Source organism: Acidovorax sp. 107, from assembly GCF_003058055.1.
GTDB lineage: Bacteria > Pseudomonadota > Gammaproteobacteria > Burkholderiales > Burkholderiaceae_C > Acidovorax.
The window spans coordinates 895,282-1,006,900 of sequence record NZ_QBTZ01000001.1; the positions used below are offsets into that span (position 1 = coordinate 895,282).

The 111,619-nt window shown below is 64.4% G+C and carries 110 protein-coding genes, 6 tRNA genes and 2 pseudogenes (2 of these 118 running past the window's edge); 80 read left to right on the forward strand and 38 right to left on the reverse strand.

Going from position 1 to position 111,619, the window contains the following annotated elements; translation table 11 throughout:
• On the forward strand, positions 1-380 hold the 3' portion of the coding sequence (locus C8C99_RS04200; RefSeq protein WP_056640310.1) for a phosphatidylserine/phosphatidylglycerophosphate/cardiolipin synthase family protein. Its footprint begins 883 nt before the window's first position; only the last 380 of its 1,263 coding nucleotides appear in the window; its start codon lies beyond the left edge, outside the window; its stop codon occupies positions 378-380.
• 29 nt (positions 381-409) lie between these two features.
• Here the strand turns inward: C8C99_RS04200 and C8C99_RS04205 are convergent, their stop codons facing one another.
• Positions 410-658 carry a hypothetical protein gene (locus C8C99_RS04205; protein ID WP_015014994.1) on the reverse strand — a complete coding sequence of 83 codons (249 nt, stop codon included), beginning with the start codon at positions 656-658 and terminating at the stop codon, positions 410-412.
• A gap of 261 nt (positions 659-919) precedes the next feature.
• On the opposite strand from C8C99_RS04205, the gene C8C99_RS04210 reads away from it, so the two are divergent.
• Positions 920-1,705 (forward strand): transporter substrate-binding domain-containing protein, encoded by a 786-nt coding sequence (locus C8C99_RS04210; RefSeq protein WP_199226318.1) that lies wholly within the window; start codon positions 920-922, stop codon positions 1,703-1,705.
• A 42-nt stretch (positions 1,706-1,747) separates the two neighbouring features.
• On the opposite strand, the gene C8C99_RS04215 is transcribed toward C8C99_RS04210, so the two are convergent.
• The 5 genes from C8C99_RS04215 to C8C99_RS04235 form a co-directional block, all read right to left on the reverse strand.
• On the reverse strand, positions 1,748-2,203 hold the full coding sequence (locus C8C99_RS04215) for an SRPBCC family protein (RefSeq protein WP_108625045.1): 456 nt from the start codon (positions 2,201-2,203) through the stop codon (positions 1,748-1,750).
• Between the two features lie 144 nt (positions 2,204-2,347).
• Entirely contained in the window at positions 2,348-2,665 is a 318-nt protein-coding gene (locus tag C8C99_RS04220) for a DUF2322 family protein (protein WP_108625046.1), read from the reverse strand.
• A 151-nt stretch (positions 2,666-2,816) separates the two neighbouring features.
• Complete coding sequence (locus C8C99_RS04225; protein ID WP_015014990.1) at positions 2,817-3,146, reverse strand: hypothetical protein; 330 nt, start codon at positions 3,144-3,146, stop codon at positions 2,817-2,819.
• A 57-nt stretch (positions 3,147-3,203) separates the two neighbouring features.
• The gene (locus C8C99_RS04230; protein WP_108625047.1) at positions 3,204-4,205 is read right to left on the reverse strand and encodes an FHA domain-containing protein; all 1,002 of its coding nucleotides are present in this window, start codon (positions 4,203-4,205) and stop codon (positions 3,204-3,206) included.
• Positions 4,202-5,629, reverse strand: coding sequence for a serine protease (locus tag C8C99_RS04235; RefSeq protein ID WP_108625048.1), 1,428 nt, complete (start codon positions 5,627-5,629; stop codon positions 4,202-4,204). Before C8C99_RS04235 ends, C8C99_RS04230 begins: the two co-directional genes overlap by 4 nt.
• A gap of 235 nt (positions 5,630-5,864) precedes the next feature.
• Between C8C99_RS04235 and C8C99_RS04240 the strand changes: the two genes are divergently transcribed.
• Positions 5,865-6,815 carry a M14 family metallocarboxypeptidase gene (locus C8C99_RS04240; RefSeq protein ID WP_108625049.1) on the forward strand — a complete coding sequence of 317 codons (951 nt, stop codon included), beginning with the start codon at positions 5,865-5,867 and terminating at the stop codon, positions 6,813-6,815.
• 55 nt (positions 6,816-6,870) lie between these two features.
• Here C8C99_RS04240 and C8C99_RS04245 read toward each other — a convergent pair whose 3' ends face one another.
• The 5 genes from C8C99_RS04245 to C8C99_RS04265 all read right to left on the reverse strand — a co-directional run bounded on the left by C8C99_RS04245 (position 6,871) and on the right by C8C99_RS04265 (position 12,487).
• Entirely contained in the window at positions 6,871-7,170 is a 300-nt protein-coding gene (locus C8C99_RS04245) for a hypothetical protein (protein WP_108625050.1), read from the reverse strand.
• A gap of 114 nt (positions 7,171-7,284) precedes the next feature.
• Positions 7,285-7,824, reverse strand: coding sequence for a DUF924 family protein (locus C8C99_RS04250; protein ID WP_108625051.1), 540 nt, complete (start codon positions 7,822-7,824; stop codon positions 7,285-7,287).
• 84 nt (positions 7,825-7,908) lie between these two features.
• Entirely contained in the window at positions 7,909-8,784 is an 876-nt protein-coding gene (locus tag C8C99_RS04255; RefSeq protein WP_108625052.1) for a DNA adenine methylase, read from the reverse strand.
• Entirely contained in the window at positions 8,774-10,501 is a 1,728-nt protein-coding gene (locus C8C99_RS04260) for an AAA family ATPase (RefSeq protein WP_158274158.1), read from the reverse strand. Before C8C99_RS04260 ends, C8C99_RS04255 begins: the two co-directional genes overlap by 11 nt.
• Before the next feature lie 162 nt (positions 10,502-10,663).
• Positions 10,664-12,487, reverse strand: a complete 1,824-nt coding sequence (locus C8C99_RS04265; protein ID WP_108625054.1) for a glutamine--tRNA ligase/YqeY domain fusion protein — start codon at positions 12,485-12,487, stop codon at positions 10,664-10,666.
• A gap of 171 nt (positions 12,488-12,658) precedes the next feature.
• On the opposite strand from C8C99_RS04265, the gene C8C99_RS04270 reads away from it, so the two are divergent.
• From C8C99_RS04270 to C8C99_RS04295, 6 genes are all read left to right on the forward strand, one after another.
• Positions 12,659-12,997, forward strand: a complete 339-nt coding sequence (locus C8C99_RS04270; RefSeq protein ID WP_108625055.1) for a hypothetical protein — start codon at positions 12,659-12,661, stop codon at positions 12,995-12,997.
• Between the two features lie 171 nt (positions 12,998-13,168).
• Positions 13,169-13,642, forward strand: coding sequence for a type II 3-dehydroquinate dehydratase (aroQ, locus tag C8C99_RS04275; RefSeq protein WP_108625056.1), 474 nt, complete (start codon positions 13,169-13,171; stop codon positions 13,640-13,642).
• 29 nt (positions 13,643-13,671) lie between these two features.
• Entirely contained in the window at positions 13,672-14,085 is a 414-nt protein-coding gene (gene arfB, locus C8C99_RS04280; RefSeq protein ID WP_108625057.1) for an alternative ribosome rescue aminoacyl-tRNA hydrolase ArfB, read from the forward strand.
• A gap of 155 nt (positions 14,086-14,240) precedes the next feature.
• Positions 14,241-15,071: a class III extradiol ring-cleavage dioxygenase gene (locus tag C8C99_RS04285; protein ID WP_108625058.1), complete on the forward strand. Its 831-nt coding sequence runs from the start codon at positions 14,241-14,243 to the stop codon at positions 15,069-15,071.
• A 58-nt stretch (positions 15,072-15,129) separates the two neighbouring features.
• Positions 15,130-15,801, forward strand: coding sequence for an alpha/beta hydrolase (locus C8C99_RS04290; protein WP_056640272.1), 672 nt, complete (start codon positions 15,130-15,132; stop codon positions 15,799-15,801).
• Between the two features lie 160 nt (positions 15,802-15,961).
• Entirely contained in the window at positions 15,962-16,852 is an 891-nt protein-coding gene (locus C8C99_RS04295; protein ID WP_108625059.1) for a DUF3014 domain-containing protein, read from the forward strand.
• Positions 16,853-16,885: 33 nt separating this feature from the next.
• Here C8C99_RS04295 and C8C99_RS04300 read toward each other — a convergent pair whose 3' ends face one another.
• Positions 16,886-17,353: an Lrp/AsnC family transcriptional regulator gene (locus tag C8C99_RS04300; RefSeq protein WP_108625060.1), complete on the reverse strand. Its 468-nt coding sequence runs from the start codon at positions 17,351-17,353 to the stop codon at positions 16,886-16,888.
• A gap of 102 nt (positions 17,354-17,455) precedes the next feature.
• Here C8C99_RS04300 and mdeB point away from each other — a divergent pair, with 102 nt between their 5' ends.
• Positions 17,456-20,122 carry an alpha-ketoglutarate dehydrogenase gene (gene mdeB, locus C8C99_RS04305; RefSeq protein WP_108625061.1) on the forward strand — a complete coding sequence of 889 codons (2,667 nt, stop codon included), beginning with the start codon at positions 17,456-17,458 and terminating at the stop codon, positions 20,120-20,122.
• Between the two features lie 146 nt (positions 20,123-20,268).
• Positions 20,269-20,502: a hypothetical protein gene (locus tag C8C99_RS04310; protein WP_108625062.1), complete on the forward strand. Its 234-nt coding sequence runs from the start codon at positions 20,269-20,271 to the stop codon at positions 20,500-20,502.
• Between the two features lie 120 nt (positions 20,503-20,622).
• On the opposite strand, the gene C8C99_RS04315 is transcribed toward C8C99_RS04310, so the two are convergent.
• The 5 genes and pseudogenes from C8C99_RS04315 to C8C99_RS04335 all read right to left on the reverse strand — a co-directional run.
• Positions 20,623-21,447 (reverse strand): zinc-dependent peptidase, encoded by an 825-nt coding sequence (locus C8C99_RS04315; protein WP_108625063.1) that lies wholly within the window; start codon positions 21,445-21,447, stop codon positions 20,623-20,625.
• 46 nt (positions 21,448-21,493) lie between these two features.
• Positions 21,494-22,270, reverse strand: a complete 777-nt coding sequence (locus C8C99_RS04320) for a UDP-2,3-diacylglucosamine diphosphatase (protein WP_108625064.1) — start codon at positions 22,268-22,270, stop codon at positions 21,494-21,496.
• A gap of 36 nt (positions 22,271-22,306) precedes the next feature.
• Entirely contained in the window at positions 22,307-22,834 is a 528-nt protein-coding gene (locus C8C99_RS04325) for a peptidylprolyl isomerase (protein WP_056640247.1), read from the reverse strand.
• A 22-nt stretch (positions 22,835-22,856) separates the two neighbouring features.
• On the reverse strand, positions 22,857-23,441 hold the full coding sequence (locus tag C8C99_RS04330) for a peptidylprolyl isomerase (RefSeq protein ID WP_056640245.1): 585 nt from the start codon (positions 23,439-23,441) through the stop codon (positions 22,857-22,859).
• Positions 23,442-23,676: 235 nt separating this feature from the next.
• A pseudogene (locus C8C99_RS04335) lies at positions 23,677-24,148 on the reverse strand (tetratricopeptide repeat protein); the annotation flags it as partial.
• 220 nt (positions 24,149-24,368) lie between these two features.
• Here C8C99_RS04335 and cysS point away from each other — a divergent pair.
• From cysS to C8C99_RS04365, 6 genes are all read left to right on the forward strand, one after another.
• Complete coding sequence (cysS, locus tag C8C99_RS04340) at positions 24,369-25,751, forward strand: cysteine--tRNA ligase (protein ID WP_108625066.1); 1,383 nt, start codon at positions 24,369-24,371, stop codon at positions 25,749-25,751.
• A 47-nt stretch (positions 25,752-25,798) separates the two neighbouring features.
• Positions 25,799-26,470 (forward strand): DNA-3-methyladenine glycosylase, encoded by a 672-nt coding sequence (locus C8C99_RS04345; RefSeq protein ID WP_108625067.1) that lies wholly within the window; start codon positions 25,799-25,801, stop codon positions 26,468-26,470.
• Between the two features lie 78 nt (positions 26,471-26,548).
• The gene (locus tag C8C99_RS04350; protein ID WP_056640234.1) at positions 26,549-27,526 is read left to right on the forward strand and encodes an acetyl-CoA carboxylase carboxyltransferase subunit alpha; all 978 of its coding nucleotides are present in this window, start codon (positions 26,549-26,551) and stop codon (positions 27,524-27,526) included.
• Between the two features lie 193 nt (positions 27,527-27,719).
• Positions 27,720-29,570 carry a methyl-accepting chemotaxis protein gene (locus C8C99_RS04355; protein ID WP_056640231.1) on the forward strand — a complete coding sequence of 617 codons (1,851 nt, stop codon included), beginning with the start codon at positions 27,720-27,722 and terminating at the stop codon, positions 29,568-29,570.
• Positions 29,571-29,734: 164 nt separating this feature from the next.
• The gene (gene tilS, locus C8C99_RS04360; RefSeq protein ID WP_056640228.1) at positions 29,735-30,685 is read left to right on the forward strand and encodes a tRNA lysidine(34) synthetase TilS; all 951 of its coding nucleotides are present in this window, start codon (positions 29,735-29,737) and stop codon (positions 30,683-30,685) included.
• Between the two features lie 190 nt (positions 30,686-30,875).
• Positions 30,876-30,968: transfer RNA gene (locus tag C8C99_RS04365), tRNA-Ser, on the forward strand.
• On the opposite strand, the gene C8C99_RS04370 is transcribed toward C8C99_RS04365, so the two are convergent.
• On the reverse strand, positions 30,936-31,262 hold the full coding sequence (locus C8C99_RS04370; RefSeq protein ID WP_108498817.1) for a hypothetical protein: 327 nt from the start codon (positions 31,260-31,262) through the stop codon (positions 30,936-30,938). The two genes, C8C99_RS04365 and C8C99_RS04370, sit on opposite strands and share 33 nt — an antisense overlap.
• Positions 31,263-31,335: 73 nt before the next feature.
• Here C8C99_RS04370 and C8C99_RS04375 point away from each other — a divergent pair, with 73 nt between their 5' ends.
• The 9 genes from C8C99_RS04375 (at position 31,336) to C8C99_RS04410 (ending at position 36,633) form a co-directional block, all read left to right on the forward strand.
• Positions 31,336-31,686: a hypothetical protein gene (locus tag C8C99_RS04375; protein WP_146186008.1), complete on the forward strand. Its 351-nt coding sequence runs from the start codon at positions 31,336-31,338 to the stop codon at positions 31,684-31,686.
• An 8-nt stretch (positions 31,687-31,694) separates the two neighbouring features.
• Positions 31,695-32,654, forward strand: coding sequence for a replication initiation factor domain-containing protein (locus C8C99_RS04380; RefSeq protein ID WP_158274159.1), 960 nt, complete (start codon positions 31,695-31,697; stop codon positions 32,652-32,654).
• On the forward strand, positions 32,651-32,956 hold the full coding sequence (locus tag C8C99_RS04385) for a hypothetical protein (RefSeq protein ID WP_146186009.1): 306 nt from the start codon (positions 32,651-32,653) through the stop codon (positions 32,954-32,956). Before C8C99_RS04380 ends, C8C99_RS04385 begins: the two co-directional genes overlap by 4 nt.
• Positions 32,956-33,162, forward strand: coding sequence for a hypothetical protein (locus tag C8C99_RS04390; protein ID WP_108625071.1), 207 nt, complete (start codon positions 32,956-32,958; stop codon positions 33,160-33,162). Before C8C99_RS04385 ends, C8C99_RS04390 begins: the two co-directional genes overlap by 1 nt.
• Positions 33,155-33,364, forward strand: coding sequence for a hypothetical protein (locus C8C99_RS23905; RefSeq protein WP_158274160.1), 210 nt, complete (start codon positions 33,155-33,157; stop codon positions 33,362-33,364). Before C8C99_RS04390 ends, C8C99_RS23905 begins: the two co-directional genes overlap by 8 nt.
• Position 33,365: 1 nt before the next feature.
• The gene (locus tag C8C99_RS04395) at positions 33,366-33,617 is read left to right on the forward strand and encodes a major capsid protein (protein WP_108625072.1); all 252 of its coding nucleotides are present in this window, start codon (positions 33,366-33,368) and stop codon (positions 33,615-33,617) included.
• A gap of 119 nt (positions 33,618-33,736) precedes the next feature.
• A complete protein-coding gene (locus C8C99_RS04400; protein WP_146186010.1) occupies positions 33,737-35,179 on the forward strand; it encodes a virulence factor TspB C-terminal domain-related protein in 1,443 nt (480 codons plus the stop codon).
• Positions 35,180-35,479, forward strand: a complete 300-nt coding sequence (locus C8C99_RS04405; RefSeq protein WP_108625074.1) for a DUF2523 domain-containing protein — start codon at positions 35,180-35,182, stop codon at positions 35,477-35,479.
• Entirely contained in the window at positions 35,479-36,633 is a 1,155-nt protein-coding gene (locus C8C99_RS04410) for a zonular occludens toxin domain-containing protein (RefSeq protein WP_108625075.1), read from the forward strand. The genes C8C99_RS04405 and C8C99_RS04410 overlap by 1 nt, the downstream gene beginning before the upstream one ends.
• Here C8C99_RS04410 and C8C99_RS04415 read toward each other — a convergent pair.
• Positions 36,623-36,985: a hypothetical protein gene (locus C8C99_RS04415; RefSeq protein WP_108625076.1), complete on the reverse strand. Its 363-nt coding sequence runs from the start codon at positions 36,983-36,985 to the stop codon at positions 36,623-36,625. The genes C8C99_RS04410 and C8C99_RS04415 overlap by 11 nt on opposite strands.
• Positions 36,986-37,475: 490 nt before the next feature.
• On the opposite strand from C8C99_RS04415, the gene C8C99_RS04420 reads away from it, so the two are divergent.
• Positions 37,476-38,045, forward strand: a complete 570-nt coding sequence (locus C8C99_RS04420) for a recombinase family protein (RefSeq protein ID WP_108625077.1) — start codon at positions 37,476-37,478, stop codon at positions 38,043-38,045.
• A gap of 125 nt (positions 38,046-38,170) precedes the next feature.
• Here the strand turns inward: C8C99_RS04420 and C8C99_RS04425 are convergent, their stop codons facing one another.
• Genes C8C99_RS04425 through C8C99_RS04435 form a run of 3 tightly spaced genes read right to left on the reverse strand, consistent with a single transcriptional unit; the run spans position 38,171 to position 40,739 of the window.
• A complete protein-coding gene (locus tag C8C99_RS04425; RefSeq protein WP_056640225.1) occupies positions 38,171-38,602 on the reverse strand; it encodes an RNA-binding S4 domain-containing protein in 432 nt (143 codons plus the stop codon).
• On the reverse strand, positions 38,599-40,059 hold the full coding sequence (locus tag C8C99_RS04430) for a sensor histidine kinase (protein ID WP_056640222.1): 1,461 nt from the start codon (positions 40,057-40,059) through the stop codon (positions 38,599-38,601). The genes C8C99_RS04425 and C8C99_RS04430 overlap by 4 nt, the downstream gene beginning before the upstream one ends.
• The gene (locus C8C99_RS04435; RefSeq protein ID WP_056640405.1) at positions 40,056-40,739 is read right to left on the reverse strand and encodes a response regulator transcription factor; all 684 of its coding nucleotides are present in this window, start codon (positions 40,737-40,739) and stop codon (positions 40,056-40,058) included. Before C8C99_RS04435 ends, C8C99_RS04430 begins: the two co-directional genes overlap by 4 nt.
• Positions 40,740-40,867: 128 nt before the next feature.
• Here C8C99_RS04435 and C8C99_RS04440 point away from each other — a divergent pair, with 128 nt between their 5' ends.
• The 14 genes from C8C99_RS04440 (at position 40,868) to C8C99_RS04505 (ending at position 57,915) form a co-directional block, all read left to right on the forward strand.
• Entirely contained in the window at positions 40,868-41,827 is a 960-nt protein-coding gene (locus C8C99_RS04440; RefSeq protein WP_108625078.1) for a tripartite tricarboxylate transporter substrate binding protein, read from the forward strand.
• An 88-nt stretch (positions 41,828-41,915) separates the two neighbouring features.
• A complete protein-coding gene (locus tag C8C99_RS04445) occupies positions 41,916-42,434 on the forward strand; it encodes a tripartite tricarboxylate transporter TctB family protein (protein ID WP_056640216.1) in 519 nt (172 codons plus the stop codon).
• 12 nt (positions 42,435-42,446) lie between these two features.
• Positions 42,447-43,952 carry a tripartite tricarboxylate transporter permease gene (locus C8C99_RS04450; protein ID WP_056640213.1) on the forward strand — a complete coding sequence of 502 codons (1,506 nt, stop codon included), beginning with the start codon at positions 42,447-42,449 and terminating at the stop codon, positions 43,950-43,952.
• Positions 43,953-44,175: 223 nt separating this feature from the next.
• Positions 44,176-44,841 (forward strand): DUF2325 domain-containing protein, encoded by a 666-nt coding sequence (locus C8C99_RS04455; protein WP_056640211.1) that lies wholly within the window; start codon positions 44,176-44,178, stop codon positions 44,839-44,841.
• A gap of 165 nt (positions 44,842-45,006) precedes the next feature.
• Entirely contained in the window at positions 45,007-46,518 is a 1,512-nt protein-coding gene (locus tag C8C99_RS04460; RefSeq protein WP_108625079.1) for a sigma-54-dependent Fis family transcriptional regulator, read from the forward strand.
• Between the two features lie 151 nt (positions 46,519-46,669).
• Positions 46,670-47,863: a substrate-binding domain-containing protein gene (locus C8C99_RS04465; RefSeq protein ID WP_056640208.1), complete on the forward strand. Its 1,194-nt coding sequence runs from the start codon at positions 46,670-46,672 to the stop codon at positions 47,861-47,863.
• A gap of 201 nt (positions 47,864-48,064) precedes the next feature.
• The gene (locus C8C99_RS04470) at positions 48,065-49,549 is read left to right on the forward strand and encodes a PHB depolymerase family esterase (protein ID WP_108625080.1); all 1,485 of its coding nucleotides are present in this window, start codon (positions 48,065-48,067) and stop codon (positions 49,547-49,549) included.
• 82 nt (positions 49,550-49,631) lie between these two features.
• Positions 49,632-50,414: an ABC transporter ATP-binding protein gene (locus C8C99_RS04475; RefSeq protein WP_056640202.1), complete on the forward strand. Its 783-nt coding sequence runs from the start codon at positions 49,632-49,634 to the stop codon at positions 50,412-50,414.
• Positions 50,411-51,148, forward strand: coding sequence for an ABC transporter ATP-binding protein (locus tag C8C99_RS04480; protein ID WP_108625081.1), 738 nt, complete (start codon positions 50,411-50,413; stop codon positions 51,146-51,148). The genes C8C99_RS04475 and C8C99_RS04480 overlap by 4 nt, the downstream gene beginning before the upstream one ends.
• A 115-nt stretch (positions 51,149-51,263) precedes the next feature.
• Positions 51,264-52,250 carry a branched-chain amino acid ABC transporter permease gene (locus C8C99_RS04485; protein WP_056064590.1) on the forward strand — a complete coding sequence of 329 codons (987 nt, stop codon included), beginning with the start codon at positions 51,264-51,266 and terminating at the stop codon, positions 52,248-52,250.
• 16 nt (positions 52,251-52,266) lie between these two features.
• A complete protein-coding gene (locus C8C99_RS04490; protein WP_108625082.1) occupies positions 52,267-53,340 on the forward strand; it encodes a branched-chain amino acid ABC transporter permease in 1,074 nt (357 codons plus the stop codon).
• Between the two features lie 93 nt (positions 53,341-53,433).
• Positions 53,434-55,590, forward strand: a complete 2,157-nt coding sequence (locus tag C8C99_RS04495) for a D-(-)-3-hydroxybutyrate oligomer hydrolase (protein ID WP_108625083.1) — start codon at positions 53,434-53,436, stop codon at positions 55,588-55,590.
• Positions 55,591-55,715: 125 nt separating this feature from the next.
• Positions 55,716-56,864 (forward strand): ABC transporter substrate-binding protein, encoded by a 1,149-nt coding sequence (locus C8C99_RS04500; protein ID WP_108625084.1) that lies wholly within the window; start codon positions 55,716-55,718, stop codon positions 56,862-56,864.
• Between the two features lie 175 nt (positions 56,865-57,039).
• Positions 57,040-57,915, forward strand: a complete 876-nt coding sequence (locus tag C8C99_RS04505; protein ID WP_108625085.1) for an alpha/beta fold hydrolase — start codon at positions 57,040-57,042, stop codon at positions 57,913-57,915.
• A gap of 39 nt (positions 57,916-57,954) precedes the next feature.
• On the opposite strand, the gene C8C99_RS04510 is transcribed toward C8C99_RS04505, so the two are convergent.
• Positions 57,955-58,206 carry a DUF2789 family protein gene (locus tag C8C99_RS04510; RefSeq protein WP_015014942.1) on the reverse strand — a complete coding sequence of 84 codons (252 nt, stop codon included), beginning with the start codon at positions 58,204-58,206 and terminating at the stop codon, positions 57,955-57,957.
• 232 nt (positions 58,207-58,438) lie between these two features.
• Positions 58,439-58,681 carry a glutaredoxin gene (locus C8C99_RS04515; RefSeq protein WP_108625086.1) on the reverse strand — a complete coding sequence of 81 codons (243 nt, stop codon included), beginning with the start codon at positions 58,679-58,681 and terminating at the stop codon, positions 58,439-58,441.
• Between the two features lie 147 nt (positions 58,682-58,828).
• Here C8C99_RS04515 and C8C99_RS04520 point away from each other — a divergent pair, with 147 nt between their 5' ends.
• Genes C8C99_RS04520 through C8C99_RS04545 form a run of 6 tightly spaced genes read left to right on the forward strand, consistent with a single transcriptional unit; the run spans position 58,829 to position 64,203 of the window.
• Positions 58,829-59,362, forward strand: a complete 534-nt coding sequence (locus C8C99_RS04520; protein WP_233247156.1) for a lipocalin family protein — start codon at positions 58,829-58,831, stop codon at positions 59,360-59,362.
• Positions 59,359-60,384: an NAD(P)/FAD-dependent oxidoreductase gene (locus C8C99_RS04525; RefSeq protein WP_108625088.1), complete on the forward strand. Its 1,026-nt coding sequence runs from the start codon at positions 59,359-59,361 to the stop codon at positions 60,382-60,384. Before C8C99_RS04520 ends, C8C99_RS04525 begins: the two co-directional genes overlap by 4 nt.
• 15 nt (positions 60,385-60,399) lie before the next feature.
• A complete protein-coding gene (locus C8C99_RS04530; RefSeq protein ID WP_082576785.1) occupies positions 60,400-60,576 on the forward strand; it encodes a DUF2256 domain-containing protein in 177 nt (58 codons plus the stop codon).
• Positions 60,573-61,889, forward strand: coding sequence for a DASH family cryptochrome (locus C8C99_RS04535; protein WP_108625089.1), 1,317 nt, complete (start codon positions 60,573-60,575; stop codon positions 61,887-61,889). Before C8C99_RS04530 ends, C8C99_RS04535 begins: the two co-directional genes overlap by 4 nt.
• Complete coding sequence (locus C8C99_RS04540; RefSeq protein WP_108625090.1) at positions 61,886-63,436, forward strand: cryptochrome/photolyase family protein; 1,551 nt, start codon at positions 61,886-61,888, stop codon at positions 63,434-63,436. The genes C8C99_RS04535 and C8C99_RS04540 overlap by 4 nt, the downstream gene beginning before the upstream one ends.
• A gap of 53 nt (positions 63,437-63,489) precedes the next feature.
• Positions 63,490-64,203: an SDR family NAD(P)-dependent oxidoreductase gene (locus C8C99_RS04545; RefSeq protein ID WP_108625091.1), complete on the forward strand. Its 714-nt coding sequence runs from the start codon at positions 63,490-63,492 to the stop codon at positions 64,201-64,203.
• A 91-nt stretch (positions 64,204-64,294) separates the two neighbouring features.
• Here C8C99_RS04545 and C8C99_RS04550 read toward each other — a convergent pair whose 3' ends face one another.
• Positions 64,295-65,206, reverse strand: a complete 912-nt coding sequence (locus C8C99_RS04550; RefSeq protein ID WP_108627039.1) for a bifunctional GNAT family N-acetyltransferase/nucleoside diphosphate kinase regulator — start codon at positions 65,204-65,206, stop codon at positions 64,295-64,297.
• A gap of 132 nt (positions 65,207-65,338) precedes the next feature.
• A complete protein-coding gene (locus C8C99_RS04555) occupies positions 65,339-66,223 on the reverse strand; it encodes a LysR family transcriptional regulator (RefSeq protein ID WP_108625092.1) in 885 nt (294 codons plus the stop codon).
• A gap of 126 nt (positions 66,224-66,349) precedes the next feature.
• Between C8C99_RS04555 and C8C99_RS04560 the strand changes: the two genes are divergently transcribed.
• The 8 genes and pseudogenes from C8C99_RS04560 to C8C99_RS24395 all read left to right on the forward strand — a co-directional run.
• A complete protein-coding gene (locus C8C99_RS04560) occupies positions 66,350-67,048 on the forward strand; it encodes a class I SAM-dependent methyltransferase (RefSeq protein ID WP_056640156.1) in 699 nt (232 codons plus the stop codon).
• A 152-nt stretch (positions 67,049-67,200) separates the two neighbouring features.
• A complete protein-coding gene (locus tag C8C99_RS04565) occupies positions 67,201-67,773 on the forward strand; it encodes a hypothetical protein (RefSeq protein WP_108625093.1) in 573 nt (190 codons plus the stop codon).
• A gap of 14 nt (positions 67,774-67,787) precedes the next feature.
• On the forward strand, positions 67,788-68,240 hold the full coding sequence (locus C8C99_RS04570; RefSeq protein WP_233247157.1) for a hypothetical protein: 453 nt from the start codon (positions 67,788-67,790) through the stop codon (positions 68,238-68,240).
• 59 nt (positions 68,241-68,299) lie between these two features.
• Positions 68,300-69,100 carry an alpha/beta fold hydrolase gene (locus tag C8C99_RS04575; RefSeq protein WP_108625094.1) on the forward strand — a complete coding sequence of 267 codons (801 nt, stop codon included), beginning with the start codon at positions 68,300-68,302 and terminating at the stop codon, positions 69,098-69,100.
• A 71-nt stretch (positions 69,101-69,171) separates the two neighbouring features.
• The gene (locus tag C8C99_RS04580) at positions 69,172-70,059 is read left to right on the forward strand and encodes an alpha/beta fold hydrolase (RefSeq protein ID WP_108625095.1); all 888 of its coding nucleotides are present in this window, start codon (positions 69,172-69,174) and stop codon (positions 70,057-70,059) included.
• 1,078 nt (positions 70,060-71,137) lie between these two features.
• Complete coding sequence (locus tag C8C99_RS04590; protein WP_158274161.1) at positions 71,138-71,623, forward strand: metal-dependent hydrolase; 486 nt, start codon at positions 71,138-71,140, stop codon at positions 71,621-71,623.
• A gap of 123 nt (positions 71,624-71,746) precedes the next feature.
• The gene (locus C8C99_RS04595; RefSeq protein WP_108625097.1) at positions 71,747-72,163 is read left to right on the forward strand and encodes a hypothetical protein; all 417 of its coding nucleotides are present in this window, start codon (positions 71,747-71,749) and stop codon (positions 72,161-72,163) included.
• Positions 72,164-72,532: 369 nt separating this feature from the next.
• A pseudogene (locus tag C8C99_RS24395) lies at positions 72,533-72,604 on the forward strand (DUF1010 domain-containing protein); the annotation flags it as partial.
• Between the two features lie 145 nt (positions 72,605-72,749).
• On the opposite strand, the gene C8C99_RS04600 reads toward C8C99_RS24395, so the two are convergent.
• The gene (locus C8C99_RS04600) at positions 72,750-75,236 is read right to left on the reverse strand and encodes a Lon protease family protein (protein ID WP_056638112.1); all 2,487 of its coding nucleotides are present in this window, start codon (positions 75,234-75,236) and stop codon (positions 72,750-72,752) included.
• A 165-nt stretch (positions 75,237-75,401) separates the two neighbouring features.
• The gene (hemH, locus tag C8C99_RS04605; protein WP_108625098.1) at positions 75,402-76,514 is read right to left on the reverse strand and encodes a ferrochelatase; all 1,113 of its coding nucleotides are present in this window, start codon (positions 76,512-76,514) and stop codon (positions 75,402-75,404) included.
• 202 nt (positions 76,515-76,716) lie between these two features.
• Here hemH and C8C99_RS04610 point away from each other — a divergent pair, with 202 nt between their 5' ends.
• From C8C99_RS04610 to C8C99_RS04665, 12 genes are all read left to right on the forward strand, one after another.
• Positions 76,717-77,388, forward strand: coding sequence for an amino acid ABC transporter permease (locus C8C99_RS04610; RefSeq protein ID WP_015014910.1), 672 nt, complete (start codon positions 76,717-76,719; stop codon positions 77,386-77,388).
• An 11-nt stretch (positions 77,389-77,399) separates the two neighbouring features.
• Entirely contained in the window at positions 77,400-78,053 is a 654-nt protein-coding gene (locus tag C8C99_RS04615) for an amino acid ABC transporter permease (RefSeq protein ID WP_108625099.1), read from the forward strand.
• 65 nt (positions 78,054-78,118) lie between these two features.
• Positions 78,119-78,925, forward strand: a complete 807-nt coding sequence (locus C8C99_RS04620) for a transporter substrate-binding domain-containing protein (RefSeq protein WP_108625100.1) — start codon at positions 78,119-78,121, stop codon at positions 78,923-78,925.
• Positions 78,926-78,952: 27 nt separating this feature from the next.
• The gene (locus C8C99_RS04625; protein ID WP_060984970.1) at positions 78,953-79,732 is read left to right on the forward strand and encodes an amino acid ABC transporter ATP-binding protein; all 780 of its coding nucleotides are present in this window, start codon (positions 78,953-78,955) and stop codon (positions 79,730-79,732) included.
• A 61-nt stretch (positions 79,733-79,793) separates the two neighbouring features.
• Complete coding sequence (locus tag C8C99_RS04630; protein ID WP_108625101.1) at positions 79,794-80,540, forward strand: sugar phosphate isomerase/epimerase; 747 nt, start codon at positions 79,794-79,796, stop codon at positions 80,538-80,540.
• Complete coding sequence (locus tag C8C99_RS04635) at positions 80,537-81,487, forward strand: sugar kinase (protein ID WP_108625102.1); 951 nt, start codon at positions 80,537-80,539, stop codon at positions 81,485-81,487. The genes C8C99_RS04630 and C8C99_RS04635 overlap by 4 nt, the downstream gene beginning before the upstream one ends.
• Positions 81,484-82,509: a D-glycerate dehydrogenase gene (locus C8C99_RS04640; protein ID WP_233247158.1), complete on the forward strand. Its 1,026-nt coding sequence runs from the start codon at positions 81,484-81,486 to the stop codon at positions 82,507-82,509. The genes C8C99_RS04635 and C8C99_RS04640 overlap by 4 nt, the downstream gene beginning before the upstream one ends.
• The gene (locus C8C99_RS04645) at positions 82,506-83,582 is read left to right on the forward strand and encodes a LacI family DNA-binding transcriptional regulator (protein WP_108625103.1); all 1,077 of its coding nucleotides are present in this window, start codon (positions 82,506-82,508) and stop codon (positions 83,580-83,582) included. Before C8C99_RS04640 ends, C8C99_RS04645 begins: the two co-directional genes overlap by 4 nt.
• 100 nt (positions 83,583-83,682) lie before the next feature.
• Entirely contained in the window at positions 83,683-84,390 is a 708-nt protein-coding gene (locus tag C8C99_RS04650; protein ID WP_108627042.1) for an HAD family hydrolase, read from the forward strand.
• Between the two features lie 110 nt (positions 84,391-84,500).
• A complete protein-coding gene (locus tag C8C99_RS04655; protein WP_108625104.1) occupies positions 84,501-85,355 on the forward strand; it encodes a DUF2189 domain-containing protein in 855 nt (284 codons plus the stop codon).
• A complete protein-coding gene (locus C8C99_RS04660; protein WP_108625105.1) occupies positions 85,352-85,564 on the forward strand; it encodes a DUF2788 domain-containing protein in 213 nt (70 codons plus the stop codon). Before C8C99_RS04655 ends, C8C99_RS04660 begins: the two co-directional genes overlap by 4 nt.
• Before the next feature lie 304 nt (positions 85,565-85,868).
• Positions 85,869-87,143, forward strand: a complete 1,275-nt coding sequence (locus tag C8C99_RS04665) for a FimV family protein (RefSeq protein WP_146186012.1) — start codon at positions 85,869-85,871, stop codon at positions 87,141-87,143.
• A 145-nt stretch (positions 87,144-87,288) separates the two neighbouring features.
• Here the strand turns inward: C8C99_RS04665 and C8C99_RS04670 are convergent, their stop codons facing one another.
• From C8C99_RS04670 to hpnC, 10 genes are all read right to left on the reverse strand, one after another.
• A complete protein-coding gene (locus C8C99_RS04670; protein ID WP_199226320.1) occupies positions 87,289-88,338 on the reverse strand; it encodes a tripartite tricarboxylate transporter substrate-binding protein in 1,050 nt (349 codons plus the stop codon).
• Between the two features lie 35 nt (positions 88,339-88,373).
• Positions 88,374-89,762 carry a sensor histidine kinase gene (locus tag C8C99_RS04675; RefSeq protein WP_108625108.1) on the reverse strand — a complete coding sequence of 463 codons (1,389 nt, stop codon included), beginning with the start codon at positions 89,760-89,762 and terminating at the stop codon, positions 88,374-88,376.
• Between the two features lie 3 nt (positions 89,763-89,765).
• Positions 89,766-90,434, reverse strand: coding sequence for a response regulator (locus tag C8C99_RS04680; RefSeq protein ID WP_108625109.1), 669 nt, complete (start codon positions 90,432-90,434; stop codon positions 89,766-89,768).
• A 226-nt stretch (positions 90,435-90,660) separates the two neighbouring features.
• Positions 90,661-91,671 carry a tripartite tricarboxylate transporter substrate binding protein gene (locus tag C8C99_RS04685; RefSeq protein WP_108625110.1) on the reverse strand — a complete coding sequence of 337 codons (1,011 nt, stop codon included), beginning with the start codon at positions 91,669-91,671 and terminating at the stop codon, positions 90,661-90,663.
• Between the two features lie 162 nt (positions 91,672-91,833).
• Positions 91,834-93,111, reverse strand: coding sequence for a hydroxysqualene dehydroxylase HpnE (gene hpnE / locus C8C99_RS04690; RefSeq protein ID WP_233247308.1), 1,278 nt, complete (start codon positions 93,109-93,111; stop codon positions 91,834-91,836).
• Between the two features lie 51 nt (positions 93,112-93,162).
• A complete protein-coding gene (gene hpnD / locus C8C99_RS04695) occupies positions 93,163-94,002 on the reverse strand; it encodes a presqualene diphosphate synthase HpnD (RefSeq protein ID WP_056638143.1) in 840 nt (279 codons plus the stop codon).
• 123 nt (positions 94,003-94,125) lie between these two features.
• On the reverse strand, positions 94,126-95,637 hold the full coding sequence (locus C8C99_RS04700; RefSeq protein WP_108625112.1) for a TRAP transporter large permease subunit: 1,512 nt from the start codon (positions 95,635-95,637) through the stop codon (positions 94,126-94,128).
• Positions 95,638-95,647: 10 nt separating this feature from the next.
• Entirely contained in the window at positions 95,648-96,181 is a 534-nt protein-coding gene (locus C8C99_RS04705; RefSeq protein ID WP_108625113.1) for a C4-dicarboxylate ABC transporter substrate-binding protein, read from the reverse strand.
• 77 nt (positions 96,182-96,258) lie between these two features.
• Positions 96,259-97,668 (reverse strand): L-serine ammonia-lyase, encoded by a 1,410-nt coding sequence (locus tag C8C99_RS04710; protein ID WP_108625114.1) that lies wholly within the window; start codon positions 97,666-97,668, stop codon positions 96,259-96,261.
• 302 nt (positions 97,669-97,970) lie between these two features.
• On the reverse strand, positions 97,971-98,807 hold the full coding sequence (gene hpnC / locus C8C99_RS04715; protein ID WP_056638154.1) for a squalene synthase HpnC: 837 nt from the start codon (positions 98,805-98,807) through the stop codon (positions 97,971-97,973).
• Positions 98,808-99,120: 313 nt separating this feature from the next.
• On the opposite strand from hpnC, the gene C8C99_RS04720 reads away from it, so the two are divergent.
• The 13 genes from C8C99_RS04720 to C8C99_RS04780 all read left to right on the forward strand — a co-directional run.
• Positions 99,121-100,344: an efflux RND transporter periplasmic adaptor subunit gene (locus C8C99_RS04720; RefSeq protein WP_108625115.1), complete on the forward strand. Its 1,224-nt coding sequence runs from the start codon at positions 99,121-99,123 to the stop codon at positions 100,342-100,344.
• Positions 100,345-100,352: 8 nt separating this feature from the next.
• A complete protein-coding gene (locus C8C99_RS04725) occupies positions 100,353-103,535 on the forward strand; it encodes an efflux RND transporter permease subunit (protein WP_108625116.1) in 3,183 nt (1,060 codons plus the stop codon).
• Between the two features lie 90 nt (positions 103,536-103,625).
• A tRNA-Leu gene (locus tag C8C99_RS04730) sits at positions 103,626-103,712 on the forward strand.
• 75 nt (positions 103,713-103,787) lie between these two features.
• The gene (gene tig, locus C8C99_RS04735) at positions 103,788-105,101 is read left to right on the forward strand and encodes a trigger factor (RefSeq protein ID WP_056638163.1); all 1,314 of its coding nucleotides are present in this window, start codon (positions 103,788-103,790) and stop codon (positions 105,099-105,101) included.
• Positions 105,102-105,234: 133 nt separating this feature from the next.
• Positions 105,235-105,843: an ATP-dependent Clp endopeptidase proteolytic subunit ClpP gene (clpP, locus tag C8C99_RS04740; protein ID WP_015014885.1), complete on the forward strand. Its 609-nt coding sequence runs from the start codon at positions 105,235-105,237 to the stop codon at positions 105,841-105,843.
• A 102-nt stretch (positions 105,844-105,945) separates the two neighbouring features.
• The gene (gene clpX, locus C8C99_RS04745; RefSeq protein ID WP_056638166.1) at positions 105,946-107,211 is read left to right on the forward strand and encodes an ATP-dependent Clp protease ATP-binding subunit ClpX; all 1,266 of its coding nucleotides are present in this window, start codon (positions 105,946-105,948) and stop codon (positions 107,209-107,211) included.
• 126 nt (positions 107,212-107,337) lie between these two features.
• Positions 107,338-109,779 (forward strand): endopeptidase La, encoded by a 2,442-nt coding sequence (gene lon, locus C8C99_RS04750; protein WP_108625117.1) that lies wholly within the window; start codon positions 107,338-107,340, stop codon positions 109,777-109,779.
• Positions 109,780-109,866: 87 nt separating this feature from the next.
• Positions 109,867-109,942, forward strand: a tRNA-Gly gene (locus tag C8C99_RS04755).
• A gap of 59 nt (positions 109,943-110,001) precedes the next feature.
• Positions 110,002-110,075, forward strand: a tRNA-Cys gene (locus C8C99_RS04760).
• A 179-nt stretch (positions 110,076-110,254) separates the two neighbouring features.
• Positions 110,255-110,330 (forward strand) — tRNA-Gly (locus C8C99_RS04765).
• Between the two features lie 153 nt (positions 110,331-110,483).
• A tRNA-Leu gene (locus C8C99_RS04770) sits at positions 110,484-110,576 on the forward strand.
• Positions 110,577-110,589: 13 nt separating this feature from the next.
• The gene (locus tag C8C99_RS04775; RefSeq protein ID WP_108625118.1) at positions 110,590-111,222 is read left to right on the forward strand and encodes a DUF6806 family protein; all 633 of its coding nucleotides are present in this window, start codon (positions 110,590-110,592) and stop codon (positions 111,220-111,222) included.
• A 153-nt stretch (positions 111,223-111,375) separates the two neighbouring features.
• On the forward strand, positions 111,376-111,619 hold the start of the coding sequence (locus tag C8C99_RS04780; RefSeq protein WP_108625119.1) for a M48 family metallopeptidase. 281 nt of this gene lie beyond the right edge of the window; only the first 244 of its 525 coding nucleotides appear in the window; its start codon is at positions 111,376-111,378; its stop codon lies off the right edge, out of view.

The window sequence follows — 111,619 nt, forward strand, 5'->3', positions numbered from 1 at the left end:
TGCGCGTGCGCCTGGTCACCCCCGGCGAGCACACCGATACCGAAACGGTGAAGGCCGCATCCCGCGCCACCTGGGGCGAGCTGCTGCAGGCCGGGGCCGAGATTTACGAGTACGGGCCCACCATGTACCACTGCAAGGTCATGATCGTGGACCTGCTGCTGGTGTCGGTGGGCTCCACCAATTTTGACAACCGCTCGTTCCGCCTGAACGACGAGGCCAACCTGAACGTGTATGACGCCGCCTTTGCGCAGCGCCAGACGCTGGTGTTTGAAGACGACATAAAGCGGTCACGCCGCGTGACCTACGAGGCGTGGCTGGAGCGGCCGTGGAGCGAAAAGCTGCACGAAAAGATGACCGGGCTGCTGCGCTCGCAGTTGTAAGCCGACTGCAGCGCCCGGTGTTTCACGGGTCAGTGCGTCACAAACTCGTACGCCACTTCTTCGCTCTCCACCATCTCCAGCACCTCGTTGAGCTCGTCCTCGTTCTCGCTGCTGCTCCACATGTCTTCGGGGTCGTTGGCAAACAGGGGCTCGATGGCCAGGTCCAGAAATTTGTTGTCGGCCATCTGGATGACGGGCGTGCCTTCCGAGGTTTCGACCAGTTGCCAGTCGTCGGGCACGGTCATTTCGAGCTGGATGGTGACGTTGAGTTTTTTCATGGGGTTCCTTGTTGGGTAGGGGCGGTGGGTGGTTGGCGCCAGCCGTTGGCAGCGCCGTCAGGGCATGCAGGGTAACCCAGCAGGGTGGCAGTGCCTGCGCGGTGCCATCATGGGGCACGCACAGTGACACGCACATGGCACGTTGAATGCTTGGTGCTGGCGTATTCTTTGGTGGCCCCGCCGCGGCCGGTGCGTGCAGCATTGGCCGGGCGGGCTTGATTTATCCCTTCTGCATCCCTTTGCGTTCTGGAGCCCTTTCCCATGATCCCCAAGAAAACACTCGCCGTTGCTGCGGCCGCCCTGTTTGCCGCCATGTCTCTCGTCTCCCAGGCCGCGCATGCCGGCCCCCGGCTCGACAAGATCATGGAGACCAAGGTCATCCGCGTGGGCACGCCTGGCGACTACCGCCCGTTTGCCATCAAGACCGACGCGGGCTACAGCGGCCACGACATCGACGTGATTGAAACCATGGCCAAGGAGCTGGGCGTGAAGATCGAGTACGTGCAGACCTCGTGGCCCAACCTGGTGAAGGACCTGCAGGGCGACAAGTTCGACGTGGCCGTGGGGGGCATCACCCGCAACGTCAACCGCATGCGCATTTTTGACATGCTGCCCGGCTACGCGCCGTTCGGCAAAGTGGCCCTGGTGCGTGCGGCCGACAAGGCCAAGTACACCAGTGTGGACGCGATGAACCAGCCCTCCGTGCGCGTCATCAAGAACCCCGGCGGCACCAATGAGACCTATGTGCTCGCCAACCTCAAGGCCGCACAGGTCAGCACGCACGACAAGAACGCCGAGATCCCCGCGCTGATTGCCGAGGGCAAGGGCGACGTGATGATCACCGAGACGTATGAAGCCCTGCACTACGCCAAGGCCGACCCGCGCCTGGCTGCTGCGTTTGTGGACGCACCGCTCACGCCCAAGAACTACCTGGGCTTCATGCTGCCCACCGACGACGCCGACTATGTGCGCGTGATGGGCTTTGTGTGGGGCCTGGTGGACAGCCGGGGCACCATCAAGCAGGCGGCAGACAAGTGGTTGAAGTGATGGCTTTGAACTGACGTGGGCCTGGCGCAAGGGGGCAGTGCGTTACTCGCCCGGAATCTCCGGCTCCACCAGCAGCGCCAGCAGCTGCAGCGACTCCTGCCAGCCCAGGGTGCACATCTCGGTCGGGATCACCGCCGGGATGCCCGCCTGCACGATGGACACCTCGGTGCCCGTCATCACCTTTTTGAGCTGGATGGTGGTGCGCATTTCGCCCGGCAGGTTGGGGTCGTCAAACCGGTCGGTGTGCACGATGCGCTCGCCCGGCACCAGCTCCACATACTCGCCGCCAAATGCGTGCGTGCCGCCGCTGCTCAGGTTGGTGAATTGCATGCGGTAGCTGCCACCCACGCGCGCATCCAGACTCAGCACCCGGCCCGTGAAGCCATGGGGTGGCAGCCATTTGCATAGGGCGTCGGCATCCAGAAACGCGCGGTAGATGCGCTCTGCCGGTGCGCGCAGCACGCGGTGCAGGGTGACGGTGCCGGTCGTGGTGGTCATGCGGGGTCTCCTTGAAGGTGGACATCAGGGTGGATGAAAGCGTGAACCGCCGAACGATATCGCTCATTCAACGTGTTCATACCCCTACGACGAACGGGCCTGCGCGTTTTCGACAACCTGCCGCTGCCACGGCAACTTTTTGTCTCAGGCTGCGACGGTGCGCACTGCAAAGCTCTCGCTGCCCTGCGCCCAGGCCAGCAGCCGATCGATGTTGGGGTGCTTGCCCGGAAAGGCGCGCGCATCTGCCACATGCTCGGCATACCACTCCAGCCCCAGGCTGGCAGCGGCAGGCGTGATCTGCCCGCCATACAGCGCCGCCAGCGCGGCATACACCACCAGCGACCCGGTCTGGCCGGGCTTGTTCTCGATGGTGGCCAGCGTTTGGCCGTCCGCGCCCAGCAGTTGCAGGGCGGCGAGGTGGCTGGCGGAGGGGAGTTGCTTCAGGCGGTCTGCGAAGTTCATGGCAATCAAATTCAAGTGAAATGGGCCGCAAGCGCTAGAAGATCATGCGCGAGCAGCTATAAAAAAGTGAGTGGCTGATACAGCGGGGCGGAATCTTAAAGGATGCGCGTGGGGCCCTGACTTTGAACAGGCGCTACCGTTGAGCAGGCGCTCACGCCTGCCACACCCCAAATCCCGCCGAGCGCAGGTCGATGCCGATCTCGATCTCCCGGTCCACCGCCTCCTCGTAGGTCATGGGGTTGAAGCCCTCGTACAAGTCCGGCAGCAGCCGCAGGCCGTACTGCGTCACAAACCGGTTGGCCTGGATGCCCGCCTTGTGCTTGTCAAACCGCACATCCGGGTCCAGCCCCGTCATGCCCACGTACACGCAGGGCTTGCCGTCGATGTAGCCGGGGTTGCATTTGCGAAAGCGCGGCTCCAGCAGCACGTCTTTGGAGAGTTCGACCACATAGACGTGGTGGTGGGGCTTGCGGCGGCGCATGGGGGCTGGTGGGGGGCGGTGTGGGGTTGGGCTGCTTTACGCAGTCCGTCTGACGGGCTACTCGTCGTCCTCTTCCGCCAGCCCGTCGTCCCGCAGGCGCCGGTCCAGCTTGCCGCGCAGCGCGTCGGCGTCTTGCAGAAACTGGTCCACCGGCACCGCAGGGGCCACGCGCAGGGCGGGCGGGAACAGGCTGCTCATGTACAGCTCGCTGCCCAGCCGCATGCGGTTGAGCCACTGCGCACCCAACCACGACGGCACGCCCAGCAGCACCACGGCCGCCAAGGCCCAGGCCAGGCCCACGCGGCGGCGGGGCAGCACGGTGACCAGGTGGGCGTACAGCGCGCCCGCCAGCACCAGCACCATCAGCACCGGGGCAAACCGCGACAGCGACTCCAGCGAGAACGTGAACGCCGTCAGGTAGCTCAGCAACTGCACGGCGTCGGCCACCAGCACGGCGGCGCATGCGATGCGCACGTGGCGCCAGAACCGCAGCTGGCTGCCAAACAGCTTGTTGGCCACGGACCACAGACCCGCCCATGCCCCCACCACCGCCAGCGTGGTCAGCAGCAACAGGGGCAGCGACTTCAGGTATTGCGCGGCGTCGCGTGCCTCCAGCCACGACTCTCCCAGCCCGGCCAGCAGCACCAGCACCGCCAGCGCTGCCGTGGTGCCCACCGTGCGCCACGGAAACTGCGGCAGCGCCTGCTCCTCGGCAATGGGCGCATCGGCCAGGCGCAGGTTGATGTGGGTGTGGCCCAAGTCGATGGGCGTGCCATCGGGCCAGTCAAAGCGCTCGCCCTGGGCATGTTGCTTGCGCTGCAGGCGTGCGCCGTTGCGGGTCTCCAGCACCTCCACCTGCACGGTGCGGGGCTCGTCCATCGCGCGGTCAATGCGCAGATGCCGGGGCGCCACAAAGGGGTCGTCCAGCACCAGGTCGCAGTCCAGCGCGCGGCCCACGGTCACGGGCCAGCGGGTGATGGGCGCGCGCGCCAGCAGCGCGCCGTGACGGTCAAACGCCTCGATCAGCCCCAGGGTGGTGGTGGTCGGCATGGCGCTCATGGTGCTGCCTCCCAGCGAAAGGCCTTGAGGTAGTGGCTGGCCAGCTTCATGCCGTTGTCAAACGCAATGCCCTGCACATCCAGGCGGCCCAGCACGCCCTGCGTGGGCTGGTTGACCGAGGTGGCCAGCACCGTCATGTTGTACAGGCCGGTCAGCTTGCGGTAGGCCGACAGGCACACCACCGCGCGCAGCGGCACGTTGCCGGGGTCCACAAACCGCTCGGTGCACTCGGCCGCCGTCTGGTGGCGGTTGCCGCGTGTGGGCAGGCGCTCGTTGGCAAAACTTTGCGAATACATGCGGGCAAACCGGGCGGCGCCCAGAGTGGGCGCGTTGTAGGCCTCGTAAGACAGGCGCACCGCGCCGGTGCTGAAGTCGCCCGCCACCACGTCGCTGTCGGCCTGGCATTGCGTGCGCTCCAGGTTCAGGCCCGGGAAGGCCGGGTCGCGCCCCGATCCCCAGCACCGCGCTAGCGCATCGTCGGGCACGGGCAGCCGGTAGTTGCCGTGGCGCTGCTCGCGAAACGGCGCTTTCAAAAAGCGGTCCGTCAGCAGTTGCTGGTGCTCCATCAGCTGCCGCGTCATCTCGGCATGTGCGGCCTGGGTGATGGGCTGGGCGTTGGCCGCACGCTGCACCAGCGCCTGCGCAAACTCGGCCGGTATCAAGAAGCTGACCTGCTCGCCATCCAGCCGCTTGGCCACGTTGACGCCCAGCACCCGGCCCGCGTCGTCCACGGCGGGGCCGCCGCTCATGCCAGGGTTGAGTGCGCCGCCAAAAAAGATGCGCGGGTAAAAGCTGCGCTTGACCAGGCCGTTGTAGGTACCCTCGGTCACCGCAAAGCCAATGTCCAGCGGGTTGCCCAGCGAGTAAATGCGCTCGCCCTGCGCCAGTGGGTCGGTGGTGGGGCGAAAGCTCAGCACCGGCGCTGCTGCCGTGCGCCCCTTGGCGCGCAGCACGGCCAGGTCGCGCTGCACGTCAAACGCCAGCAGCTCCACCTCGCCCTCCTGCCCCTCCATCGTCACGTACACGCCCCGGTAGCGCTCGGGCTCCAGTGCCAACTGGCTGGCCACGTGAAAGTTGGTGACGATCAGCCCATCGGCCGACACAAAAAAGCCCGAGCCAATCGACGCCTGCGTGTTGGCGTTGCGCAGCAGCGTGCGGATCTGTACCAGCTTGTCGCGCGACAGCTCGTAAATGCGCCGCGCGTCGCGCGACAGCAGGGCCGCATCGGCGGCGGTGGGTGCGGCGGCTGTGGCGCCGCTCGGTGTTGGGGCTGTGCCATCCACAGCGGCACTGCCCGCCGGGCGCGTGGCCGGGGCGTTGGCAGCAGCGGGTGGGGGGGCGGGCTGTGCGTGCGCTAGCGCACACATCAGCAAAAGCAGCGACGAGGTCGCCAGCCGCAAGGGCCGAATCGAAGGGAAGGGCATCGCGGTATTCTATGAACGCCCTGCGACAAGCCTTAGAGCGGCTAACAAAACTCTTCTGGCGTCGTTGCTGTGTCTTGTCGTACTACTCGTACTGCCTGCGACACACCGCCTAGCCAGAACCGCTTCGCTGAGTTTTGTTAGCCGCTCTTATTGGCGTTGTCCGTTCCGTCGGCCCCGTTTGCCGCCGGGCCTGCCATTCACCTGCCATTCACCTGCCACTCCATCCCACGCACCCATGCAACCCACCCCCACCTATCCCATCGGCACGCCCGGCCAGCCCTGGGGCGCGGCAGAACGCGACCAGTGGCGAGCACGCCAGGTGCGCCAGCGCAGCTACGCCGACGACGTGCTCACGGCCATCGAGGCGCTGCGGGGCCGGTTGGAGGTGGAGATGTACGGCGATGTGATTTATGCCGATGCGCAGCACCCGGCAGAGCGCTTTCCCCTGCGGGCCCTGCGCAGCCCCCAGTGGCAACCCGGTCTGCCCAGCGTGCTGGTCACCGGCGGGGTGCACGGCTACGAGACCAGTGGCGTGCACGGTGCACTGCGGTTTGTGGACACGCAGGCCGAGCGTTTTGCCGGCCGTGCCAACCTGCTGGTGGTGCCCTGCGTCAGCCCCTGGGCGTACGAGCGGGTTCAGCGCTGGAACTTCGACGCCATCGACCCCAACCGCTCGTTCCGCGACGGCTCGCCCGCGCAGGAGTCCGCCGCCCTCATGCGCCTGGTGGCCCAACACCAGGCCCAATACGGCCCGGTTGCTGCCCACATCGACCTGCACGAAACCACCAACACCGACGAATCCGAATACCGCCCCGCCGTGGCCGCGCGCGACGGCAAGGTGTTCGAGCCCGGCAGCATCCCCGACGGCTTCTACCTGGTGGACGACACCGATAACCCCCAGCCCGCCTTCCAGCAAGCCATCATCGAAGCCGTCAGCCGCGTGACGCACATTGCGCCTGCGGACGACAAGAACGAAATCATCGGCACGCCCGTGGTGGCGCCGGGCGTTATCCACTACCCGATGAAGCAGTGGGGCCTGTGTGCGGGCATCAGCGGCGCGCGCTACACCACCACGACCGAGGTCTACCCCGACAGCCCCCGTGCCACGCCCGAGCATTGCATTGCGGCGCAGGTGGCGGCGGTGTGTGCGGCGGTGGAGTTTGTGTTGACCGACGCGCAGCGCTGAGGGTTGCGGCCCCGCGCGGCAAGGCTTCGTACTTTGGGTGCTCTCTTGGCGCTCGTTATGGAGCGCTTCCCAAGGCTCCCAGCAACCTGGCGCTGACCTCGGCCTCATCGAGCGTGGCGAACGCCATGTTGTGCTGTTCCGTCAGCGGCCCATGGCCCGGCTCCATGCGGCCAGCGGCGTCATAGCCCATGGCCTTGAACTTCCAGACCCCGCCGACCAGCTTGAGGGAACCCACATGCGCGCCATCGGCCGTGTGCACGGACACCACGGCGGCGTTAACGGGCACCAGCTGCAACGGGCCAGCCACCCGGCCAGGCGGCACATGGGCGAAGGTGGGGGAGAACGGAGGCGTCATGGATGGGCTTTGTTGCTGCTGGAGCTTTTTGAATGAAATGGGCCTATAGCGCTAGAAGGATATGCGCTGGCAGCTATCAATAAAGGAGCGTTCTGGGCTGAGATAGCACCCGAGTCAGAACGACGACCCCGGCTCGCTCAAAAACGCCAGTTCTTCGGCCGTGGAGGTACGGCCCAGCACCGCGTTGCGATGCGGGTAGCGCCCAAAGCGGTCAATGATGGCCTTGTGCCTGCGCTCAAAGTCCAGGTTGTTTTCCATGCCCGGCTGCGCAAACAGCTCTAGGGCTTGTTCATGAATCACGGCAGATTCGCTGTTCATGTAGGGCATGTAGGCAAACACCCGCTGCGCCGTGGGCAGGCTGCGGTCTTGCCCGCTGGCCACCAGCTCTTGCGCCAGCGCAAGAGCCAAGGCGTCTTGCGCAAAGGCGCGGGCGGTGTCGCGGTACACATTGCGCGAGAACTGGTCCAGCACCAGGATTTCTGCCAACCGGCCCTCTGGGGTGGCGCGCCAGGGGAATAGCTCACAGCGGGCTCCGGTCTCCAGCGTGGGGCCGAAGCGGGTGCGGATGGATTCGTCGAGGGCAGCGTCTTTGGTGAAGTGCTGCTGAGGGGTTAGCTCGGTGAACCAGAAGTGGAGGATTTGAGAGGACTGCATCTTGAATTCAAAAAGTAACGTTCTAAGTGCAATCGAGAGGCGAAAACTCCTTGGGGGAACATTTTTCCCCAGAAAAAATAGTTATCAGGCTATTTTCTTCGTCTGAGGGATTACGTCATCACAAACGATCAAGTGTTCACTGAAAAACATAACTTCATTGCCTACATAGCGCCGTTGGGCCGTGTAGTTGAGTCCGTATGTCTTCGTGTTCACCAGCTGGTACATAGTGCGTATTTCATCTACGTTGTCATAAGACACCACCCAATGTCGCTTGAAACCTTTAGCCTTGATAGTTTTCGCGATAGCAACGTGATCGTCGTGCTCGTAATAGTTGCGGTACAGCCCCTTGCCTTTGACGTAGTAAGGAGGATCAAGATAGATCAATGACTCTCTAGGAAGAAACTCTTTGCATCGCTTCAGAAGAGTCAATGAATCTTCGCTATACACGGTGATGTCTTTCGAACGTTTAGCGATCGCTTCAATCCTAGCGGCGATGACTTCCTTTTTGAAACGGGCGTCCAGTTTGTAGGCGCCTTCTTGTCTCTTCCCGCCAATGACGCCCGCTTTCAATATGCCAGAGCGGTTGGTTCTGTTCATAAACAAGGTGGCAAATCCCTTCTCGACCAAGCTGGCTTGGCCGTCTTCACGGAGTACAGAGCGCCACTTAAACCATTCTTCGATGGTAATAGGTGTCGATGCAAGCAGCTCAAGCAACTCCTCAGAATGCTGCGTTACAGCGACCCAAAACGCAAATACTGCGGGATCTGCGTCGTTGATGTGAATGTGACTCGCATGACCCTGAAACAAGAGGTCGAGAGCAACCCCTGCCCCGCCTGCGTAAGGTTCCAGGTAATGCCCACCCGCAACTCCATTGACCTCCATCAACTTGGCAATGAAAGGTGCAAAAGGCGCTTTACCACCAGGGTAACGAAGTGGGCTGTATAGCCTATTAGAGAACATTGGGCACCTTCTTCAGTTTGACTTCCAGTGTTGCTAGTTTGGCATCGTCCACGGCGTAGCCGTTCTTCATGACATCGAATAATGCAGCTTTGAAGCTTTCTAAGAAAGCGTTAGTTGCCTTTGGATTATTTTCTACCCAATGACGCCACGCACTGAACGGCTTAACACTCGTGGAAATCAGCAATTGGAAATCTTCAGAATTGTAAAAATTCTTGAAAATGTCCCGTTTTGTCTTGTTGCCGCTGTAAGCAGCGAGGCGCTCCTCTAGATCGACAACGTTTCCACTGATGCCCAACTCTCTAATTGCCTCGCGCCCAGCTGAATTGGTAAAGACATCACGAGAAAACTGCAAGTCGTTTTCCCAAAAAGCGTCATCAGGTGGCAGGTTGTATAGATGTTCGAAGATTAGTTGATCTGGCGGTAAATCACCCGGGAGCAATACGACAGTTTTAAACCCTTTTCCCTTTAAGAGGGACCTAGCGTCAGCATCCAAACAAACAACACTGTTTACAGAAAATTCCGGAACCTTCTTGTCAAGAAGATACACGTAATTTGGGCAGCCCATTTTGATGCCCGACATTTGATTTAGAAATTTCTTTATTGGCTGTCGGTAGATTAATGCCGAGAAGAAATCTTCGGCCTCTTTGTCCTCAAAATAGACATTGACGCTGGGTAGCGTGGCGGTCCGTCCAGCGCTGACAGTTCTCGTTTGGATGTCGGCACTGATCTTTGCCCAAGACCAGTCCTGCATGACCTGAACTGATCCATATGTATTGCTCAAATAGATTGTCTTAAATTTCTTGCTATATTCATGCTGGCTCTGCTCATATGCGTACTCAATCATTACAGGTGAGTGAGATGTCATAACAACTTGCAAATTGAGCTTCCTGCATTCACGTTCAAGAATCTTCAGCAGGTTGACTTGCGCAGTTGGAAATAGGCCAGCATCAGCTTCATCAATCAGCAGCAAACCGCCTTTGTAGTCTGCATATTCAGTTTTGAGTTTTTTAAACGACAGGAGCGCCATGATGATCTGACCCGCATTGTCTTCACCAGCGGAAACTGACTCGTGGTTGTAGTTGTCACCATGGGCCACGGCGGAATTGATTGTTCCGTGCGTGCCGGTGGCCTTGGTGGAGCTCCGGTTGAGTAATTCGTTGGTCAGAGAAATGAATTCCTGCTCATGGGCTTTTAGATAATCGAAGTCTATTGCTTTGTAGTCACGGTCTGCAATCGGATAAAGCCGCTTCAAGCTCAAGAAAATCACAGGATGTGTGAAATTTCTACTGGTGTTCCCGGTGGCGATACTATTTTTTCTGATGACCGGGCGTGGCAGTATTATTTTTGTTTCATTTTCGGTAACGCCGCGGGTCATCAATTCCAAGTTGGCTGTTGCGGCTTGGTTGGTGTACCCATCATGCATATGAATGATGGCGGACAGCGATCCCGGTATATCAAATTTCTCAGAAATTCTGATATGTTCTTTGTACTGAGACTTGAAGCCTTGACCGCTGATTTGTTTGAAATCACGAAGACTTACGCCGGTGACATAGTCTTTTTCAAAACTAAAAATTTGTGCTGCAATCCCAAGGATTGAGGACTTGGATGTTCCATTTTTTCCGCAAATAACAGTGATGTAGTTACCGAACTCAACTTCGACGTCATTTAGCGCGCGAAATTTCTCGATTGTTATTTTTTTGAGTTGTGTCCCTGCCATGTTGCCTCCCCTTAGTCTTATTGAAATTTCCATTCAATCATGCACGAAGGACGTGTTTGATTGCCTACTAAGTCCGCTTCGGGTCGAACTCCGTCAACATTCCAAATCAAAAAGGCCAGCAAACTTTTTGCTTTGCTGGCCTTTTTATTACTTCACGGGAAATCACTTCCCCCAAGAATCCTTCAACCCCACCGCCAGGTTAAACACCGGCTTCTCCGCCTTGTGGTCGATGCGATCCGCCACAAAGTACCCGTGCCGCTCAAACTGGAACTTGTCGTCCGGCTTGGCGTTGGCCAATGACGGCTCCACGATGGCCGTCACCACCTTCAGGCTGTTCGGGTTCAGGCTTTCGATGAAGTCCTTGCCGCCCGCGTCGGGGTGGGCGTCCAGGAACAGGCGGTCGTACATGCGCACTTCGGCGTTCACGCCGTCGGCCACGCCCACCCAGGTGATGGCGGCTTTGACCTTGACGCTGTCGGCGCCGGGGGTGCCGCTCTTGGTGTCGGGCACCACGGTGGCCAGCACTTCGGTAATGTTGCCGTCGGCATCCTTGGTGCAGCCGGTGCATTCGATAACGTAGCCGCCCTTCAGGCGCACCTTGTTGCCGGGGAAGAGGCGCTTGTAGCCCTTGGGGGGCACTTCTTCAAAGTCTTCGCGCTCAATCCAGACTTCCTTGCCGATGGTGAAGTGGCGCACGGGGCTTTCCACGCCTTCGGGCGGGTGGGGCAGGGCGGGCAGGCTGCAGGGCTCCAGGTGGCCGGCGCCCATCACGTCGTCCCAGTTGGTCAGCACCAGCTTGACGGGGTTGAGCACGGCCATGCCACGGTGGGCTTTCAGCTCCAGGTCTTCGCGCAGGCAGCCTTCCAGGGTGCTGTAGTCGATCCAGCTGTCGGATTTGGTAACGCCAATGCGCTCGGCAAAGGTCTGGATGGCGGCGGGGGTGTAGCCACGGCGGCGCAGGCCCACGATGGTGGGCATGCGGGGGTCGTCCCAGCCGTTGACCTTGTGGTCGTACACCAGTTGGGCGAGCTTGCGCTTGCTGGTGATGACGTAGGTGAGGTTCAGGCGCGCAAATTCGTACTGGCGGGGGGGCGGGCTAGTCAGCAGGCCGCCTTCGGTCAAGCGCTCCAGCAGCCAGTCGTAGAAGGGGCGCTGGTCTTCAAACTCCAGCGTGCACAGGCTGTGGGTGATCTGCTCCAGCGCGTCCTCGATGGGGTGCGCGTAGGTGTACATGGGGTAGATGCACCAGGTGTCGCCCGTGTTGTGGTGGGTGGCGCGGCGGATGCGGTAGATGGCCGGGTCGCGCATGTTGATGTTGGGGCTGGCCATGTCGATCTTGGCGCGCAGCACCATCGATCCGTCTTCGTGCTGGCCGTCCTTCATCTCGCGGAAGATGCGCAGGTTTTCTGCCGGGGTGCGGCTGCGGAAGGGGCTGTCCACGCCGGGCTTGCCGAAGTCGCCCCGGTTCACGCGCATTTGCTCGGCGGTTTGCTCGTCCACGTAGGCGTGGCCGGATTCGATCAGGTATTCGGCCGCGCGGTACATGAAGCCGAAGTAGTCGCTGGCCTGGTAAGGGGTGGCGTCGGGCGAGCCGTTCCAGTCAAAGCCCAGCCATTTCACGGCGTCGATGATGCTATTGACGTATTCGGTGTCTTCTTTTTCAGGATTGGTGTCGTCAAAGCGCAGGTGGCACACGCCGCCGTAGTCGCGCGCCAGGCCAAAGTTGATGCAGATGCTTTTGGCGTGGCCTACGTGCAGGTAGCCGTTGGGCTCGGGCGGGAAGCGGGTGCGGATCTTGGCGGGGTCGGGCTCGCCTTGGGATTGGTGGGCGGCGTCGCCGGGGTTGCCGGCCCAGCGGCGGGTGGCATAGGTGCCTTTTTCCAGGTCGTGCTCGATGATCTGGCGCAAAAAGTTGCTGGGCTTGACGGTTTCTGCGGCCGCAGGAGTCGCAGTGGCGGCGGTATTGGCGGGGGAGGGGGTGCTCATCCAGCCATTTTAGGCGGCGGTTTCGTGACGGTTTACGCATTAAAACCAGCGCGTGTACGTTCAGACACAACGTAAAGACGGTTTTGTGCCATCCTTTTAGGCACTTGGTGCGTTGTGTACCGGTGAGGCGTGCCCTTTTGGCGGGCCGCCCTCATTCACTAGGAGATTTCCATGACGAAAACCCGTTCTGTTTCTACTGCGGCCGCTGTGGCGGGTGTGGCGCTGGCCCTGTTGGCTGGTGCTGGCTCCGCCCAGGCCCGCGATGTCAATTGGTCCGTGGGCATTGGCGTGCCCGGCGTGGTAGTGGGGGCCAGCAATGGCTACTATGCCCCCGCCCCGGTGTACGTGGCGCCACCCCCGCCGGTGTATTACGCCCCCCCTCCACGCCCTGTGTACTACAACGCTCCCCCGGTGTACTACGCACCGCCCCCAGCGGTGGTTTATGGCGGGTACGGCTATGGCGGCTACCGCCACCACGGGCACGGCCACGGTCGCCACTGGGACCGCTGATCAGCCCTGGCGGCTGGTCTTTCACCAACCTCTTGGGCGCGAGTCGCTCATTGGCAGCGTTGCACAGGCTGCCTTTTACAGCGGTCCCTCGGGGCCGCTTTTTTCTTGGCACTTCATAATCCGGCCTTCTGGCCTGCCAGCGTGGCAGGCGTTGCCCCGGAGACCCTGTCTGTGACCGCCCAAAAAACCGTTTTTGTCCTCAATGGCCCCAATCTGAACCTGCTGGGCACCCGTGAGCCCGCCGTATATGGCGCGGCCACCCTGGCCGATGTGGAAAAGCTCTGCACTGACGCCTGCAATCGCTACGGTTTTGCGCTGCGGTTTCACCAAAGCAACCACGAAGGCGCGCTGGTGGACTGGATTCATGAGGCGGGCCGCCTGCATGCAGCGGGCGAACTGGCGGGTGTGGTCATCAACGCCGGGGCCTACACCCACACCAGCATTGCCCTGCACGACGCCATCAAGGGCACGGGCATCACCCTGATCGAGCTGCACATCAGCAACGTGCATGCACGCGAGGCCTATCGCCACCATTCGTACATGGCTGCCGCCGCCAAGGCGGTGATGTGTGGGTTTGGCGTGCTGGGCTATGGCCTGGCGATTGACGGCCTAGCGCAATTGCTGGCCCAGCAGCCTGCGGCCTGACGGCCGGGCGCGCGGGGGATTCCACTGCCATGGCCCCGCTGCCCCTGCAAATTTCTGAGGACGAGGTCGAAATCACGGCCATGCGCGCGCAGGGTGCGGGCGGGCAGAACGTCAACAAGGTATCGAGCGCAGTGCACCTGCGCTTTGACGTGGCGGCATCATCGCTGCCCGAAGATGTGAAGGAGCGCCTGCTGGCCCTGCGCGACACCCGCATCACGCAAGACGGTGTGGTGGTCATTAAGGCACAGCAATACCGCAGCCAGGAGCTGAACCGTGCCGACGCCCTGGAGCGCCTGAACGCGCTGGTCAACAGCGTGGCCGTGCCACCCCGCGTGCGCCGGGCCACCAAACCCACCTATGGGTCCCAACAGCGGCGCCTGCAAACCAAGACGCAGCGGGGCGAGACCAAGGCGCTGCGGGGTAGGGTGCGCGACGGCTCATGATGCTTTGATCCCAGGTTGTCCGGTGCTTCCCGCTGCACACCATGGGCCTGTCAATGTTTGATTGGCATCATCCGTAGAACAATCTGTCTGCGCTGCAGGACTTGGTATCACGGGCCATCAGTCCTACATTCATGGCATCCCTTGATGGAGTTGTCATGTCTGCCTCTGCCCAAGCCCCCGTTCCAGTTTCTGCTGCAATTCCCGCCCTGTTTGTGTCGCACGGTGCGCCCTTGTTTGCGTTGGACGCTGGCACCACCGGCCCGGCGCTCACGCAATGGGGCCAGAGTCTGAAGTCGCAGTACCCCGGTCTGCGGGGTGTGGTAGTCATGTCGCCGCACTGGATGGCGCGGTCGGCGCAGGTGATGACCGGGCCGCAGCCCGCTACCTGGCACGACTTTGGCGGGTTTCCCCCCGCGCTGTACCAGCTGCAATACCCCGCCCCCGGCTCGCCCGCGCTGGCGCAAGAGGTGCTGGGCCTGCTGCAGGCCGCGGGTGTGGCGGCCCAGGGTGACGCGGCCCGCCCCTTTGACCATGGCGCCTGGGTGCCGCTGATGCATTTGTTCCCGCAGGCCGACGTGCCCGTGGTGCAGGTGGCCCTGCCCGTGGGCGCTGGCCCGGCCGAGGTGTATGCGCTGGGCGCCGCCTTGCGCAGCCTGCGCAGCCAAGGCGTGCTGGTGGTGGGGTCGGGCAGCATGACGCACAACCTGGCCGAGTTTTTTGGCGGCGAGCGCGCGCCCGCGCCCTATGTGCTGGAGTTCAGCCGCTGGATCGAGGATGCTCTGGCCCGTGGCGACATGGCGGCGCTGCTCAACTACCGCAGCCAGGCACCCCATGCCCACCGCGCTCACCCCACTGAAGACCACTTTTTGCCGATCTTTTTTGCGCTGGGTGCGGCGGGCGACGACCTGCACGCAAACTACTTGAGCCGCGAGGTGATGTACAGCATGCTGTCGATGGACGCTTTCGCCCTGGAGCCAGTGCACTGACACGGAACTCCTCGCACTCCACCCGTTTTTGGCCCTAAACCGTTTGAGGTGCACATATATGCTTACCTTGCCGCTCACATTTTTGCAGCGCCCCGCTGCTGCCACCACCCCTCGCCCCTGGCTGCTGGTGCTGATGCATGGCGTGGGCAGCAACGAGCAGGACCTGTTCAGCCTGTCGCCACAGATCCCGGACCGGTTCCATGTGCTGAGCCTGCGGGCGCCGTTTCGCATGGGGCCGGGTTCGCATGCGTGGTTTGATTTTTCCATCGAGCCGAGCGGCGAGCGCTCCATCAACGAAGAGCAGGAGGCGCAAAGTCGCGCGCTGATAGCCCAGGCGGTCGAGTCCGCCGCCGAACAACTGGGCATCCCGCCCGAGCGCGTGGTGGTGGGCGGCTTCAGCCAGGGCGGCATCATGGCTCTGTCGCTGCTGCTGACCCAGCCCGCGCTGATGCATGCGGGCTTGGTGTGGCACAGCCGCCTGCTGCCCCAGGTGGTGCCGCTCACGGCGCCCGCCGATGCGCTGCGCGGCAAGCAACTATGGCTGAGCCATGGCACGCACGACAACGTGATCCCGCTGGCCAACGCCCAGGCCATCGCTCATCACATGGCACCGCTGCCGGTGACGGTGACGTACCATGAGTTCCCCAGCGCGCACGAAATTCGCCCGTCCGAGCTGGCAGCCACGGTGGCCTGGCTGGAGTCGCTGTCCACCACACCGACGGCGTTTTAAGCGGGGCACTCTCGCGGGCCGGCCCCGGCTGGGCTACAACGCGTTACTAGGGCCTGGGTGTGCGGTTGTCCAATCGTGCAGTTCCCATGTGGGACTGAGAGGGAACGCCTGACGCCATGGAGCGTCGGACAAGGGTTGTTCCTGTGTTGAAGGAGAGCCCATGCCCGATCAAGACACCGCAGAATTCCGCCCCGCGCCAGAGCGCACTTCCTCCACCCTCTGGGTCGTGCTGGCCGCGCTGGTATGCGCAGTGGCGGCTGGCGCCGCCTGGTGGTTCTGGCTGCGGCCGGTAGAGCCAGCGGCAGCGCCACCCCCGGTAGTGGTCGCCCCCGCCGCACCGGCAGCGCCCCCGCCCGTCCCCGAGGCGTCGGGGCCGCAGAACCCTGTGGATGCGCTGGCACCGCCCGACGCCGCCTTGCCCGCGCTGGCTGAGTCCGACCCCCGGGTGGCAGAGCTGTTGGCCGAGCTGCTGGGCCGTGACAAGCTGGCGATGTTTCTGCAGACCGACGGTTTTGTTCGCCGTGTGGTGGCCACCGTGGACAACCTGGGCCGCACCCACGCGCCATCGCGCATGTGGCCGGTGCAGCCCACGGCGCAACGGTTTGTGGTGGATGGCACTGGCAACGCGCCCACCGCCATCGCGGCGGCCAATGCAGCTCGCTACAGCGCCTTCTTGGCGTTTGCCGAAGCGGTACCGATGGAGCCCGCCGTGGCGCTGTACGCGCGGATGTACCCGCTGTTTCAGCAAGCGTATGAAGAGCTGGGCTACCCCCGGCGCTACTTCAATGACCGCCTGGTGGCGGTGCTGGACCAGTTGCTGCAGGTGCCCGAGCCCGCGGGCCCGCTACAGGTCAAGCTCACGCCCGTGAATACCGACGTGCCCAACCTGCGACCCTGGGTGCGCTACGAGTTTGTGGACCCCGCGCTGGAGGCGCTGCCAAGCGGTCAGAAGATCCTGCTGCGCATGGGCCCCGCCAACGAGGCGCGTGCCAAGGCGCTGATCCGCGAGCTGCGCAAGCGCGTGGCGACGAGCGGCGTGGTGCGCAAATAGTGTTCGCAGCGTTGCTTGCAGCAATGTGCATGCTCAGGCGCTGGGCAAGGGCAGGGCGGTCTTGTAGCGTACCTGCTTGAGTGCAAAGCTCGACCGGATCTTCTCCACGCCCGGAATGGGCGACAGCTGCTCCAGAATGAACCGCTCCAGCGCGCCGATGTCGGCCAGCGCCACGCGGATGAGGTAGTCGCTGTCGCCGCTCATCAGGTAGCACTCCATCACTTCGTCGTGCTCGGCAATGCGGCGTTCAAAGTCGGCCAGGGCTTCCTTGCTTTGCGTCTTGAGGCTGATGCTGATGAACACATTGAGCCCCAGCCCCAGCGCCGCCGCATTGGCCAGCGCCACATAGCGGCTGATGACGTCAGCCGCCTCCAGCGCCTTTACCCGCGCAAGGCAGGGCGAGGGCGACAGGTGCACGCGCCGCGCCAGCTCCACGTTGGACAGAGAGCCGTCGGCCTGCAGCTCGGCCAGGATGCGCAAATCGAGGGTATCCAGTTTCATATGCCGCAGTTTATGGCTTTGGCGGCATAAAGTGCCATGACGGCATGGCGTAAAAGGCAAAACGGCAACTCATTTGGAGCCAGCCTCGCTACAGTGGCTGCCATGAACGCCCTCACACCCCACGCCCTGCTGCAACAAGCCCCTGGCGCCCCGCTGGACGCCGACCCCGAAGAAACCGCCGAGTGGCGCGATGCCTTCCTGGCTCTCGTCGCCACCGAAGGCCCCGAGCGCGCGCGGCACATGCTGCAAGAGCTGGTGCGGGTGGCGCGCGCGCAGCGCATTGGCTGGCAGCCCGACCTGAACACGCCCTATGTGAACACCGTGGCGGTGCAGGACCAGCCCGTGTTCCCCGGCGACCTGGCCATCGAGGAGCGGGTGGCCTCCATCGTGCGCTGGAACGCGCTGGCCATGGTAGTGCGGGCCAACCAGGCGTATGGCGAGCTGGGCGGTCACATCGCCAGCTACGCCAGTGCGGCGGATCTGTTTGAGAGCGGCTTCAACCACTTCTTCCGCGCCCGCGAGGGGCTGGGCGAGGGGCAACACCGGGGCGATCTGGTGTTCTTTCAGCCGCACAGCGCGCCGGGTGTGTACGCGCGGGCGTTCCTCGAAGGCCGCTTGAGCGAGAAGGACCTGATGCATTACCGCCAGGAACTGACGGCCCCGGGCGCAGGCGCGCAAGGCCTGTCGAGCTACCCACACCCTTGGCTCATGCCGGATTTCTGGCAGTTTCCCACCGGGTCGATGGGCATCGGCCCCATCAGCAGCATCTACCACGCGCGGTTCATGCGCTACCTCACGCACCGCAACCTGCTCGACTGTTCCGCGCGCAAGGTGTGGGGCGTGTTTGGCGACGGCGAGATGGACGAGCCCGAGAGCATGAGCGCGCTGACCCTGGCCGCGCGAGAGGGTCTCGATAACTTGGTGTGGGTGGTCAACTGCAACCTGCAGCGCCTGGACGGCCCGGTGCGCGGCAACGGCCGCATCATCGACGAGCTGGAGCGCTTGTTTGCGGGCGCGGGCTGGAACGTAGTCAAACTGGTCTGGGGCAGCGACTGGGACGGCCTGTTCGCCCGCGACCTGACCGGCGCGCTGGTGCGCACGCTGCAAGGCACGGTGGACGGGCAAATGCAGACCTTTGCCGCCAAGGACGGGCGCTTCAACCGCGACAACTTCTTTGGCCAGAACCCGGAGCTGGCGGCCCTGGCACAGGGCATGACGGACGAGCAGATCGACCGCTTGAAGCGTGGGGGCCACGACCTGGTGAAGATCCACGCCGCGTACGCCGCCGCCGCTGCGCACAAGGGCCAGCCCACCGTGATCCTGGCCCACACCAAGAAGGGCTACGGCATGGGCACTGCCGGCCAGGGCAAGATGACCACGCACAGCCAGAAGAAGCTGGACGAGACCGACCTCATCGAATTCCGCAACCGCTTCAACCTGCCTTTGAGTGATGAGCAGGCGACGAGCCTCGCTTTCTACAAGCCTGCCGAAGACAGCGCCGAGATGCGCTACCTGCGCAGCCACCGCGATGCACTGGGCGGCTACCTGCCGCGCCGCGACACCACCTGCGACGCGCTGCCCGTGCCTGCCATCGAGAGCTACGCGCAGTTTGCGCTGCAAGCTGATGGCAAGGAAATGAGCACCACCATGGCCTTTGTGCGCATGCTGGGCTCATTGCTCAAGGACGCCACGCTGGGCCCGCGCATCGTCCCCATCGTGGCCGACGAAGCGCGCACCTTCGGCATGGCCAATCTGTTCAAACAGGTGGGCATCTACAGCAGCGTGGGCCAGCGCTACGCGCCCGAGGACATCGGCTCGGTGCTGAGCTACCGTGAGGCGCTGGACGGCCAGATTCTGGAAGAAGGCATCAGCGAGGCGGGCGCCATCGCCAGCTGGACGGCGGCCGCCACCAGCTACAGCGTGCACGGCCTGGCCATGCTGCCTTTCTACATCTACTACTCCATGTTCGGCTTCCAGCGCGTGGGCGACGCCATCTGGGCCGCTGCAGACCAGCGTGCGCGCGGCTTTTTGCTGGGCGCCACCTCGGGCCGCACCACGCTGGGCGGCGAGGGCCTGCAGCACCAGGACGGCAGCAGCCATTTGGTGGCGGCCACGATCCCCAACTGCAAGGCCTACGACCCGGCCTATGCGGGCGAGATGGCTGTCATCATCGACGCCGGCATGCGCGAGATGGTGGCCGAGCAACGCGACGTTTTCTACTACGTAACGCTGATGAACGAGAACTACGCCCAGCCCGACTTGCCTGCCGATGCGGCAGAGGGTGTGCTGCGTGGTTGCTATCTTTTTAGGAGCTACTCAGGCAATTTGCACCAGCGCGACAGCGCGATTTCGTCCAAAGCTGTAACGCTGATGGGCTCTGGTGCCATCCTGACGGAGGTGGTCAAAGCCGCCGAGCAACTCGCCAGCGAGGGTGTGGACGTGACCGTGCTCAGCGTCACCAGCTGGAGCGAGCTGGCCCGCGATGGTGTGGCCTGCGAACAGCGCTGGCTGACGGGCCATGCCCAGCCTGGTCCCGCATGGCTGACCCGGCAACTGGCCCCAACCCGTGGACCGGTGATCGCCGCCACCGACTACGTACGCGCCGTGCCCGAGACGGTGCGCGCGTTCATCCCCGAAGGCCGCAAGTACATCACCTTGGGCACCGACGGCTTTGGTCGCAGTGACACGCGGGCGGCGCTGAGGCAGTTTTTTTGGGTGGATGCTGCGAGCGTGGCCCAGGCCGCGCGGCGCGCGCTGGCTGCTGGCTGATGACGGGCCGGGCGCTGCACGAGCGCCTGTCGTCGTTTTGCCTGGCCTCCCGCTCTGTGGCCGGAGGGCTGCGGGGGTGGGGTGAACGCCATTGTCCAATCTCGCCCAGGCTTCCTACAATGGTCCAGCAACCGTGAGAGGGCGCCATGGCACATGTCATCTGGGACCATAACCCGCCGACCACCTGGATAGCCAACGTGGACGGGCAAGCACTTTGCTCCATCAAGCGCAAAGACATTGGCGGGTGGACCGCCGCCTGGACAGACGACCGCCTGTGGCCGCCGCCCGCCCATCTGCCCAAGGCCATGGCGCAGCCCACCCAGTTTTTCAGCAGTCTGGAAGAAGCCAAGCAGGCGGTGGAAAATGCTCTGGGGGCTTGAGGCGGTGCCCTGGAGCACTGCTGCAGTCTGAGTGACTGCGCTTGCGTGTACCGGCGGCGGCAAGCGCAAGGCTTCCAACCAATGTATGAGGGGCGTGGGCCCCTACGCATGCGGCCAAGCTCAGCCCGCAGGGCGCTGGAAAAATGCATCCAGCACCGGCATCAGCCCCGGAAACTCCTGGGCAAACCGTTCGCGGTTCACAAAGTACGCCTCGCAGGCCACGGCAAAGAACTCGGATGGCGAGGTGGCGCCGTACGCGTCCAGCCAGGGCCGGTCGGCGCCGAAGCGCTCGGCCATGATCACGCGTTCGCGAAACTGTTCGTAGGCGGGCTCCCACGCTGCCCACCACGCCTCGTAGGCCGCCCGGCCGGTGCGTGTGCCCATGAAGCCTGCAGGCAAGGGCGGGCAGCCGTTGGGCTGGCCATTTTTCATATCGAGCTTGTGCACAAACTCGTGCACCACCACGTTGTGGCCGCGCGCCGTGTTCTCGGTGGCGTTGCTCACATGCTGCCAGCTGAGCATGATGGGACCGCGCTCCATGGCCTCGCCCAGCAGTACCTGGGTGTGCTCGTGCACCACGCCCGCTTCGTCCATCGTCTGGCGGCGCGCCACGGCTTCGCCGGGGTGCAGCACGATGCCCACAAAATCGTCGTACCAGCCGAGCGCCTTGGCAGGGTCGCTCCAGTGCAGCAGGGGCAGGCAGGCCTGCGCGGCAATGTCGATGGCCATGGCGTCGGTCACCTCCAGACCATGGGCGCCGTGGAATTCCTTGTGGTGCAAAAAGAGGGCGCTCAGCACGCGCAGTTTGGCTTGGTCGTGCAGCGACAGCGCGGCCAGAAACGGGTAGCGCTGCACGGTCTGCAGCCACAGCGTGGCGGAGATGTCTGGCACCGGGGCCACGGTGGCGCGCACGCGGCGCCAGAGGCGGTTGAGCAAGGGGGGCATTGCGATCGGGCTGCGGGAGGTGAGCCCGCTCAGTTCATGACCGCTGTTACTTGGGGGCCAAGGACAGCCGTTCCAAGCCCGCGCTGGACAAACGCAGTGTTTCCAGACGGGGGGGCAATGCCGCAGCATCCCAGTCGCTCAGCACCACACGCTGCAGCCCTGGGGTCAGCACATGGTTGGCCGGCCGGTGGGTGTGGCCGTGGATGAGGGTGTGGGCGCCAGCGGCCTGCAGCCACGCGATGGCGGCAGGCGTGTCCACGTCGGCATACGTGGCTCCCGACTGCTTGCGTGCCTCGCTTTCTTGGCGAATGCCACGCGCCTGCACCCGGCGCGTGGCCAGGGGCAGGGCCAGAAACTGCTGCTGCCAGTCGGCGCTACGGGCCTGCAGGCGAAAGCGCTGGTAGTCCACGTCGTCCAGGCACAGCAGGTCGCCGTGGCTCAGTACATACCGGTGACCGCCAAAGTCCAGGACCGTAGGGTCTGCCAAGCCGGTGATGCCGCACGCGGCCAGGAAGGCAGTGCCCGCCAGAAAATCGCGGTTGCCGTGCATGAAATACACCGGCAGGCGCTGTGAGGCAACGCGCAGAAGTGCGCAACCCTGGGCCTCGAAGTTGCCGGGCTCGCGCATGGCATCGTCGCCCACCCACACCTCGAACAGGTCGCCCAGGATGAAGAGGGCGTCTGCCGGAGTGCTCTCCAGATACTGCTGGAATGCGGCCACGGTGGCGGGCTCGCTGGCCTGCAGGTGCAGGTCTGAAATGAAATCGACCGTGCGCCAGTGCGGTGGAGCGGCAAGCTCCTCGAACGGGGGCACGGTCGTCAACGGGGCGGCAGTCAAGGCCCGGATCAGGCGGTGGATTTACAGGGCCACGGCCTTGTCGATCACGACGGCGTCAAAAGGCACGTCGTCATGGAAGCCCTTGCGTGTGGTGCGCACGGCCTTGATGGCGTCCACCACGTCCTGGCCCTTCACGACCTTGCCGAACACGGCATAGCCCCAGCCTTGGGCAGTGGGCGAGCTGTGGTTCAGGAAGGCGTTGTCCACCGTGTTGATGAAGAACTGCGCGGTGGCGCTGTGGGGATCGCCGGTGCGCGCCATGGCCAGGGTGTACTTGTCGTTCTTCAGACCGTTCTGGGCTTCGTTCTCGATGGGGGCCTGGGTTTCCTTTTGCTTCATGTCGGCTGTCATGCCGCCGCCCTGGATCATGAAGTTCTTGATCACGCGGTGGAACACGGTGCCGTTGTAGAAGCCACTGTTCACGTAGCTCAGGAAGTTGGCCGCGGACTTGGGGGCTTTCTCGGCGTCCAGCTCGATGGTGATCACGCCTTGGGTGGCCGTTTCGGCCACGTTGATGGTCACGTGGAGTTCAACTTGTGGATTGCTCATTGCAGTGCTTTCTTCAAAAAATTCACTTCACCACGGTGGCGGAGTTGATGGTGATGGGGGTGGTGGGCACGTTCTGGTGGCCGCCCTTGTTGCCGGTGGCCACGGCTTTGATCTTGTCGACCACGGCGGTGCCTTCCACCACCTTGCCGAACACGGCATAGCCGTGGCCGTCCGGGTTGGGGGCGTTGAGCATGGCGTTGTCCTTCACGTTGATGAAGAACTGCGATGTGGCCGAGTTGGGATCGCCAGTGCGGGCCATGGCGATGGTGTAGGTATCGTTCTTGAGGCCGTTCTTGGCTTCGAGCGGAATGGGAGCCTTGGTGGGCTTTTGCTGCATGTCGGGAGTGAAGCCGCCACCCTGGATCATGAAGCCGTCGATCACGCGGTGGAAGATGGTTCCGTCGTAGTGCTTGCTGTTCACGTAGGCCAGAAAGTTCTCGACCGTCTTGGGGGCCTTGGCGGCGTCAAGCTGTACCACGATGTCACCCATCGACGTGGCCAGCTTGACCTTGGCGGTATCCTGCGCCTGGACCGGGGATGCTACCGAAAATATAGCTGCCAGGGCAATTCCGGCAAGCGCTATGGACGATTTTCTTTTGGAAATCATGCAGAACTCCTTATGTGAATAGGTGCCTCGAACCGAGGGTTTTCCGGTCCGGCGAAGGGCAAGGCAGCGCTGAAGTTACCACCGGTGCGCCAGCCCGACAGGCGGCAAGGCCGCAAGCCCCCTGGCTACGGGCGGATGTCAGGTCAGGGGCGCGAGGCTACGGGCTTGGTCGCGGCACGCGAAGCCGTGGGCTGGAACACATCGCGCAGCTTGGCCTGTTTCGATCTGACCGTGGGGTTGTTGGCCTCAAGCTGTTGGGCCTTGCCGTAGGACTCGTAGGCCAGCCGGGCGTAGATGTCGCCCATATTCTCGTGTGCAGCCGCGTAAGCGGGGTTGTTGCGCACGGCCATTTCCAGCGCGGTGCGGGCCTTGTCCAGCTGGTTCTGGTTGGCATACAGCACGGCGAGGTTGTTGTAGGGCTCGGGCAGCTCCGGGTACTCTTCGGTGAGCTTGGTGAAGGTGACGATGGCATCGGCCTGCTTGCCGGAATCTGTCTGCGCCACGCCGCGCAGGAAGCGCAGTTGCGGGTCACGCGGGTTGGTTGCCAGGCGCTCGTCGGCCTTGGTCAGTGCGTCCGCCGCCTTGCCCGCCTTGAGCAATTGGGTGATATCGGCGTAGTCGTCTGCATGGACCGCGCCCGCGCCCATCAGGGCGGTCAGTGCCAGGAGGCGCAAGAGGCGTGGGAGGGTGCGTCGGACTTGCTTCATGGGGGGTACCAGGGAGTTGGGCGGCTGCCAGCCCGGGCGGGGGCTTATACTGCGGCGGATTGTAGCTGAGGGGGTTGTCATGACGGTACGCTGTTGCCGCTGGTGATTTTGCTGGACGCCCCTTGCCGGGCCACCCCCTTCCAAGGGACTCGTTCCGCTGCTGCCGGGTGAATTTCTGTCTCTCACCCACCCCCATCAAGTCTCCCGTTACTGAAATCCCATGAGTTTGCGCATCTACAACACGCTGTCGCGTGCATTGGAGGACTTTTCCCCGCTCGAACCCGGCCACGTGCGCATGTATGTGTGCGGCATGACCATCTATGACCTGTGCCATATCGGCCACGCCCGCATGATGATGGCGTTTGACGTGGTGCAGCGCTGGCTCAAGGCCAGCGGGCTGCGTGTGACCTACGTGCGCAACATCACCGACATTGACGACAAGATCATCAAGCGCGCGCTGGAGCGGGGCATCACCATCCGCCAGCTCACCGACGAGATGATTGCGGCCATGCACCAGGACATCGGCCTGCTGGGTATCGAGCCGCCCTCGGTCGAGCCCCGCGCCACCGAATACGTGCCCCAGATGCTCTCGCTCATCGGCCAGCTCGAAGGAAAGGGCCTGGCCTATCGCGCGAGCAATGGCGATGTGAACTATTCCGTGCGCAAGTTCGACGGCTACGGCAAGCTGTCGGGCAAGTCGCTGGATGAGCTGCGTGCCGGCGAGCGCGTGGCCGTGCTGGATGGCAAGGAAGACCCGCTGGACTTTGTATTGTGGAAGTCCGCCAAGGCCGAGGAGCCGCCCGAGGCCAAGTGGGACAGCGCTTTTGGCGCTGGCCGCCCCGGCTGGCACATCGAATGCTCGGCCATGAGCTGCGCGACGCTGGGGGAGACCTTTGACATCCACGGCGGCGGCGCGGACCTGCAGTTTCCGCACCACGAAAACGAGATTGCCCAGAGCGAAGGCGCCACCGGCAAGCCGCTGGCGAAGTTCTGGGTGCACAACGGCTTCGTGCGCGTGGACAACGAAAAGATGTCCAAGAGCATGGGCAACTTTTTCACCATCCGCGATGTGCTCCAGCAGTACGACGCGGAGACCGTGCGTTTCTTTATCGTGCGCGCCCATTACCGCAGCGCGCTCAACTACAGCGATGCCCACCTGGACGACGCCCGCCAGGCTCTCAAGCGTCTGTACACCGCGCTGAGCCTGGTGACCCCAGCCGACGTGGCCTCCATCGACTGGAGCAACCCCTACGCAGCCCGCTTCAAGGCTGCCATGGATGAAGACTTTGGCACCCCCGAGGCTGTGGCTGTGCTGTTTGAATTGGCGGGCGAGGTCAACAAGACCCGGTCGGCCGGTCTGGCGGGGCTGCTCAAGGCACTGGGTGGCTGCCTGGGGCTGTTGCAGGGCAATCCCCAGGCCTTCCTGCAGGCGGGCGCTGCGGGTTTGGATGAGGCCGAGATTCAGGCCCAGATTGCCGCCCGCGCGGCTGCCAAGGCGGCCAAGAACTTTGCCGAGGCCGACCGCATCCGGCAGGCGCTGCTGGCGCAGGGCGTCGTGCTCAAGGACTCTGCCGCAGGCACGACCTGGGAAGCCGCACAGTGAGCCACGTTTTCATGCCAAATATGCCGGTAGTGCAGGTAGGGTAAGCAGTGGCAGCTTCTAAAAAGATAGCAAGCGATGCGCTGGCAAACGAGCCAGTGATCGCCACGCCCGACTACTGGGCCGAGGCTTGCAAGCACCTGATGAAGAAGGACCGGGTGATGAAGCGCCTGATCCCACAGTTTGGCGATGCCGCGCTGCAGACCAAGGGCGATCCCTTCATCACGCTGGCGCGGTCCATCGTGGGTCAGCAAGTCTCCGTGAAGGCTGCTCAGACGGTGTGGGAGCGTTTTGCAACGCTGCCCCGCAGCATGAAGCCCGCCAGTGTGCTCAAGCTCAAGATCGACGACATGCGCGCCGCCGGCCTGTCAGCCCGCAAGGTGGACTACCTGGTGGACCTGGCCATGCACTTCGAGGGCGGCAAGCTGCACGTCAAGGACTGGGCCGCCATGGATGACGAGTCCATCATTGCCGAGCTGGTCGCCATCCGCGGCATTGGCCGCTGGACGGCCGAGATGTTTTTGATCTTCTATTTGATGCGACCCAATGTTTTGCCCCTCGACGACGTGGGGTTGATCAACGGTATCAGCCAGAATTACTTCTCTGGCGACCCCGTGAGCCGCAGCGACGCCCGCGAGGTGGCCGAGGCCTGGAAGCCCTGGTGCAGCGTCGCGACTTGGTATATTTGGCGGTCTCTGGACCCCCTGCCTGTGACCTATTGACACCATTGCAGGCACGCCGGTTACATTGCGTGCCATTCGTGGCAACCCCGCCGGGTGCGATCCCCTAGGAGAAAAACGTTGGCGAAAAAGACCTTTCTGGATTTCGAGCAGCCCATTGCCGAGCTGGAGTCCAAAATTGAAGAACTGCGCTACGTGCAGACCGAAAGTGCCGTCGATATCTCGGAAGAGATCGACCAGCTGAGCAAGAAGAGCCAGCAGCTCACCAAGGACATCTACAGCGAGTTGTCGCCCTGGCAGATCACCAAGATCGCCCGCCACCCCGAGCGCCCCTACACGCTCGACTACGTGCGCGACATCTTCACCGACTTCGTCGAGCTGCACGGCGATCGCCATTACGCAGACGATTTGTCTATCGTGGGTGGCCTTGCCCGCTTCAACGGCCATGCCTGCATGGTGTTGGGCCACCAGAAAGGGCGCGACACCAAGGAGCGCGCCATGCGCAACTTTGGCATGAGCAAGCCCGAGGGCTACCGCAAGGCCCTGCGCCTGATGAAGACGGCTGAGAAGTTCAAACTGCCCGTGTTCACCTTTGTGGACACGCCCGGCGCCTACCCAGGCATTGATGCCGAGGAGCGCGGCCAGTCCGAAGCCATCGGCCGTAACATCTTCGAGATGGCGCAGCTCGAAGTGCCCATCATCACCACCATCATTGGTGAAGGCGGCTCCGGCGGCGCCCTGGCCATCAGCGTGGCCGACCAGGTCGTGATGCTTCAGTACGCCATCTATTCGGTCATCAGCCCCGAAGGGTGTGCATCCATCCTCTGGAAGACCAGCGACAAGGCGCAAGACGCCGCAGACGCGCTGGGCATCACCGCCCACCGCCTCAAGGCCCTGGGCCTGGTGGACAAGATCGTGAACGAGCCCGTGGGCGGCGGACACCGCGACCACAAGCAGATGGCCGCCTTCCTCAAGCGCGCCCTGGGCGATGCCTTCCGTCAGGTGGCAGACCTCAAGACCAAGGACCTGCTGGATCGTCGCTACGAGCGCCTGCAAAGCTACGGCCGCTTCAGCGACACCAAGGCGGACGCCCGCTGAGCGCAGGTTTTCGGCCGACCCGTGTCGGCGCCGAATGCGCCAGCCTGGTGCTCCTCTAATGGCCCTTCGGGGCCGTTGTTGTTTTTGATGCCGAATCGCAGCGGCGGCGGACAGCGCCCCCCCTGGCGTAGAGACTGCTACTGGATGTAACATGCTCGAACACCGCCTGCGCGGGCGGTTCGAGGGGTGATCCATGTCGCTTCTGAAGACGCTCAAGGGCCAGATCCTGGTGGTGTCCACCGCCTGCATGGTGGCGGCGCTGCTGGTTCTCACGCTGGTGAACTACTTCTCGGCCCGCGCGCAGGCGCGGGTGTCGCTGGCGGAGGAGGGGCAGGCAACTGCCAAGAGCCATGCAGAGGCCATCGAGGAATGGACCCGTGCGAAAGCGGGAATCATTGCCGCCTCCGTGGCAGCCTTTGACGAGCCCGAACCCGCCAAGTCTCTGGCCATGCTGCGCGACGCGGGCAAGTTCAGCACAGCGTATTTCGGGTACGCCGACAAGAAGTACGTGTTTTCAGAGGCCCGCAACCTGCCGGCCGACTATGACCCCACCGCGCGCCCCTGGTACAAACAGGCCTCGCAGGCCGCAGCCCCGGTGGTCACACCGCCCTACATTTCTGCGTCCGACCAAAAGCTGGTCGTGACGTTTGCGGCCCCGGTGGGTGCGGGCTCTGCACTCAAGGGCGTGGCTGCGGGGGATGTCTACATGGAGTCGGTGGTTGCCAATGTGGCGTCCATTCAGCCCACCCCACAGAGCTTCGCCTTTCTGGTGTCAGCCGACGGCAAGATCATTGCCCACAAGGACCAGGGGCTCACGCTCAAGCCCATCACGGAGCTTTCCAAAGACCTCTCGATCGAGCCACTGCTCGCTGTGGCCAAGGACAAGGCGCTGCTGCCGACGGACATTGCCGGGCGCACTCGCCTGCTGAGTGTGGTGCCGATTGCGGGCACCTCCTGGATGCTGGTGGTAGCTCTGGACGAAAGCGAGGCCATGGCACCCATTCGCTCGATGCTGGCCACATCGCTGGTGTCCAGCGTGCTGGTGCTGATCGTGGCGGCGGGGTTGCTGGGTGTGGTGCTCACCCGGCGTTTGCGTCAGCTCACGCTGGTGCGCGATGCCATGCATGAGATCGGCGCGGGCGATGGCGACCTGTCGCGCCGTATCGATGCGCATGGCGAGGACGAGCTCGCGCAGATCGCGGGCAGTTTCAACAGTTTTGCGGGCAAGCTCTCGGGCGTGCTCGCGCAGATCCGGGACGCCAGCAGCTCGGTGCGCGTGGCCGCCGAAGAGATTGCCACTGGCAACCATGACCTGAGCGGCCGCACCGAGCTCACGGCGTCCAGCCTGCAAGAGACCTCGGCCTCCATGCAGCAACTCACTGAAACCGTGCGGCACAACGCAGACTCTGCGCGCCAGGCCAACCAGCTCGTGGCCCAGGCTTCCAACGTGGCGCAGCATGGCGGACAAGTGGTGGGCAATGTGGTGACCACCATGGACCATATCAACGCGGCTTCGCGCAAGATCAACGACATCATCGGTGTCATCGACGGCATTGCCTTCCAGACCAACATCCTCGCGCTGAACGCCGCAGTGGAAGCGGCGCGGGCGGGCGAGCAAGGCCGGGGCTTTGCGGTGGTGGCGGGCGAGGTGCGCAGCTTGGCTCAGCGCAGCGCCGAGGCGGCGCGCGAGATCAAGACCTTGATCAACACCTCGGTGGAGCAGGTGGAAAACGGCTCGCGTCTGGTGCATGACGCGGGCACCACCATGACCGATATTGTCACTTCTGTTCAGCGCGTGACCGACATCATGGCCGAGATCACGGCGTCCACCAACGAGCAGAGCACCAGCATCAACGAGGTGGGGCAAGCCGTGGCCCACCTCGACCAGATGACCCAGCAGAATGCGGCGCTGGTGGAGGAGAGTGCTGCCGCCGCGCAGAGCCTCAAGGACCAGTCGGTGCGGCTGTCGGAGGTGGTGGGCACCTTCCGCCTGTCCACCGACTCCACCCAGGCTGCGCCACGGCTGTCCCCGCCGGGCGGCTGAGCGGTTGGTCGGCTGGGGGCTCAAGGCATCCCAGGGTTGGAGACTCTGGCGCCGTGATAATCGGCGCCCATGTGCCGTCGTATCCTCTTTGTGCTTTTCGCCCTTCAGATGATGCTTGGAGCGCTTACGACTGGGCGGTATTGCGAGCCTGAAGGGCAGATGCCATGACCCAATCGATGGACGCGGCTTTGCAGGCCTTTGCGCCCGCGCTACCCATGGCGGTGGCGTTGAGCGGGGGCGCGGACTCGACCGCACTGCTGCTGGGCTGCGCGCGTCGCTGGCCCGGGCAGGTGCTGGCCATCCATGTACACCACGGGCTCCAGAAGGCTGCCGACGGTTTCGAGCAGCATTGCGTGGCCTTGTGCGACCAGCTGGGTGTGTCTCTGCGTGTGCAGCGACTGGACGCGCGCCCCGCGCCCGGCCAGAGCCCCGAAGATGCCGCCCGCCAAGCCAGATACCAGGCATTGACGGCAGTAGCGCTGGAGAATCATGCAGTGGGTGCTATTCAATCCATAGCAATTGCGCAGCACGCCGACGACCAGGCCGAAACCCTGTTGCTCGCTTTGTCGCGCGGCTCAGGCGTGGCGGGGCTGGCCGCGATGCCCGCCCGGTGGGAGCGGGGAGGGCTGGTCTGGCACCGTCCGCTGCTGCAAGTGGCAGCAACGGATGTGCGTCACTGGCTCAAGGCACGGGGCCAAGCCTGGGTGGAGGACCCCACCAACACCGATGTGCGCTTTACGCGCAACCGCATTCGGGCGCAACTGCTGCCCGCGCTGGATGCGGCCTTTCCCTCCTTTCGCGATACCTTCGCTCGCTCGGCTGCCAACGCCGCCCAGGCGGCTGAATTGCTGCAGGAGATGGCGCAGCAAGATCTGTCCCTGGTGGGCATCCCCCCTGGGATCAAGGCCTTGCAGGAGCTCAGTCGCGCGCGCCAAGCCAATGCATTGCGCCATTGGTTGCGCCATACGCACCACACCACGCCGACTGGGGCGCAGCTGGGTGAATTGCTGAACCAGATCCAGTGCTGCACCACGCGGGGCCACCAAATCCGCATCAAGGTGGGCCGTGGGGTTGTGGTGCGATCGGGGTCCACGCTGGGCTGGTGCAGTCCGTAGATCCCGGGGGGGGGCTTTGTTCGCGCTCGGAGACGGCGGATGTTGAAGCCAACCGATGTATCCCGCATCGCAGCCCGCCGCGACAAGGTCAAGCTGTCAGGGGGATCGGCGAAAGGTATCTTCAGCGGACGGGGCATGGGCGGCCTCAACAGCCGGAACCCCCTCTGAAATGAGGCATAATAGCGGGATTGGAAACGTGACCGAGTGGCCGAAGGTGCTCCCCTGCTAAGGGAGTATGGGGTGTAGAGCCTCATCGAGGGTTCGAATCCCTCCGTTTCCGCCAACCATCAGGAAAAGCTGCAAGCATGGCCTTAAAGCCATCTGCAGCTTTTTTTTCGTCTTCGCGTTCTGACTGTTCCAAGTCCTCGGCCATCGCGGCCATGAACGCATGCGCAGGGTCCTCGCCAAGGATTGCGCGCAATTTGCCCCGAACGCGCCAGTTCGCAGGCCTTTCTCCCTTCTTGATCTTCGCCAAGTTCGCTTGCTCCATGTCGAGCAAAGCGGCTAGCTTTCGCTGGCTTCCAGCTATCGAAGTTGCATCATCGATTAATTTATTTAATTCAATATCGATATACATATGACTACACTCCGGCTCGTTGATATACAAATGACTACGATGTCATTTGGACAATTCTCACACAGGAGCCGCCATGTCCGCCACAGTGCCACTTCGCACACCCCCAGCCACCAAAGGCGCTGCACGCGCTGTGGCGGCTCCTGCAGCGTCAGTGCTGGGGGTGTGCACCACCTACACCATCGACTGCCCTCCGGGCATGCTCCACGCCCGCAAGACGCGTAAGCGCTTCGCCAGCGTTTCGGCCTTCGATGGCTACATCGGTGAACTGCGGCGTGTCGGTCGGGTTGTTGATTTCATTTCGCCTACTCACGCTGTCCTTGCACCTCTTGACTTCCCGAATGGCTCCGGGGTGCTGTTCATGTTCGCTGATGCAACGCCCACGGTGGGCGGCAAGCGCAGCGCCGCCGCCGGGGGTGTTGCATGAGCGATTTCATGGCCCCCCGTCCTGTAACACGGGGGGAAAGCCCGAAGGGCCAGCAGGTCGCAAAAATCGACTGGCTGAACTGCACATTTGCAGAGCCTGCAATGTCTGTTGAAGGCTTTGTATCCTTGCTGGGCCGCATGCTGGGCCGTCCAGTCTCCGGCATCGCTGATCGCGGCATGCTCGGGTTCGATAGCTCCGTGAAGCTGTTTGCGCGCCATGGCTCCCTGACCAGTCCCATCGGCTGCATTGCTTTTGGCGGTGAATCACAGCGCGGTCGCTGGCTTTTCCAGTTGACCGGCGGCGGCTGTCAATTTGTGCGCGATTGGGCGGGCCTTCGTGACTTGCTCGAAAGCCTTGACGCCAAGCTAACCCGCGTCGATCTTGCCGTGGATTTTCTCGAAGGGGAACACACCGTAGAGGAAGCCGTGACCCTCTATCAAACGGGCGGCTTTCAGTTGAGCGGTCGGCCACCTTCAAGCCGTCTTGATGGCGACTGGATCAATGGTCATCAGGGCCGCACGCTCTACATCGGCAAAGCCCAAAACGGCAAGATGCTGCGCGTCTACGAAAAGGGCCGCCAGCTTGGCGACCCCGATAGCCAATGGACTCGCTTTGAAGTCCAGCTAGGCAGCCGTGACCGCGTTATCCCCTTCGACGTTCTCACTGATCGGGATGCATTTTTCGCTGGATGCTATCCCGCCCTCGCCTCCTTCATTGATGAAGCTGCAGAGGCCATCCCAACGCTCACCAAGGGCGGCGAAGTCACGCTGGCCCATCTCGTCTATCACGCGAAGCGCTGCTACGGCAAGTTGTTCGGAACGCTGCTGGAACAGACCAACGCAACCAACGCCGATCTGGTCGAGGAAGTCCGCATTGTCGGTATCCCGCGCCGGGTCAATCTTTCCAGTCTGGCGGCTGGCGTTACGTGGGCCGACGTTCAGGCCCAACACCAAAAGGTATCGCTATGAGCAAAATGCAAATCGTGGGTTTCGAGGGTTCTTCTGGCGTTGGCAAGACCAGCGGCAAAGCCTATGCAATGGGCCAGATTCATACTCTGGCAACACTGGCCGAACCGTTCAGCGAGAACGGTATTTCCAAGGGTCAGATGGGCACCACCTACCGCTGCCCTCTCCCACTGGTCGAGAAGATCAAGCACCTACAGCCACCCTTTGCCGCTGATGTGGACGTGCGCCCCGTTATGCGCTTTGGCAAGCGTGAGGACGAGGTGTTTGACATCCTGCCTCTTTCCACGGCTAAAGCTGCTGCGTGATGGAACTCGATCTGTCGCTGTTTGCCCAGCGCATCGCCATGATCGCCTGCCTGTCTGGTTTCGTCGGCGGCGTGCTGGCCATCCTCGCTCATGGCGCAGTCGTCGCCATTTCTGACCGCCTCCGCGCCCGTGCCCGCACGCTTCAAAACGTCGCCCAGGCACGTATCCGCCAGCAGGCAATTCTGCGGGCCATGCCACGTGGCTGACCCAACAGTCATCGAATGCGCCACCGCCTGCACGGTCACGGTGGTGCATGAATTAAGCCTCCCGCCCCTGCAATTGACGCCGGAGCAGGGAGCATTAATCAGCAGTGCTGTCCTGCTGGTCTGGGCGGCTGGATGGGGCATTCGAATGCTCATCCAGACCATCCGGTCTTCCGACAGTGAACCAACCGAAAAGGAAAACTGAAATGCAAGTTCTCAACCGTACCCGCGTGCCTTTCTCGATTAAGGCAAAAGTTGCTGGCTTGGTCGCCGTGGCCATGGCTTCCGCTATGACTGCTCCTGCTGCATTCGCACAGGCGACTGACGCTGTGGACGTGTCTGGTGTCACTGCCAAGATCACTGCGCAGCTGGGTCCCATTGGCCTGATCGGCGTTGCCGTTCTGGGCGTGGTGGTTGCCATCATGGCCTTCAAGTGGGTCCGTCGCTCGCTGTCCTAAGCGGCTACGCATGCGCTCCCTGACCGGCCGGCAGGGGCCTTGCAAAAGCTCACGCGGTGGGCTTCTCCAAGGTGCAAACAAATGGGCCTTTTCGTCATCCTCGCAATCCTCGGTGCAGCATGGTTCATCTTTACCGCCTGATTGTTGCTTTTCTGCTTGCGTGCTTCTCGTTGCATGCCTCTGCGGCCCTCACCCCTGTGGTCCAGTACCGTGACAGCCTCAACAGGGTGGACACTGCTTCCGGCCTTGTTGCGTGGTGGCAGGCCTATGATCCCAAGTTTGCATGCGGTGGCCCCTCACTCGACAAGCCCGCAACATGGGAAGCGCGCAACGTCACTCCGCAACAGTTTGATCTCTACAAAGTGGGTTCGTATTGCAACGATCAGGGCACTTACAACACTTTGACGCAAAGCCCAACTGCTGCAGGTTCAGCCTGTCCGGCTAATTCCTCGGCGTCCGGCGGTTCCTGCACCTGCAACACTGGCTACGATGAAATTAACGGCTCTTGTGAGCCTCGCAACAACAATCGCACAGCCTGCTGGAACTGGAGCCTGCAAAACGTTTTGCCCGGTGGTGAGCTTGTCACCACGCAACGGCTCCAAGGCAAGATAGCTCACGGGACGCAGTTTTGCACCGATATCGGTTCAGGCTATGGCATTGGCTCCGGCAAGGGCTGCAAGGTCACATTCGATCTCGAAATCTCCATGGGCTATGGCTCTGAGTCTTCGCCCCAGTACGTATCTGAGGGCAAGTTTGATTTCGCCAGCAACGGCAACACCGTCGACCAAAGTTGCAACCTCGGACCCGGTGAGCAGCCCAAGCCAGTGCCACCCGAAGAGAAATGTCCCAATGGCTATACAGGCACCGTGAACGGCGTCGAGGTCTGCATAAACAAGGTGCCCGACAGCGGTGCTGATGGTGGGTCAAGCGAGACCGAGACGAACGACGGCACTGAGACCACGACACGGCGTGTTGATCGCTCCACCAACTGCGAGGGCGACAAGTGCACCACGACAACCACCACCACGACGACTCGCCGTAACAACAGTACTGGCGCGACGACGACAACCACCACCACGTCAACGTCTACCACCTCAAAGCCCGGTTTCTGCCAAGAAAACCCCTCTTCAAAGCTCTGCAAAGACGGCAAGGAAGACGGCTCATCGTTCGGTGGTTCCTGCTCTGGCGGCTTCACCTGCGAGGGCGATGCCATCCAGTGCGCCATGGCTCAGGAACAGCACCGCAGGGCCTGCAAATTGTTTGACGACAAGGATTCGCCTGAATACAAGCTCTACGACGCTGAGAAGAATAAGACCGGCAAGGTCACAGGCACGCTCGAGGGAAATCGAACGGTCAACATCGGCACCACGCTATCAACTACTGATCAATTTCTAGGCGGTGGCGGCACGTGTCCAGCGGATGACGTTATAGACCTTGGCGACGGTCAAACCTTCGCCATCCCTTACTCAAAGCTTTGCCCCTTCCTCGCGATGCTGGGCAACGTGCTGCTCATCGTTGCATCGATTTCTTCTGTCTTCATCATCATCAAGCGGGGTGCCTAAATGCCTGCATTCATCGGTATGTTCGGCGGCATGCTCCTGTCGCTCGTCGGCAGTCTTGTGGGCCGTGTTCTGGCTTCTTTGGGCATGTCGCTGGTCACCTTCTACGGCATGACACAGGCCATCGATTTCCTTAAGGGATTGATCGTCCAAAACCTCTCCCAGTTGCCCGCCACAGTGGTGCAAATTCTCGCGCTGATGAAAGTTGGCACTGCGCTGTCCATCGTCTTCTCGGCCATGTTCGCCAGCATGCTGCTCAACGGCTTGAACAGCGACACATTCAAGAAGTGGGTGGTTAACTAATGCTGCATCTAGTCACTGGCGCCAATGGCGCAGGAAAGACCCTCAATACCCTGAAATGGGTCCGGGAGCGGCAGCTAAAGGAGACTCGCCCTGTCTGCCATAACGGGCGCTTTGAGCCTGTTGAGGGCGGCGAAATCTCCACCTGGAAAAAGATTGATTTCAAAGACTGGCAGGCAGAGCCAGACGGCACGATATTCCTAGTCGATGAGTGCCACAACGATATGCCGGTGCGTCAGGCTGGCTCGGCCACTCCTGAACATATCAAGATGCTGGCAGAGCATCGTCGCAGGGGCATGGATTTCTATCTGGTCACCCAGCACCCTCAGAACATCGATAGCTTTGTCCGTCGTTTGATCGGCTCTCCCGGCTGGCACCGCCACCTAAAGCGCACCTTTGGTGCTGATCTTGTCCGCTGTATCGAGTGGGCCGCAGTGAACCCCAACTGCGAAAAAGATGGTTCTGGGAAGACCGGCAGCATCACGACAGTGCCATTCCCCAAGGACGTTTACGGCTGGTACAAGTCGGCCAGTCTCCACACTGGGAAGCGCAAGATTCCCAAGATGGTTTGGGTCTTGGTGGTTGCCTTGCTGGTGGTCATATTGGGCGGCTGGTACGGCATCAAAACCCTGCGGCAAAACATCGAGGGCCCGCAGGGCACTGGCTCCAAAGCCTCAGCACCAAGCGGCGGCCAGCAACAGGCCAAGGCCGGTCCTATGACGACGGCGGAATACCTTGACCACCGCAAACCTCGTCTGCCTGATTTCCCGCACACGGCACCGGCCTACGACGACGTGACAAAGCCCACCGAAGCGCCATACCCTGCCGCCTGCGTTCAGATGGGCAAAACCTGCAAGTGCTACACGCAGCAGGCCACGCTACTGCAGGTGTCCGGCGCTGTATGCCTCCAGATCGTTCAACAGGGCTTTTTCATGGATTGGAAAACCGCCCAGCGCGGCGAATTCAGCCCAAGGGATAGGGGCGAATACCGTCAGCAGCGCGAAGCCCTGCCACAGGCCCAGCAAGTGGCCCAGGTTGACTCTGTGCGCACTGTGCCAGCCCCAATGCCTGCCGCTCGCCCTGAGCCTCCCCAGAGTCAATACCTGCAGGGCCTCGCGGCGCGCAATGCTCAGGTGCGATCCTCTCTCACGCAGTGACAACGATAGGGCAGCGGGCCAGTGGGCGCATCGCCAGCATGCGATCGATGTGCCCGCCGAAGCCCTTGCGCTTCACTGGCTCAGAGAACACCAGCGCCACCTGCGCAGCCTTCACCAGCTTGCCCAGGTCGCGCACCTTCTTCGCCAGCTCGCGCGCCCAGCTCGGCGTCGTCTTGCGCACTGGATAGGCCACCCGGCCCGCTGCCTTGAACGTCGCGCCACGCTCGGCCCTGATCGCCCGCAGGAGGCGTGTCGTAGGCCGCGACGTAGCCCACACCAGCAAGCGCCCGAACTGCAAAGGCATCTGCAGCGCCAGAGCTTCAGGAAATTTGCGGTAGTTGCTTGCGATCATGGTGTTCCCCTTCAGGTGTACCGGGCCCCTAGATTCCGAGCCGGACAACTGTTGTCTGTTGCCCGTGCAAGCTGGCCTTGCTTGCACCGTTCCCCTGAGTTCTTCGCCGTGCCTTTAGTGGAATCGGGATCGGGTTTCGGAGTGGGGGAAGCTTTGTAAACCGAAGGTTTATGAATACCCCCCGGAGACACCCGAAGCGCGCAGCGCGGTCCTGATGTAGCGTAGGCCGAAGAGGCGAAGAAATCTGGGGAATGGTGTAGGGCACTACCTCTCACGGGCAATGGACGCCGCGCGGCGAGCGCCTAAAGCTGCGAAGCAAGCTCAAATTGATGGCTGTTCAACTGTCGCCGGAAGATCTCAAGCGACGACATTTGCACCCCGCACACCGTACTGACATCTGACTTAAAACTTACAGATTCTGAGGGTGGCATTTCTGGCTTTTACCACTTGGTAAAACGGCCTAGATTGCCTCTCAAAAGGAGGGCAACTAATGGCATTTGTAGGCTACGCCAGAGTTTCAACGCAGGACCAGGACACAGCATTGCAGCTTGATGCGCTCGCTAAAGCTGGCTGCGAAGTCATCTATCAGGAGAAGGCTAGCGGTGCATCGCGGCGCGGTCGTCACGAGCTCGCTAGGTGCCTTGCGTCTCTGCAAAAGGGTGATGTTCTGGTCGTTTACAAAATCGACCGCATTGCAAGGAGCTTGTTTGATCTGCTCGCAATGCTTCGCCAGCTTGAGGCTGTTGGAGCGACCATCAAAAGTGTTACTGAGCCACTGGATACGACAAACAGCATGGGGGTGTTTGTGGTGCAGATTCTTGGTGCCGTCGCGCAGCTTGAGCGCTCAATGATTCGGGAAAGGTCGATTGCGGGCCAGATTGCCGCACGTGCGCGTGGAAGGTTGCCGGGGAGACTTCGCGCATTGTCTCCGGCTGATGAAGCCGCTGTGGTGGCTGAGTATCGAGCTGGAGGGATTACTCAGCTTGGCCTAGCAACCAAATACGGCGTTTCTCCCTCGGTAGTGAAACGCGCCCTGTATCGTGTCAAGGGTAACCAGTAGCGCCGAAAACATCCGTTTCCGCCAAGATAAAGCCCAAGCGATTCAGTCGCTTGGGCTTTTTTCTTGCGTCCCGCGTCTACGCCGTTCTGTATGGGCAGGCTTGGGGGCCAGAGTTCATCTCAGGTTCACTCGTCGATCGAAGCGCTCCACCGGCTGCCCCAGTCACTCCCCTTGTTGCTGACCTTGTCGATCTCGCGCCGGTCGCGCTTCGTGGGGCGCCCCTCCTGAAGGGCTGCTGCAGGCTCAGGGGCCAGGCGGCGTATTTCCGCTGCTTTTTCGCGGGCGGCGATGCTGTCAGGGGTTTCCTCATACAGCTGTTGGGCTACAGGCGCGGGGCCCCGGGCGCCGCTCAGGCCCCGTACGAGCACGGTGCGCGCCACGGGCCCTTGGCGCAGCGCCACGGTGTCGCCGCAGCGCAGGTCGCGCGCGGGTTTGGCCAGCTGGCCATTAACGGTGACCCGTCCCTTGCCGATTTCTTCCGTGGCGAGGCTGCGGGTTTTGTAGAAGCGGGCGCACCAAAGCCACTTGTCCAACCGCATCGTCTCCGAGGTATTCATGGGCGAGATTGTGCCGCCTGCACCGTCGACGCGCTGTCAGTCAGGGGCGCAGGCAGCGGCAGGCGAACAACAGCATCCAGCCCCGTCACCTTGTGCCCCTGGACCCGGTTGGTCAGTGCGATGCTGCCTTCCAGGGCCTGCACAATCTCATGGCAGATGGCCAGGCCCAGGCCGCTGCCGGTACGCACGTCGCCCGCCGAGAAGGGCTGGAACAGCCGGGCCGCCAGCTCGTCATCAATACCGGTGCCGTGGTCACTGATCGTGAGCGCCACATGCCGTCCGTCGCTGCGCAGGTCTACGGTCAGCTCGCTGCCTGGCGGTGCATGGCGCACGGCGTTGTGCAGCAGGTTGCGGCTCAGTTCGCGCAACATCCATTCGTGGGACTGCACCAGGGTGGGCTCGGTGTGAATGCCGAAGTCCAGATCGCGCTGGGCGATCAGCGGTGAGATCTCCAGTGCCACCGTGCGCAGAATCTCGTCAAACCGCGTGTTGGGTGGCGCGCTCTGCTGGCGCAGCTGTTCCACCTTGGCCAGGGCCAGCATCTGGTTGGCGAGCTGGGTGGCGCGGTCCACGGTGTCGCTGATTTCATGAAGGGCCTGCTGCGGCTCGACGTCTCCGCGCAGGGCCGATTGCACCTGGGTCTTGAGCACGGCCAACGGTGTGCGCAACTGGTGGGATGCATCGCGCACAAAGCGCTTTTGGTGCCGCAGCAGGTGGCGCAGGCGCTGCATGACCTCGTTGGTAGCGTCGACCAGCGGCTGCAGCTCGCGCGGGGCCAGGGGGGCGGCGATGGGGCTCAGGTCGCCTTCGCGCCGGGCCTGCAGCTGCTGGCTGAGCTGGCGAACGGGCTGGGTGGCGCGCTGTACCACCAGCACCACGGTGAAGGCGATCACCGCGATCAGCAGTGCCTGGCGCAGCAGGGTGTTGCGCAGGATCTGAAGGGCCAGGGTCTCGCGCACTTCCAGCGTCTCGGCCACCTGGATCACCGCCATGGCGCGCCCCTGAGAGCTGGCCACCGGCTGCAGCAGCACGGCGACGCGCACATCGCGGTCGCGAAAGCGGTCGTCGTAAAAGTCCACCAAGGCCGCGTAGGGCGGGCGGGCAGGGATGCTGCCGTGCCACATCGGCAGGTCCTCGAAGCCCGACACCATCTCGCCCTTCAGGGTCGAGACGCGGTAGAACATCTGGCTCTGGTTGTCGGCTTCAAAGGCCTCCAGGGCGGAATACGGCACGATAGCGCGCAGCTGCGCCTCCTCGTCAAACCCTTTCACATCCAGTTGCTCGCTGATGCTCTTGGCGGATGCCAGCAGGGTGCGGTCGTAGGCCGTGTTGAGGGATGCCAGGGTCTGGTGGTACAGGCTCCAGGTGTTGAAGCCGATGAACAGCACCACCGGCAGCAAGATGCCCAGCAGCAGGCGCCGCCTTAGCGAGTGGTGGCGCACGCCTTTGGGGCTCATGTGTCTGCCCGTAGCAGGTAGCCCAGGCCGCGCAGCGTCATCAACGTCAGGCCCGTGCCTGCCAGCTTTTTGCGCAGCCGATACACCACCACCTCGATGGCTTCGTATTGCACGTCCAGCTGGCCCGGAAACACCAACTCATACAGCCGTTCCTTGGTCACCGCATGGCCGGGCTGGGCCAGCAATGCGTGCATTAAAGCCAGCTCGCGCGGGGTGAGCTCCATCACCTCACCGTTCAGGTACAGCGCGCCGCTGTCCTTGTCATAACGGATGGCGCCAATCTGCACGGTGCTGGGGGCGAGGGGTGCCACGGCGGGGTCTGCGCTGCGGCGTACCAGGGCGCGCAGGCGGGCCTCCAGTTCGTCCAGGTCAAAAGGTTTGGGCAGGTAGTCGTCGGCTCCGGCGTTCAAGCCCATCACACGGTCGCCCACGGTGCCACGCGCTGTCAGGATGAGCACGGGGGTGCGCAGGCCGCGCGACCGGGCCTGCTGCAACACCTGCAGACCGTCCAGGCCAGGCAGGGTCAGGTCCAGGATGACGGCATCGGGCTGCAGTGCGGTCCACTGGCTGAGCGCCGCGCGCCCGTCGCCCACGGCCGTCACCTCCATGCCGCGCCGAGTCAGTGCGCGGTGCAGCGTGGCCTGCATGGTGGGGTCGTCTTCTACAAGGAGCAATTGCATGCGCGGCACCATAGCACCGTCTCATTGGGCCCGGCGCATGAGTGTTTTCCCTGAGTCTGAGGACAGCCGTTTGACAGGCAGCGCGCGCATCATCGGGCGGTTCGCAAACCTTATCAGGAGACAGACACATGCGTCGCGATACCTTTCTGAAATCACTGGCCGCCATGGCCGCTGCGGGTGTGTTGCCCGTGTCGGCCCAGACGGCGTCTGCCATCAAGATGATGATCCCTGCCAACCCGGGTGGGGGCTGGGACACCACCGGCCGTGCGTTGGGCAAGGCGATGCAGGATGCGGGCACAGCCTCGTCAGTGTCCTATGACAACAAGGGCGGCGCAGCGGGTGCGATTGGTCTGGCGCAGTTCGTCAACGCCAGCAAGGGCGACCCGAATGCACTGATGGTGATGGGCGCCGTGATGCTGGGTGGCATCATCACCGGCAAGCCCCCGGTGGGCCTGGACAAGGTCACTCCCCTGGCGCGCCTGACCAGTGAATACAACGTGTTCGTGCTGCCCGCCAACTCGCCCTTCAAGACCATGAAGGACGTGGTGGACCAGCTCAAGAAGGACCCCGGCAGTGTGAAATGGGGCGGTGGCTCGCGCGGCTCTACCGAGCACATTGCGGCGGCCATGATCGCCCGCGAAGTGGGTGTGGACCCTGCCAAGATTAACTATGTGGCGTTCCGTGGGGGCGGCGAGGCGACTGCCGCCATCTTGGGCGGCAACGTCACTGTAGGCGGCAGCGGCTACAGCGAGTTCTCCGAGTACATCACCGCCGGCAAGATGCGCCCCGTGGGTGTGACTTCGGGCACCCGTCTCAAGGGCGTGAATGTGCCCACGCTCAAGGAACAGGGCATCAACGTGGAGATCGGCAACTGGCGCGGCGTGTACGGCGCGCCGGGCATCACGCCAGAGCAGCGCAAGGCCCTGATCGATGCGCTGGCCAAGACCTTCAAGCACAAGGCCTGGCAGGACGCGATGGAAAAGAACGGCTGGACCCCTGCATGGATGGCCGGCGACGAGTTCGCCAACTTTGTGGACGCAGAGTTCGCCAGCATGCGCGCCACGATGGCCAAGTCCGGAATGATCTGATCTCGAAGCAAGGCGCGGCAGTCGCCTTCTCCCTCCTGGTGGATGGAGGCGGGCGTTGCTGTGCACTGGTTGGTGCGAAGGAAAAAACATGACACAACAACATTCATCGCGCTCCAAGCCCTTGCAGACCCTCATCGGGGTGGGGTTGGTGGTGCTGGCGCTGGGCCTGGCCTGGGGGGCCAGCTCGGTTAGTTCAGAGGCCGGTTATGGCGGCGTGGGCCCCAACTTCTTTCCCTGGGTGGTCAGCATTGCCATCCTGGTCTGCGGCGTGCTGTGTGTGGTGCATGCGCTGAACGGCGGGTTTCGCGAGCTGGAAGAAGGCTCTGGCGACGAGCGGGCCCACTGGAAGGGCTTCATCTGGGTGTCGGCGGGGCTGCTGCTCAACGCCCTGCTCATCACCACGTTGGGCTTCATCCTGAGCTGTGCGTTGTGCTTCGTGCTGTCGGTGCGGGGTTTCAAAAGCTCGGAAGGTGAACTGGACCTGCGCCTGCAGGCCTGGATCAAGGATTCCTTCATCGGTATCGCGGTAGCGGCCCCGGTGTACTGGATGTTTACGCAACTGCTGGCCATCAACCTGCCCGGCCTGACCAACACGGGGTGGCTGTAAAGCCTGCATGTCATGGATACGTTAAACCTTTTGATGCAGGGTTTTGCCACGGCGGCAACACCCATCAACCTGATGTGGGCCTTTGTGGGCTGCATGATTGGCACAGCCGTGGGCGTGTTGCCCGGCATCGGCCCGGCCGTGGCGGTGGCCATGCTGTTGCCCATCACCGTCAAGGTCGAGGCCACGGCCTCGATGATCTTCTTTGCGGGCATCTACTACGGCGCCATGTATGGCGGCTCCACCACATCCATCTTGCTCAACACCCCGGGTGAGGCCGGGTCCATGGTCACGGCCATGGAGGGCAACAAGATGGCCAAGCATGGGCGTGCCGGTGCGGCCCTGGCCACAGCCGCCATCGGGTCGTTTGTGGCGGGCACCATTGCCACGGTGCTGGTGACCTTTTGCGCGCCGCTGGTGGCTGAATACGCCATCCGCCTGGGCCCGCCGGAGTATTTCATGCTGATGGTGCTGGCCTTCACCACGGTGAGCGCGGTGCTGGGCAAGAGCACGCTGCGCGGCATGGTGGCGCTGTTTGTCGGCCTGGCCATGGGCCTGATCGGCATCGACCAGATCACGGGCCAGGCGCGCTACACCGGTGGCGTGCCCGAGTTGATGGACGGCATCGAGGTCGTGCTGATCGCCGTGGGCCTGTTTGCCGTGGGCGAGGCGTTGTACAACGTGATGTACGAAGGCAAGTCCGACGAAACCCAGAACCGCCTGACCAGCACGCACATGACCAAGGAGGAGTGGAAGCGCTCCTGGCCCGCGTGGCTGCGCGCCACCGCCATCGGCTTTCCGTTTGGCACCGTGCCAGCGGGCGGCAGCGAGATCCCGACCTTCCTGAGCTACGCCGCTGAAAAGAAGCTGAGCAAGCACAAGGAAGAGTTCGGCACCACCGGCGCCATTGAAGGCGTGGCGGGCCCCGAGGCCGCCAACAATGCAGCCATCACGGCCACGTTGATTCCGCTGTTGACCCTGGGTATTCCCACGTCGAACACCACGGCCATCCTGCTGGGTGCGTTCCAGAACTACGGCATCCAGCCCGGCCCGCAACTGTTCGACACCAACGGTGCATTGGTGTGGGCGTTGATCGCGTCGATGTACATCGGCAACGTGATGCTGCTGATCCTGAACCTGCCTCTGGTGGGACTGTGGGTCAAGCTGCTGAACATCCCCAAGTCGTACCTGTACGCGGGCATTCTGGTGTTCTCCACGCTGGGTGTGTACGGCATGCGCCAGAGCGCGTTCGACCTGGTGCTGCTGTATGCGATTGGCCTGCTGGGCGTGGTGATGCGCCGCTTTGACTTCCCTGCAGCGCCTGTGGTGGTGGGCATGATCCTGGGCCCGTTGGCCGAGGCGCAAATGCGCAATGCCGTGTCGATTGGCGAAGGCAAGTGGACGATCTTCCTGGAGCGCCCCGGCTCGGTCACCCTGATCGTCATCGTGCTGGCGGTGCTGATCGTGCCGCGCCTGCTGCGCCGCTGGGCGGCCCGCAAGATGGCGCTGGCAGAGGCCTGAGGCCCTGGCGAGGCTCCCGGCCCGCGCCCATAAAAAAACCGCGCCACCCGGCGCGGTTTTTTTTCGTCCAGACGGCGCGGGCGAATCCGTGCCGACGATTTTCTTAGCAAGCCAGACCCCGAGGCGCTGTGCTCCCGGTGCCCTCCCCACCAGGCGACTTGCTGCGAACTCGGTGCGAATCGTACCATAAAATGCGAATAATTCTTATTTGCAGGATGGGCGCATGTCTTCATTTCCGCAGGAGTTTCTGGTGCTCTGCCGCCAACTCGGTGAGGTCCAGCAGCGTTGCAGCGCCGCCCTGGCAGCCCAGGCTGCCGAGATCCAGGCGCTGCAGGCCGAGGTGGTGCGGCTGCGCGGCGCCGTGGTGCTGCGCGACACGCGGTTGGCCCTGGCGCAGGACGAGTTGACGCAGTTGCAGGCCATGGCCCCCGGCCTATGGCGGCGCCGGGCCGTGGCGCGCCACATCAGTGCCTTGGTCGATCGCATTGCTGCGCTGTCACGCGAATGCCTGCGGTGGCGCCTGGCGGCCGGGGGCCAAGCCCGGGTAGACGGTGGCGCACCGCTGCAGGGTGAGGAAAGGGCTACCCACGCCGGTCCTGGCAGCGACGTGGCGGTGGGCGCTTCACGCACGGTGCGGCCCGTGGCGGTGGCTGTGGCGAAGGGCCGGGCTGCGGATGCCGCGTTTGACGCCAGCCTTGCCGCGGCCAACCTGGTGATCTGCCAGACCGGGTGCCTCAGCCATGACGACTACTGGCGCGTGCAGGACCATTGCCGCCGCACGGGCAAGCCCTGCATCCTGATAGACCCGCCATTGGCCGCCAGCGTTGCCGTCTCCAATCTGCCACTCACTGCCTCCGTGATGCATTTTTATGAGGAAAATGGCCGGTAGTGCCGGTGTAGATTGGAGTAGTTGCTATGTTATGGATAGCGTCTAAGGATCCGGTGAAAGGTGTGACTGCGCCGTGGCCATGCGCTGGAGGCCCCTGGCGTCCACCCGGCCGCCTGCGGTAAGCATGGGGCTTTGTGCGGTGCGCTGCCGCGCTACCATCCACGCATGCCCCTGATCACCGACGACGCCCCCGCTTTGCCGCTGGATGCCCAGGGCATCCTCGAACTGGCGGCACGCTCCATGTTCCAGCTGTTCTCCAGCGTCAGCCAGGGCATGTTCCTGGTGGACCGCAGCGGGCGCATCGTGTGGGTGAACGAGGGCTATCAGCGTTTCCTGCCCGACCTCGGGTTTTCGTCGGTGGACCAGTTCGTGGGCCGCACGGTGGAAGAGGTGATCCCCAACACCCAGATGCGCCGCGTGCTGGAGACCGGCCAGCCCGTGCTGATCGACCTGCTCACCAACAAGGCGGGCACGTTTGTGGTCAGCCGCATCCCGCTGCGCGACGACGCGGACCGCGTGATCGGCGCCATCGGCATCGTGTTGTTCGACCATCCCGAAACCACGCTGCAGCCCCTCATCAGCAAGTTTGCGCTGTTGCAGCGCGACCTGGACGACGCCCGGCGCGAGCTGGCCAGCCAGCGGCGGCGCAGCCTGGCCGTGGCGGGCGACGGCGAGCGGCGGTCCAAGTACACCTTTGCCAGCTTCATCGGCTCCAGCCCTGCGGCGGCCGAGGTCAAGCGCCAGGCGCGGCGTGCCGCGCAGTCCAGCAGCCCCGTGCTGCTGCTGGGCGAGACGGGCACCGGCAAGGAGTTGCTGGCCCACGCGATTCATGCGGCATCGAGCCGCGCCAGTGGCCCGTTTGTCAGCGTGAACATTGCAGCCGTGCCCGACACGCTTCTGGAGGCAGAGTTCTTTGGCGTGGCGCCTGGCGCCTACACCGGCGCCGACCGCAAGGGCCGCGACGGCAAGTTCAAGCTGGCCGATGGCGGCACGCTGTTCCTCGACGAAATCGGCGACATGCCGCAGAGCCTGCAGGCCAAGCTGCTGCGCGCGCTGCAGGAGGGCGAGATCGAGCCGCTGGGCAGCAACAAGCTCGTGCCCTTCAACGTGCGCATCCTGGCCGCCACCTCGCGCGACCTGGCCGCACTGGTGCGCGAGGGCAAGTTTCGCGAGGACTTGTTCTACCGCCTGCATGTGTTGCCTGTGCGCGTGCCGCCGCTGCGGGTGCGGCGCAGCGACATCCCTGCGTTGGTCGAAGCCCTGGGTGAAGACTTGGCACTGCGCAATGGCACCGCACCGCCCGAGTTGCTGCCCGATGCCATGGCCCTGCTGGCGGGCCAGCCCTGGCGTGGCAACATCCGCGAGCTGCGCAATGTGCTGGAGCAGGCGGTCATGCGCAGCGACTCGCAGTCCATCGACGCCGCGCAGCTGGAGCGCATCCTGCGCGAGGCCGGCGTGGAGCCCGCCGCCCCCGCCCCGGTGCAGGACCCCGGCCACGCCACCGATGCCGAGGACGAAAGCCGCTACCTGCGCCCGCTGGCCGAGCAGGTGGCCGAGCTGGAGCGCAAGGCCATCGCCGCCACCCTGAAGGCCCATGGGGGTAACAAGCTGGCTACCGCCAGGCAGCTGGGCATTTCGCGCGCCACACTCTATGGACGTCTGGAAAACCCTGAATAAAAATCAGGCAAATGTCTAAAAATAAGACATTTAATGTGTCTTTAAATCAGTCAGTGTCGCCGGGGTGTCAGCAAAAGTATCTTTGAAATCAAGCACTTGGACGCTGGCACAGACTGTGCAATAAAGACGCATCACAACAGGAGACATCGCCATGCAACGTCGCACTCTGGTCGCCCTCGCTTCCGCAGCCGTTACCGCCGCCACACTTTCTGCCCCCGCGTTCGCGCAGACCGGTGAAATCCGCATTGCCCACGTCTACAGCAAGACGGGCCCCCTGGAGGCCTACGGCAAACAGACCCAGACCGGCCTGATGATGGGCCTGAACTACGCCACCGGCGGCAGCATGACCGTCAATGGCAAGAAGCTCGTCGTGATCGAGAAAGACGACCAGGGCAAGCCCGACCTGGGCAAGAGCCTGCTGGCCTCGGCCTACTCGGACGACAAGGCCGACATCGCCGTCGGCCCCACCTCCAGCGGCGTGGCCCTGGCCCTGCTGCCCGTGGCCGAGGAATACAAGAAGATCCTGCTGGTCGAGCCCGCCGTGGCCGACGCCATCACCGGCGACAAGTGGAACAAGTACATCTTCCGCACCGGCCGCAACAGCAGCCAGGACGCCATCTCCAACGCCGTGGCCATCGACAAGGCCGGCGTTACGGTAGCCACGCTGGCGCAGGACTACGCCTTTGGCCGGGATGGCGTGAAGGCCTTCAAGGACGCGCTGAAGAACGCCAAGCTGGTGCACGAGGAATACCTGCCCACCACCACCACCGACTTCACCGCCGGTGCCCAGCGCCTGATCGACAAGCTCAAGGACGTGCCCGGCCGCAAGGTCATCTTCATCATCTGGGCTGGCGCGGGCAACCCGTTCAAGATCGCTGACATGGACTTGAAGCGCTATGGCATCGAGATCGCCACCGGCGGCAACATCCTGCCCGCCATGGCTGCGTACAAGAACTTCCCTGGCATGGAAGGCGCCACGTACTACTACTTCGGCATCCCCAAGAACCCCGTGAACGAAGCCATGGTGGCCGCGCACTACAAGGAGTTCAAGACCCCGCCAGACTTCTTCACGGCCGGCGGCTTCAGCTCCGCCATGGCGCTGGTCACGGCCCTCAAGGCCACGAACGGTGACACCAACACCAACAAGCTCATCAAGACCATGGAGGGTATGAGCTTCGAGACCCCCAAGGGCAAGATGACCTTCCGCAAGGAAGACCACCAGGCCATGCAGAGCATGTACCACTTCAAGATCAAGGTGGACCCGGCCTTTGCCTGGGGCGTGCCCGAGCTGGTGCGCGAGATCAAGCCTGAAGAAATGAACGTGCCGATTCGCAACAAGCGATAAGCCGGTCTTTCGACTCCGTCAGAGTGATGGCGAGTTGGTGAGTTAGCGAGGCCCGCCGGACAGGACCACCGTCCTGCCCCGTCGGGGCACATCCCGCAGGGGCGGCCGCCCCTCTTTTTCCAGTGAATTGATGCATGAACTCCCGGGTTGACACGGGGGCTGGGTCGGTTTTTCTCAAAAATTATTTGGAGACAAGACAACATGGCTTTCAATTTCATCCGGGCGGCTGCAGCAGGGGCTGCGATGGCACTCTGTGGCGTGGGCAGTGTTCACGCTGCCGTCAACCTGCCAGCACTCAAGATCGACAAGACACAGACGACGGTATCGGGCCTGTCCTCGGGCGGCTTCATGGCCGTGCAGCTGCACGTGGCGTATTCGGCCACGTTTGCCAAGGGCGCCGGCGTGGTCGCGGGCGGCCCGTTCTATTGCGCCGAGGGATCGGTCGTCAACGCCACCGGGCGCTGCATGGCCAGCCCTGCAGGCATCCCCACCAGCACGCTGGTCAGCACCACCAACACCTGGGCCAGCCAGGGCGTCATCGACCCCGTGGCCAACCTGCAGAACTCCAAGGTCTACCTGTTCTCGGGCACGCTCGACAGCGTGGTCAAAACCGGGGTGATGGACGCGCTGCGCACCTACTACAACAGCTTCGTGCCCGCTGCCAACGTGGTCTACAAGAAAGACATCGCGGCCGAGCACGCCATGGTCACGGACGACTACGGCAATGCCTGCTCCACCAAGGGCGCGCCTTACATCAGCAACTGCAACTTCGACCTGGCCGGCGCCATGCTGCAGCACCTGTACGGCACGCTGAACGCCCGCAACAACGCCACCCTGCCCACCGGCAACTACATCGAGTTCAACCAGAGCGAGTTCATCACCAACCATGGCATGGCCACCACGGGCTGGGCTTATGTGCCCCAGGCCTGCCAGGCGGGGGGCTCGGCCACCTGCAAGCTGCATGTGGTGCTGCATGGCTGCAAGCAGAACATCAGCGACGTGCAGCAGCAGTACGTGCGCAACACCGGCTACAACCGCTGGGCCGACACCAACAACATCGTGATGCTGTACCCGCAGACCAGCACCGCAGCCACCAACAGCTGCTGGGACTGGTGGGGCTATGACAGCGCCAACTACTCCAAGAAGTCCGGCCCGCAAATGGCGGCCATCAAGGCCATGGTGGACCGCGTCTCCAGCGGCACGGGCGGCACCACGCCCCCCGACCCTGTAGCCCTGCCAGCCCCTACGGGCGTGAGCACTTCGGGCGCCACGGCCAGCAGCATGGCCATCGGCTGGGCCGCCGTCACGGGCGCGGCGAGCTACAACGTGTATCGCAACGCCAACAAGGTCAACGCGCTGCCTGTGACCGCCACCAGCTATACGGACACTGGCCTGGCCGCCTCCACCACCTACAGCTGGACGGTGCGCGCCGCCGATGCCAACGCGGCTGAAGGCGCCACATCGGCCGCTGCTTCGGGCACCACGCTGGCTGCTTCGGGCGGTGGCACCGCCACCTGCACCACGGCCAGCAACTATGCGCACACCCTGGCCGGGCGAGCGTATGCCGCCGGGGGCTACACCTATGCGCTGGGCTCCAACCAGAACATGGGCCTGTGGAACGTGTTCGTCACCAACACCTTGAAGCAGACCAGCACCAACTACTACGTGATCGGCACCTGCCCCTAAAGTGCCGGGGCGCGCTGCCGCAGGGCAGGGCGCCCCACCCATTCCATCGATTGACTCAGACCGTGAAAGTGAACCACCACCCATGAGCACCTTGGCCACCAAGGACTTGACCATCCGCTTCGGCGGCCATGTGGCGGTCAACGGCGTGACCTGCTCTTTCGAGCCCGGCACGCTGACCGCCATCGTGGGCCCCAACGGCGCGGGCAAGACCACCTACTTCAACCTGATCTCGGGGCAACTCAAGGCCACCAGCGGCAGCGTGATGCTGGGCGGGCAGGACCTCACGGGCCAGTCCGTCTCGGCACGCACGCACGCGGGTCTGGGCCGGGCGTTCCAGCTCACCAACCTGTTCCCGAACCTCAGCGTGCTGGAGAACGTGCGCCTGGCCGTGCAGGCCACGCAAGAGGGCAAGCACCGTCGGGGCATGAACCTGTGGAGCATCTGGAGCGACCACAACGCGCTGACCCAGCGCGCCCGCGTGATCCTGCAGGCCGTGGCCATGACCGACCGGGCCGACACGCCCGTGGCCAGCCTGCCGCACGGTGACCAGCGCAAGCTGGAAGTGGCATTGCTCATGGCGCTGGAGCCGCAGGTCTACATGTTCGACGAGCCCACGGCCGGCATGAGCCATGACGAGGCGCCCGTGATCCTGAACCTGATCCGCGAGCTGAAGAAGGACAAGACCAAGATCATCCTGCTGGTGGAGCACAAGATGGACGTGGTGCGCGAGCTGGCCGACCGCATCATCGTGCTGACCAACGGCACGCTGGTGGCCGACGGCCCACCGGCCGAGGTGATCGCATCACCCGTGGTGCAAGAGGCCTACCTGGGTGTCTCGAAGGACGCAGAGAAGGAGGCCGTATGAGCACGACGCCAAAGACCAACCTGCTCGAACTCAAGGGCGTGCACACGCACATCGGGGCGTACCACATCCTGCACGGCGTGGACCTTGCCGTGCCCAAGGGCCAGCTCACCATGCTGCTGGGCCGCAACGGCGCGGGCAAGACGACCACGCTGCGCACCATCATGGGCCTGTGGCATGCGTCGCAGGGCTCCATCCACTTCGGCGGCAAAGACATCACGTCGATGAATACGCCTGCCATTGCGGGCATGAACATCGCCTACGTGCCCGAGAACATGGGCATCTTTGCCGACCTCACGGTGAAGGAAAACATGCTGCTGGCCGCGCGCAGCGCGCGCAACGCTGCGCAGATGGACGAGGCGCGGCTGCAGTGGATCTTCAAGCTCTTCCCCGCTGTGGAGAAGTTCTGGAACCACCCCGCCGGCAAGCTCAGCGGCGGCCAAAAGCAGATGGTGGCCGTGAGCCGCGCCATCGTCGAGCCGCGCGATCTGCTCATCGTGGATGAACCCAGCAAGGGCCTCGCGCCCGCCATCATCAACAACATGATCGATGCGTTCGACCAGCTCAAGAAGAGCGGCGTGACCATCCTGCTCGTCGAGCAGAACATCAACTTTGCCAAGCGGCTGGGTGACACCGTGGCCGTGATGGACAACGGCCAGGTGGTGCATGCGGGCAGCATGGCCGCACTGGCGCAAGACGAAGAACTGCAGCGCTCGCTGCTAGGGTTGGCGCTATGAGTCTTATGAGCAATTTCAGGTGTTTTCGGGCGGTAGTGCAGGTATCTATTGCCGTGGCAGCTATTAAATATATAGCTTATGTACGCGGTGCGGCCGTGGCTGCTGGAGGTCGGGCATGAGCGTCACCCGCGATTTCGACTGGAAGCCGCTGGCGCTGGTGCCGGCGCTTGCGCTGCTGGTGCTGCCCTTCATCGGCTCGCCCAGCACCTGGCTCACGCTCACGGTGGCGGGGCTGGCCATGGGCATGATCATCTTCATCATCGCCTCGGGCCTCACGCTGGTGTTTGGCCTGATGGACGTGCTCAACTTCGGCCACGGCGTGTTCATTGCGCTGGGTGCGTTTGTGGCCACCAGCGTGCTGGGCGCCATGGGCGATTACACCCAGAGTGCCGAGCTGTGGCGCAACCTGATGGCCGTGCTGCCCGCGATGGTGGTGGCCATGGCGGTGGCGGGGGCCGTGGGCCTCGCGTTCGAGCGCTTCATCGTGCGGCCCGTGTACGGCCAGCACCTGAAGCAGATCCTCATCACCATGGGCGGCATGATCATTGGTGAAGAACTCATCAAGGTCATCTGGGGCCCCGCGCAGATCCCGCTGCCGCTGCCCGAGGGCATGCGTGGCTCGCTGCTGGTGGGCGATGCGGCCATCGAAAAGTACCGCCTGGTGGCGGTGGCCGTGGGCCTGCTGGTGTTTGGTGTGCTGGCGTGGACGCTGTCGCGCACCAAGGTCGGCCTGCTGATCCGCGCTGGCGTGCAAGACCGCGAGATGGTCGAAAGCCTGGGCTACCGCATCCGCCGCCTGTTTGTGGGCGTGTTCGTGGTGGGCTCGGCCCTGGCGGGCCTGGGTGGTGTGATGTGGGGCCTGTACCAGCAGAACGTGGTGCCCCAGATGGGCGCGCAAGTCAACGTGCTGATCTTCATCGTGATCATCATCGGCGGCCTGGGCAGCACCGGCGGCGCGCTCATCGGTGCGCTGCTGGTGGGGCTGATGGCCAACTACACCGGCTTCCTGGTGCCCAAGGTGGCGCTGTTCTCTAACATCGCGTTGATGGTGGCCATTCTCTTGTGGCGTCCGCAGGGCGTCTATCCCGTGGCCAACCGCTGATGAGGAGCCGACTGACATGCTGAACCGACTTCTCTCCGGCGACTATCCGCGCAGCAAGGTGCTGGCGGTGATTCTGGTGGCCATCTTTGTGGGCCTGGCGTTCGCGCCGTTCCTCTTCCCGGGCGTCAAGGCGCTGTCCGTGGCAGCCAAGGTGCTGATCTTTGTGGTGCTGGTCGCCAGCTTCGATCTGCTCTTGGGCTACACCGGCATCGTGAGCTTTGCGCACACCATGTTCTTTGGCATCGGGGCCTACGGCATTGCCGTGGCCACCACCCGCATGGGGCCCACGTGGTCGGCACTGCTGGTGGGGCTGGCTGGGGCGCTGGTGCTCTCGCTGCTGCTGTCGCTGGCGGTGGGGCTCTTCTCGCTGCGCGTGCGAGCCATCTTCTTCGCCATGATTACGCTGGCCGTGGCCGCTGCGTTCCAGACGCTGGCCTCGCAGCTGTCGGACATCACCGGCGGCGAAGACGGCCTGACCTTCAAGGTGCCCGAGTTCCTGTCGCCCAGCTTCGAGCCGTTTGACGACCCCTTCCTGGGCGTGAGCATTGATGGGCGGCTGGTCTGCTACTACCTGCTCTTCGTCACGGCCGTGGCGCTGGTGCTGGCGCTGCTGCGCATCGTCAACTCGCCCTTCGGCCGCGTGCTGCAGGCTATCCGCGAGAACGAGTTCCGCGCCGAGGCCATTGGCTACCGCGTGGTGGTGTACCGCACCACGTCCAGCGTGCTGTCGGCGCTGTTTGCCACCATGGCAGGCGCTATGTTGGCGCTCTGGCTGCGCTACAACGGGCCGGATACGTCCCTGAGCTTCGAAATCATGATGGACTGCCTGCTCATCGTGGTGATCGGCGGCATGGGCACCATCTACGGCTCGGCCATTGGCGCCGTGCTCTTCCTGGTGGCGCAAAGCTACCTGCAGGATCTGCTGCGCCTGGGCAGCGAGGCCACCTCGGGCCTGCCCTGGCTGTCGGCCCTGCTGTCGCCCGACCGCTGGCTGTTGTGGCTGGGCGTGCTGTTCGTTCTGTCTGTTTACTACTTCCCCACCGGTGTGGTGGGGCGCCTGCGCGCGGCAGCTGCGCGCAAGGTGGGGTGAGTGGCCCGGCCGCGCCGGGTGACTGGCGTGGCCTGGGTGTGTGGGTGAGCTGTGCAACAAAGACGCAAAGAAAAAACTCCAGGAGACAAGCACATGAAGATGAGCATGAAGAACCCGCGTTTTCGTCCGTTTTCTCGTCCGTTCGTTCCCGCAGTGCTGGCCGCTGCGGTGTTGGCTGCCTGCGGCGGCAGTGATGGCGACAGCGCCGCACTCAACACCAAGCCCACCTACCTGGGCGCCATCAGCGAGGCCACGTACGACGGCACCAGCAACGACCTGCTGACGGCTGGCCTGGGCGCCACAGGCCTGGCGGCGGCCGTGCCACCGGCCTATGCCGACCCGCTCAAGCCCACCGCAGCCGAGCTGCGCCGCACCGCCATCCACACCAACTACCGCGCCATGCTCGACATGACGGCGGCCGGCGGCTACGGCACGCTGTATGGCCCCAATGTGGACGCGCAGGGCAAGGTCACCACCGGCGAAGGCAAGGTGGCGGGCACTGAGTACATCGCGTTTGCCGACGACGGCACAGGCCGCAAGAACGTCACCCTCATGGTGCAGGTTCCTGCCAGCTTCGACCCCAAGAAGCCCTGCATGATCACCGCGACGGCATCGGGCTCGCGCGGTGTGTACGGCGGCATCTCCACCGGCGAGTGGGGCCTGAAGAAGGGCTGCGCCGTGGCGTACTCTGACAAGGGCACGGGCGGCGCACCGCACGACCTGCAAAACGACACCGTACCGCTGATGGACGGCACGCGCACCACGGCCGCCGCAGCGGGCAAGGCCGCAGCCTTCAACGCGGGCCTCACGGCTACCGAGCTGGCCGCCTTCAACAACGCCACGCCCAATCGTTTTGCGTTCAAGCACGCGCATTCGGGCCAGAATTCTGAAAAGGATTGGGGCACCACCACCTTGCAGGCCGTGGAGTTTGGCTACTACGTACTCAACCAGCGTTACGGCGCCACCGATGCAGCGGGCCAGCGCCTCAAGACGCTGACCCCGGCCAACACCATCGTCATCGCATCCAGCATCTCCAACGGTGGCGGTTCAGCGATTGCTGCGGCCGAGCTGGACACGCAGGGCCTGATCAGCGGCGTGGCAGTGTCCGAGCCCGCCATCGAGATGCCTGCCAACCCCGGTGTCACCGTGCGCCGTGGCAGTGCCGATGTGGCCGTCACCGGCAAGACGCTGGTGGACTTCACCACGTACGCTAACCTGTACCAGGCCTGCGCATCGCTGGCGCCGTCGGTCAGCACCAGCCCTTACGCCGCCGCCTTTGCGGCCGGCTTTGGCAGTGCGGCCCTGCCGATTGCGCCCAATCGCTGTGCCTCGCTCAAGGCGGCAGGCCTGCTCACTGCCTCCACCACGGCCACGCAGGCCGAAGAGGCTTTGCAAAAGCTGCGCGCCTACGGCTGGGAGCCGGAGTCCAACGACCTGCATGCATCGCTGGCTGCGTTTGAAGTGGCCCCCGCGGTGTCGGTGACCTTTGCCAACAGCCTTTCCCGCGCCAGCGTGAAGGACCACCTGTGCGGCTTCAGCTATGCGGCCACGGCGGCGGCGGGCGCGGTGACGACGCTGGCTCCTGCCGCGCTGGCGGGCATGTTTGCCACCGGCAACGGTGTGCCTCCCTCGGGCGGCATCAACCTGGTCAACAACCTGGGCAAGCTGGGCCCGGCGCGCGACTTCCTGTCGGTGTCGGACGCTGGCGTGGCTGACTGGAATACGGCCGGTGCGCTGTGCCTGCGCAACCTTGTTGTTGGTAATGACGCCGCGGCCAAGAAGCTGCAGGCAGGGGTGGACGAAACCCGCCGTAGCGGCAACCTGCGCGGCAAGCCCACGGTCATCGTGCATGGCCGTGCCGACGCGTTGCTGCCCGTCAGCCACACCTCGCGCCCCTACGCCGCGTTGAACAAGAAGGTCGAAGGCGCTGCCAGCAAGCTCAGCTATGTGGAAGTGGCCAATGCCCAGCACTTCGACAGTTTCATTGGCTTGCCCACCGTGCTGCCTGGCTACGACACCCGCTATGTGCCGCTGCACGTGTACCTGAACCATGCGCTCGACGCCGTGTACGACCACCTTGCCAGCGGCAAGGCGCTGCCCGCCAGCCAGGTGGTGCGCACGGTGCCACGTGGCGGCACATCGGGCAGCGCCCCGGCCATCACCGCCGCTAACGTGCCTCCTCTGGCTACCACGCCCGCTGCTGCCAACGCCATCGCCGTCACGGCGGGCGCCATTGCCATCCCCGACTGACCCAAGGAGCTTTGCCAGACGACACACCGTCACCGTTGCCTGCCGGGCACGCGCATGGGCTGTCTGCCTCTGCGCCGCCCGTGGGCGCGGCTGCAACAAGCCAGTCAAGCAAGGGATGAACCGACATGGAAAAAGTAAACACATGGGGCCGCCGCGTGGCGGCAGCGCTGGCGGTGATGTGGGTGAGTGCCACAGCACCCTCGCTGCACGCTGCCGAGATTGTGGTGGGGCAGGTGGCGCCGCTCACCGGCGTGCTGGCCAGCACCGGCGCGCAGATGGTGCTGGGCGGCAAGATCTATTTCGACTGGGTCAATGCACAGGGTGGCGTGCACGGCGCCAGCATCCGCCAGTCGGTGGTGGACGACGCCTACAAGGTGCCAGACACCGTCAAGGCGACCCGCGAGCTGCTGGCCAAGCCCGAGGTGGTGGCGCTGTACGGCTTTGCAGGCACGGCCAACATCACCCAGCTGCTGTCGGATGGTGTGCTGGAGCAGGGCGGCGCCGCGCTGGTGGCGCCGTACACGGGGGGCGAGTCGCTGCGCAACCCGTTCAACCCCTGGATCTTTCATGTGCGTGCCGGTTATGCCGACGAAACCGAGCACATGGTGCAGCAGCTCACCACCCTGGGCATGAACCGCGTGGCGGTGATGTACCAGGACGATGGTTTTGGCAAGGCGGGCCTGGCAGGGGTGGAGGCAGCGCTGGCCAAGCGCAACCTCAAGCTGGTGGTGTCTGCGGGCTACGAGCGCAATACCGACAAGGTGGATGACGCGGTCAAGGCCATCAAGGCCGCCGATGTGCACGCGGTCATCATGATTGCGGTGAACAAGCCTGCGGCGGCCTTCATCCAGCGCTACCGCGAGCAGGGCGGCGGCGCGCAGCTGTACAACATCTCGGTGGTGGACCCGACGGAGCTGGTCAAGCTGGCAGGTCTCAAGAACGCGCACGGCCTGGGCATCAGCCAGGTGGTGCCATACCCCTACCGGCCGCAACTGCCCGTGGTGCGCGAGTACCAGACGCTGCTCAAAAAGTACGCGCCCGACGCCGAGGTCAACTACACCAGCTTCGAGCAGTTCCTCGGTGCCAAGGTGCTGGTCGAGGCCCTGCGCCGCGCCGGGCCTGCGCCCACACGCGCCAAGGTGGTGAAGGCGCTGGAGTCATTGCAAAGCTATGACCTCGGCGGCATCACGCTGGGCTATTCGCCCACCAACCGCATCGGCTCGCGCTATGTCGAGGTTACCGTCATCGGCAGCAACGGCCGCCTCATGAAATGAGCGCGGCTCAAAAAACTCTCCTGGCGTCGTTGTTGCGTCTTGCCGTACTTTCAGTACTGTCTGCAACGCAACGCCTAGCCAGGACCGCTTCGCTGAGTTTTGTGAGCCGCTACCCGTCCACAGGTTGTTTTGTCCGCAGCCTGCATCCCTCCACCGACTCACAAGGTTGACCACCATGACTCCGTTATCGCGCTACACCACCTGCGCTGGCTATGAAATCCATTACATGGAGTGGGGCGCGCCGGATGCCCCGGTGGTGATCGCGTGGCACGGGCTGGCGCGCACCGGCCGCGACATGGACCCGCTGGCCGCCCACCTGGCACCGCGCTACCGCGTGATCTGTCCCGACACATTGGGACGGGGCCTGAGCCAGTGGGCGCGCGCGCCGCAAGACGAGTACCGCCTGTCGTTCTACGCGCGCATCGCGGCCGACCTGTTTGACCAGCTGGGCATCGAAAAAGCGCACTGGGTTGGCACATCGATGGGAGGTGCCATCGGTACGGTCTGCGCATCGGGATTGTTCGAGCCGCAGCTCAAGGGCCGCATCCAGAGCCTGCTGCTCAACGACAACGCCCCCCGTCTGGCCGATGCGGCGCTGGAGCGCATCAAGGCTTATGCGGGCCATCCACCCGCATTCGACACGGTGAAGGAGTTGGAGGCGTTCTTTCGGCAGGTATACAAGCCGTACGGCTGGCTCAGCGATGACCAGTGGCGCCTGCTCACCGAGAGCAGCACCCGCCGCCTGCCAGACGGCCGTGTCACGCCGCATTACGACCCCGCCATGGTGCAGCAGTTCACGCACCACACCAACGACTACCTGATCTGGGACCACTACGACGCGCTGGACATTCCTGTGTTGTGCCTGCGCGGGGCCGAGTCCGATCTGGTGCTGCCAGACGTCACAGCCGAAATGTTGACCCGGGGCCCGGGATCACGCGGCCAGGCCCAGGTGGTGGAGGTGTCCGGCTGCGGCCACGCCCCTGCGCTCAATGTGCCCGAGCACTATGCGCTGGTAGACGGGTTTCTGGCGAGCGCACAAGGCGGGCACTAGCCTGATAGCCCGTCCGCCCATCCGCCCGCGCTATTCGCTTCAGCGTGGCACGCCGGGCCCGCAGCCCAAGGCCTGGCTCAGCTGCTCGGCAGGGATGGCCCAGTCGGCGTCCGCTGCAATCGCCTCACGCAAGAACTTGGCCTGTGCGGGCGACCACACCGCCACGTCCGGTAGCGTGAAATTGACCGCCGTCGTGCGATGCGTTGCGATGAACGTGGTCATCGATGCTTCGTCGGACGGCAGCCCCAGTTGATCAAACAGGTCGGACATGGTGTGAATACCGGTTTCCATGGGGAAATCCTTTGTGTGTTGGGTGAGAGAGCCGGCAGGGCATACGCATGCCAGCATGCCTAGCCTGGGCACTATTGCAGCATGCCCTGGCAGATCGGGATGTAGGACGGCCACGGAGTTGCAGCGCCGCCCGCACAAGGTGTGAGACTGGCGGTACCTCGCCATTGCGCAGAGGGCCGCTCATCGTGGCTACACCGTACCGATGGGGCGGCAGGGAGCACCAGCCCCGGACTCAGGCAGCTAGCTGCGCCAGTGCGGCTTGCAGGCCCGCCAGCCCGCCCACGCGCTGGTCATTGATGAAGATCTGTGGCATCTGTCGCACCGATGGCCCGCATTTGGCATAGAACGCCAAGCGCTCGGCCTCGTCATCAATCTTGATTTCTTCGTAGGGCAGCGAGCGGGATTTGAGGAGCATCTTGGCCGACTCGCACTGGGGGCAGGCGGACTTGGAGTACACGGTGATTTGAAGGGTCATGACGTAAGTTTACGGGGCAGGGCATGCACCTCTCGGTGCGCGGGTCACTGGCGGGTACGTTCTTTTGTTGGAGTGGTTTACCATTCGGTTTGTTTTGTGACTGATTGGTAATTTATGTCTCCGATGCTCCTCTGGATCCGCCGTTCGATGCTGCTTTTGTCGGTGGCTTTTGTTGTGGCCTTGATGGGCTGCTCAACCACCGCTCCGCCCCCGGGCATCACCCCTGCCACGCCGTTTGACTTGTCCCGGTACGAGGGCCGCTGGTACGAGGTAGCGCGGCTCGACCACTCGTTCGAGCGCGGCATGACGGACGTGAGCGCCACCTACCAGCGCCAGCCGGATGGCAGTGTGCGCGTGCTCAATCGGGGTTTTGATACCGGCAAGAATGATTGGCGACAGGCCGAGGGCAAGGCCTTGTTCACGGGCGATGCCAACACCGCCTCGCTCAAGGTCTCGTTCTTCGGCCCGTTCTACGGCGGTTATCACGTGGCCGCGCTCGATGCCGGCTACCAATGGGCCCTGGTGGTGGGGCCGGACCGCAGCTACTGCTGGATCCTGTCGCGCACCAAAACACTTGCACCCGCCGTGCGCGAACAGCTCGTCGCCCGTGCCCAGGCACTGGGCATTGATGCGCAAGCCCTCATCTGGGTCACCCACGAACGCACCGACCCGCAGCCATGAGCACCTTGACGACTCCACAACCCATCGCCGTCATCGGTGCAGGCCTGGCGGGCCTGTCGTGCGCGCAGGCACTGCTGCAGGCGGGGCAGCCGGTGCATATGTTCGACAAGAGTCGAGGCCCTTCGGGCCGTATGAGCACCCGGCGCGCGGAAGACGCACACGGCCCCTGGCAGTGCGACCACGGTGCGCAGTATTTCACCGCACGTGACGCCGCTTTTCGCGCAGAAGTCGACCGCTGGCAGCAGGCCGGTGTGGCCGCGCAGTGGGACGCACGCCTGGCCAGTTTTGACGGCAAAACCTGGACCACACCGCATACGCCCCTGGAGCGTTTTGTGGGCACGCCGCGCATGACTTCGCCCGCGATCTGGCTGGCGCAAGGCCTGGCGCAGGCAGGCGAGCGCGCCCACACCCAGTGGCAGACCACCGTGCGGCAACTGGAGCGCCACCCTGACGGATGGGCCGTCACCTCGGCCGAACAGGGGCTGCATCCACAGCGCTACAGCGCAGTGCTGCTGGCCCTACCTGCGCCCCAGGGGGTGCCGTTGCTGACTGACGTGGCTCCTGCCGGTGCCGCTGTGGCGGGCCGCGCCCGAATGCGTGGCAGCTGGGCCGTCATGCTGCGTTACGGCGCGCCTGTGGCTTTACCGTGGGATGGTGCTTTCATCAACGCCGGCCCGCTGCGCTGGGTAGCGCGCGACAGCAGCAAGCCCGGCCGTGCAGGGCCAGAAACCTGGCTGCTGCACGCCAGCGCCGAGTGGAGTGACACGCATATCGAAGACAGTGCAGACAGCGTGATCGCTGCCTTGCTTGCCGCCTTTGCGGCCCTGGGCGGGCCCGCACCCCTGGCGGCCACGGCCCACCGCTGGCGCTACGCGGATACCGAACCTGCACTCACCCTGGGCTGCTGGTGGGACGCGGACGCCCGCCTGGGTCTGTGTGGAGACTGGCTGAATGGCGGCAAGGTGGAAGGCGCCTGGCTCAGCGGGCGCGCGCTGGCGCGGCAGGTCGCACACGTCGCTTGAACTAGCAGGCCCCACATGCGCATGCGCAAGAAGTCCGATCTGCCCCAAAAGACCTGCCAACACTGCGGCCTGCCGTTCACCTGGCGCAAAAAGTGGGAGAAGGTGTGGGACGAGGTGAAGTACTGCTCTGACCGCTGCCGCAGCGAACGCAAGCGCTCGGGCCTTGGCACGGGGGAGGGCACAACCCCATGAGCATTGTGCTGTTCTGGTTCCGCAACGACCTGCGTCTGCACGACCTGCCCGCATTGCACGCAGCCCTGGCCAGCGGTGCCACGCACCTGCTGCCGGTGGTGTGCCTGCCCGCAGCCGATGAATCCACGCCTTGGGGCTTTGCCCGCGTGGGCGTTCACCGCCGTACCTTCACCGCTGCCGCTTTGCGCGGGCTGCAAAGACAGATGGACGCACTGGGTAACCCGCTGCTCATCTGCCAGGCACCGCCCGCCACTGCCTTGCCGCGACTGGCCCGGGCCATCGGTTCCACCACCGTGGTGTGCGAAGACATTGCCGCCCCCTACGAGCAGGCCGAGGTGGCCGCACTGCGCGCCGCTGGCCTGCAGGTGCGTACTGTGTGGCACAGCAGCCTGCTGCCGCCGTCGCGCATGCCGTGGCCGGTAGACCAACTGCCGGGCGTGTTCACCAGCTTCCGCCAAAAGGTCGAGCGTGCAGGCATTGCTCCCGCTGCGCCATTGCCGCTGCCGACCCAACTGCTGCTGCCGCCCGATGTGCCCGCGCCCGTGTTGCAGGCCGTTGGCGCAGAGCAGGGCGCTGACAGCATCCAGCCCCCTGAGTTGCCACAGGGCAGCGATGCCCGCTCGTCCTTCCCCTACGGCACGCCCGCTTGCGATGGCAGCGAGGCCGCCGCACTGGCCCACCTGGCGCAGTACCTGGCCCGCAAGCTGCCTCACAGTTACAAGGCCACGCGCAATGGGCTCACCGGGCTGGACTACTCCAGCAAGCTCTCGCCCTGGCTGGCCACAGGCGCGCTCTCGCCCCGGCAGGTCTATGCCGACTTGAAAACCTTTGAGCGCGACCACGGTGCCAACGATGGCACCTACTGGCTGTGGTTTGAGCTTTTGTGGCGTGACTACTTCCGCTTGCTGCACTTGCAGTACGGCGCGGCGCTGTACCGGGCGCGGGGCCTGTCAGCACTGCCGCCCACCCCACACAAACCGCGTGGCTTTGAACGCTGGTGCCGTGGCGAGACCGGCGAGCCGCTGGTCGATGCCGCCATGCGCGAGCTGGCAGCCACTGGCTCCCTCAGCAATCGCCTGCGCCAAGTGGTCGCCAGCTACCTCATCTACGACCTGCACAGCGACTGGCGCGCAGGTGCTGCATGGTTTGAATCGCAGCTGCTGGACTACGACGTGTACAGCAACCAGGGCAACTGGCTCTACATCGCCGGACGCGGCACCGACCCGCGCGGGGGGCGCCGCTTCAACCCCATCAAGCAGGCGCAAGACCACGATGCCGACGGCAGCTACCGCCGCATGTGGGGCACGCTATGAGCACGCCGCAACCGCGAACGCACACCCTGCGCCTGCTGCTCGGCGACCAGCTCAACCCCGAGCATTCATGGTTCGCCACGCAGGACGAGGGCGTGGTCTACGTGCTGATGGAAGTGCGGCAAGAGACCGACTACGTGCTGCACCACGCGCAAAAAATCCTCGCCATCTTTGCTGCTATGCGTGACCTGGCCCGGCACCTGCGCGAGGCGGGGCACCGTGTGCGCTACGTGGCGATTGACGACGCCAGCAACCGCCAGTCGATGCCTGACAACCTGGCCGCCCTCGTGGCCCACTACGGCGCGCACACGCTGCAATACCAGCACCCCGACGAATGGCGGCTAGACGAGCAACTGCGCATCTGGGGGGCGGAGCAGTCCTTCACTGTGCAGGCCGTCAACAGCGAGCACTTCTACACCACCCGCACCGAAATGGCCGAGGTATTCAAGGGCCGCAAGCAGTGGCTCATGGAGCACTTCTACCGCCGCATGCGCCAGCGCCACAGCGTGCTGATCGACGCAGCGGGCGAGCCCGAAGGCGGCCAATGGAACTACGACCACGACAACCGCAAACCCTGGCCTGGCACGCCCGCGTTGCCGCCCGACGCCCGCCCCATGCACGACCACAGCGCCCTGTGGGCCACCATCCAGGCCGCAGGCGTGCAAAGCTTTGGCAATCCGCAGGCCCATGCGCTGCGCTGGCCGCTGAACCGGGCCGAGGCAATGGCGGGGCTGGACCACTTCATCACCACCGCGCTGCCGCACTTTGGAGCGTACGAAGACGCCATGAGCACGGGCAGCAGCAGGCTCTTTCACTCGCTGCTGTCTTTCGCGCTCAACACCAAAATGCTGCGTCCGCACGAGGTGGTGCAGCGCGCCCAGGCCGCCTACCACACAGGCGCTGCGCCTCTGCCAGCGGTAGAGGGCTTCATCCGCCAGATCCTTGGCTGGCGCGAGTACGTGCGTGGCATCTACTGGGCCCACATGCCCGGCTACGACGAGCGCAACGCCCTGGGCCACCACACGCCGCTGCCGGAGTGGTTCTGGACGGGCCAAACCCGCATGCGCTGCATGCAGCACGCCGTGGGCCAGTCGCTGGAGCAGGCCTACGCCCACCACATCCAGCGCCTCATGGTCATCGGCAACTTTGCGCTGTTGGCGGGGCTAGAGCCCGCTGCCGTGCACCGCTGGTACCTGGGCGTGTACATCGACGCCTTTGAATGGGTGGAAGTGCCCAACACCGTGGGCATGAGCCAGTTCGCCGACGGCGGCTTGCTGGCCACCAAACCCTATGTGAGCAGCGCCGCCTACATCGACCGCATGAGCGACTACTGCAGCGGCTGCCATTACGACAAGAAGCAAAAGTTGGGCGGCCGCGCTTGCCCGTACAACGCGCTGTACTGGGACTTTTTTGCGCGCAACGAAGGCACGCTGGGCAGCAACTTTCGTCTCGGCATGGTGTACCGCCAGTTGCAGAAGATGGAGGGCCCGCAGCTCGATGCACTGCGCGAGCACGCCGCCAGTCTGCGCACGCGGCTGGATACGTTGTAGCCAACCGCGCACTGCACCGTCACTTCACTCACTCCATCCACCGGAGCCGCCCCATGTCGTCGCCTTCATTGCAATCCCTTCCTCAAGGCTATCGCGCCCTCGTCATTGGTTCCAGCGGCGCCATCGGCAGCGCGGTGCTGGCCCACCTGCAGGCCGACCCGCGCTGCGCTCTGGCTGTGGGGTTGGGCCGTCACACCATCCCGGCGTTGGATCTGGACGACGAAGCCACCATTGCCCGTGCCGCTCAGCAGCTCCAAGCGCAGGGCCCATGGCACTGCATCCTCCACGCCGCAGGCATGCTGCATGGCCCCCACGGCATGCCTGAAAAGCGCCTGGGCCAGCTCAATTACGCTCAGATGGAGGCCACCTTCCGCACCAACACCTTCGGCCCGGCGCTGGTGCTGGCGCACTTTGCTCCGCTACTGCCCAAGCAGGGGCGCAGCCTGCTGGCTGTGCTGTCTGCTAAGGTGGGCAGCATTGGCGACAACCGCCTGGGCGGCTGGTACAGCTACCGCGCTTCGAAGGCCGCACTCAACATGTTGCTCAAAACTGCGTCCATTGAAGTGGCTCGCAGCCACCCCCAGGCGGTGCTGGTGGCACTGCACCCGGGTACGGTCAACTCGGCGTTGTCCGCCCCGTTCAACGGCGCAGAAATCGGTCGCCCCGCTGCCGATGCCGCAGGCGACCTGCTGCGGGTGCTGGACGGGTTGGGGGCGCAGGATACCGGCAGCTTCTATGCCTACAACGGCGAGCAGTTACCGTGGTGATGCGGCGCGTGACGGTGCAGCGATTGGCTTCGGGTTGGATACCGAAGATCGCTGGTGGGCGGGCGCCAGCGAAGGAACTCCATCAAACACGTTACAGATGGAAATCACCCGCAGCTTCGGGTTGGTAAAGCACTTTCTCAATCCGGATATGGCAGGTCCGGTTTGGAACCCGCCAGCTGAAGGCATCGCCCTCCTTGTAGCCGAGGATCGCGGTGCCAATGCCGGAGCACACCGACAGCTTTCCGGCACGGTCGTCCGCATCCTCGGGGTAGACCAGCGCCACTTCCATCGCTTCGTCATCCACCTTCAGCAGGGCCTTGGAGTTCATCGTGACGACGTCCTCTGCCACCTGCCGTGGATCGACCACGATGGCGCGCTCGATCTCATGCTCCAGCTCGAAGATTTCCGAACCGCGCTCGAACTCCAGCAGGCTCGTGAGCCGGGCCTTGTCGATCTCGGTGATGTAGATGTCAGCCGTGTGCGCCGCAGGGCTTTCGCGTAACAGCCGGCGATAGCGCTCTGAGCTCATGACCAGCGATGTGATCGCAGGCGTTTCGTTCTCCAGCCAGAAACCGCTGCGCACAAAGGCCTTCAGTGATCGTGCGTTGTCCGGGTGGATCTTGGCGATGAGCCGTTCGGCACGCATATCGAAGAACGCGAGCTTCATGCCCTCGCGGATGGCGCCTGCTCCTAGCTTGCGGCCCCAGTTGTCGCGGTTGCCGATGACCAGGACCATTTCGCAGTCTGTGCCCGCCTTGACGAGCCGCACGAAGCCGACCGGCACGTCATGCTGGTCGTAGGCCATGAAGAACCGGCCGCCCTGGTTGAACAGATGCGTCAGGATCGGCAACTGCACCCGGCCGATGACCTGCTCGATGAAACGGGAGACATGGCGCGAGTCGCTCAGGTAGCGGGTGACGTCCTCGTCTTCCAGCCAGTCCATCAGAGTCAGCGCGTTGGCCCGGGTGATCTCGGGGCACAGAGAAATGAAAGGCTTGTTCATCTTCACCACCTTTGGTTTCAAGAATGAAAGCCTTTCAGGGCGGTAGCCGCGACGGTTCTTTCGACGTAGCTCTAATTTTAAGCCACCGCCTTTGCGCGAAGGGTGCGGCTCAGGCAAAGCACCTGCTTTGTGCTAATCGGACAGCCCGGCCAACCCCTCCGCCAGCGCCTCAAACACCAGTCGAATCCGCCGAGAGGTACGTAGTTCGCGGTGCGACACCAGCCAGATCGGGAAGCGCAGGGGCGGTACGTCGTCCAGCACGCGGACCATGCTGGGCGTCTCGTGGGCAATCTCGTCCATCATGGCGCCAATGCCCAAGCCCTGGCGCACCAGCGCCCAATGGGTCACCGTGTTGTCCGCGTAGCAGGTGAAGTTGCTCTCGCTCAGGTTCAGTCCGTACTGGCGCAGATAGGCAAGATATTGGCCGTTCCGGTCTGAGCCCACAAACGGCAATTGCGCAGCATCCTCCGCGGTGCGCGGATGGCCGTGGACCTGGACCCAGGTTTCGGCTGCATAAAAGTAGGCCTTCGCCTCGCGCACCAAGCGGGCGATCAGTTCGGGCTGCTCGGGCTTGACATGGCGGATGGCAATGTCGGCCTCGCGGCGCAGCAGGTCGCTCAGCGCGTTGGAAGAGATCACCTCGACAGCAATGCCCGGCTCTGCAGCCCGCAGGCGTTGGACGATGGGAGGCAGCAGGTAGGTGGCCACGGCGTCGGTGGCCGACACCGAGACCACGCCTCCCACGGCTTGCGACCGGCCGCTGGCGGCCAGGCCCAGAGCCTCTGCGGCGGCGCCCATGCTGCGGGCGTGCTCCAGCAGATCCAGCCCGGTGGGAGTGAGCACCATGGCCTTGCCCACGCGCTCGAACAGGGTCACCCCCATCTGCTGTTCAATGGCCGCCACCTGCCGGCTCAGCGTGGGCTGGGTCAGCCCCAGCTTGCGAGCGGCGGCAGACAGCGAGCCGGTCTGCGCCGTGTGCAAAAACGCCTTTAGCTGATTCCAGTCGAGGTTATCCATACGTAAATGTATATGTTCACTGCAATTTGTCGCATTTTCTGCGCTTCGTTGCATGGATAGCATCCGGGTGTCGCCCATTGCATTTTTTGCCTTACCGCTTCTTCGCCTTCACCTGGCCCTGCACCCATGTCCTCTCCTGATATTGCTCCGGTCCCTGACGCTTTGCCCTCTGCTGCGGCCCGACCGGCTGCAGCGTCCAAAGCGCAATTCTGGGACCGCATTGCGCCCAAATACGCAGCCGATCCCATCGCCGACCTGGCGGGGTATGAGGCCACGTTGCAGCGAGTGCAGGGCCTGCTGTCTACCCAGCAAGAGGTGCTGGAGATCGGCTGCGGCACGGGCAGCACGGCCCTGCGCTTGGCCCCCTTCACCCGGAGCCTGCTGGCCACCGATGTTTCGCCCGAGATGATTGCCATTGCCCACCAGCGATTGGCCGCGCAGCCCTCGCCGCAGCTGCGCTTTGCCGTGGCAGACGCCGAGGCCACGTACTTGGGGCAAGAGGTGTACGACGCGGTACTGGCCTTCAACGTGCTGCATCTGACGAGCGACCTGAACGAGGCGTTGAAGCGGCTGGTACTGGCCCTGCGACCGGGCGGGCTACTGATCTCCAAGACGGCCTGTATTGCCGAGATGAACCCGCTGATCCCCTATCTGGCTGTGCCGTTGATGCGCGCCATTGGCAAGGCCCCGCCCTTGCTGTGCCTTGACGAACAGCGTCTGCGGTCGGCCATGTTGCGGCAAGGCCTGCAGATCGTCTGCGTCGAGCGGCATGGCACGCGGGGCAAGGACACCCGCGCCTTTGTCGTGGCCCGCAAGCCGGGCTGAATTTCCCCCTTCCATCACAACGCGTGCGGACCTTTGCGGGGCCGCAGGGGGTTGTTTTGCCTGCTGGTTTTTGCTGCGCTGTTGCAGCGCGTTTTCTGATCCGTTGGTTGAGCCCTAGTTCTTTCGTCCCTATTAACCCCAAGGAGCCTGTCATGTCTGTTTTTTCCCCTTCGTCGGATCGCACCCACCTTGCGCGCTGGTCTGGCAGCGCGCTGATCGCTGTGGCCACCCTGACGCTGGCGGCCTGCGGTGGTGGAGGCTCGGACGGTGACAGTGAGCCGCCAGACGGCGGCTCTGGCGGTGTGGGGCCATCGGTGTCCATCAGCGCGCTGGAAGGAGATTGGTTGCAGAAAGGATGTGTCAAGGCGGGTGCGCAGTCGTTCAAGCGGACCCTGCGTGTGCGCATCACAGGTCAGACCGCCATTGACTACTTCGAAGGCGTGCTGACCTTCAATGGCAACGACTGCGCTGGCGCGTCGCAAGCGGCTGGGCCCACCAAAACGGGAACGGTGACTTTTGCCCGCTCAGAAGCCAACCAGGTATTGGCCGCCCATTGGGGCGAGCTGCGCACCGTCATCGGCACCCGCTCAGGAGCTATCTGGACGCTGCGGCCCAACAACCTGCTGTGCCTTTTGGGCGACGAGATCCCGACCATTCAACCCACACTCGCAGCCGTCGCGTCCAGTGTGGCCACCATCCCCGCAGACAACTGCTTTACCCGCTGACATCCATCCACACCATGACATCTATGACACACATCATTGCCGTGAAATCACGCATGCACCGGCTGTCCGTGAACCCCGTGGCTTGCGTCGTCGCAGCTCTGGCGCTCCTCAGCGGCTGCGCGTCCACCCTCGACCAGGCAGGCCTGGAGCAGCGCACGGGGCAAGCCATTGGCCGCACGACAGGCCAGTTCACCATCACCGACCGGCAGGAGGAAACCGGCGGCCGCATCAACTACACCGTCAACACCCGCGACGGCGCCAGCTACCGGTGCTACGTGTACGGAGTAACGGGCTTTCAGAAGGCCATGACCTTCGGCCAGACACCACACTCCGACGCCATCTGCACCGCCATGGTGGGCGGCGCGGGCAACGGCGGTACCCAGGCACCGGCAGCAGCCGCCCAGCCACAGGGCCGCGGTACGGCCAAGGAATGCAATGCACTGCTGCGCACGGCAGGGCGCTGCTGAATGGCACCGCACCGCTTTGGCCTGCGGGCCACATCCTTGTCTGCAACGGGCCTTGCACCATGAAGCCATGGCACTGGGCCAGCCTGCTGCTGGCGGCCTGCTTGAGCGGTTGCGCCAGCTTGCCCGGCGCCACCACCGACACGGTGGACGGGCGCACGGTGGAATACGTGCAGGCGGGGCAGGGCACGCCCGTGGTGGTGTTTGAGAACGGGCTGGGCGCCCGGCTGGACTGGTGGGCCAAGGTCTGGCCCGACACCGTTGCAGAAACCCGCGCGCTGGCCTACCACCGCGCGGGCTACGGCCGCAGCGATGCGTCCCCCCAGCCGCGCGATGGTGCGCAAGTGGTGCAAGAGCTGCGCGCCTTGCTCCGGGCCCGCCAGCTACCGCCGCCCTATGTACTGGTCGGCCACTCGCTGGGCGGCCTGTACATGCAGCTGTATGCGCGCCAATACCCCGCCGAGGTGGCCGCGCTGGTGCTGGTGGACTCCACCCACCCCGAGCAGATGCGCGGGGCGGGCAACCCCGACCTGTGGCCGACCTGGCTGAAAGTGGCCTTCCGCCTGGGCACCTCTGACGTGGTCAAACAAGAGCTGGCAGCGCTGGACGCCACCGGGCAGCGCGTTGCCAGCCTGCCGGTGGACCCATCGGTGCCCGTGTTTGTGCTGAGCGCACTGCAAACCCCGGGGGCTTCGTCTGCGCTGGCCGAAGATGTGCGCCAAAAACGCGCTGACTTTGCCCACCTCTACCCCGGCTCCACCCAGGTGTGGGTGGACAGCGGGCACGGCATCCCACTGGAGAAGCCCGAAGCCGTGGTCAGCGCGATTCGCGCCGCACTGCAGGCGGCCCGCGCTCCACGCTGAAAGCGGTGGCGGCCACGCCAGTGGCAATTTCATCGTGGCGTAGCGGCCAGACCCCATGCCAGAATGACCCGATGAGCACCACCACCTCCTCCTTCCAGTCCAACGCCGACGGCACCCGGGTCACCACCTACACCTGGGCCGAAACACCGGGCCAACCGGTGGGCGTCGTCCAAATCTCCCACGGCTTGGCCGAGCATGGCGAACGCTACGACCGCTTTGCGCGGGCCCTCAACGCCGCAGGCTTCATCGTCCACGCCGTGGACCATCGCGGCCACGGGCGCACGGCCGGTGGCAAGCTGGGTGACTTTGGCAGCGCTGGCTTCGGCGGCCTCATTGCCGACGTGGCCCAGTTCGGCGCGCTGCTGCGTGCGCAGCACGGGCCGCAGCAGCTCCCGCTCTTTCTCTTCGGCCACTCCATGGGCTCGTTCGCAGCGCAGGCGGCCATCGTCGACCATTCATCCACCTGGTCTGGCGTCATCCTGTCAGGCTCCACCGCCCTCGACCTGTTCGCCGCCGCCATGGCCAACGCCCCCGCCGACGCGCCCGCCGGGCTCGCTGCTTTCAACGCAGGCTTTGAACACCGCACCGGCTACGAATGGCTGTCGCGCGATGCTGCCGAGGTCGATGCCTACGTGGCCGACCCGTGGTGCGGCTGGGACGTGCCGCCCGACGTAATCCCCTCGCTCTTCGCCCCCGCGCCCCGCCTGGCCGACCCCGCACAACTCGCGCGCATCCGCAGCGACCTGCCCATCCTCATCGCATCCGGCGACGCAGACCCGCTGGCCGCAGGCGGCGTCTTGTTGGAGCAACTGGGGCAGCGATACCGGGATGCCGGTGTGGCCGATGTGGCGGTCAAGCTGTACCCGGCGGCGCGGCATGAAATCTTGAACGAGACGAATCGGGATGAGGTGACGGGGGATGTGGTGGCGTGGTTGCGGATGCGTGTTGGGGTGGCGTAGTCGATGCGCAATGCTGTTTAGGCGATTTGTTCGATGCCTGTTTTCGGCCACTAGCTGCCATTCGAATCGATAAACACGACTACTACGGAGTCGGATGCTGTACTTTGGACGATACCTCTTAGTTGTGATCTCAATTGCAACTTGCCAAGCCGGATGTGGAGACAGCAATCGGCTTTCGCCCCCAGTTGAATGGAGTGCAGCCATAGGGGGTAAAACAATCCGCGAGCTACATCTACTCTTGGGGCCTCCGCAGGAGGATGGCAGCGTCAAACAGTTTCAGAACTGGGTTTTGCAGGACTCCAGCGGGGGGCAAAAGATACTGAAAGTACTGTGTCCCAACCGATGTGCCCCCGATGAAACGCCCGCAGAGGTTTACTATTTCGCTTATGAACAGGGAAGTCATAAACCTGTTCTTGTGAAACGCTTAAGTCCATAGGCCTCGATCTTCTGCGAGGCGCGGACCGGCTGCTCTGGGCCCTGTGCTGTCCTTCAGCCAAAGCACGCAAAGCAGTCATCTTATGAGCTAGAGTCCAAGTGACAGCCCCAACTCTGCGCGCAAGCTATAGTGTTTGTAATGAATTCGCGCACGGACCTGATCCAGCAACCGTGTGCCGTGCAACACGGGAGGGGCGTTGGGTCTCATGACTGAGTTTGGCACTGTGTTTTCATTACAGCATGCATGCCGCAAGGCGAAGTTACAGGCCCCTTGTAGCATTTTCTGCGTGCCAATATATACCGCAAGCGCCAGATATGGCCTGCAGCTTGGTGCGGTCTATATAACGTTATTCCGATTAGAAACAAATGCAGAACATAAATCTGAATACCCCATCAAAGAAGAAGGGATCGAAGCTTAGGCGGGCAATAACTGGCATCGGTTTCATCGTATTCATAGTCATTCCAACTTTCTGGTTTTATTCTGTTCGCAGCGATTACTACGAAAGTATTCGGCAAGAGCCCACCTTGAATGAAATACCTCAAACTCAGCCCGGGCAATAGGCCTTCAATCTAACATTTCATCGCAGTCAAACGCCTACGGCGTCGACTGCACTCAGGGAGTTAGATGTTTTTCTAAACACCTATGCCATTCACACCAATACATCTAGGACCAGGTTTGGCCTTTAAGGCGTTCGGTGGCCGCCATTTCAGCTTTATGGTCTTCGGTGGGTCCCAGGTCCTGATGGACATCGAGCCATTGATAGGCATCCTGCAGAACAAGACCATTCTCCATGGCTATACGCACACCCTGTTGGGCGCTCTCGTTATTGGAACAATCGGCGGTATCGTCGGAAGACCCACTAGTTCGTACTTGCTAAGACTGCTTGCAATTCCTCACCCGCCATTCACGTGGGCTGCATCATTTGTTGGCGCTTATATAGGTACGTTATCGCATGTCTTGCTCGATTCGATCATGCACTTTGACATGTCGCCTTGGTGGCCCATCGTGTCCGGGAACCAACTGCAAACTGTCCTAAGCATTGATCAACTGCATATTGCCTGTCTCATTGCGGGGATTGTCGGCGGCATTGTTGTTGCCGTCAGAATCAAAAATCGGACTTTGAGCTAACCATTCAATCAAGCCCATCCGCCTTCGGCGGGCGGCTTACTTTCGTTCGTTAGGCCTCACAATCGCAACCCAGTGGCACGTCACTGTCCTCAATGCTAATTCCCAAAGGAAAACTGGATAGATATGTTTGAAGTCATTGGAATTGCAGTCGTAGCATGGTTTGCGTTCTCAATCATTAGAGGCTTGCTTAGAGCAAAGCAGCGCAGCAGCAGCGCCGAATTCGGACTTGAGGCGCGAAGAATCGCGACGCAGGAATTATTTATACCAAGTCAGTACTACAACTATATTACAACCAGTCGCATGGATGATTTGAAGCTACAGGCTTTGGTGCTTCGGGAAAATTTCTCAGAATTCAAAAGAACAAGCTGGCCCAGACTTCTGGCACTGAGCCTTTATATATGGTTTCATAACGACTGCAGTAAATTTCATAACGACGACCTTAGCCGACTACAACTCTTCAGGCAATTGCACATCGAACCGGATGTCATCGCAACAACGTTGATGCAAGATCTCGAGAACATTCTGTCTTCGCATGCGTAACGAGGCCTAATTCTAGTTAGGTCTTGTGCGCTCTTCGAATAGCCAAATCAAATCGATCAAAACCAAAGGAAAAAATGAATATTCTAAGTGAGACAGATTTCGAAAAGACTTGCGGCAAGATGATGCCGCTTAGACGAGACATGTCGACTTTCAATGGCGATAATTTTAGATGTGCGTGTGGAAAAGAGCATACGTTCTATACATACAGCATCAAAGTTCTGTCGGAAGGTTTTAATGGGAAATTTCTTGTTGTTTGTCCCGATCACCAAAACCTCTTAAGCCTTATAAAGACGAAAATGCGGTTTGGAATTATGTATCAAGGCCTTGAATTGCTGGCTGGGCATGAAATAGGCGAGTAGCTGTCGCTTCAAGGTGGGGAGTCCATTTTTGGCCTTTGGATCTAACATTTCGTCGCAGCCGACTGCCTACGGCGGCGTCTGAACTCAAGGCGTTGAGCGTCTGCTTTCTCTGGCTGATCCGGCTGGTATTGGCCGATAGTGCGCATTGGGTGCATTGCTTGGTTGAGAACTATCGCTGCGTAGAGGCTAGAACACGGAGCATTAGATTTCCCGCTCCACCAACCCATCTACCGCCCCCGCACCCCTCGCACCCTCCGCGCCCCCCCGGCCACCTGACAAGCCCTCCGATACGCCCGCAGCGTCACCTCCGCCCGCTGCATCACCGTATCCTCCACGGTGGCCGCGCCTCCGGCCAGTTCATCCGCCTGAGCCTGCAGCAATTCCGCCGGGCTCATGCCCGATGCCTCGCCCGTCAGCAGCGCAATGCCTTCGCTCACATGCCCCATGGTGTAGACATGAAACAGACCGCGCTCCACAGCGTCCAGCACGCTGCGGTCCAGCATCAGGTGGCGCTGGTTGCGGGCGGGGATCAGCACGCCGTGGGTGCCGTCCAGCCCCGCCGTCGCGCACGCGCGGAACCAGCCTTCGATCTTTTCGTTGATGCCGCCCACGGGCAGCACTTCGCCGTGCTGGTTCAGTGCGCCGGTCACGGCGATGCCCTGGCGCAGGGGCAGGCCTGACAGGCTGGACAGCAGCGCATACAGCTCGGCGCACGAGGCTGAGTCGCCTTCCACGCCGCTGTATTCCTGCTCGAACACGATGGAGGCGTTGAGTGCCAGCGGCGCCACGTGGCTGAACAGGGCGGTGAGGTAGCTGTGCAGGATGAGCACGCCTTTGTCGTGGATGGGGCCGGACATATCGACCTCGCGCTCGATGTTGAGCAAGCCCTCTTGCCCGGCAAAGGTGCGCGCGGTGATGCGGACGGGGAAGCCGAAGCGGTAATCGCCCAGGTCGATCTGCGTCATGGCGTTGATCTGACCGGTGATGGAGCCCTGCAGCGTGATCAGGCGCTCGCCTTCGGTGATGGATTCGTGCAGTTCTTCTTCAGGCTGGTTGTGGCGCAGGGTGCGGGCGGCCAGGGCGGCTTGCACGTCGGCGGCCTGCACCAGGGTGCCTGCGCGGGCCTGGCACAGGGCGGCGCTTTCGATGGCGAGTGCTTCGGTGTGGGCAAAGCGCGCGCTTTGGCGGCCTTGGTCGTCGGCCTCGCGGTGTGATTGCTCCAGCAGCAGGGCCACGGCGTCGGCGGCAAAGTGGGGCAGGCCGCGCTTTTTGCAGACTTGCGCGACCAGGATGGCCGAGGACTGGTGGGTGCCGGGGGTGGCGATGAACCGGTCTGAAAAGTCCACCTTCACACGAAAGCGGCGTGCGGCGTCGGGGTCGGCCTCTTGCAGGGCGTAGTACTCCTCCACCGATCCGATCAGCACGATCTTCACATCCACGTCCACCGGCTCGGGCTGCAGTGCCACGGCGCCGCCGGGCGCATGGGCGGGGCCGCCGCCACCGCTGCCGTCCTCGATCTGCAGGCGCCCGCAGCGCAGAAAGCGGCGCAGGCGCGGCCACAGGCCTTCTTCGGCGGCCAGGTCGTGCAGGTGCAGCAGGATGAAGCCGCCATGCGCTTTGAGCAGGCTGCCCGCATGGATGCTGGCGTGGTCGGCCTGCACGGTGTCGGCGTCTGCGCCGTGTTCGATGCTGCCGAACAGGGTGCGGGCCGTGGGGTTGTCTTCGACCACCACCGGGGCACTGGTGCGGCCGTGGTTGTCCACCACGACGTTCACCTGGCAGCGGGCCAGCAGGTCGTCCAGCGCGTCCTTGCGGTCGTCTTCGGCGTCCTGGCCTTGTTCAGCGTCGCCGGGCTCGAAGAGGTCGATGTGGTTCAGCACCGTGCGCTCCACCTGGTCCAGCCACTGCGTGAGCTTGACGGCGTCCTTGATCTGCTTGCGCAGGCCCTGGCGGATGTCGTGCAGCGCGTGCTCCACCAGGGGCTTGATGGTCTGGAGGCGCAGGGCGGCCAGGGCGTCGTCCCGCGCGCGCTCCAGCGGGCGGGTGGTTTCCAAAAACTTGGCGATCTCGACCCGCAGCTCCTGCTCGGCGGCGTCGATCTCGGCCCGGCGTTCGCGGGGCAGGGCGCGGGCTTCGGCCTCGGTCAGGGGCTGGCCCTTGGGGCCAGTGAGGGTGAACACCATGTGCCCGGCCTCGCGGCTCAGGCGGAACTGGCGTGCCTCGGCAAACGCGTCCAGCACCGCAAAGGCATCGCTCTCCTGCGTTTGCCAGGTCTTTTCGATGCGCTCGGCCTCGGCCTTGAAGTCGGGGCTGGTCAGGCGCTTTGGGATGTCGGCCTGCAGGCTGCGCGCCATGTCGGCCATGCCCTGGCGCAGCTGGCGGCCCTCGCCGGCGGGCAGGCGCAGCGCGCGAGGGTGGTCGGGCTGGTCAAAGTGGTGCAGGTAGCACAGGTCGGGGGGCACGGAGCGCTCTGCGGCCGCTGCCTGCATGGCCTGGCGCAGCAGCGACGCGCGCCCGCTGCCTACCTCGCCCAACACAAACAGGTGGTAGTCGGGCTGTTGCAGGCCCAGGCCAAACTGCGCGGCGGCCTGTGCGCGCTCTTGCCCGATCCAGGGCAGTGGCAGGTCTTGCAGCTCGGTGGTGCTGGCAAAGCCCAGCGATTCGGGGGCAATGGTCAGGCGCAACTGTTGGGGGGCAAGGGCGGTAGCGGGCATTGATGTGGGTGTGGGTGGGGGCGGTGCGGAGGGCTTGGCAGGCAGCCGTGCAACACCTGGCGACCAAAATATGAGCCAAAACGGGCAGATGTGCCAGTGCAATATGCCCTGATTGCTATCAATAGTGTAGTGAATGGGCCGGACCTGGGCACCGGCCCGGCGCCATCAGTGCGCCACCGGGCATACCCCGGCAGGGGCGCCGCCGGCCACTGCGTGGCTGCGTGCATCGGCCAGTGCCGCCGCAGTGGGGGCTTCGGTAGGCCAGCCCGCCAGGTGCTGCTGGGCCACGCGGCTCAGCGCGGTGATCCAGTGGTGGTTGTCGTTCATGCAGGGGATGTAGTGGAACTCCTTGCCACCCGCTTGCAAGAACGCTTCGCGCACTTCCATGTTGATTTCTTCCAGTGTCTCCAGGCAGTCGCTGGTGAAGCCGGGGCACACCACGTCTACGCGCTGCGTGCCGGCCTGGCCCAGTGCCTCGATGGTGGGCTGGGTGTAGGGCTCCAGCCACTTGGCCTTGCCAAAGCGCGACTGGAAGGTGATGCGGTAGCGGTCCTCGCGCAGGCCCAGGCGCTCGGCCAGCAGGCGGCCGGTTTTGCGGGCCTCGCAGTGGTAGGGGTCGCCCAGGTGCAGGGTGCGCTCGGGCACGCCATGAAAGCTCATCACCAGCTGATCGGGCTGGCGGTGGTGCTTCCAGTGCGTTTCGATGGTGCGGGCCAGGGCGTCGATGTAGCCGGGGGCGTCGTGGTAGTGGTTGACGAAGCGCAGCTCGGGCACGTTGCGCGTGCGCGCGGCCCAGGTGTAGACGGCGTCAAACACGCTGGCCGTGGTGGTGGCGGAGTACTGCGGGTACAGGGGCAGGATGAGGATGCGCGTGGCGCCCTCGGCTTTGAGCGCGTCGAGTTGGCTGGCGATGGACGGGTTGCCGTAGCGCATGGCGTGGCGCACCAGCACCGCGTGGCCCGCCTCGCCCAGCCAGCCGCGCAGCAGTGTGGCCTGCTTGGCCGTCCAGTGCGCCAGGGGAGAGCCCTCGGGTGTCCAGATGCTGGCGTATTTGGCGGCCGACTTGGCCGGGCGGGTGCGCAGGATGATGCCGTGCAGGAGGGGCATCCACAGCAGTTTGGGAATCTCCACCACGCGGTGGTCACCCAGAAACTGCGCCAGATACCGGCGCACGGCCGGGGCCGTGGGTTCGTCGGGCGTGCCCAGGTTGCACAGCAGCACGGCAGTGCGGTCGGCCTGGCCGTGGGTGAAAGGAGGTTCGGGGTGGAAGGAGGGCATGCGGCATTTTCACCCACGCACTGAGCCTGTACGGGCTGGGAGCCTTTTTACCGCCTCGCAAACCACCGCCAGCGAGATCAGCGCCGGGCACAGCGTCTTCAGGTGTTTTCAGCCCCTTTTTGGGGTGCATCGGGTATTCCCTGATGTGGCTATGAAACCGGTTTCATAAACTGGCGCCACTTTGGAATAACGACTGTCCACCGTGAATTACCAGTTCCAGTTCGATGCCGTGTTTGCCGCGTGGCCCTTGCTGCTCAAGGGCACCTGGATCACCGTGCAGCTGTCGCTCACCGCCACTTTGCTGGGGCTGGTGGTGGCCATCTTTTGCGCCTGGGGCAAGACCGGCGGGCCGGGCTGGCTGCGGTTTTTGATCAACGCGTACATCGAGGTCATCCGCAACACGCCGTTTCTGGTGCAGCTGTTTTTCTTCTTCTTTGCGCTGCCGTCCATCGGCCTGCGCTGGTCGCCCTACACGGCGGCGCTCACCGCCATGGTGGTGAACCTGGGAGCCTATGCGGCCGAGATCGTGCGGGCGGGCATCGAGTCCATCCCCAAGGGGCAGATCGAGGCGGGCAAGGCGCTCAACCTCAAGCCGTGGGAGATCTTTCGGTTTGTGATCCTCAAGCCAGCGCTCAAGGCCATCTACCCAGCGCTTACCAGCCAGTTCATCCTGCTGATGCTCAGCTCGGCCGTGGTGTCGGTGATCTCGGCGGACGACCTGACCTCGGTGGCGGCCAACCTGCAGTCGCAGACGTTCCGCAGCTTTGAGATCTACATCGTGGTGACGGCCATCTACCTGGCGCTGGCGCTGTCGTTCTCGGCGCTGTTCAAGCTGATCTATCAGCGCGTCCTTAACTACCCCGACCGCCGATAAGGAGACCGACCATGCGTACCTTCGGAATCTCCGAATTCCTTTTCATCGTGCAGGCCGCGCAGTGGACGCTGGCGCTGTCGGCCATTGCCTTCGTCGGCGGTGCGCTGCTGGGCCTGGTGGTGGCGCTGTCGCGCACCTCAGAGAACGCTGCGGCACGCAATGCGGCGCGCGTGTTCATCCAGGTGTTTCAGGGCACGCCGCTGTTGCTGCAGCTGTTCCTCATCTTCTTTGGCGCGCCGGTACTGGGGTTTGACATCAACCCCTGGGTGGCGGCGGGCGTGGCGCTGGTGCTGAACAGCGCGGCCTTTCTGGCCGAGATCTGGCGCGGCTGTATCGAGGCAGTGCCACGCGGCCAGTGGGAGGCCGCGCAGGCCCTGAACCTCAAGTACGTGGCCCGCATGCGGTTTGTGGTGCTGCCCCAGGCTTTCAAGATTGCACTGCCGCCCACGGTGGGCTACATGGTGCAGATCATCAAGGGCACGTCGCTGGCCGCCATCATCGGCTTCACCGAGATCACGCGGGCGGGGCAGATCATCAACAACGCCACCTTTCAGCCGCTGCATGTGTTCACCACCGTGGCCGCGCTGTACTTCGTGATCTGCTGGCCGCTGTCGCTGCTGGCCGCACGCATGGAGCGCAAGCGCGCCCGTGCTCTGGCGCGCTGAGCCACGCGCCGCAACCTTCTTTTCACTTTCTGTTCTCGTTCACACCAACCACCAGGAGACATGCTATGACTTTTTCTTTGCAACGCCGCACCGCTACCGCCGCTTTGGCCGCCTTGGGCCTGGGTGCCGCCCTCACGGCGTTTGCGCCGCTGGCCTCGGCACAGTCCGTGGCTGACATCAAGAAGAAGGGTGAGATCACCATCGGCATGCTGGTGGACTTTCCGCCCTACGGCACCACCAATGCGCAAAACCAGCCCGACGGCTACGACGCCGACGTGGCCAAGCTGCTGGCCAAGGACCTCGGCGTGAAGGCCAACATCGTGCCCGTCACCGGCCCAAACCGCATTCCCTTCCTGCTGACCAACAAGGTCGATGTGCTGGTGGCTTCGCTGGCCATCACGCCTGAGCGTGCCAAGCAGGTGCAGTTCTCGCAGCCCTATGCGGCTGCGACCATCGTGCTGTACGGCAAGACCGGCGCCAACATCAAGAGCGCTGCCGACCTGAAGACTGTGCGCGTGGGCGTGGCCCGCGCCAGCACCCAAGACGTGGCCGTGACCAAGGCCGCGCCTGAGGGCACCGAAATCCGCCGCTTTGACGACGACGCATCGGCCATGCAGGCGCTGATCTCGGGCCAGGTCGATGCGATTGGCTGCTCGGTCACCGTGGCGGCGCAGATTGCCAAGCGCGTGCCCGCCAACACCTTCGAGAACAAGTTCAACCTGCTGCAGCAAGCCATGGGCATTGCCATGCGCCCAGGCCAGGACGAACTGACCAAGGCCGTGAACGACTTTGTGGCACGCAACACCGCGAATGGCGAGCTGAACAAGCTGTACCAGAAGTGGCTGGGCGCCGACCTGCCCAAGCTGCAGTAAGCCTGCCTGAACGATAAGGAGCCATTGATGAGCGACGCAGTCACGACCGCCCCCGGCACCCCGCCGATCATCCGCATGGAGGGTGTCAACAAGTGGTACGACAGCTTCCAGGTGCTCACCGACATCAACCTGTCGGTGCGGCCCGGCGAGCGCATCGTGATCTGCGGGCCATCGGGCTCGGGCAAGTCCACGCTGATTCGCTGCATCAACCGGCTGGAGACGGTGCAAAAGGGCCGCATCGAGGTCGATGGCATCGACCTGACCGCTGGCGGCAAGAACGTGGACGCCGTGCGCGCCGAAGTGGGCATGGTGTTCCAGCAGTTCAACCTGTTTCCGCACCTGACCATTCTGGAAAACTGCACGCTGGCCCCCATGCGATCGCGCGGCATGAGCAAGGCCCAGGCCGAAGAAGTCGCCATGAAGTACCTGACCCGCGTGCGCATCCCCGAGCAGGCGCACAAGCACCCCAGCCAGCTGTCGGGCGGGCAGCAGCAGCGCGTGGCCATTGCGCGGGCGCTGTGCATGGCGCCCAAGGTGATGCTGTTCGACGAGCCCACCTCGGCGCTGGACCCAGAGATGGTCAAGGAAGTGCTGGACACCATGATCAGTCTGGCCGAAGACGGCATGACCATGCTGTGCGTGACGCACGAAATGGGCTTTGCGCGCAGCGTGGCTGACCGCGTGATTTTCATGGCCGACGGCAAGATCCTGGAGCAGGCGCCGCCGCAGCAGTTCTTTGGCCAGCCGCAGCACGACAAGACGCGGCAGTTCCTGGGCCAGATCCTGACTTCCCACCACGCACATTGAGACCTGGCAGGTCGTGCGGTTGATGGCCTCTGCCCCGGTGGGCGGAGCCTGAAAGAAACACATGAAGGTATTGATTTCCCTGTCCTCCTTCGGCGCGGCCGAAACCGGTCGCCACGGCCAGCTGTGGTGCACCGACCTGGCCCAGCAAGCGGGCGCGGACGGTGTGGAGGTGCGTGGCGAACTGCTGCGCGATGCAGCCACCGAGCTGCCCGCGCTGGCGGGTCGGGCGGCGGTGTATTCCAGCCCCGAAGGCCTGTGGACCGTGCAGGGCGAGCTGGATGAAGCAGCCCTGGCGCGCGGCGTGCAGGCTGCCCAGGTGCTGCGCGCGCCGCGACTGAAGATGTCGATTGGTGGCTTTAGCCCTTCGTCGCATGCCTCGCTGCAACGCCTCAAGGCCCTGCTGCAGGCCGCCCCGCAGGTGGAGCTGGTGATCGAAAACGACCAGACCACCACCGCAGGCACGCTGGCCGCCATGCAGGCGTTTTTTGCGGCCCAGGCACAGGCCGGGCTTGATTTGGGCATGACCTTTGACATGGGCAACTGGCACTGGCAGGGCGAATGCCCGCTGCAGGCCGCGCAGGCTCTCGCCCCGTTTGTGCGCTATGTGCACTGCAAGGGCGTGCAGCGCCTGCCCGCCAAGTGGGTGGCGGTGCCACTGGCCGATTCGGTAGCGCCATGGCGCGCCGTGCTGCGCGCCTTGCCTGCCGATGTGCCGCATGCCATCGAATACCCGCTGGTGGGCGACGACCTGGTGGCCATCACGCGCGAGCAGGTGGCGTTCATTCGCGCTGCCCGGGAGGCTGCATGACCGCCCCGGCTTTTGACGTTGCACTGTTTGGCGAGGCCATGCTGCTGCTGGTGGCCAACGAGCCCGGCCCGCTGGAGAACGCCACTGGCTTTCACAAGCGCACGGCCGGGGCCGAGACCAATGTGGCCATCGGTCTGGCGCGCCTGGGCCTGAAGGTAGGCTGGGCCAGCCGCCTGGGCACCGATTCGATGGGCCGCGCGCTGCTGGCCGCCATGCAGGGCGAAGGCGTCGATTGCTCGCACGTGGTGTGCGATGCCACGCAGCGCACGGGCTTCCAGTTCAAAGAGCGCGTGATGGATGGCCGCGACCCGCAGGTGGAATACCACCGCAAGGGCTCCGCCGCCAGCCAGATGGGGCCCGCCGACGTGGACGAGCCCTGGCTGCAGTCCGCACGCCACCTGCATGCCACGGGCGTGTTTGCCGCCATCTCCGACACCAGCCTGCAGGCCGCCATCCGCACGCTGGAGGTGATGCGCGCCGCAGGCCGCACCATCTCGTTCGACCCCAACCTGCGCCCCACGCTGTGGTCGTCGCCCGAGACCATGCGCCACTGGATCAACACCCTGGCGACCTATGCCGACTGGGTGCTGCCGGGCATGGAAGAGGGCGTGTTTTTGACCGGCGAAACCACCCCTGAGGGTGTGGCGCGCTTTTACCGTGAGCGAGGCGCCAAGCTGGTGGTCGTCAAGCTTGGCCCCGAGGGCGCTTACTACGACAGCGATGTGGCCGGCACCGGCCGCGTGCCTGGCGTGCCCGTGGCCCAGGTGGTGGACACCGTGGGCGCGGGCGACGGCTTTGCCGTGGGCGTGATCAGCGCGCTGCTGGAAGGCCTGCCCGTGCCCGCTGCCGTGCGCCGTGGCGCCTGGATTGGTGCGCGCGCCGTGCAGGTGCTGGGCGACACCGAGGGGCTGCCCACCCGCGCACAACTGCAGGAGGCGGGCCTGTGAGCCTGACGCTACCTTCCACAGACAGCATCACAAGCCCAGCGCGCAAGCAGGTGCTGGTGTTTCGCGAGCTGCCGCCCGACCAGCTGGCGCGTCTGACCGCCGTGCACGACGTGACGGTGGCCGACCCGCGCAAGCCTGATGAACGTGCGCGGTTTGATGCCGCGCTGGCGCAGGCGCACGGGCTCATTGGCTCCAGCTTTCCCATCGATGCCGCCGTGCTGGCGCGTGCGCCTCGGCTGCAGGTGGTGTCCAGCATTTCAGTGGGCGTGGACAACTACGCGCTGGACGTGTTGCAGGCGCGCGGCATCGTGCTGTGCCACACCCCGGGCGTGCTGGACGAAACCGTGGCCGACACGGTTTTCGCCCTGCTCCTGGCCACGAGCCGGAGGCTGGTGGAGTTGTCGCAGCTGGTGCGCGAGGGCCGGTGGATCAAGAATATTGGAGAAGACCTGTTTGGCGGCGATGTGCATGGCAAGACGCTGGGCCTGCTCGGATTTGGCCGTATTGGTCAGGCCGTGGCGCGCCGCGCCGCACTGGGGTTTGGCATGCCGGTGATGTACCACGCCCGCCGCCCGGTGGACCTCGCCACCCAGGCTCCTGAATTGCAGGGCAAGGCCATCCACACGCCGCTGCCCGCGTTGCTGGCGCAATCAGACTTTGTGGTGGCCATGCTGCCGTTGTCCGACAGCACGCGGGGCATGGTCAACGCCGAACTGTTTGCGGCCATGAAGCCCGGCGCCATCTTCATCAACGGCGGCCGGGGCGCCACCGTGGTGGAACAAGACCTGCTGCACGCGCTGGACCATGGCCCGCTGTGCGCTGCGGGGCTCGATGTATTTGCCATCGAGCCGCTGCCGCTGGCGTCGCCCCTGCGCACCCACCCGCGCGTGACGCCGCTGCCGCACATCGGCTCGGCCACGCACGACACGCGCCATGCCATGGCCGCGCTGGCCGCCACCAACCTGCTGCAGGCCCTGGCGGGCGAACAGCCCGCCGCCGTGTACAACCCCGTACCCGCATGAGCCCGCCGACACCCGCACCCTCCGCCACGCCCCGCGCCCGCCCCACCATCGCCGATGTGGCGGCCGAGGCCGGGGTGTCCAAGGCCACGGTGTCGCGCTACTTCAACCACCGTGAACGCCTGCTCAGCCCCGACATTGCGGCACGGGTCGAGGCGGCCATCGCCAAGCTGGCCTATGTGCCCAGCCCCATGGCCCAGGCGCTGAGCCATGGCCGCTCGCGGCTCATTGGCCTGGTGGTGGCCGACATCACCAACCCCTATTCGGTGGCCGTGTTGCGGGGCGCCGAGAAAGCCTGCCAGGACGCGGGCTACCTGGTCATGCTGTTCAACCTGGGCAACGACCGCGAGCGCGAGCGCGCGGCCATCGATGCTCTGGCCAGCTACCAGGTGGACGGTTTCATCCTCAACACGCTAGGGCAGGGTGAAGGACAGGCGGATGTGAACACCTTGCACGGCAAGCCCGCCGTGCTGGTGGACCGGCGCCACGCCGGGCTGGCGGCAGACTTCGTTTCGCTGGACAACCATGGGGCCATGCGTGAAGCCTGTGCCCACCTGCAGCAGCAAGGCTGGCAGCGCCTGCTCTACATCACCCAACCCTTGCTGGGCGTGAGTTCCCGCGTCGAGCGCACGGAGGCCTTCCGTGCGCTGGTGTCCTCCAAGCGCTCGGCAGTGCGCGGCACGGTGCTGGAGCTGGCCGCGGAGCAGGGCGACGAGGTGCTGGACCAGGCACTCACCGATCTGCTGCGACAGGCCCGGCCCAGTGAGCGCTGCGCGGTGGTGGCGGGCAACTCGGTGGTCACGCTGCGGGTGGCTGCGGCCGTCTCGCGCATGGGGTGGACGTTTGGACAACAGCTGGGCTTTGTGGGCTTTGACGACCCTGAATGGGCGTCGCTGATCCGGCCTGGCCTGAGCGCGGTGGCCCAGCCCACCGATGCCATCGGGCAACGTGCGGCGCAGTGCCTGCTGGAGCGTATCAACGGTCTGGAAGGTCCTGCACGCGAGAGCCTGCTGCCCGGGCTGCTGGTGGTGCGCGGATCTTCGTTGGGGCCTGCGGGCGCGCCAGACCCGGGTTGAATGCGCTGCATTCCGCAAAGGCCTGCGGTATGCTTTGCGGCCCTCGTCCTGGTGCATCGCCGGGGCCTCTTTTTTCGCCTCCATCCTTCAGGTGCGCCCTGTGCCAAATCCCTCTCTGGACACCTCCCGCATCCGCGCCATCTCCATCGACCTGGACGACACGCTCTGGCCCATCTGGCCCACCATCACGCGGGCCGAAAGTGTGCTGCTGGACTGGCTGACCCACCACGCGCCCGCCACGGCGGCATTGTTCTCGGACACCGAGGCGCTGCGCGCCATCCGCAACCAGATGGCGAGCCTGCGCCCCGACCTGAAGGGCGACCTGAGCGCGCTGCGGCGCGAGTCCATCCGGCTGGCGCTGACGCAGGCCGGTGACGAGCCCGTCCTGGCCGAACCGGCGTTTGACCTGTTCTTTGCCGAGCGCCAGCGGGTGGAGCTGTTTGACGACGCGCACGACACGCTGGCCTTTTTGTCGGCGCGCTACCCGGTGGTGGCTGTGTCCAATGGCAATGCCGATGTGCACCGCATCGGCATCGGCCACTACTTTCGCCACAGCATCAGCGCCTCGGACTTTGGCATCGCCAAGCCCGATGTGCGCATCTTCCACGCTGCTGCCAGCGCGGCCGACGTGCAGCCCCACGAGGTGCTGCACGTGGGCGACGACGCCACGCTGGATGCCCAAGGCGCGCTGAACGCGGGCATGCAGGCGGTGTGGATCAATAGCGCCAACCACCCCTGGCCCCACGGCGGTGTGCAGCCCCATGCCACCGTGGGCAGCCTTACCGCGCTGTGCCAGCTGCTGTCCTGACCGGCGGCATCGGCCTGGTTTCTTGCCTCAGGTCAAGGTTTTGGCGCGCGGCGGTTGATGCCGCTGTCCGATGAAGTCACACTCACGCGTCGCCGAGCGACCCCCACACCATGCCCCGTAATCCCCCAGTTTTGCCTTCCATCCGCAGCATCGGCCTGATGCAGCCCATGACCTGGCTGGTGCTGGCCTGGCGCGACATGGCGCGGGCCGGCTGGATCAGTTTTGCCCATGGCCTGGCGCTCACGCTGTTCGGGGCTGCCATCTTGGCCGTGGGGCACCATCGCTTTTGGCTGCTGGCGGGCGCGCTGTCGGGTTTTCTGGTGGTGGCGCCGGTGCTGGCCACCAGCCTGTATGCACTGAGCCGCGCACTGGAGCGTGGCGAGGCCGTCAACCTGGGCGTGGTGCTCAAGACCTGGCTGAACTGGCAGAACAGCCATGTGAACAAATGGGGCAGCGACTACTGGTGCATGTTGCAGTTTGGCGCTCTGCTGGCGCTGGCCGCCTCGGGCTGGGTCATGACCTCGGCGGCGCTCATCACGCTGCTGGCGCCCGTGCCCATCGAGACGCCGCTCGACTTTCTGCGCCATGTGGTCATGGCGCGTGACGGCTGGTTGTTTGAAATCTGGCTGGCGCTGGGCAGCCTGATGGCCGCGCCCATTTTTGCGTCCAGCGTGGTGGCCATGCCGCTGCTGCTGGACCGCCGCGCCACCTTGCTGCAAGCGGTATTGACGGGTTGGCAGGCGGTCATCACCAACCCGCTGCCGATGGCGTTCTGGGCGGCGATCATCCTGGGCTTTACCTTGCTGGGCCTGGGCTCGCTGCTGCTGGGCCTGATCGCCGTGATGCCCATGCTGGGCCATGCCAGCTGGCATGCATACCGTGATCTGGTGGACGCGTCCAGTCTGCCCGAGCGCGGCTTGGTGGCACCTGCGGCCCCTTTGCGGACGCCTGGAGGGGCATCGTGATTTTTGGCTTTACCGAGGCGCAGATCTCGGGCTTCTTCCTCACCTACGGGGTGGGTGCATTCATTGCCTACATGCTGTTCATCATCGGGCAGCTGGCGTGGGAGTCCAAAGCCGGGCGGTTTGGCACCTTTGTGCTGTTCCTGGGGCTGGGCGTGGGGCTTCTGGGGTTCCTGGCCAAGGTGGTGATTCAGTGGTGGCTGGAGCGGTGACCGCGCAACGGTGATGGGCCCCGCCGCGATGCGTCGGGGGCGAGGGCCGACCCGGCGCACTGATCTTGCAACCCCCGTACTCAATCATCACGCTCGCCCTGTTCTGGCCGCGTGATCAAGGGGTATTGATCGGGCGTAGCAATCAGCCAGAGCATCTGCTGCCGGTGTGCTCGGCCTATGGTTACGTCGGCCCCTCCGCAGGGTGTGGCAAATCCCCCTCGCCCTGGTCGTTCTACTCATTCATTGCTTTCCGTTGTGTTTTGTTTCATGTAGAAACTAATTGCAACGATAGGAGATGATTGTGATGATTCGTAACTCGTTGATTCTCGTCATCATGGGCTTGGTGGCCGAGGCGTCTCAGGCCTTGTCCCTGGGAGCGCCTCAGGGCAAGGTATGGCTGGGGCAGCCCATCGACCTGAGCTTTGAAGTCCAGGTGGACCCCGGAATGGCGGTGGACGACCTGTGCCCGCAAGTGCGGCTGGTGTCGGGCGATATGGCGGTGCCGGCAGGACGTGTGCAGGTGAGCGTGCGGCCGGGCGAACAGGAGCGCAACCCCGTGCTGCGGGTGCAGTCCTCCCATTTGGCAGACGAACCCGTGCTGACCGCTCAGGTGTCGGTCCAATGCGCTGGGCGGGTGACGCGCGAATACACCTTGTTGGCCGACCTGCCCGCCACGGTGGCGGCCGGGGCCCGGCCCGTAGCGATTCCCTGGAATGTGCCGGTTGCAGAGCTACCCCCAGCGCGGGCGGGGGCCGCCAGCGCTGGCGAATCAGTGGCAGCCCCCGAGGCGGGCCCCCCGCGGCAGCGCAAGGCTTCGGTCAGTGCGCGTGCTGTGCGCAAGGTCACCACGCGACTCGCCGTGAAGCCCGCTTCAACGCCCGTTGCAAGCGGCCCCTCCAGCGAGGCTGCGGCTGTCAGCGCTGCCTCACCGGGGCCGACTGAGGCATCGCGCGCCGCGCCCGCGGCGAAGACCGAGGCTCCGGCGGGCCCCGCCGCAAGCGCTGCGCCAGCGCCCGTGGCGCCCGCAGCAGTACCCGCCGCCCCCGGCCCGGCCAAGCCCCGGCTGGTGATGGAGCCGCTGGCGGCGCTGGTCACACCGCCAGCGTCTGGCGAAGCGGCGCCGTCCGAGGGTGCAGGCTCCCCGCAGGCAACGTCTTCGGCCCCTGAGGGCAATGCGCCGGACGGTGCAGGGTCCAACGCCGCGCGTATGCAGGCTCTGCAGGTGGAAGTCGACCGCATGCGTGCTCAGGCCGAGCAAGACCGCCATGCCACGCTGGCACTGCTGGCGCGCATGGAGCAGTTGAATGCAGGGCATTTCCCGGCGTCGCTGGTGTATGGCCTGCTGGTGCTGCTGGCCTTGACGGTGGGCGTAGCAGGCTGGGTGGTGATGCGCATGCGGCGCGCCATGGATGCCTCGAACGAAGAATGGCGCAACACGTTGACGGCCTATGCGGCGCAGTCGTCCTTGTCCGCAGCCGGGGAGGGCGAGCCCGAACACCGCGCCGCGGCATCGCCGTCTGCCGACGACCGGTCCACCGGCTTGACCGGTTTGCAAGGCACCGGCGCCCTGCCGGCGTAGAGGCGACTGGCGTCGCGCCCCGATCACTTGCAAGCGTGTGGGCCTAGCCCCTGGAATCCCCGCTAGGCAAGGCATCTGCGGGGGCGTCAGCTTGTGGGGTCCAGAGCCTGTGCAAGGGCGCAACCGGGCCGTGGCGATGCGGTACTCAGCGCGGCCACGACCGCAGCCCCAGCTCCTGCGCCAGGCGGCGGTAGTCGGCCAGGCTGCGCTGCACATAGTCGGCCAGCGCAGCGCCACTTAGCGCAAAAGGGTACAGGCCATGGCGGGCGCACAGGGCCGCGTAGCCCGGCGCCGCCTGGGCTTCCTGCAGAGCGGTCGTCCAGGCGTGGGCGTCGACATCAGACACGCTGGCGGCCATGTAGAGGCCGCGAACGGTGGTCCACAGCAGCTCGATGCCCTGCTCGCGGGCCGTGGGCAGGGCGGCCAAGGCACCGGGCAGCCGTGCGGGGGCCAGCACCGCCAGGATGCGCACCGGCAGGCCTTCGGCAGCGGCCCGGGTGGCTTCGGCGGCGTCGCCGGTGAAGATGTCGATGTGCCGGCCGCCCAGCGCCTTGAGCGCTTCACCGCCGCCTTCAAACGACACAAAGCGCATGCGCTTGTGGTCTTGCCCCGTCGCGCGCACCAGCAGCGCAGCCTTGACCCAGTCCTGGCTGCCCAGCGTGCCGCCGGCGCCAAACACCACGCGGCCCGAATCTTTTTGCAACGCGGCGACCACATCCTGCAGGCGCTGGTAGGGGGCGTCGCGGTGCACGGCCACCACGCCATAGTCATTGCCCAGCGTCGCAATCCAGCGCACGGCGCTCACCGGGTGGGGGCCGAAGCGACCCTGCGCCAGGTTGAGCAGCGAGCCGCTGGAGAACGCCACCAGCGTGCCGGGCCCTCCCAGGCGGCCCGTGGCCACCTGGTCAAACGCCACTGCGCCAATGCCGCCGGGCAGGTAGCGGGTGCGCAGCGGCGTGCGGCCGGGGCGCACGGCTTGCAGCGCCTGCGAGGCCAGGCCACAGGTCAGGTCAAATCCGCCGCCGGGGCGTGAGGGCGCAATGCACTCTGCCGGTTCACGGGATGCGTCGGCCGCTGCTGATAAGGGAGCCAGGCCCGCGCCAGCGCTGGCGGCGGCTGCGAGCGTCTGCAGCAGCTGGCGGCGGCTGCAAGGCGCGGTCAGCAGGCGGTCCGTGGCGGGCAAGGGCTGCGGCATGGGGTGTGGAAACTTCGGTGGTTCAGCGGGCTGCGTCAGGCGCGTGGCCACCAGAGTATCGCCAGTAGCCCCGGCCCCTCGGCGCGCGCCTGCAGCCGCAGGCTGCCCCGGTGCCGCTCGGCAATCGACCGTGCAATCGCCAGCCCCAGGCCCGACCCGCCCGCCGTGGCCTGCGATCCGCGCCGGTAGCGCTGGCCCAGTGCGTCGCGCTCCTCGGCGGGCAGGCCGGGGCCGTTGTCCTCCACGCTGATGCTCCAGCCCAGGCTGTCACCCGCAGCCGACACCGTGACAGTGCCCTGCGCGGGGGTGTAGGCGATGGCGTTGGCGGCCAGATTGGTCAGGGCCTCGCGCAGCAGGCCACTGTCGCCCACGGCCTCGATACCCGCGGCGGGCGTGTGGATGCCAAAGTCGATCTGCTTGGCGCGCGCCTGGGGCAGCAGCTCCAGCGCCACCGTGCGCAGCAGCGCGGCCAGGTCGAACGGCGTCAGCTCCACCGCCGCCGTGTCGCTGCGGCCCAGTGCCAGCAGTTGCTGTGTGCTGCGCGTGGCGCGGGCGATTTCGCCCCCGATGGCCGCCAGCGTGTGCTGCACCTGCGTGCTGTCGCCCTCGCGGCGCGCGTAGTCGATCTGCATCTGCAGCGTAGTGAGGTGGGTGCGCAACTGGTGCGAGGCGTCGTCCAGAAACTGCCGCTGCTGTGCCACCAGGTCTTGCGTGCGCGCCATCTGCTGGTTGACCGCGTCCACCAGCGGGCGGATGTCTGCGGGCAGGTCGTTGGATGCCAGCGGGGTCATGTCGTCGCTGCTGCGGGCCTGCACCTCGCGCGCTAGCCGCGCCAGCGGGCGCAGCGCCACGGCCAGCAGTGCCGCAGTGCCCAGCACCATCAGGGCCAGCACCAGCGCATCGCGCTGCACCGCGCGGCGCACAAAGCGGTCGGTGAAGTCTTGGCGCGACCGGGTGCTTTCGGCCACCTGCACCAGCACGGTGGATGCGGGTTCTGCGCGGTCCAGCGCGCGGCGGTAGGCGGCCAGCCGCACGGATTCGCCAAAGTAGGTGGCGTCGTAAAACCGCGGCACGCCGGGTTCCAGCGCGCCAGCGGGCAGGGGCAGGTCGGCATTGCCCAGCTCTACCAGCCCGTCGGACGATGCCACGCGAAAGTACACGTTGCCGCTGGCCGTGAGTTCAAAGAATTCGAGCATGCTGTACGGCAGCTCGGCCGACAGGCCGCCCGAGGCGGTGGAGATGTTGGCGTCGATGGACTTGAGCGCGCCGAGCAGCGAGCGGTCGTAGGCTGCGTTGGCGGCCTCCAGCGCATCGTGGCGGGTCATCCACAGCTCCACACCCGTTACTACGGCCAGCAGTGGCAGCAACAGCATGGCCAGCAGCCGCCACAGGCTGGCGCGGCGCAGGCGTGCGGTCAGGCCCATCGGTCAGTCTGCCTCTAGCGCATAGCCCAGGCCGCGCAGCGTGGTGATGCGCACACCGCTGCCATCCAGCCGCTTGCGCAGACGGTGCACGAACACCTCCACGGCTTCGGGGTGCACGTCGTCATCGTCGGTGAACACGCGGTCCAGGATCTGCTGCTTGGAAAACGGCTCGCCACTGCGCTGCACCAGCACGCGCAGCACGGCGTGTTCGCGCGGCGAGAGGGCCAGCGGCTCGCCGCGCAGCGTGAACTGCTTCCGGGCGCTGTCGTATGCCAGCGCCCCGCAGGCCTGGCGCTGGTGCTCGTTGCCACGCGCGCGGCGCACCAGGGCGTGCAGGCGTGCCTCCAGTTCGGCCAGCTCGAAAGGCTTGGCCAGAAAGTCGTCCGCCCCCGCGTTGAGCGAGCGCACGCGCTCGTCCAGCGAATCGCGCGCCGTGAGGATCAGCGCGGGCAGGCGCTGGTCGCGGTCGCGCAGGCGCTGCAGCACGGCCTGGCCGTCCAGACCGGGCAGGCCCAGGTCCAGCACCAGCGCGTCGTAGTTGTCGTGCTGCTGCAGCGCGCGGTCGGCCAGGCGGCCATCGTTCACCCATTCGACCTGGATGCCCGCATGCTCCAGCGCGCGGCTGAGCCAGGTGCCCAGGTTGTGGTCGTCTTCGGCCAGGAGGATGCGCATAAGGGAATGCTACCGTTTGTGCGGAAGGCGCAGGGCTTGCATTCAGCGTGGAGCCATTCAATGCGGAGCGGTAAGGGCGCGCAGGCGCCAGCAGCCAAACTGTGCGCACGCGCTGCCCAGGCCAGGCAGCCGTGCAAGGGCCGCCCCGCCGCACTGGCTGCGTCCCCCTTCCCGACCCGCGCAGCGGTGCGAGAGAAAGGGGGAAGACGCGAAGCGGCTCAGGGGGTCAATCGGGTTTGACCTTCGCGCGCAGCAGCACCTTCTTCCAGCGCTCCTGCTCCGCCGCGATGAACTGCGCGAACTGCGCGGGCGCGCCTCCAATGGCCTCGGCCGCGTCCGCGTTCAGGCGCTCCAGTGAGCCGGGGGCCTTGACGGCCTTGGCGGTCTCGGCCGCCAGTTTGTCGAGGTTGGCCGGTGCCAGGTTGGCGGGGGCCAGCATGCCGTACCACTGCGTCATCTCAAAGCCCGGGAAACCCTGTTCGGCCACGGTGGCCACGTCGGGCAGCTGGGGCAGGCGCTTGGCCGAGCCGGTGGCGATGCAGCGCACCTTGCCGGCCTTGATGAAAGGCAGCAGGGCGGCGGCGCCCACGGCAGCGGCATCAAGGCGGCCCGAGAGCAGGTCGGTCATCATGGGGCCGGTGCCACGGTAGGGCACGTGCAGCATGAAGATCTCGGCGGTCATCTTGAGGTATTCAAACGCCAGGTGGCCCGCGCTGCCGTTGCCCGCCGAGCCATAGCTGAGCTTGGCTGGGTTCTTCTTGGCGTAGGCGATGAACTCCTTGAGGTTCTTGGCGGGCACGTCGGGGTGCACCACGTACAGGCTGGGCACCTTGGCCAGCAGGCTCACGGGCTTGAAGTCCTTGTTGGCGTCGTAGGGCAGCTTGTCGAAGATGAAGGGGTTGACGGCCAGCGTGCCGATGTGGCCCAGGATCAGTGTGTGCTGGTCTTCGGAGCGGGCCACTTCACCCATGGCAATGTTGCCGGCGGCGCCGGGCTTGTTGTCCACATACACGCTCTGGCCCAGCGTCTTGCCCAGCTCTGCCGCGGTGGAGCGGGCCACGATCTCCGAGCTGCCGCCCGGTGCGAACGGCACCACAAACCGCACCGACTTGGACGGCCAGGCCGCCTGGGCCGAGGCACCCGCGGGCAGCAGGCCGCCCAGGGCCAAGGCGCCGCTGGCTCCCAGCAGATGGCGACGGGTGGGGGACCAGAGGGCGGGGTGTTCGTGTGAAAGCATGGGGGTGTCTCCGTCAAAACAAAAGCAAAAGGCCAAAGACAAAAGGCCAAAGAGCGCATGCAGTATGCGTGTGGCGCCATGGTGCCCGGGCCGTGCTTTCGGAATGCTGTCAGCGGGCTTGGTAGTTACCCGGGGGTGGCCGGCTGATCCTGTCGCTGGATTTCAGCCCGCAGCCGCACGCGCCGCCACGCCGGTGCCGCTGAGCACCGCGCCTTCCAGCGTCGCCGGGTAGGGGCCGTCCACATAGTCGCCGCAGGCCGTCAGCCCCGGCAGCACCTGCATGGCGGGCCTCTGCAGGCCCGGGGTGCATGCAAACGTGGCGCGCTTTTCGACCACGGTCTGCACGGGGTGCAGGTCTGGCAGGCCCAACTGCGCGGCGGCTTGCTGCAGCACCTGCTGCTCGATGAGTGCCCGGTCGCCGTCGCTGGCGCTCACCACAAACGCCAGCAAGCCCTGCTGGCCGTCAAGCGGGCCCCGGTCGAACACGAACTGCGCCGGGTGCTCTGCCGTGTTGCGCAGCGCCAGCATGGGCAGGGGCAAGCGCGCACCACGGGCGTGGGCGTACACGGTGGTGATGGCTTCAAACCGCAAGGCGTTGGCGGTGGCGCCCCAGCGGGCAGCAGCGGCCAGGCCCGCCGTGCTGGCAAGGCCCTCGACTAGTCGCGCGGCCTCCCACGAGGGGCAGGCCAATGTGATGTGATCGAAGGCGTCGACTTCTTCCGCGCCGTGCGCAGCGCCCGCCAGCTGCCAGCGCCCGCTGGGCAGGGGCACGAGCCGCTGGATGCGTTGGCCGGTAACCACCTGGCCGCCTTGCTGCAGCAACCAGCGCGCTGCAGCCTCGGGGAACAGCGCGCCCAGGTCGGTGCGTGGCAGCAGCAGGTTGGAGCCACCGCGCCCGCTGAACAGGCTGTCTTGCAGCACCCGCAAAAACACCTGGCCGCTGGCCTCGCGTGCGGGGGTGTTGAGTGCCGACACGCACAGCGGGTCGATGAACTCGGCCATCAGCCGGGGCGTGAGCGTGGCGCACAGGTCTGCCACGGAGGTGTGGGGCGCGCAGCGAAAGCCGCGCAGCTGCCAGGCGGTGGCCGTGCGCAGCAGGGCGACCTTGTCTTGCCAGCCCCAGCCTTTGGCGCGCACGATGCCCAGCAACGCATCGAGCGGCGGGGGCAGGTCGGGCAATTGCAGGCCCTGGCCGTCGGGGAACTGCAGGGTCAGCGGCAGGCGCAGCAGCGCGGCGGTGGGGTCTACGCCCACCAGGCGCATCAGGCGCAGGCTCTCGGTGTAGGCGCCAATCAGGATGTGCTGGCCGTTGTCCAGCGTGGCCGCTGTGCCATCGGGCAGCACGCCCGGCACGGCCCGTGCGCGGCCGCCCACGGTGCGCGCGGCCTCGAACACGGTGACCTGGCGGCCGGCCTGCCGGTGGGAGATGGCCGCAGCCATGCCGGCCCAGCCAGCCCCGATGACGGCGACTTTCTGCGGTGCCACGCCGGGCTACATCCTGCCCAGGGCTTGCATCTTCCAGGCCAGCCAGAACTTGCGCAGCGGCGTGAGGCGGATGCGCTGGTGCAGCACCTGGAAGTTCTCGTGCTCGATCTCGCGCAGCAGGGTGCGGTAGATGCTGGCCATCATCAGGCCGGGCTTTTGGGCGCGGCGGTCTGCGTCGGGCAGCAGGGCAAAGGCCTCGTCGTACAGCCGGTGTGCACGCTCCGCCTGAAAGCGCATGAGGGCGGTGAACCGGTCGGAGTACTGGCGCTTCAAGATCTCGTGCGCTTTCACATCGAACTGCTGCAGCTCGCTGACCGGCAGGTAGATGCGGCCCAGCATGGCGTCTTCGCCCACGTCGCGGATGATGTTGGTGAGCTGGAACGCCAGGCCCAGCCGGTGCGCGTATTCGGTGGTGCGCGGGTCGGTCTGGCCGAAGATGCGCGCGGCCACTTCACCCACGATGCCCGCCACCAGGTGGCAGTAGCCCTTGAGGCCTGCAAAGTCGAGATAACGGGTCTGCTCCAGATCCATCTGGCAGCCGTCGATCACGGCCTGCAGGTGGCGCTGTTCGATGCCGTAGTCGGCCGCCAGCGGCATCAGCGCCAGCATCACCGGGTGCGTGGGCTGCCCCGCGTAGGCCTTGGTCACTTCGGCCTGCCACCAGGCCAGCTTGGTGCGGGCCACGCCGGGGTCGCTCACCTCATCGACCACATCGTCCACCTCGCGGCAAAACGCATAGAACGCCGTGATGGCCGCGCGGCGGGGCGCGGGCAGAAAGAGAAAGGCGTAATAGAAGCTGCTGCCCGAGGCCACGGCTTTTTGCTGTACGTACTGCTGCGGTGTCATGGAGCGAGATTGTCCCATGGCGCACCGGGGCGGGCCGGTTGTCGGGGTTTGAGGTGTTTTCGGGCGGATGCGCTAGTGCAGCATGTCCTGGTTGCTATTTAAATGATAGCTTTCGAGGAGGCGTCACGGAGCCGTTGGTGAGGCGGCGGGTGCAGGGGCAGGCGCCTCGGGTTGCGACATCTCGCGCATCAGCGCGTCCAGGTCGTCGCCCTGGATTGACATCTCGGGCAGCGTGGCGGGCGTGCTGCGCAGCCACTGCGTGGTGGCGGGCACGGCCATCACCAGGGCGATCACACCGGCCAGGCAGAGCAGGTAGGGCGCCAGCGCGCGCGCCACCGCGCCCATGGCGGGCCGGGGCGCCACCTGGGCGCGGGACAGCACCAGCGCGTAGCCCAACGGCGGCAGCAGGAACCCCGCCTGCAGCACCAGCAAGGTGAGCGCGGCCACCCAGGCCGCGTCATCCACCAGCGCCAGCAAAGGGGGCATGACGATGGGAATGATCAGGAAGATCAGCTCGAACGCATCGAGCACAAACGCCGACCCCAGCAGAACGGCCAGCACCACCCCCATGGCCAGCAGGGGCTGGCCCTGCAGGGCACGCATCCATTCAGCCACCAGCACATCGGTGCCGTAGGCGCGCAGCACCAGCGAGAACGTGACCGCCGCCACCAGCAGCGCAAACAGCGCACCGGTGAGCGCCATGGCGTCGTCCAGCACCTGCGCCAGCCGCCGCAGCGTGAGCTGGCGCGACGTCACGCCCCACACCAGCAGCAGCACCCCGGCGGTGGCGGCGGCCTCCACCGCCCGAACACGGCCGGTGGTGACCAGTGCCAGCAGGGCTACGATGAGCGTAGGCACCACGCCCAGCGTCCAGCGTTCGCTGGGGGTCAGGGCTAAGGGGGTGGGGGACGCTGCCCTGTGACCTGCGGTGCCGCCAGTCCGGCGCTGGGCCAGCCACCAGGTCACACCCATCCACAGCACCAGCAGCAAGGCGCCGGGTGCCAGGGCGGCCTGCAGCACATCCTGGGTGTTGATGATGCGGGTGCCCGCGCGGGCGCTGGCCAGCCCCAGTTGCGTGGCCAGGGTCAGGCCCTCGGTGTGGGCGCGCAGCATGGCATCGCCCAGCAGCAACAGCACCAGCGACGGCGGCACGATGATGCCCAGCGTGCTGGCCACGGCGACCAGGGCGGTGCGGCGGGCGGGCGGCATGCCTTCGTGGGCCCAGGCCTGCCCGGCGGTGTGCGACAGGGTCACCAGGCTGGCCCCCACCGATCCGTTCATGGGAGCCATCAGCATGCCCACGCCCAGGCCCGCCATGTCGGGCGCGGCCCGTTGCCCCACCACGCGCGCCAGCAGCTTGCGCAGGCCGCTGTACAGGCCGTTGACCAGTGCCAAGTGGTTGAGCAGTGCACCCACCACGGCGTACAGCACCAGCGCCTGCAGCAGGTCGTGTTCGAGCAGGCCCACCACACGCTCCGGCAGGCTGCGCAGCACCGCGCCATCAAACGCGCCCAGCGCCAGGCCTGCCACCGCGCCCAGGGTGCTGACGCCCAGCAGCACGGCGTAGGTGGCCCAGCCGGTGGTCATCATCAGCACTAGCGCCAGCACCAGCAGCAACAGGCCGATGGCGTTCATGGGATGAGACTCATGCAGGGTCCGCCGGTGCGCCAGTGGGCGTGCGCAGCGTGTGCACGGCCCGCCACAGGTCGGCCAGGGCCTGCAGGCCTAGCAAAACGGCCAACAGCAGCAAGGCCAGCTTGATGACGAAGTAGCCGGGGTTGGCGGTTTCAGGAAAACTCTCCAGCCCCCGCATCGACCGCCACACTGTGGGCGCGGCGTTGATGCACACAAACACCGCCCAGGGCAGCACGGCCAGGGGCGCGCCCAGCAGGCGCATGGCGCGCACCGGGCCCCGGCCCGCATGGGCGAGGTCGGGGCGGCTGACCAGGTGGGCGCCGCGCCGGTCGGCATGGCGCAGGGCCACGGCCACATAGAGCGCAAACAGCACCTGCGCGAGGTCGTTGGCCTGGCTGGACCCCGCGCCCCACCCGTCGCGCAACGGCCATTGCAAAAACAGCAGCAGCACGACCAGCAGCGCCAGCGGCATCACCAGTGCGCCCAGGCGGTTGAGCCAGCGCTCCAGTGGCAAGGGGGTGGGCAGGTCCGGCGGCAGATGCATGCAGGTGGGGGGCTACGAAACGTGCCGCGAAGCGAGGTGCGAGAGGGATTGCGATAGGGGCCGGTGGGCGGCGCGGTTCAGCATTCGACCACATTCACCGCCAGCCCGCCGCGCGATGTTTCTTTGTATTTCACCTTCATGTCCGCGCCGGTCTGCATCATGGTCTTGATGACCTTGTCGAGCGAGACCACGTGCTGCCCGTCGCCGCGCAGCGCCATGCGGGCGGCGTTGATGGCCTTGATCGCACCCATGGCGTTGCGCTCGATGCAGGGGATTTGTACGAGGCCACCCACCGGGTCGCAGGTCATGCCCAGGTTGTGCTCCATGCCGATCTCGGCGGCGTTCTCTACCTGCTCGGGCGTGCCGCCCATCACGGCGGCCAGTGCGCCGGCGGCCATGGAGCAGGCCACGCCCACCTCGCCCTGGCAGCCCACCTCGGCGCCCGAGAGCGAGGCGTTCTCCTTGTAGATGATGCCGATGGCGCCTGCGGTGAGCAAAAAGGTGGCAATGCCGTCGTCGTTGGCGGCGATGGGGCCCTGCAGAAAGTTGACGTAGTAGTGCAGCACGGCCGGTATCACGCCCGCTGCGCCATTGGTGGGCGCGGTCACCACGCGGCCGCCCGCGGCGTTTTCTTCGTTCACGGCCATGGCGTACAGATTCACCCAGTCCAGCATGGAGAGCGGGTCGCGCAGGGCAGCCTCGGGCGAGCGGCTCAGGTTCTTGTGCAGCTCGGCCGCGCGGCGGCGCACATGCATGGGGCCGGGCAGGGTGCCAGTGCTGGCGCAGCCGCGCTGCACGGCGCCTGCCATGGTCTGCCAGATGGCCAGCAACTGGCGCCGCACCTCGGCCGGGCTGCGCCAGTGCTGTTCGTTGGCGGCCATGAGCTGGGCCATGCTCAGGCCCGTGGTGCGGCACTGCGCCAGCAGCTCGGCCCCGGTGCGGAACGGGTGTGGCAGGCCCTGGCCGTGGCCTGCGGTGTCGGCGCCCGCGCTGGCCGGGGTGTTGAGCACGCGCTGGCCGGCCGCATCGACCACAAAGCCGCCGCCTACCGAGTAGTACTCGCGCATGGCGATGTCGTTGCCCTGCGCATCCAGTGCATGGAACGCCATGCCGTTGGGGTGCAGCGGCAGGCTTTTGCGGCGAAACAGCAGGTGGTCCTTTTCGACAAACGGCACGGCATGCTCGCCCAGCAACGCCAGCGTGCCGCTTTGGCGGATCTGTGCGATGGCGGGGGCGATCTGGTCGGGGTCGATATGGTCTGGCTCGTGTCCGGCCAAGCCGAGCAGCACGGCCCGGTCGGTGCCGTGGCCCACGCCGGTGGCCGAGAGAGAGCCGAACAGCTCCACGGTAACTTGGTACACCGCCGCCAGGCCGACGGTGTCGCGCACATGGCAGGCAAACTGCCGGGCCGCAATCATGGGGCCCACGGTGTGGGAGCTGGACGGCCCGATGCCGATCTTGAAGAGGTCGAAAACGCTGACGGACATGGTGGGGGTGACCCTGGCTCAAAGGAAGTGCCGCAGCGCTTGTGGCGCGCAGGCACGGGCCGGCAGGGTGGGGCGCTGGCCGCCGCCCTGCCACGGTGGCCGCGAGGCTAACCGGGTGCGGTGGCCGGGGCATGCTCGCTATCCCTGCCCCGACCGGGCCGAGGGCGTGGAACATCTCAGCGGATCGCTATGAATTAAATAGCTGGTGGCGTATATAAATCAAGCGCTATAGGCCGTTTTTGCACTGCATGGTGCTCTGGCGGGCGAGTGTGTGAGCCCGCCTTGCGGCCCATGAATCTTTCTTACATCACCAGCGCGCGGCCCAGCATCACGCACCAGTCCCACCCACGGAGCTTGGGCCGGGTGTGCAGGCTGCCGCCTTTGAGGGCATCGACCTTGTCGAGGATGCGCAGGCCGCCTTGCACCACCAGCCGCAGCTCCCAGCCAGCACGGCCGGGCAGGCGGTGCACCAGGGGGGCGCCGCTCTGCATGGTGGTGCGCGCCCAGTGGGCGCAGTCGGCAATCAGGCGGGCGTTCTCGCGGGTGCTTTGCAGCGCCAGCAGCTCGGACTGGCAGGCGCCATAGGTCGCGCAGTCGGCACGGGGCAGGTAGTGGCGGCCCCGGGGGATGTCCACGGACAGGTCCTGCCAGAAGTTGATGAGCTGCAGCGCGGTGCAGATGGCGTCACTCTGGCGCAGCGCCTCGGCGTCGTGCACGCCATACAGGTGCAGCAGCAGCCGGCCCACGGGGTTGGCCGAGCGGCGGCAGTAGTCCAGCAGCTCGTCGCGGTCGGCGTAGCCCTCACCGTCACGGGTTTTCTCCACGTCCTGGGCAAAGGCGCTGAGCAGGTCTTCCAGCAGGGGCACAGGCAGCTGGTGGCTGCGCAACACGGCTTGCAACGGCAAAAACACGCTGGCCCAGCGGGCAGACGGCGCATCGCCCTGAGCAATGGTGCGCAGGTCGGCCAGGTAGGCAGCCAGATCGGCGAGGCGGGTCGCGGCCGGGGCATCGCCTTCGTCGGCCATGTCGTCCGCCGTGCGCGCAAAGCCGTAGATGGCGGCTATCGGCTGGCGCAGGTGGGGCGGGCACAGCAGCGACGCGACGGGGAAGTTTTCGTAGTGGGTGACGGGGGGCGCCACCGCTTCAGTCGCGGTAGGCTGTGGCGCGCATGCTGCGCCGGGACGGGGGGAGGGGCTGGGGCGGTCGTTCACACCCCGGATTGTCGCTTGACAAGGCCAGGGGCTTCTCATAGATTACTAACCGGTCAGTCAGTAATGGCAAAACTCTCTTTTTGGGGGGCAAGGCGTCTGGCCGCTGCGTCGTTGACGAGCGCCACCTGCCACCGCCGGGTGCTCGTTGGCAGACGCCAGGCGTACCGTTGCAGCGCAGGCGTTTGGGCCTGCGTTTTGCTTGTTGATCCTTGTGGCCCCCTTTTTATTCACCGGATTTCCCATGCGCACATCCTCCGCCTTGCGGCCCTCTTCACGGCATTCCAGGTTTTTGCTGGTGTTGGCCACCGCTACTGTGCTGGCCGCCTGTTCACGGCCCGCACCGCCCGAGGAGCCAGTGCGTTCCGTCAAGCTGATGACGGTGGGCGTGGGCTCGCTGCAGTCCAGTCTGGAGTATTCGGGCGAGGTGCGCGCGCGGGTGGAGTCGCGCCTGGGCTTTCGCGTGGCGGGCAAGATCGTGCAGCGCCAGGCCGAACTGGGCCAGCGCGTGAAGGCGGGCCAGGTGCTGGCGCAACTGGACCCCAAGGACTACCAGCTGGCGGCTGACGCGGCGCGCGCGCAACTGGCATCGGCCACCACGCAGCGCGACCTGGCGGCGGCAGACCTCAAGCGCTACCAGGCGCTGAAAGACCAGAACTTCATCAGCGGTGCCGAGCTGGAACGCCGCGAGGCCACGCTCAAGGCCGCCCAGGCCACGCTCGACCAGGCGCGCGCCCAGCTGTCGTCGCAGGGCAACCAGGCGGCCTACACCACGCTGGTGGCCGATGTGTCGGGCGTGGTGACGGGCATCGATGCCGAGCCGGGCCAGGTGGTGTCGGCTGGCGCGCCGGTGGTGCGCATTGCGCAGGACGGCCCGCGCGACGTGGTGTTTGCCGTGCCCGAAGACAAGGTGGCGCAAATCACGACGGGCTCCGAGGTGGCCGTGCGTGGCTGGTCTGGCGGCGCGACCCTGACGGGGCGCGTGCGTGAAGTAGCTGCCAGTGCCGACGCTGCGACCCGCACCTTCCAGGTCAAGGTGGCCATTGACGCGGCCGACGCCCCGGCGCTGGGCGCCACCGTGTACGCCACGCCCAAGGCACTGAGCCACGCCGGCATTGCCGCCATCAAGCTGCCGACCAGCGCGCTGCGGCAGGAGGGCCAGTCCACCGCCGTGTGGGTGTACGACCCCGCGACCAGCACCGTCAAATCGCAGGTGGTGCAGATTGCCACGGCCGACGGCAACGATGCCGTGGTGGCCGGGGGACTGACCCCCGGCATGCAGGTGGTGGCCACCGGCGTGCATGTGCTGTCCCCAGGCCAGAAGGTGACGGTATATCAGCCAAAAGTGGCTCAAGCGCCGGTGAATAAAGCGCAGACAGCTCCTGAATCTGTAGCGATGCCTGCTGTGCCATCTGCTCCCGCGGCCTCCGCAGCGCCTGCCACCGCCACGGCCTCTGCCGCCAACTGAGGCCCGCCATGACGCAAATCCAACCCAAAGAGGGGTTCAACCTCTCCAAATGGGCGCTCGACCATCCCGCGCTCACCCGCTACCTCATGGTGGTGCTGATGCTGCTGGGCTTTGCGGCCTACTTCCAGCTCGGGCAGGACGAAGATCCGCCGTTCACCTTCCGCGCCATGGTGGTGCGCACCTACTGGCCCGGCGCCACGGCCCAGCAGGTGGCCGAGCAGGTCACCGACAAGCTGGAACGCACGCTGCAGGAGGTGCCCTACGCCGACAAGATCCGTAGCTACTCCAAGCCTGGCGAGTCGCAGATCATTTTCCAGATCAAGGACTCCTCCAAGCCCGGCGACGTGGCCAACGTCTGGTACAGCGTGCGCAAGAAGGTGGGCGACATGCGCTACACCCTGCCGCAGGGTATCCAGGGCCCGTTCTTCAACGACGACTTCGGGGATGTGTATGGCGTGATCTACGCGCTGGAGTCCGAGGGCTTCAGCTACGCAGAACTCAAGCAGTTTGCCGACGACGCGCGCCAGCAGCTGCTGCGCGTGCCCGATGTGGCCAAGGTCGAGCAGTTTGGCGTGCAGGACGAAAAGCTCTTCATCGAGATCTCGCAAAAGCGCCTGTCGCAGCTGGGCCTGGACATGAACCAGGTGCTGGCCCAGCTGGGCCAGCAGAACGCCGTGGAAAGTGCGGGCGCCATCCAGACCCTGCAAGACCAGGTGCAGGTGCGCGTGCAAGGCCAGTTCAACGCCATCGAGGACCTGCGCGCGATGCCGATCCGCGGCCCCTCGGGCGCGCAACTGCGCCTGGGCGATATTGCCGAAGTGCAGCGCGGCTATGTGGATCCACCGGCTGTGAAGGTGCGCCACCAGGGCCGCGAGGTGATTGCGCTGGGCGTCTCCATGGCCAAGGGTGGCGACATCATTGCGCTGGGCAAGGCCCTGCACACCACCACCGACCGCATCGCCGGGTCGCTGCCGGCGGGCGTGAAGCTGGTCAATGTGCAAGACCAGCCCAAGGCCGTGTCCACCTCGGTGAATGAGTTCGTCAAGGTGCTGATCGAGGCCGTGGTCATCGTGCTGGCGGTCAGCTTCATCAGCCTGGGCTTCCACAAGCGGCCCGGCAACAACCCGCTGTGGAAGCGCTGGTATATCGACCCCCGCCCGGGTCTGGTGGTGGGCATCACCATCCCGCTGGTGCTGGCCGTCACGTTCCTGGCCATGTGGTACTGGGGCATCGGGCTGCACAAGATCTCGCTGGGTTCGCTCATCATCGCGCTGGGCCTGCTGGTGGACGACGCCATCATTGCGGTCGAGATGATGGTGCTGAAGCTCGAAGAGGGCTATGACAAGGTGCGCGCCGCCACCTTTGCCTACGAGATCACGGCCATGCCCATGCTCACGGGCACACTGATCACGGCGGCGGGCTTCTTGCCCATCGGGCTGGCCAAGTCCACCACGGGCGAATACACGTTTGCCATCTTTGCCGTGACGGTGATTGCATTGGTGCTCAGCTGGTTCGTGTCGGTCTATTTCGTGCCTTACCTCGGCACGCTGCTGCTCAAGGTGCCGCCTCACGTCTTGGCCGCTCAGGCCAACAAGGGCATCACGGACGACCCGCACGAGGTCTTTGACAGCCCGTTCTACCGCAGCTTCCGCCGTCTGGTGGATTGGTGCGTACAGCACCGCTGGCTGACCATTGGTGCCACGGTGCTGACCTTTGCGCTGGGCATTGTCGGCATGGGCCAGGTGCAGCAGCAGTTCTTCCCGGATTCGAGCCGGCCAGAGATCCTGGTCGATATCTGGTTCCCGGAAGGCACGTCGTTTGCGGGCAACGAGGCCGTGACCAAGCGCGTGGAGCAACGTCTGCTGTCCGAGCCGGGCGTGAACACGGTGAGCACCTGGGTGGGTTCTGGCGTGCCGCGTTTCTATCTGCCGCTGGACCAGGTGTTCCCGCAGAGCAACGTCTCTCAGTTCATCGTGGTGCCGCAGGATCTCAAGCTGCGCGAATCGCTGCGCGTGAAGCTGCCGGCGCTGTTGGCTGAGGAGTTCCCGGAAGTGCGCGGGCGTGTCAAGCTGCTTCCCAACGGCCCGCCAGTGCCGTACCCCGTTCAGTTCCGCGTGGTGGGCCCCGACCCGCTGGTGCTGCGTGAGCGCGCAGACGAGGTCAAGGCCCAGCTGCGCCAGAACCCCAACATGCGCGGCGTGAACGACAACTGGAACGAGTCCGTCAAGGTGCTGCGCCTGGAAGTGGACCAGGCCAAGGCGCGCGCCCTGGGCGTGACCAGCCAGTCCATCGCGCAAGCGTCCAAGACCATTCTGTCTGGCACCCAGGTGGGCCAGTACCGCGAGGGCGACAAGCTCATCGACATCCTGCTGCGCCAGCCGCTGGATGAGCGCAACGCCATCACCGACATTGCCAACGCCTACCTGCCCACGGCGTCGGGCAAGTCGATCCCGCTCACGCAGATCGCCAAACCCGTGTTCACCTGGGAGCCCGGTGTGATGTGGCGCGAGAACCGCGACTACGCCATCACCGTGCAGGGCGACGTGACCGAGGGCCTGCAGGGCGCGACGGTGACGGCGGCGCTGTTGCCGTCCCTCAAGGAGATCGAGGCCAAGTGGCGGTCGGCGGGGCAGACGGGCTACCGCATCGAGGTGGCTGGTGCCGTGGAGGAAAGCTCCAAGGGCTCGGCGTCCATCGCGGCGGGGCTTCCCATCATGCTGTTCATCACCTTCACGCTGCTGATGCTGCAACTGCACAGCTTCAGCCGCGCGATGCTGGTGTTCCTGACCGGGCCGCTGGGCATGGCGGGTGTGGCTGCGTCCCTGCTGCTGCTCAACCGACCGTTCGGCTTTGTGGCGCTGCTGGGGGTGATCGCGCTCATGGGCATGATCCAGCGCAACTCGGTGATCCTGATCGACCAGATTGAGCAGGACCGCGCCCGGGGTGTGCCTGCATGGGATGCGATCGTGGAATCGGCCGTGCGCCGTTTGCGCCCCATCGTGCTAACGGCCGCGGCCGCCGTGCTGGCCATGATCCCGCTGTCGCGCAGCGTGTTCTGGGGCCCGATGGCGGTGGCCATCATGGGCGGGCTGGTCGTGGCCACGGTGCTCACGCTGCTGGCGCTGCCTGCGATGTACGCGGCCTGGTTCCGTGTCAAACGGCCCGCACCCGAGGTCGCGGGCGTTGCTTGACCGATGGGTCTCCCGTATCAGGTAAAATAGAAGGTTGACCGATTTCACGCAGGCGGCAGCTGAGGTTGCCGCCTGTTTGTTTGTAGAACCGCGCGGGTGGCGAAATTGGTAGACGCACCAGGTTTAGGTCCTGACGCCAGCAATGGTGTGGGGGTTCGAGTCCCCCCCCGCGCACCACCCATGTGAGACTTTGCGGAACACGGCGCTGCTGCGCTGCAGCCAGCACGATCCACATTCATAAGAGGAATAGCCATGGCCGTTACTGTTGAAACCCTTGAGAAGCTCGAGCGCAAGATCACGCTGAGCGTGCCCGTCACCCTGATCCAGTCCGAAGTGGACACGCGCCTCAAGCGCCTGGCCCGCACGGTCAAGATGGACGGTTTCCGTCCTGGCAAGGTGCCCATGAACGTGGTGGCCCAGCGTTATGGCTACTCGGTGCAGTACGAAGTGCTGAACGACAAGGTGGGTGAGGCCTTTGCCGTGGCTGCGAACGAAGCCAACTTGCGTGTAGCTGGTCAGCCCCGCATCACCGAAAAAGAAGGTGCTCCTGAAGGCCAGGTGACTTTTGACGCCATCTTCGAAGTGTTCCCAGAAGTCAAGATTGCTGACCTGTCGGACGCCGAAGTCGAAAAGCTCTCGTCCGAAGTGACTGACAGCGCCATCGACAAGACCATCGACATCCTGCGCAAGCAGCGCCGCAGCTTCGCCCAGCGCGCCCTGGACGCCGCTGCGCAAGACGGTGACCGCGTGACCGTGGACTTCGAAGGCAAGATCGACGGCGAGCCGTTTGACGGCGGCAAGGCCGAAGACTTCCAGTTCCTGGTCGGCGAAGGCCAGATGCTCAAGGAGTTCGAAGATGCCGTGCGTGGCATGAAGTCCGGCGAAAGCAAGACTTTCCCCCTGGCTTTCCCCGCTGAGTACCATGGCAAGGACGTGGCTGGCAAGACCGCCGACTTCCTGGTGACCATCAAGAAGATCGAAGCCGCCCATCTGCCCGAAGTGAACGACGCCCTGGCCAAGTCGCTGGGCATTGCCGATGGTTCCGTGGAAGGCCTGCGCGCCGACATCAAGAAGAACCTGGAGCGCGAAGTCAAGTTCCGCCTGCTGGCCCGCAACAAGGCTGCCGTGATGGACGCCCTGGTGTCCAAGGCTGAACTGGATCTGCCCAATTCCAGCATTCAGGCTGAAATTGCCCGCCTGATGGAAGGCGCCCGCGCTGAACTCAAGCAACGCGGCGTCAAGGATGCCGACAAGGCCGAGATCCCTGAAGACGTGTTCCGTCCCCAGGCCGAGCGCCGCGTGCGCCTGGGCCTGGTGCTGGCCGAACTCGTGCGTGCCAACGAACTGCAGGCCAAGCCTGAGCAGCTCAAGGCCCACATCGACGAGCTGGCTGCCAGCTACGAGAAGCCCGAAGACGTGGTGCGCTGGTACTTCGGCGACCGCCAGCGTCTGGCCGAAGTCGAAGCCGTTGTCATCGAAAACAACGTGACCGAATTCGTGCTGTCCAAGGCCAAGGTCGTCGAGAAGGCCATCTCCTTTGACGATCTGATGGCGCAGCAGGGCTGATAGGCCCTGGGGCCGGGCGGCCTGCCTCGTGCAATCGCCCGGCGGGGTCTTCAGGACACTTCAGGGGCTTGTGCTTTCGCGCACAAGCCCCAATTCATTTCTGGGTACAGTACCTGCTTGACTGGAGAAATACATGAGCGCATTGGAAACACAAGGCCTGGGCATGGTCCCCATGGTCATCGAGCAGTCGGGCCGTGGCGAACGGTCCTATGACATCTACTCGCGCCTGCTCAAGGAGCGCGTGATTTTTCTGGTGGGCCCGGTCAATGACCAGACGGCCAACCTGGTGGTGGCGCAGCTGCTGTTCTTGGAAAGCGAAAACCCCGACAAGGATATTTCGTTCTACATCAACTCGCCCGGTGGTTCGGTGAGCGCTGGCATGGCGATCTTTGACACCATGAACTTCATCAAGCCCGATGTCTCGACCCTGTGCACGGGCATGGCGGCCAGCATGGGTGCGTTCTTGTTGGCGGCAGGCGCCAAGGGCAAGCGTTTTGCGCTGCCCAATTCCAAGGTCATGATCCACCAGCCATTGGGCGGCATGCAGGGCCAGGCCACCGAGATCGAGATCCATGCCCGCGAGATCCTCAAGACCCGCGAGCAGCTCAACAAGATCCTGGCCGAGCGCACCGGCCAGCCGCTGGAGAAGATCCAGCGCGACACCGAGCGTGACTATTTCCTCTCGGCCGACGAAGCCAAGGACTATGGCCTGGTCGATCAGGTGATCAGCCAGCGCGCCTGATCGCCCGAGGGCGAGAAAGCGGCGTTTTCCCGAGGGGAAGACGCCGTTTTTTATTTGGTTATCATCCCGACAACTTTCCGAAACAAGCAAGGCATTGCCCCCATGGCCGAGAAAAAAGGCTCTTCCAGCGAAAAAACCCTTTACTGCTCTTTCTGCGGCAAAAGCCAGCATGAAGTGAAGAAGCTGATCGCCGGTCCGTCGGTCTTTATCTGCGACGAGTGCATTGACCTGTGCAACGAGATCATTCGTGACGAATTGCCAGCTGGTGACCTGGCCCGCGAAGGCCGCAGCGACCTGCCTACGCCGGTAGAGATCAAGGCCAACCTCGACAACTACGTGATCGGCCAGGACGTGGCCAAGCGCACGTTGGCGGTTGCGGTGTACAACCACTACAAGCGCCTGCGCCACAAGGACAAGGCCCACAAGGACGATGTGGAGCTGTCCAAGAGCAACATCCTGCTGATCGGTCCCACGGGCTCGGGCAAGACGCTGCTCGCGCAGACGCTGGCGCGCATGCTGGATGTGCCCTTCGTGATGGCCGACGCCACCACGCTGACCGAAGCCGGCTATGTGGGCGAAGACGTGGAGAACATCGTCCAGAAGCTGCTGCAGAGCTGCAACTACGAAGTCGAGCGCGCCCAGCGTGGCATCGTCTACATCGACGAGATCGACAAGATCTCGCGCAAGTCGGACAACCCCTCCATCACCCGCGACGTGTCGGGCGAAGGCGTGCAGCAGGCGCTGCTCAAGCTGATCGAAGGCACGATGGCCAGCGTGCCGCCCCAGGGCGGGCGCAAGCACCCGAACCAGGACTTTCTGCAGATCGACACGACCAACATCCTGTTCATCTGCGGTGGCGCGTTCGCGGGTTTGGAGAAGGTCATCGAAAACCGCACCGAAGCCTCGGGCATCGGCTTCGGCGCATCGGTCAAGAGCAAGAAGCAGCGTTCGCTGACCGAGGTGTTCACCGAGATCGAGCCGGAAGACCTGATCAAGTTCGGCATCATCCCCGAGCTGGTGGGCCGTATGCCCGTGGTGACGGCGCTGGCCGAGCTGAGCGAAGACGCGCTGGTGCAGATCCTGACAGAGCCCAAGAACGCACTGGTCAAACAGTACAGCAAGCTTCTGGCCATGGAGGGGGTGGACCTCGAAATTCGTCCTGCAGCCCTCAAAGCCATCGCGCGCAAGGCGCTGGCCCGCAAGACGGGGGCCCGTGGCCTGCGCTCCATCCTGGAGCAATCGCTGATCGGCACGATGTTCGACCTGCCCAACACCAGCAATGTCGAAAAGGTGGTGGTGGATGAGTCCACCATCGAAGAAAACAAGCCGCCGCTGCTCGTGTACCGCGAAGCGGCCAAGAAGGCCTGAGAAGACCGGAGCGGGCGCTTTGTTGTCGCCCTTTGAACCATCAACCCTTGCGCCAGTACGGCTGCGTGCAAGGGTTGAAGATCCCCACATGTGGACCCACTTCCACAGAGCACTTTGAGGATTTCCATGTCCGGACATACCCCCCTGCCAGCCACACCCCTTGACCTGCCGCTGTTGCCTTTGCGTGACGTGGTGGTGTTTCCCCATATGGTGATCCCGCTTTTTGTGGGCCGCCCCAAGAGCATCAAGGCGCTTGAGATGGCCATGGAGGCCGATCGCCGCATCATGCTGGTGGCACAAAAAGCCGCCGCCAAGGACGAACCCTCGGTGGCAGATATGTTCGATGTCGGATGTGTCTCCACCATCCTGCAGATGCTCAAGCTGCCCGACGGCACCGTGAAGGTGCTGGTGGAAGGCCAGCAGCGCGCCGTGGTGGCTTCGATTGAAGATGCGGAGACGCACTTCATGGCGACCGTCACGCCAGTCGAGGCTACGCCCGACGCCAACAAGCCCAGCGAGATTGAGGCATTGCGCCGCGCGGTGATGCAGCAGTTTGACCAGTACGTCAAGCTCAACAAGAAGATCCCGCCGGAGATCCTGACCTCCATCTCCAGCATTGACGATCCCGGTCGCTTGGCCGACACCATCGCCGCGCACCTGCCACTCAAGCTCGAAAACAAGCAGGTGGTCCTGGATCTTTCGGATGTGAAGGCGCGCCTCGAAAACCTGTTCGAGCAGCTGGACCGTGAGGTCGACATCCTCAACGTAGACAAGAAGATCCGTGGCCGCGTGAAGCGCCAGATGGAGAAGAACCAGCGCGACTTCTACCTGAACGAGCAGGTGAAGGCCATCCAGAAGGAACTGGGCGAGGGCGATGAAGGTGCCGACATCGAGGAGATCGAGAAAAAGATCAAGCTCGCCAAGATGTCAGCCGAAGCGCGCAAGAAGGCCGAGGCCGAACTCAAGAAGCTCAAGCTGATGTCACCCATGTCGGCCGAGGCGACGGTGGTGCGTAACTACATCGACGTGCTCACGGCGCTGCCCTGGAGCAAGAAGACCAAGATAAAGCATGACCTGGTGAATGCCGAGGGCGTTCTCAACGAAGACCACTATGGTCTCGACAAGGTCAAGGACCGCATCCTTGAATACCTTGCGGTGCAGCAGCGCGTGGACAAGGTCAAGGCACCCATCCTGTGTCTGGTGGGGCCTCCTGGCGTGGGCAAGACCTCGCTGGGCCAGTCCATTGCCAAGGCCACAGGCCGCAAGTACGTGCGCATGGCCCTGGGTGGCATGCGTGACGAGGCCGAAATCCGGGGGCATCGCCGCACCTATATTGGCGCGTTGCCGGGCAAGGTGTTGCAGAGCCTCTCCAAGGTAGGCACACGCAACCCGCTGTTCCTGCTGGACGAAATCGACAAGCTGGGCATGGACTTCCGGGGGGATCCTTCGAGTGCACTGTTAGAGGTGCTGGACCCTGAACAGAACCATACATTCGGCGACCACTACGTCGAGGTGGACTTCGATCTGTCCGACGTGATGTTTGTCGCCACGTCGAACTCGATGAACATTCCGCCTGCGCTGCTCGACCGCATGGAGGTGATCCGCTTGTCGGGTTACACCGAGGACGAGAAGACCAGCATCGCCATGAAGTATCTGCTGCCCAAGCAGCTCAAGAACAATGGCGTGAAGGACGAGGAGCTGCTCATCACCGAGCCTGCAGTGCGCGACATGGTGCGTTACTACACCCGTGAAGCGGGTGTGCGTTCGCTGGAGCGCGAGCTGTCCAAAATTTGCCGCAAGGTGGTCAAGGGCTTGCAGCTCAAGAAGCTGGAGCCCCAGGTGGTGGTGACGGCTGACAACCTGCCGGACTTTCTGGGCGTGCGCAAGTACACCTATGGCCGTGCCGAGCTGCAAAACCAGGTGGGGCAAGTGGTGGGCTTGGCCTGGACCGAGGTGGGTGGCGATCTGCTGACCATCGAGGCGGCCATCATGCCCGGCAAGGGGGTGATCACGCGCACGGGTTCGCTGGGCGATGTGATGAAGGAATCCGTGGAGGCTGCCCGCACCGTGGTGCGCAGCCGCGCGCGCATGTTGGGTATCAAGGACGAAACGTTTGAAAAGCGTGACATCCACATCCACGTGCCAGACGGTGCCACGCCCAAGGACGGCCCCAGTGCGGGTGCTGCGATGACGACGGCATTTGTCTCTGCGCTCACGGGTATCCCGGTGCGCGGCGACGTGGCCATGACGGGCGAGATCACGCTGCGTGGCGAGGTGACGGCCATCGGGGGCCTCAAAGAAAAGCTGTTGGCTGCGCTGCGGGGGGGCATCAAGACCGTGCTGATCCCCGAAGAGAACGTGAAGGACTTGGCCGAGATCCCGGACAACGTCAAGAGCGGCTTGGAGATCGTGCCTGTGCGCTGGATCGACAAGGTGCTGGACGTGGCGCTGGAGAGCAAGCCCGTACCTCTGACGGATGAAGAGGTTGCAGTGGCCGCCGCTGCGGTGCCAGTGCCCACGGAGAAGGCGACCGTATCTTCCGCTGCGGCCGATGGATTGAAACACTGACGCAAAATTTTTTGGGGAGGCCCAAAAAATGCGCTACAATTCATTCCATCGCAGCAAACGTTGTACAATGTGAGGCTTCGGTAAAATGCGGGAATAGCTCAGTTGGTAGAGCGCAACCTTGCCAAGGTTGAGGTCGAGAGTTCGAGACTCTTTTCCCGCTCCAATTTCCACAAAAAAGGGAAGCAATTGCTTCCCTTTTTTGTCAGAGGAATGTGAATTCCTGGCGCGGTAGCAAAGCGGTTATGCCCCGGATTGCAAATCCGGTTAGTCCGGTTCGACTCCGGACCGCGCCTCCAGATACGGTCTCAACGGTGAAGTGTGAAAGCCCATAGGGCCACAACGCAAGCCAGGGTTGTATCGGTGGAAAAGTTGGTTGGATAATTTTTGGCTTGCAATCGAATACGGCCAAAAATAGCGATATAATTTGAGGCTTGCTGATAAGCGCCGGCGGAAACGCTGGTAAACAGAAGCAAATGCGGGAATAGCTCAGTTGGTAGAGCGCAACCTTGCCAAGGTTGAGGTCGAGAGTTCGAGACTCTTTTCCCGCTCCATATTTGAAAAGGGAAGCTTAGGCTTCCCTTTTTTCTTGGTGGTGCAGGGCGCGCTGTTTTAAAGCAGCCGCCGTGGCCAGAGATGCGACAGGGCATTGCGCGCGTGCGCAGCCCGGGTTACGCTGCGACGCAGGTGTGCGCTCAGCAGCCGGCGCCCCGATGGTGAAATTGGTAGACACTGCGGACTTAAAATCCGCCGCTTTCCTGAAAAGGGGCGTGCCGGTTCGACCCCGGCTCGGGGCACCACTACGATTCAATCATGTCAAGTTACAACGCTCCCTTCGAAATCCATGTCCACGGACAGGTCCCCCTGCGAGCTGATGTCAGTTTTGACCAGCTCCAGGAGGCGCTCAAACCCCTGTGGAAGTACGCTGGAGCGCGCTCTCTGGCCGATGGCTCCGCCAGCGCTTATGAGGAAGAGCCCGGCATCAAGTACGACGCGCAGGAACACCTGCTGCAGATGTGCTGGACTGTGCGTGGGGACGAGGATTTCCGTCAGTCGCTCGATGAGATGTGCATGAGCCTCAATGAACTGGCCGAGCAAGGGGCTGCGATCGAAGTCACCTTCTACGACACCGACTTTGACGAAGACGAAGAAGAGCAGGGGGCGGAGTCGCGCGACGACTTCGTGATGCTGTTTGTTGGCCCTACACCGGCTGCCATCATGCAGGTGCAGCGCGATCTGTTGGTGCAAGACGTGGTGAACATGATGGAGCGCCACTTTGACGGCGCCGAGTTGGGAGGTGTGGTCGCCGAGATCGACAAGCTGTTCAGCCAGCGCTTTGATGCCCTGGTGAATTCGCTGGAGATTGGCAAGCCACCCCGGGGCCCTGGTGGTGCAGGTGGTGGTCATGGCAGCAGTGGTGGCCGTCGCCCGCGCCACTTGCACTGATCTGCGCAGAGCGCCTTGTACCGCGCGTTCGCGCGGGCCGTGTTAGGCGTCTCCCTTGGACTTCCCCCAGGCATTGGGGCAATTCTCCCTGCGCTTTGATGTCGTTGTGCGGCCGCGCTACCCCGTGCCTTGGCCGCCGCTGCCTGTTTTCCCATGAGCACTGATCTCCCTTACCTGCGTTCCTACCCCGCTTCGTTGCAGGAGCAGGCGCGCGATCTGCTGGCACAGGGAAAGCTCGGAGCGGTTCTGCTGCGCAAGTATCCGCAGGCGCACGCGATGCGCAGCGACAAGGCGCTGTACGACTATGCGCAGGAACTCAAGGCGCGCTACCTGCGCAACGCAGGCACGGTCAACAAGGTACTGTTCGACAACAAGATCCATGTGGTGCGCCATGCGC

Bases quoted from the DNA above. Each gene is read 5' to 3' on its own strand.
- C8C99_RS04205 (WP_015014994.1), bottom strand. From the start codon at position 658: ATGAAAAAACTCAACGTCACCATCCAGCTCGAAATGACCGTGCCCGAC.
- C8C99_RS04210 (WP_199226318.1), top strand. From the start codon at position 920: ATGATCCCCAAGAAAACACTCGCCGTTGCTGCGGCCGCCCTGTTTGCC.
- C8C99_RS04215 (WP_108625045.1), bottom strand. From the start codon at position 2,203: ATGACCACCACGACCGGCACCGTCACCCTGCACCGCGTGCTGCGCGCA.
- C8C99_RS04220 (WP_108625046.1), bottom strand. From the start codon at position 2,665: ATGAACTTCGCAGACCGCCTGAAGCAACTCCCCTCCGCCAGCCACCTC.
- C8C99_RS04225 (WP_015014990.1), bottom strand. From the start codon at position 3,146: ATGCGCCGCCGCAAGCCCCACCACCACGTCTATGTGGTCGAACTCTCC.
- C8C99_RS04230 (WP_108625047.1), bottom strand. From the start codon at position 4,205: ATGAGCGCCATGCCGACCACCACCACCCTGGGGCTGATCGAGGCGTTT.
- C8C99_RS04235 (WP_108625048.1), bottom strand. From the start codon at position 5,629: ATGCCCTTCCCTTCGATTCGGCCCTTGCGGCTGGCGACCTCGTCGCTG.
- C8C99_RS04240 (WP_108625049.1), top strand. From the start codon at position 5,865: ATGCAACCCACCCCCACCTATCCCATCGGCACGCCCGGCCAGCCCTGG.
- C8C99_RS04245 (WP_108625050.1), bottom strand. From the start codon at position 7,170: ATGACGCCTCCGTTCTCCCCCACCTTCGCCCATGTGCCGCCTGGCCGG.
- C8C99_RS04250 (WP_108625051.1), bottom strand. From the start codon at position 7,824: ATGCAGTCCTCTCAAATCCTCCACTTCTGGTTCACCGAGCTAACCCCT.
- C8C99_RS04255 (WP_108625052.1), bottom strand. From the start codon at position 8,784: ATGTTCTCTAATAGGCTATACAGCCCACTTCGTTACCCTGGTGGTAAA.
- C8C99_RS04260 (WP_158274158.1), bottom strand. From the start codon at position 10,501: ATGGCAGGGACACAACTCAAAAAAATAACAATCGAGAAATTTCGCGCG.
- C8C99_RS04265 (WP_108625054.1), bottom strand. From the start codon at position 12,487: ATGAGCACCCCCTCCCCCGCCAATACCGCCGCCACTGCGACTCCTGCG.
- C8C99_RS04270 (WP_108625055.1), top strand. From the start codon at position 12,659: ATGACGAAAACCCGTTCTGTTTCTACTGCGGCCGCTGTGGCGGGTGTG.
- arfB (WP_108625057.1), top strand. From the start codon at position 13,672: ATGGCCCCGCTGCCCCTGCAAATTTCTGAGGACGAGGTCGAAATCACG.
- C8C99_RS04285 (WP_108625058.1), top strand. From the start codon at position 14,241: ATGTCTGCCTCTGCCCAAGCCCCCGTTCCAGTTTCTGCTGCAATTCCC.
- C8C99_RS04290 (WP_056640272.1), top strand. From the start codon at position 15,130: ATGCTTACCTTGCCGCTCACATTTTTGCAGCGCCCCGCTGCTGCCACC.
- C8C99_RS04295 (WP_108625059.1), top strand. From the start codon at position 15,962: ATGCCCGATCAAGACACCGCAGAATTCCGCCCCGCGCCAGAGCGCACT.
- C8C99_RS04300 (WP_108625060.1), bottom strand. From the start codon at position 17,353: ATGAAACTGGATACCCTCGATTTGCGCATCCTGGCCGAGCTGCAGGCC.
- mdeB (WP_108625061.1), top strand. From the start codon at position 17,456: ATGAACGCCCTCACACCCCACGCCCTGCTGCAACAAGCCCCTGGCGCC.
- C8C99_RS04310 (WP_108625062.1), top strand. From the start codon at position 20,269: ATGGCACATGTCATCTGGGACCATAACCCGCCGACCACCTGGATAGCC.
- C8C99_RS04315 (WP_108625063.1), bottom strand. From the start codon at position 21,447: ATGCCCCCCTTGCTCAACCGCCTCTGGCGCCGCGTGCGCGCCACCGTG.
- C8C99_RS04325 (WP_056640247.1), bottom strand. From the start codon at position 22,834: ATGAGCAATCCACAAGTTGAACTCCACGTGACCATCAACGTGGCCGAA.
- C8C99_RS04330 (WP_056640245.1), bottom strand. From the start codon at position 23,441: ATGATTTCCAAAAGAAAATCGTCCATAGCGCTTGCCGGAATTGCCCTG.
- cysS (WP_108625066.1), top strand. From the start codon at position 24,369: ATGAGTTTGCGCATCTACAACACGCTGTCGCGTGCATTGGAGGACTTT.
- C8C99_RS04355 (WP_056640231.1), top strand. From the start codon at position 27,720: ATGTCGCTTCTGAAGACGCTCAAGGGCCAGATCCTGGTGGTGTCCACC.
- tilS (WP_056640228.1), top strand. From the start codon at position 29,735: ATGACCCAATCGATGGACGCGGCTTTGCAGGCCTTTGCGCCCGCGCTA.
- C8C99_RS04370 (WP_108498817.1), bottom strand. From the start codon at position 31,262: ATGTATATCGATATTGAATTAAATAAATTAATCGATGATGCAACTTCG.
- C8C99_RS04375 (WP_146186008.1), top strand. From the start codon at position 31,336: ATGTCCGCCACAGTGCCACTTCGCACACCCCCAGCCACCAAAGGCGCT.
- C8C99_RS04380 (WP_158274159.1), top strand. From the start codon at position 31,695: ATGGCCCCCCGTCCTGTAACACGGGGGGAAAGCCCGAAGGGCCAGCAG.
- C8C99_RS04385 (WP_146186009.1), top strand. From the start codon at position 32,651: ATGAGCAAAATGCAAATCGTGGGTTTCGAGGGTTCTTCTGGCGTTGGC.
- C8C99_RS04390 (WP_108625071.1), top strand. From the start codon at position 32,956: ATGGAACTCGATCTGTCGCTGTTTGCCCAGCGCATCGCCATGATCGCC.
- C8C99_RS04395 (WP_108625072.1), top strand. From the start codon at position 33,366: ATGCAAGTTCTCAACCGTACCCGCGTGCCTTTCTCGATTAAGGCAAAA.
- C8C99_RS04400 (WP_146186010.1), top strand. From the start codon at position 33,737: ATGGTTCATCTTTACCGCCTGATTGTTGCTTTTCTGCTTGCGTGCTTC.
- C8C99_RS04405 (WP_108625074.1), top strand. From the start codon at position 35,180: ATGCCTGCATTCATCGGTATGTTCGGCGGCATGCTCCTGTCGCTCGTC.
- C8C99_RS04410 (WP_108625075.1), top strand. From the start codon at position 35,479: ATGCTGCATCTAGTCACTGGCGCCAATGGCGCAGGAAAGACCCTCAAT.
- C8C99_RS04415 (WP_108625076.1), bottom strand. From the start codon at position 36,985: ATGATCGCAAGCAACTACCGCAAATTTCCTGAAGCTCTGGCGCTGCAG.
- C8C99_RS04420 (WP_108625077.1), top strand. From the start codon at position 37,476: ATGGCATTTGTAGGCTACGCCAGAGTTTCAACGCAGGACCAGGACACA.
- C8C99_RS04425 (WP_056640225.1), bottom strand. From the start codon at position 38,602: ATGAATACCTCGGAGACGATGCGGTTGGACAAGTGGCTTTGGTGCGCC.
- C8C99_RS04430 (WP_056640222.1), bottom strand. From the start codon at position 40,059: ATGAGCCCCAAAGGCGTGCGCCACCACTCGCTAAGGCGGCGCCTGCTG.
- C8C99_RS04435 (WP_056640405.1), bottom strand. From the start codon at position 40,739: ATGCAATTGCTCCTTGTAGAAGACGACCCCACCATGCAGGCCACGCTG.
- C8C99_RS04440 (WP_108625078.1), top strand. From the start codon at position 40,868: ATGCGTCGCGATACCTTTCTGAAATCACTGGCCGCCATGGCCGCTGCG.
- C8C99_RS04445 (WP_056640216.1), top strand. From the start codon at position 41,916: ATGACACAACAACATTCATCGCGCTCCAAGCCCTTGCAGACCCTCATC.
- C8C99_RS04450 (WP_056640213.1), top strand. From the start codon at position 42,447: ATGGATACGTTAAACCTTTTGATGCAGGGTTTTGCCACGGCGGCAACA.
- C8C99_RS04455 (WP_056640211.1), top strand. From the start codon at position 44,176: ATGTCTTCATTTCCGCAGGAGTTTCTGGTGCTCTGCCGCCAACTCGGT.
- C8C99_RS04460 (WP_108625079.1), top strand. From the start codon at position 45,007: ATGCCCCTGATCACCGACGACGCCCCCGCTTTGCCGCTGGATGCCCAG.
- C8C99_RS04465 (WP_056640208.1), top strand. From the start codon at position 46,670: ATGCAACGTCGCACTCTGGTCGCCCTCGCTTCCGCAGCCGTTACCGCC.
- C8C99_RS04470 (WP_108625080.1), top strand. From the start codon at position 48,065: ATGGCTTTCAATTTCATCCGGGCGGCTGCAGCAGGGGCTGCGATGGCA.
- C8C99_RS04475 (WP_056640202.1), top strand. From the start codon at position 49,632: ATGAGCACCTTGGCCACCAAGGACTTGACCATCCGCTTCGGCGGCCAT.
- C8C99_RS04480 (WP_108625081.1), top strand. From the start codon at position 50,411: ATGAGCACGACGCCAAAGACCAACCTGCTCGAACTCAAGGGCGTGCAC.
- C8C99_RS04485 (WP_056064590.1), top strand. From the start codon at position 51,264: ATGAGCGTCACCCGCGATTTCGACTGGAAGCCGCTGGCGCTGGTGCCG.
- C8C99_RS04490 (WP_108625082.1), top strand. From the start codon at position 52,267: ATGCTGAACCGACTTCTCTCCGGCGACTATCCGCGCAGCAAGGTGCTG.
- C8C99_RS04495 (WP_108625083.1), top strand. From the start codon at position 53,434: ATGAAGATGAGCATGAAGAACCCGCGTTTTCGTCCGTTTTCTCGTCCG.
- C8C99_RS04500 (WP_108625084.1), top strand. From the start codon at position 55,716: ATGGAAAAAGTAAACACATGGGGCCGCCGCGTGGCGGCAGCGCTGGCG.
- C8C99_RS04505 (WP_108625085.1), top strand. From the start codon at position 57,040: ATGACTCCGTTATCGCGCTACACCACCTGCGCTGGCTATGAAATCCAT.
- C8C99_RS04510 (WP_015014942.1), bottom strand. From the start codon at position 58,206: ATGGAAACCGGTATTCACACCATGTCCGACCTGTTTGATCAACTGGGG.
- C8C99_RS04515 (WP_108625086.1), bottom strand. From the start codon at position 58,681: ATGACCCTTCAAATCACCGTGTACTCCAAGTCCGCCTGCCCCCAGTGC.
- C8C99_RS04520 (WP_233247156.1), top strand. From the start codon at position 58,829: ATGCTGCTTTTGTCGGTGGCTTTTGTTGTGGCCTTGATGGGCTGCTCA.
- C8C99_RS04525 (WP_108625088.1), top strand. From the start codon at position 59,359: ATGAGCACCTTGACGACTCCACAACCCATCGCCGTCATCGGTGCAGGC.
- C8C99_RS04530 (WP_082576785.1), top strand. From the start codon at position 60,400: ATGCGCATGCGCAAGAAGTCCGATCTGCCCCAAAAGACCTGCCAACAC.
- C8C99_RS04535 (WP_108625089.1), top strand. From the start codon at position 60,573: ATGAGCATTGTGCTGTTCTGGTTCCGCAACGACCTGCGTCTGCACGAC.
- C8C99_RS04540 (WP_108625090.1), top strand. From the start codon at position 61,886: ATGAGCACGCCGCAACCGCGAACGCACACCCTGCGCCTGCTGCTCGGC.
- C8C99_RS04545 (WP_108625091.1), top strand. From the start codon at position 63,490: ATGTCGTCGCCTTCATTGCAATCCCTTCCTCAAGGCTATCGCGCCCTC.
- C8C99_RS04550 (WP_108627039.1), bottom strand. From the start codon at position 65,206: ATGAACAAGCCTTTCATTTCTCTGTGCCCCGAGATCACCCGGGCCAAC.
- C8C99_RS04555 (WP_108625092.1), bottom strand. From the start codon at position 66,223: ATGGATAACCTCGACTGGAATCAGCTAAAGGCGTTTTTGCACACGGCG.
- C8C99_RS04560 (WP_056640156.1), top strand. From the start codon at position 66,350: ATGTCCTCTCCTGATATTGCTCCGGTCCCTGACGCTTTGCCCTCTGCT.
- C8C99_RS04565 (WP_108625093.1), top strand. From the start codon at position 67,201: ATGTCTGTTTTTTCCCCTTCGTCGGATCGCACCCACCTTGCGCGCTGG.
- C8C99_RS04570 (WP_233247157.1), top strand. From the start codon at position 67,788: ATGACATCTATGACACACATCATTGCCGTGAAATCACGCATGCACCGG.
- C8C99_RS04575 (WP_108625094.1), top strand. From the start codon at position 68,300: ATGAAGCCATGGCACTGGGCCAGCCTGCTGCTGGCGGCCTGCTTGAGC.
- C8C99_RS04580 (WP_108625095.1), top strand. From the start codon at position 69,172: ATGAGCACCACCACCTCCTCCTTCCAGTCCAACGCCGACGGCACCCGG.
- C8C99_RS04590 (WP_158274161.1), top strand. From the start codon at position 71,138: ATGCCATTCACACCAATACATCTAGGACCAGGTTTGGCCTTTAAGGCG.
- C8C99_RS04595 (WP_108625097.1), top strand. From the start codon at position 71,747: ATGTTTGAAGTCATTGGAATTGCAGTCGTAGCATGGTTTGCGTTCTCA.
- C8C99_RS04600 (WP_056638112.1), bottom strand. From the start codon at position 75,236: ATGCCCGCTACCGCCCTTGCCCCCCAACAGTTGCGCCTGACCATTGCC.
- hemH (WP_108625098.1), bottom strand. From the start codon at position 76,514: ATGCCCTCCTTCCACCCCGAACCTCCTTTCACCCACGGCCAGGCCGAC.
- C8C99_RS04615 (WP_108625099.1), top strand. From the start codon at position 77,400: ATGCGTACCTTCGGAATCTCCGAATTCCTTTTCATCGTGCAGGCCGCG.
- C8C99_RS04620 (WP_108625100.1), top strand. From the start codon at position 78,119: ATGACTTTTTCTTTGCAACGCCGCACCGCTACCGCCGCTTTGGCCGCC.
- C8C99_RS04625 (WP_060984970.1), top strand. From the start codon at position 78,953: ATGAGCGACGCAGTCACGACCGCCCCCGGCACCCCGCCGATCATCCGC.
- C8C99_RS04630 (WP_108625101.1), top strand. From the start codon at position 79,794: ATGAAGGTATTGATTTCCCTGTCCTCCTTCGGCGCGGCCGAAACCGGT.
- C8C99_RS04635 (WP_108625102.1), top strand. From the start codon at position 80,537: ATGACCGCCCCGGCTTTTGACGTTGCACTGTTTGGCGAGGCCATGCTG.
- C8C99_RS04645 (WP_108625103.1), top strand. From the start codon at position 82,506: ATGAGCCCGCCGACACCCGCACCCTCCGCCACGCCCCGCGCCCGCCCC.
- C8C99_RS04655 (WP_108625104.1), top strand. From the start codon at position 84,501: ATGCCCCGTAATCCCCCAGTTTTGCCTTCCATCCGCAGCATCGGCCTG.
- C8C99_RS04665 (WP_146186012.1), top strand. From the start codon at position 85,869: ATGATTCGTAACTCGTTGATTCTCGTCATCATGGGCTTGGTGGCCGAG.
- C8C99_RS04670 (WP_199226320.1), bottom strand. From the start codon at position 88,338: ATGCCGCAGCCCTTGCCCGCCACGGACCGCCTGCTGACCGCGCCTTGC.
- C8C99_RS04675 (WP_108625108.1), bottom strand. From the start codon at position 89,762: ATGGGCCTGACCGCACGCCTGCGCCGCGCCAGCCTGTGGCGGCTGCTG.
- C8C99_RS04680 (WP_108625109.1), bottom strand. From the start codon at position 90,434: ATGCGCATCCTCCTGGCCGAAGACGACCACAACCTGGGCACCTGGCTC.
- C8C99_RS04685 (WP_108625110.1), bottom strand. From the start codon at position 91,671: ATGCTTTCACACGAACACCCCGCCCTCTGGTCCCCCACCCGTCGCCAT.
- hpnE (WP_233247308.1), bottom strand. From the start codon at position 93,111: ATGGCTGCGGCCATCTCCCACCGGCAGGCCGGCCGCCAGGTCACCGTG.
- hpnD (WP_056638143.1), bottom strand. From the start codon at position 94,002: ATGACACCGCAGCAGTACGTACAGCAAAAAGCCGTGGCCTCGGGCAGC.
- C8C99_RS04700 (WP_108625112.1), bottom strand. From the start codon at position 95,637: ATGAACGCCATCGGCCTGTTGCTGCTGGTGCTGGCGCTAGTGCTGATG.
- C8C99_RS04705 (WP_108625113.1), bottom strand. From the start codon at position 96,181: ATGCATCTGCCGCCGGACCTGCCCACCCCCTTGCCACTGGAGCGCTGG.
- C8C99_RS04710 (WP_108625114.1), bottom strand. From the start codon at position 97,668: ATGTCCGTCAGCGTTTTCGACCTCTTCAAGATCGGCATCGGGCCGTCC.
- C8C99_RS04720 (WP_108625115.1), top strand. From the start codon at position 99,121: ATGCGCACATCCTCCGCCTTGCGGCCCTCTTCACGGCATTCCAGGTTT.
- C8C99_RS04725 (WP_108625116.1), top strand. From the start codon at position 100,353: ATGACGCAAATCCAACCCAAAGAGGGGTTCAACCTCTCCAAATGGGCG.
- tig (WP_056638163.1), top strand. From the start codon at position 103,788: ATGGCCGTTACTGTTGAAACCCTTGAGAAGCTCGAGCGCAAGATCACG.
- clpP (WP_015014885.1), top strand. From the start codon at position 105,235: ATGAGCGCATTGGAAACACAAGGCCTGGGCATGGTCCCCATGGTCATC.
- clpX (WP_056638166.1), top strand. From the start codon at position 105,946: ATGGCCGAGAAAAAAGGCTCTTCCAGCGAAAAAACCCTTTACTGCTCT.
- lon (WP_108625117.1), top strand. From the start codon at position 107,338: ATGTCCGGACATACCCCCCTGCCAGCCACACCCCTTGACCTGCCGCTG.
- C8C99_RS04775 (WP_108625118.1), top strand. From the start codon at position 110,590: ATGTCAAGTTACAACGCTCCCTTCGAAATCCATGTCCACGGACAGGTC.